The organism is Aeromonas sp. R5-3 (assembly GCF_040908225.1).
Taxonomy (GTDB): domain Bacteria; phylum Pseudomonadota; class Gammaproteobacteria; order Enterobacterales; family Aeromonadaceae; genus Aeromonas; species Aeromonas dhakensis.
In genome coordinates, this window is sequence record NZ_JBFODH010000019.1 from 1 (window position 1) to 115,343 (window position 115,343).

The following is a 115,343-nucleotide window of genomic DNA, read 5'->3' on the forward strand; positions in this document are numbered from 1 at the left end:
TATCCGATGAGCTTGCAGGCTTTGCTGACGTTATTGAGCTCTTTGGCGAGCTCTAGCAGGCTGAGTTTGCGACGTGCTACTTTCTCGTTGGTGGTGATGCGGTGACTCCAGATAACACGGTAGGGGTACCGTTTTGTTATCCGGTTTGAAGCCGTATGACCACTCCCTTTTGTGGGCAACTGTCAGGTGAATACCATCTCCATACATTCAGGGTGTATCTACTTTGATCGCCTCTTCAATTCGGTCTAAGTCTCTTTTAGAAACAGCAACTTCCTCACTAACATGCGCTTCCATTGCCAGCAGAGCCGTGATTCTGCCTCTGGCTTCATCCCGAGCTCTCCGACCAGGCGCGAGCAATTCACGGATCTGTGAATACTCCCTATTTACCATCATAAAAAAATCTGGAAGAACCTTCGTTGATAGTGGTAATACCCGAACTGGAAGATTGTCGGCAAGCGAATCTTCGAAATGCCCATTAAGGATTTCATCTAGCGTAGTAATTAAGGCCCTTGCATTTATATAGAGAGCATCTTCGGGCACAACTATCATCCAATGTTGTGCTTGATCTCTCATCGCATCAATTACGCGAATAGACCCGGCTTGTGCCGCACTAATCAATCCTTTAGCTTGAGAAATGTTTAATGCTTTCTCGAGCCCAATAGATACCCCCTTATCCTTGTCAAAAACGCTTTGCCCTTTCTGAACTAACAGAGCTTTAGTCAGCATCTCGCTGGCATGTTGAAGCATAAGCAGAACAGTCTCTGGTCTTCCATCATCATCATCATGGTTATTAAATGCTTCAAGCCCACGTTTCAACGATGCAATCGCCTTAACCTTTAACGTCTTCGCCTCTCTTTTTAGCTTCACACTCCATCCTCCATGAGGATGAACACGTTGCCAAAACCAATGGTACCAACTCAGGTCCAACAAAATAACCCTAAACTCTGAAGCAAGACCCTATTTATAAGGAATATGTAACGCAAACGCTCGAAATAAAGAAAAGACGCCCTCAGGCGTCTTTTCTTTATTGCTGGTTGTTGGGACAACCGGTTGGACGTTTTACGCCCCCTCCTTGCCCCGCAACCGGATCAGATCGGGGTGATGGAGGTGATATGAGCCGATCCATCCAGCGACTGGAAGATCTGCACCACGGCTTCCCCGTGGATCGGGTTGGGCAGCGGCACCGTAGTTTTGCATTTGAAACGGTAGTTGGTGCCGGCGACGACCTGAGTGGAAACTTCAAATGGGGTGTACTGCACCCCGACAAATCCTTCCAGTGCCTGGTTGAATACGGCCTGATCTTTGGCGCTCAGCTTGTGGTAGGCAGTCCATCCGCCCAACAACACTGCTTGTTCTGACATAACAAACCCTCCGTGATCTCTTGTCCCTACTCGTTTGGCTGTTCGGGTTCCGCCCCGTTTATTCAAGTGGTGTCCGGACTCCACCGGGTGCCATACCTGATTTGATATGCCGGGTGTCGACAGTACCCATGAAGGCGTTGCTGTCGCCACCCTCCCCTGCTGCCACGACCCTCGCCTCACAGCGCCGGTCTCAATTGGCATGGCTGAGCCTAGTGCGAGATCCATAAAACACCCCCTGTCAGATATGACAGAGGCAGGGAGGCGAGAAAGCAGCTAGCGAGGGGAAAAGTGAGGCGCAAACGATTGGAAAAAGAAAAGACGCCGCAAGGGCGTCTTTTTTACATTTTTATGCTTGAAGGGCGAAAGGGTGTTAGCCGCTTATTCCCATTCGATGGTTGCAGGCGGCTTGCCGGAGACGTCGTACACCACGCGGGAGATGCCGTTGATCTCGTTGATGATGCGGTTCGACACGTGACCGAGGAAGTCGTACGGCAGATGGGCCCAGTGGGCGGTCATGAAGTCGATGGTCTCGACGGCGCGCAGCGCAATGACCCAGTCATATTTGCGACCATCGCCCATGACGCCAACGGAGCGCACCGGCAGGAACACGGCGAACGCCTGGCTGACCTGGTTGTAGAGGTCGGCCTTGCGCAGCTCTTCAATAAAGACGGCATCGGCGCGGCGCAGGATATCGCAGTACTCTTTCTTCACTTCGCCAAGGACGCGCACGCCCAGACCCGGGCCCGGGAACGGGTGACGGTAGAGCATGTCGTAGGGCAGACCCAGCTCGAGGCCAACACGGCGCACTTCGTCTTTGAACAGCTCGCGCAGCGGCTCAACCAGCCCCATCTTCATCTCTTCCGGCAGGCCGCCGACGTTGTGGTGAGACTTGATGACGTGGGCCTTGCCGGTCTTGCTGGCAGCCGATTCGATGACGTCCGGGTAGATGGTGCCTTGCGCCAGCCACTTGGCGTTTTTCAGCTTTTTCGCTTCATCGTCAAACACTTCGACAAAGACGCGGCCGATGATCTTGCGCTTGGCTTCCGGCTCATCTTCACCGGCCAGGGCGGAGAGGAAGCGCTCTTCGGCATCGACCTTGACGATGTTCAGACCAAAGTGGTCACCAAACATCTCCATCACCTGGGTGCCTTCGTTCAGGCGCAGCAGACCGTTGTCAACGAAAACGCAGGTCAGGCGATCGCCGATGGCGCGGTGCACCAGCATGGCGACCACGGAGGAGTCCACACCGCCGGAGAGGCCCAGGATCACCTCGTCGTCACCCACCTGCTCGCGGATGCGGGCAACGGCGTCGTCGATGATGGTGGCCGGGGTCCACAGGCATTCGCAGCCGCAGATGTCTTTGACGAAGTGCTCCAGCATGCGGGCACCCTGACGGGTGTGGGTCACTTCCGGGTGGAACTGCACGCCGTAGAAGCGCTTGGCTTCGTCGGCCATGGCGGCGTGCGGGCAGGTCGCGGTCTGGGCGATGGTGGTGAAACCGGCGGGGATCTCGGTGACCTTGTCGCCGTGGCTCATCCAGACATCCAGCAGGGCATTGCCGTTGTCGGCAATGGCGTCTTCGATGTTGCGCAAGAGGGCGCTGGTCTTGCCGGACTGGCCCAGCACTTCGACCTGGGCATAGCCGAATTCACGCAGATTGGAGGACTGCACCTTGCCGCCGAGCTGCTCGGACATGGTCTGCATGCCGTAGCAGATGCCGAACACCGGCACACCGGCGTTGAACACGTACTCGGGGGCGCGCGGGCTGCCCGCCTCGGTCACGGATTCCGGGCCGCCGGAGAGGATGATGCCGCTCGGGTTGAACTCGCGGATCTGCTCTTCGGTTACGTCCCAGGCCCACAGCTCGCAGTAGACGCCGATTTCACGGACGCGACGGGCGATGAGCTGGGTGTACTGGGAACCGAAATCCAGGATAAGGATACGGTGGGCGTGAATGTCTTTAGTCATTTTATTCCTGCATCAGGCTGATGTTGTCACAAAAAGCACGGGATAAAAAAGGGTGGAAAAACGGGGCGCAGAGCCCCGTTTCATCAGCCCATCCGGTAGTTGGGGGCTTCTTTGGTAATGGTCACGTCGTGCACGTGGGACTCTTTCATCCCGGCGCCCGAGATGCGCACGAACTCGGCCTTGGTGCGCATGTCGTCGATGGTGGCGCTGCCGGTCAACCCCATGGAGGAGCGCAGGCCGCCCATCTGCTGGTGGATGATCTCCTTGAGGCGGCCCTTGTACGGCACGCGCCCTTCGATCCCTTCCGGCACCAGCTTGTCGGCGGCGTTGTCGGTCTGGAAGTAGCGGTCGCTGGAGCCCTTGGACATGGCGCCGAGGGACCCCATGCCACGGTAGGATTTGAAGGAGCGGCCCTGGTAGAGCTCGATCTCGCCCGGTGCCTCTTCGGTACCGGCAAACATGGAGCCCACCATGACGCAGCTGGCACCAGCGGCGATAGCCTTGGCCACGTCACCGGAGAAGCGGATACCGCCATCGGCAATCACCGGGATACCAGTGCCTTCCAGCGCGTCGACGGCGTCGGAGATGGCGGTGATCTGGGGCACGCCCACGCCGGTCACGATACGGGTAGTACAGATGGAGCCCGGGCCAATACCGACCTTGACGGCGTTGACGCCGGCAGCGGCCAGCGCCTTGGCACCGGCAGCGGTGGCGACGTTGCCGCCGATGATCTGCAGATCAGGATAGGCTTCGCGGGTCGCCTTGATGCGATCCAGCACACCCTGGGAGTGGCCGTGGGAGGAGTCGATCAGCAGCACGTCCACACCGGCTTCCACCAGGGCGGCGACGCGCTCTTCGTTGCCGGCACCGGCACCGACGGCGGCACCGACTCGCAGACGACCCTTGTCGTCTTTACAGGCGTTCGGCTTGCGCTCGGCTTTCTGGAAGTCCTTGACGGTGATCATGCCCTTGAGTTTGAAGTCGGCGTTGACCACCAGCACCTTCTCGATACGGTGCTTCTGCATCAGGCCGACCACCTCTTCGCGGGGGGCGCCTTCACGCACGGTGACCAGACGATCCTTCTGGGTCATGATCTGTTCGACAGTCTGGGAGAGATCGGTCACGAAGCGCACGTCACGACCGGTGATGATGCCCACCAGCTGGTTGCCTTCGGTCACCACCGGATAGCCGGCGAAACCGTTCTTGTGGCTCAGCTCCTTGATCTGGGCGATGGTCAGGTCAGGGCGTACGGTGACAGGGTCGGTGACCACGCCGCTCTCGTACTTCTTGACCTTGCGCACTTCTGCAGCCTGCTGCTCGATGGACATGTTCTTGTGGATAAAGCCGATACCGCCTTCCTGGGCCAGTGCGATAGCCAGACGGGCTTCGGTCACTGTGTCCATGGCAGCGGAGATCATGGGGATGTTCAGGCTGATGGCAGAGGTCAGCTTGGTACGCAGATCGGCAGTATTGGGAAGAACTTCGGAGTGGGCGGGAACCAACAGTACATCGTCGAAGGTTAACGCTTCTTTGGCAATCCTGAGCATGGCAATATCTCACCGTTGAGGAAGTGGGGGTGTAAAATATTGCCGACGAAGTTTACTCACGCATTGGTCACTGGTAAAGAAGTTTTTTGAATTTTTTATGGCGTTTTGACCTTTTCAGCCGCCAAGGCGCTAAAAACCCAACAATTTTCGTCATAAAACGGCAGTTTGCAGGCAAGAGAGTTGCCTCATTGCGGTTTTATGCAAAAAAGCCCCCGTTTAATTTTTTCAGGCAGCCCCACACCCCCTCCCCCGTTGCAGACCCGTTGGCACCTGTCGAGCACCCTCGCAAACCGGGTCACTCGCCCTTGGCAAGTCCCTCAAAAGCTTAACCGGGCAGCGCCGCATCCGGGCTGGTTTCCCCGAGCCGGTACGTTCAGGCGACATGACCTTTTGATGACGCGGGTTTGCTTTGAGCCGGCGCCTACGTATCATGATTAACATTCTGAATTGAAATGGAATTTCATGATGAATCACGGACACCCGCAAGGGCGCATGGCCATTACCCTGGCGGCACTGGGGGTCGTCTATGGCGATCTCGGCACCAGCCCGCTCTATGCCCTCAAGGAGAGCTTCGCCGGACACCTGGGCCTGCAACCTACGCCGGCGGGGATCCTCTCCATCGTCTCCCTCTTCTTCTGGACCATCATGATCGTGGTCTCATTCAAATATGTGCTGCTGGTGCTTCGGGCCGACGACAAGGGAGAAGGGGGGATCCTCACCCTCGCCTCGCTGGCCTCCCGCCGCCTCCCGGCCAAGCCGCGCGCCCTGCTCATGATGCTGGGTCTGGTCGGCGTGGGGCTGTTTATCGGGGATGCGGTGATCACCCCCGCCATCTCGGTGCTCTCGGCGGTCGAAGGGCTGCAGGTGATCACCCCGGAGCTGGCGCCCTTCGTGCTGCCCATCACCCTCACCGTGCTGGTGATCCTGTTCGGGGTGCAGCATTACGGCACCGCCGGCATCGGCCGCCTGTTCGGCCCGGTCATGCTGCTCTGGTTCGGGGTGCTGGCGGCGCTCGGCGCCTATGAGATCGGGCAGAATCCCGCCATTTTGCAGGCCATCAACCCGCTCTACGCCCTCGATTTCATGGCCAGCCGACCGGGGGTCGCTTTTATCACCCTGGGGGCCGTCGTGCTCTGCGTCACCGGCACGGAGGCGCTCTACGCCGACATGGGCCACTTTGGCCGTGGCGCCATCCGGCTGGCCTGGGGCTCCCTGGTGATGCCGGCTCTGCTGCTCAACTACTTCGGCCAGGGAGCCCTGCTGCTGCGCAATCCCGCCGCCATCGAAAATCCCTTCTATCTGCTTGCCCCCTCCTGGCTGGCCTTTCCCCTGTTGATCCTCGCCACCCTGGCCACCGTCATCGCCTCCCAGGCGGTGATCTCGGGCACCTACTCGGTGGTGCGCCAGGCCATTTTGCTCGGCTACCTGCCGCGCCAAGAGATCCGCCACACCTCGGAGCACGAGATAGGCCAGATCTACCTGCCGCTGGTGAACTGGCTGCTGCTGGGGGGCATCGTCATCGTCATCTTCTGGTTCCAGAGTTCAAGCAACCTGGCGGCCGCCTACGGCATCGCGGTGACCGGCACCATGGCGCTCACCACTTTGCTGCTGATGGTGGTGGCCGCCCGCCGCTGGAAGTGGTCGCGCTGGCTCATTGCGCTGGTATGCGCGCCGCTGCTGCTGGTCGATGTCACCTTCTTTGCCGCCAATACCACCAAGTTTCTGGCCGGTGGCTGGCTCCCCATCCTGTTTGCGCTGCTGGCCATCCTGGTGATGACCACCTGGAAGCGCGGACGGGAGCTGGTGCTCGACAAGCTGGAACACAAGTCACTGGCGCTGAAAGGGTTTGTCGACAACATGCAGGCAGACCCGCCACTGCTGGTACCCGGCACCGCCGTGTTTCTCTCGAAATCGGTGCAGGTGGTACCCCACGCCATGCTGCACAATCTCAAACACAACAAGATCCTGCACGAACGGGTCATCTTCCTGACCGTTCAGATCAAGGACGAGCCCTGGCTCTCCTTCAAGGAGCGCATCGAACTCACCCACCTTGGCGAGGGGTTCTGGCAGGTGGTCGCCCACTTCGGCTACAAGGAGGTGCCCTCCATGGAGGAGATCTTCCAGGCCTGCGCCCAGGAGGATCTGAAGGTCACCATGGCCAAGACCTCCTTCTTCCTCTCCCACGAGCACCTGGTCAGCACCGATCTGCCCGGCATGGCGCGCTGGCGGGAAGGCCTGTTCGTCTGGATGAACCGCAACTCCCTCAAGGCCACCGACTTTTTCCATATTCCTGCCAACCGGGTGGTGGAGCTCGGGGTACTGCTGGAGCTGTAACCCGCTGCCGCCACTCATTACCAGAAGGCGGCGTTGCAACCTGTGAGGTGGCAAAGGGAACAAGGTGTCGATGCTTATCTCCCGGTTTTTCATCCTGTTACGATTAAAACACGATTGATAATAGTTATTGTTTGATGAGCTATTCGTCGGGCAAGCTTGCGGCATCGGCGCCGGTTCTGGCGCCCTCACACCAGCCGTTTGAGTATGAATATGAAGACTCGTCAGGGAGCCCAGTGATGGACGCCTGCAGCCCGAGACCAACACTGCCCGCCAACGATCCCGACACCGCCCGTCTCGTTTGCCTTGCCATCGCGATCGCCCTGCATCTTGCCGCCTTCTGGTGGCTCTATGCGCACCAGCCTGCGCCCATCACCCCGCCCTTGCCGCTGACCCTGTCGGCCCGCTGGGTCGGCGAAGCTGCAACCAATGACGCTCCTGCCAAGGCGGCCCCCGCCCCTGCTACCACAGCGCAGCAAATACAAAAAGTGCAGCAAATACAAAAAGTGCAGCAAAAGGCCAGGCCGCTGCCGCCCCCCAAAAAACAGCCGCTCAAGCCAGTCAAAAAGAGCGTCAAGCCGCTTAAACACCGCACCCCGCCGGTGCAGCCCGCCAAGGTCATGCCGGTGAGCAGTCCGCAACCGCCGATCACTGCATCCGCCCCTGCGACGGCAGCAACGGCCGCACAGGCGAGCGGCGAAAGTGCCAGTCAGCATCCTGCCCTCAAGGCTGGCGGCGGCGCTGGCAACAGCGCCCCCATCGCCCGCGATGCACGGCTCAACAACCCCGAGCCCCAATACCCCTATGAGTCGAGACGACGGGGAGAAGAGGGGCAGGTCATCCTCAATGTGCGGGTGACGGCCGAGGGCACCGCCGCCTCGGTGGAGGTGGCCAAGAGCAGCGGCTATCGGCGGCTGGACATGACGGCCCGCAAGACCGTCAGCCACTGGAAATTCATTCCTGCCAGACAGAACAACGTGGCCATCGAGGCCTCGGCAAGAATCACCATCATTTTCAAATTAAGGGCTTGAACATGGATCCTGAAATCGCAAGCAACGGCATGGGCATCGCCCACCTGCTCAGCCAGAACAGCGGCGTGGGGCTGATCCCCTTCATCCTGCTGGTATTGATGTCCCTTGGTACCTGCTACTACGCCCTGCTCAAGGGCTACCTCGCGCAGCGGGAACAACGCCTCAACGCCAGCTTCATCGCCGATTTCTGGCAGCACGACAGCTTGCCGGAGATGGAGCGCCAGCTGGCCCACCTGCCGCCGCAGGAAGCCTATGGCCGGCTGACCGGCGCCGCGCTGGCGGCCGTGGCCCAGCTGAAGCGGGCCGAGGAGCGTGCGGTCAGCTGCAAGCTGGGCTCGCCGGATGAATATCTGCTGCGCGCCATGCGCCGGGCTATCACCCAGGAGCGGGTGCGGCTGGAACAGGGGCTGGCCTTCCTCGCCTCGGTGGGCTCGGCAGCCCCCTTCATCGGGCTGTTCGGCACCGTCTGGGGCATCTACCACGCCCTGCTGGCCATCGGCGCCGCCGGCCAGAGCAGTCTGGACAAGGTCGCCGGCCCCGTGGGCGAGGCGCTGATCATGACCGGCTTCGGCCTCGCGGTCGCCCTGCCGGCCGTGCTCATCTACAACTTCTTCGTGCGGCGCAATCGCCTCAGGCTCGCGGCGCTGGAGGAGTTTGGCCACGATCTGTTCACCCTGCTGGTGACCGGCTTCGAGCAGGTCGCCACCAACAACGTCACCCCGCTGGTCGAGCGGGAAACCAGACAGGGGCGCGGCTGATGGCATTTGGCAAACTGTCGGACGAGGGGGACGATCAACCCCTCTCCGAGATCAACATGATCCCGATGATCGACGTTATGCTGGTGCTGCTCATCGTCTTCATGATCACCGCCCCCCTGCTCACCAACGCGGTCAAGCTGGAGCTGCCAGAGGCCAGCAGCCAGCTCAACCAGCCAGACAAGCAGGAGATCAATCTTGCCATCGATGGCGCCGGCACGATCTACTGGAACGATCAGGAGGTCGACGAGGCCGCCCTGCTCGCCAGGATGGAGAGCGCCGGTCAGGCCGAGGGGGAGCTGCCAGAGATCCAGCTGCGCATCGATCGCAAGGTGGAGTACGGCATCATCGCCAGGGTGATGGCCCAGGCCTCCCAGCACGGCCTGCACAAGATTGCCTTCGTGAGCCAGCCGGAGCCGTAACACTCCCGTCACCCATACGCCGGCACCACAGGGCATGGATGCCCTGCTGCCATCCTGGCAGTTGCCAGCACAGGCACCTTGTCGGCATCATGCCGGTGCAGCGCCAATATTGGCCACCATCACCGCAAGGACGACACCATGAAACCTGCCGATTATGGGCGCCTGCTCCTGCTGGCCGCCATCTGGGGCGCCAGCTTCCTGTTCATGCGCATCGCCGCCCCGGCATTTGGCGCCGTCAACACCACCTTCCTGCGGGTCCTGTTCGCCCTCATCGGGCTTGCCGTCATGCTCCTGCTGCTGCGCGCCCCCATTGGGTTTCAGGGCAAGCTCAAGTCCGCCATGCTGCTCGGCGTCATCAACTCCGCCATCCCGTTTCTGATGTACGCCATCGCCGCCCTCTGGCTGCCGGCCGGCTACTCGGCCATCCTCAACGCCACCACGCCGCTGATGGGGGCCCTCATCGGCTTTTCCTGCTTCAACGAGCACCTTGACCGGCGCAAATGGCTGGGGGTGGTATTGGGGGTGATCGGGATCAGCCTCATCACCACCACCGGTGAGGTGAGTGCCGATGGGCATCTGCTGCCCGGGGTGCTGGCCTGCCTGTTTGCCACCGCCTGCTACGGCCTCGCCGGCTTTCTCACCCGCAGCTGGATCACCCATCGCGGCGGGCTCGATGCCAAGCTGGTGGCCTTTGGCAGCCAGCTGGGTGCCAGCCTGTTCCTGCTGCCCTTTTTCGCTTACCAGCTGGCGGCCGGCCCCGCGGTCGACTGGGCCGTGCCCACCGCCTGGGCCAGCGTGCTGGCGGTCGGCGTGGTCTGCACTGCCCTCGCCTATCTGCTCTATTTTCGACTGATCGCCGATATCGGCCCGCTACGCAGTCTCACCGTCACCTTCCTCATTCCCCCCTTCGGCATCTTGTGGGGCGCGCTGGTGCTGGGCGAGACCTTGAGCCAGGGCTTCGTGCTGGGGGGCCTGGTCGTCTGCCTCTCGGTCTGGCTGGTGACCAGCCAGGCCAGCCCCCCGGCCGTTCAGGCCCGGGCGCAGCCTCAGGATCCGGACGCACGCTGAACCCGACAGGGCCAGCGCCGCTCGGCGTTCGCCCCGAACTGCGTTAAGATGGCGCCATTGTTTTATGCCCCCGCCCCCAAGGCGGGGCACACAGCGCAGGACCAGCCTTGAACTACCGCAACGAACCGAGTCAAAGCAGACAACAGCAGGTCTTTACCGTCACCCGCCTCAACAGCGCCGTGCGCATGATCCTGGAGCAGGATCTGGGGCTGGTGTGGTTGACCGGCGAGCTCTCCAACCTGGCGATGCCAAGCTCCGGCCACTGGTACTTCTCCCTCAAGGACATGTCGGCCCAGGTGCGCTGCGCCATGTTCAAGGGCAACAACCGGCGGGTGGCCTTTCGCCCACAGGATGGCATGCAGGTGCTGGTGCAGGCGCGGGTCTCGCTCTATGAGCCGCGCGGCGACTACCAGCTGATCATCGAGTCGATGCAGCCGGCGGGCGACGGCGTGCTGGCGCTGCGCTTTGAGGAGCTCAAGCGCCGCCTTGGCGCCGAGGGGCTGTTTGACGAGGGGCGCAAGCGGCCGCTGCCGCGCGAACCGCGCGCGGTGGGCCTCATCACCTCCGCCACCGGCGCCGCCCTCCACGACATGCTGACGGTGCTCAAACGCCGCGCGCCGGATCTGCCGGTGTTTATCTACCCGACCCAGGTGCAGGGGAGCGCCGCCATCGGCCAGATCGTCTCTGCCATTGCCCTGGCCAACCGCCGCGCCGAGGTGGATGTGCTGATCGTCGGGCGCGGCGGCGGGTCGCTCGAAGATCTCTGGTGCTTCAACGAAGAGGCGGTGGCGCGCGCCATCGCCCACTCCGCCATCCCGGTGGTGAGCGCGGTGGGCCACGAGGTGGACGTCACCATCAGCGACTTTGCCGCCGACCTGCGCGCCCCGACCCCGTCGGCAGCGGCCGAGCTGGTGGCGCCGGATCAGAGCGCCCGCGCCCAGCGCCTCGCCCATCTCAAGCAGCAACTGCTGCAGGCGATGAACCGCCAGCAGACCGCCGCCCGCCACGATTTCATCCTGCTGCAAAAGCGGCTCGACCATCAGGATCCGAAGCGGCGGCTGGAGCAGCAATCCCAGCGCCTCGACGAGCTCTCCGCCCGCTTGCAGCAGCTGATGAACCACAGATTGCATCAGGGGGAGCGGCGCCTCGCCAATCTGGAGCTGCGCCTGCAGGGCAAGAGCCCGGAGCGCTTGCTGGCCGCCGGCAAGCGCCGCCACCAGCTGGCCGAGGAGCGCCTCCATGCCCTCATCGCCAAACGCCAAGACCTTGCTAGCCACCGCCTCGCCATGCTCAGCACCCGCCTCGACGGGGTGAGCCCGCTCGCCACCCTGGGGCGCGGCTACTCCATCACCCGCACCCAGAGCGGTGAGGTGATCAGCCGCGCCGCCCAGGTCGATGCCGGCCAGACGCTGGTCACCCAGCTTGCAGAGGGGCAGTTGCGGGTACGGGTGGAAGAGGTCCACCAGCCATAACGAACAAGGGGGCACATCAGGTGCCCCCTTGTTTATCATCCCCTCGTTACACGGCACTCTCGACCAGTGCACTCACACCAGCGAATGGCGCACCGCCTGCGCCGGATCGGCTGGCGCCGTACCCGACCCCGCCAACGGGTTGAGCTGCAAGTATTCAAACAGCCCGGCCTGCAGATTGACGTTCCAGAAGCGCCCCGCCAGGGTGAGTTCGAGCCGTGCCTCGCTCAGCCTTGCCAGCCCATGCTGCTGCCAGGCCTCGAACAAGGGTTGCAGATGTGCCCGCAGCGACGTCGGCAAACGGGCCAGCGCCAGCCAGCCGCTGTCGAGCGCGCCGCGCAGCAGGCCATCGAGGCGGCCATTGGGATTGCGCCCCATCACCATGCCGGGAGCCCGCTGATCCGCCGCCAGCGCCTCGTGCCAGAGCACCAGATCCCGGCCATACATGAGGCCGTGCCCATGCACGTTGCCGCCGGCCCCGGCCCCGAAGGGGAGGATCTCGGCGCCGCGCTTGGCCATCTGGTTGTAGCGGCTCTGCTCGGCCTCGCCGCGCCGCCAGTGGCTGCAGGAGAGCCGCTGCCAGCCCCCCTGCTCCAGCGTCTGGGCGCCATAGGCATACATGGTGGCCCGCAGCTGGCCGTCGGCGGCCCAGCCGAGCTTGCCCTTCGCCTCGGCACGGGCCAGATGGGTGCCGGCCATGGCGATGAGCTGATAGAGATCCACCCCGTGCACCCCGCTCGCCATCACATCCGCGATGTCCTGACGCCACACGGCATCATCCTGGCCCGGCAGGCCGAAGATGAGATCGGCCACGATCACGGCGTCGTCGTGACGGGTCAGCTCCCCCAGCCGGGTCAGCAGGGTCTCCCTATCGTCGAAGCGGGCCGCCGCCTGGCGCACCTCGGTATCAAAGCTCTGCACCCCGAACGAGAAGCGGTTGAAGCCACCCGCCAGCGCACTGTGCCACTTGGCATCATCAAAGCCATTGAGGCGCCCCTCCAGGGTCACCTCCGCATCCGAAGTCAGGGGAAAACGACGGATGGCGGCGGCCAGCATCGCCAGCTCGTCGGCGCTCATATCCGTCGGTGTGCCGCCCCCCACATAGACGGCCGAGAAGGGGCGGCTCTGGGTGAAGGGTGTCTCGGCGGCCCGGGCAAGCGCGCCGCAGAGCGCGTTGACATAGCGGGTGATGCGGGCCGGGTTGGCACCATTTTCAAAGAAATTGCAGAAGCTGCAGCGCTTGCGGCAAAACGGGATGTGGATATAGAGCGCCCGCTCGTCCGCCTCGCTCTCGCGGTGCCACCAGGCTTGCCAGTCGGCATGGTCGAGGGTGAGCGGGCGCATACCGCCGCGACTGGCGTGGGCCGAGGTTTTGGCGCCAAAGGCGAACTTGAGGGGATCCGGGGTGGCAAGACCTGTCATGGTCGGGGTCAGCTGTGGTGTCATCGCAGGCATGGCTATCGAGTGAAATAATGCAAATGATAACCACTATCAATAAGTGCCAAGTTTGTGCTGGATCAACTCAATGACGAACAACCCTCGTTTGCTACGCACCATTAACCTCCATCATGGATCCAGTTAACAGTTAATTTACTCAAGATGAGGTAGGGTGAGCCGATAGAGAACCATCTCCCCCGTTCTGATGAGCAAACGGGGGAGAGTCATCAACCATTGACGATCGCTCACCTGCGCATGGACCTGTCAACGATGCAAAATCTGTCTCTGAACTGGAAAATCTTTCTCCCCCTCGCCCTGGTCATCGGCTGCACCTTCGCCCTCAGCTTCGAGCTTTCCGCCTGGCTGCAACGGGATCTCGCCATCCGGCTGGCGGGTGAAAAGGTGGAGAGCGCCGCCAACACCTACATGGATCAGCTCAACGTGCTGATGATGACGGGGGCCATCGCCAATCGCCAGATCGTGCAGACCAAGCTCAAGAGCGAGGCCGGCATCGTCGAGGCCCGCCTGATCCGCGCCCCGGCAGTGACCAGCCTGTTCGGCCCAGGCCACCCGGATCAGCAGATTGAAGACAAGCTGGACGAGCGCGCCATCCAGCAGGGGGAGACCATTCTCGAGCAGCAGGGCAACCAGCTCACCCTGATCAAGCCCTTCAAGGCCTACAAGGAGTACCGCGGCACCCAGTGCACCACCTGCCACCAGGTGGCGGAAGGCACCGTCATGGGGGCGGTGCGCATCAGTTACGATCTCAGCCACACCTTTGGCGAGATCCATCGCAACAACCTGATCCTGAGCGGCAGCCTGGTAGCGGTGTTTGGGCTGGGCTTCGGCCTGCTGGGCTGGGTGCTGCAGCGCTACATCAAGCGGCCGGTACGCCACCTGCAACTGGCCATGACCCGCATGGCCAAGGAGCGGGATCTCTCCCTCCCCCTGGAAAACCCCAACCGGGATGAGCTGGGCGAGATGACCCGTGCCGTCAGCGCCATGGTGCAGGGTTTTCGCCACAGCCTGCAGGAGGTGGAAAGCGCCACCCACCAGCTCTATCAGGAGTCCAACCAGATCCGCCAGGTGGCGACCCAGACCGAAGGCTCGGCCCGTCAGCAGGAGAGCATGACGGTACAGGTGGCCGCCGCCGTGAGCGAGCTGGCCGCCAGCTCTCACGAGGTGCGCGAACACGCCCGCAAGAGCGCCGAACTCTCCGCCCTCACCAACCAGGATGCGGCCAACACCAGTCGCCTCGCCCAGCACTCCATCAACGACATGGGCGAGATGTCGGCTGAGATCGAGCGGGTCGACAAGGTGATCCAGCAGCTCGACAACCGCTGCCTGGCGGTCGACGGGGTGCTGGAGGTGATCAAGGGGATCGCGGATCAGACCAACCTGCTGGCTCTTAACGCCGCCATCGAGGCGGCCCGGGCCGGCGAGCAGGGCCGCGGCTTTGCGGTGGTGGCCGACGAGGTGCGCGCCCTCTCCAACCGCAGCCGCGCCGCCAGCGAGGAGATCTCCCAGATGATCGCCGCCCTGCAGAACGAGGCCCAGAGCGCGGTATCGGTGATCGGGGATGCCAAGGCCAAGGCGGACGAGAGCATCCACAAGACGGAAGCGACCCTGGCCGCCATGCAGAACATCATCGGCCGCATCAGCAGCATCAACGATCTCAATGCCCAGATGGCGCAGTCCGCCGAGGAGCAGGACAGGGTCTGCAGCGAGGTGGACGGCTCGGTGAGCGACATTCGCAACACCTCCAACGACACCCTGGGCCAGGCTCACGCCGCCAATCTCGCCAGCGTCCAGCTGGTGGAGCAGTGCCGCAAGCTCGAGCAGCTGCTCAAGACCTACCGCTGGTGATCATGCCTGCCGCCCGCAGCGGCCAATAAAAAAGCGCGACCCAGGGTCGCGCTTTTGTTTTGTGTGTCGTAGCTCAGGCGCGCCACGTGGCGCAGCCTGCCCGAAATTAGCCTGCGTTGCGGGTGGCCACCGCATCGGCCAGATTGCGCAGCAGGGTCTCGGTGTCGGCCCAGCCGATGCAAGCATCTGTGATGCTCTGACCGAAGGTGAGTTCGCACCCTTCCACCAGATCCTGACGACCCTCCACCAGGTGGCTCTCCACCATGACGCCGAACACAGCCCGGCTGCCGGCACGCAGCTGACCGGCCACGTCCTCGGCCACCAGCATCTGGTTCTTGAACTGCTTGCTGCTGTTGGCGTGGCTGAAGTCGATCATCACCTTCTGCGGCAGACCGGCCTTGTCCAGCCCCTTCACCACTTCGTCCACATGGGCGGCGCTGTAGTTCGGCTCACGGCCGCCGCGCAGGATGATGTGACAGTCCGGGTTGCCCCGGGTCGCGACGATGGCGGAGTGGCCGTACTTGGTCACCGACAGGAAGTGGTGCGGCGCACTGGCAGCGCCGATGGCATCGATGGCCACCTTGATGGTGCCGTCGGTGCCGTTCTTGAAGCCCACCGGGCAGGAGAGACCGGAGGCCAGCTCGCGGTGCACCTGGGATTCGGTGGTGCGGGCCCCGATGGCGCCCCAGCTCATCAGATCCGCCACGTATTGCGGGGTGATCATGTCGAGGAACTCGGAGGCGGTCGGCAGCCCCATGTCGTTGAGATCCAGCAGCAGCTTGCGACCGATGCGCAGGCCGTCGTTGATCTGGCAGCTGTTGTCGAGGTAAGGGTCGTTGATCAGCCCCTTCCAGCCCACCGTGGTGCGCGGCTTCTCGAAATAGACCCGCATCACTATCTCCAGCTGGCCCTTGAGTTCGTCACGCAGCACCTTGAGGCGCTTGCCGTACTCCAGCGCGGCAGCCGGGTCGTGAATGGAACAGGGGCCGATCACCACCAGCAGGCGCTGATCTTCACCGGCCAGGATCTGATGGATGGCCTGACGGGATTCAAAGACGGTATTGGATGCGACCTCGGTGGCCGGAAACTTCTCAAGCACCGCAACCGGGGGTAATAACTCTTTGATTTCACTAATACGAACGTCGTCGGTTTGATGCTGCATGATAAGGCTTCCTGCTAGATGACTGCGATAAAGAAACTTCAATCTAGCCCGCACAAGCAGCGGTGTAAATAGAAAATTACATTATCCAACAAGGAATTTTCTTATCCTACCTTGCAAGATTTAATAATGCTGCTAGACGAGGATGAAAAGAGGGGAGTAGCAGAGCGGAACAGCCCAAAGAAACAGGCCCGCAGCGAGGCGGGCCTGGGTTCATCACGCGCGCTGACTAATGCTGGCCAGCTTGTCGAAGTAGTCCGGGAAGGTCTTGGAGGTACAACCCGGATCATTGATGGTGACGGCGGTATCGGACAGCGCCACCAGCGAGAAGCACATGGCGATGCGGTGGTCGTTGTAGGTATCGATGGCCGCATGCTTGAGCTGCGCTGGCGGGGTGACGGTGATGAAGTCACGCCCCTCCTCTACCTCGACACCCAGCTTGCGCAGCTCGGTCGCCATGGCGTGCAGGCGGTCGGTCTCCTTCACCCGCCAGTTGTAGATGTTGCGAATGGAGGTGGGCCCCTCGGCAAACAGTGCGGCCACGGCGATGGTCATGGCCGCATCGGGGATGTGGTTCATGTCCATGTCGATGCCGTGCAACGGCGCCTGCTCGGCCTCGATGAAGTCATCGCCCCAGGTGATGCGCGCGCCCATCTTCTCCAGCACATCGGCGAAGTGGATGTCGCCCTGAATGCTGTGCTTGCCGATGCCGGTGACTCGCACCTTGCCCTTGATGGCGCCTGCCGCCAGGAAGTAGGAGGCGCTGGAGGCATCCCCTTCCACCAGGAAGTCACCCGGGCTGACGTAGCTCTGGTTGCCTTTGATGTAGAACAGCTTGTAGTTGTCGTGCTCGATGACCACCCCGAACTGCTTCATGATGTGCAGGGTGATGTCGATGTAGGGCTTGGAGACCAGCTCCCCCTTGATGTGGATGCGGGTGTCGCCCGCCGCCATGGGCGCCGCCATCAAAAACGCCGTCAGGAACTGGCTGGAGACGGAACCGTCGACGTGTACGTCACCGCCCCACAGCCCCTTGGCATCCACCACCAGCGGCGGATAGCCATCTTTCTTCAGGTACTGGATATGGGCGCCCGCTTCGCGCAGGGCATCCACCAGATGGCCGATGGGACGCTCTTCCATGCGCGGTTCCCCGCCCAGGGTGTATTCGCCGGAGCCCAGACACAGTGCGGCACACAGCGGTCGCATGGCGGTGCCGGCGTTGCCGAGGAACAGATTGACCGGCTCCTTCACTGCAAAGCTGCGACCCAGACCGTGCACGGTGCACTCGGTCTTGTCGGCGGAGAGCTTGTACTTGACCCCGAGCTGGGTCAGCGCCGCCAGCATGTGACGAATGTCATCGCTGTCGAGCAGGTTGGTGAGCCGGGTGGTGCCACGGGCCAGGGCTGCCAACAGCAGGGCCCGGTTGGACACGCTCTTGGAGCCGGGCAGATTGACCTCACCGGCCACACGAGAAATGGGTTCCAAACGCAACGAATTCATAGACTTCCTGTACGATCTCAAAAAAATGACCTGACCGGACGTTAGCAGCCCGCGCCCTGCTCGGCAAGACTGCACGTGGCACAAAAGCGGGCCGTGGAGACGGCCGGTCCGGCATCAGGGAAAAAACAGACGCCGGGGAGTCCCCGGCGTCGGCAATCGGGGAAAAACGCCTCAGCCGTGGCGCTTGGCAAAGCCGTCCATAAAGCTGACCAGCGCCTTCACCCCTTCCAGCGGCATGGCGTTGTAGAGGCTGGCGCGCATGCCGCCGACGATGCGGTGTCCCTTGAGTGCCAGCAGGCCGGCGGCTTCCGATTCGGCCAGGAACAGCTTGTCCAGCTCGGCATTTTTCAGCTGGAACGGGATGTTCATCCGCGAACGGCAGCTGGTATCCACCTGGTTGCCATAGAAGCTCGACTGGTCGAGATAGCCGTAGAGGAAATCGGCCTTCGCCTTGTTGCGCGCTTCCATCGCCTCGAGGCCACCCTGTTCTTTCAGCCACTCGAACACCAGCCCGGCCAGATACCAAGCGTAGGTGGGCGGGGTGTTGAACATGGAGTCGTTCTTGGCGGTGAGCTGGTAGTCAAAGATCGACGGCACATCGGCGCGGGCCTGGTTCAGCAGATCGTCGCGCACGATGGCGATGGCCAGCCCAGAGGGGCCAATGTTTTTCTGCGCGCCAGCATAGATGATGCCGAAGCGGCTCACGTCGATGGGACGGGAGAGGATGGTGGAGGAGAGATCCGCCACCAGCGGCACCTCGCCGGTGACCGGGATGTCGAACATCTCGATGCCATCGATGGTTTCGTTCGGGCAGTAGTGCACATAGGCCGCATCGGCGCGAAACGCCGGGGTCGGCAGCAGGTGGGAGATCCCCTGCTCGTTCTTGGCAACACCCTGGAAGGTCTGGATATCGCCATACTTTTTGGCCTCATCCACCGCGCTCTGGGACCAGACCCCGGTCAGCAGGAAGTCGGCCTTCTTGTTGGCGCCTCCCAGCAGGTTCATGGGTACCGCGGAGAACTGGCCGCGGCCGCCGCCGTGCATGAACAGCACCTTGTAGTTGTCCGGCACCGCCAGCAGCTCGCGCAGATCCGCTTCGGCCTTCTCGGCGACCGCCATGTAGGGCTTGCCGCGGTGGGAGAGCTCCATGACCGAGGCTCCCAGCCCCTGGAAATTACAAAATTCGCGCTGGGCGCGCTCCATGACTTCGACCGGCAGCATGGCGGGGCCGGCGCAGAAGTTGTAAATCTGTTTGCTCATGACGCTTTCCGTGAGTGGATGAGTGTGATCGGTGACTTGTCTGGTTTTACACAAGTGCAGCCCCCGGATCAAAGGCTTTTTGGGAGCTGGCTCAACCTTTTGTCGACCCGCCGCCAGCGCAGTTGGCAGAAAAAAGCCCTGAACGGGTCAGGGCTTGCAGAGAACATGCGTGGAAACGGGCGCTTGCTGGCGCTCAATGCCCCAGGCCCCCTTTTTCACCAGGTTACAGCTTGGCGGTGAGCTCCGGCAGCAAGGTGAAGAGATCTCCCACCAGCCCGTAGTCGGCCACCTGGAAGATGGGGGCCTCGCTGTCCTTGTTGATGGCGACGATCACCTTGGACTCTTTCATCCCCGCCAGATGCTGGATGGCACCCGAGATGCCGACCGCGATGTAGAGCTCGGGGGCCACCACCTTGCCGGTCTGCCCCACCTGCAGATCGTTGGCGACAAAGCCCGCATCCACCGCCGCCCGCGAGGCGCCCACCGCACCGCCCAGCTTGTCGGCCAGCGCCTCGATCAGGGCAAACTGCGCCTTGGAGCCCAGCGCCCGCCCACCGGAGACCACCACCCGCGCCGCCGCGAGCTCGGGTCTGGCGGAGCGCACGGCGCGCCGTTCGATGAGGCGGGTACGGCAGGCCACCTCGCTCACCGGCAACCGCTCTACCTCTGCCTGGCCGCCGCTCGCCGCCTTGGCGAAGGCGGTAGGCCGGATGGTGAGCACCTTGATGGGGGCGCTGCTCGCCACCCGAGCGATGGCGTTGCCCGCGTAGATGGGGCGCAGGAAGGTGTCGGCCCCTTCGATGCCGGTTACCTCGGAGAGCATCTCCACCCCGAGCCTGGCCGCCACCCGCGGCAGCAGATCCTTGCCCTGGGTGCTGGCGGCCATCAGGCAGTACTGATAATCCCGCGCGATGTGGGCCAGCAGCGGATCGACCCCGTCGCTCAGCCCCTCCGCCAGCATGGGGTGCTCGGCCAGCAGCACCCGGCTCACCCCCTGCAGGGCGGCGGCCTGTTCGCCCGCCTCGGTCAGCCCCTGCCCCAGCAACAGCAGATGCACCTCGCCGCCCAGCTGGCCCCCTGCGGTGACCAGACGGACCACGTTGTCGGCCAACTGGCCCTGATGATGTTCGGCAATGATCAATACGCTCATGACTGCCCCTTGCTATCGTCCGTTGATGTCCCTGCCTGTGTGCCCATCACGCCCCCGAGCCTGTCGCCGGCGGGCGGGGTTCTGTTGATTGCTGGCAGCATCAGAGTACCTTCGCTTCGTGCTTGAGTTTGTCCAGCAGCTCGTCCACCGAGCCCACCATGATGCCGGCGCTGCGGGCAGCGGGGGCCATCACCCCGAGCAGCCGGGTCTGGCCGGCCGGCTCGACGCCGAGGTCGGCAAAGGGCACGCTCTCGAGCGGCTTGCGCTTGGCCTTCATGATGTTGGGGAGCGAGGCAAAACGCGGCTCGTTGAGGCGCAGATCCACGGTCACCACCGCCGGCAGCGCCATGCCGAGGGTCTCGAGGCCGCCGTCAATCTCGCGGGTCACCTGCAATTCCCCCTCCACCAGCTTGATGGCGGAGGCGAAAGTGGCGAGCGGCCAGTCATTGAGGGCGGCGAGCATCTGGCCCACCTGGTTGTTGTCGGAATCGATGGACTGCTTGCCGAGCAGCACCAGATCGGGCTTTTCCAGCTCGCATACCTGTTGCAGGGCGCGCGCCACGGTGAGCGGGGTCAGGGTCTCGCCAGTCACATAATGACGGGCCCGATCCGCCCCCAGCGCCAGGGCGTGACGCAGCTGTTCGGCCGCCGCCTCGGGGCCGAAGGTCACCACCACCAGCTCGGATGCCACGCCGGCTTCGCGCAGCCTGACCCCCTCCTCCACCGCAATTTCACAAAACGGGTTGATCCCCATCTTGACGTTGGCCAGCTCCACGTCCGAGCCATCGCTCTTGACCCGGACCTTGACGTTGTAATCCAGCACCCGCTTGACCGCGACCAGCAGCTTCATGACGCGCATCCCTCGCTTCTGTTGAGTGAATCCATGAAAACCCTCACATTTTTTGCTTACATTTACTTTACGTTTACGTAAACTACCAGCACTACCCTAGGCCAAGTCGAGCACAGAGGCAAGATGGAACGCGAAGCAATGGAATTTGATGTCGTCATCGTCGGTGGCGGCCCGGCGGGACTCAGTGCCGCCATCGCCCTCAAGCAGCACAATGCCGAGCTGTCGGTCTGCCTGCTGGAGAAGGGAGCGGAGATCGGCGCCCATCTGCTCTCCGGCGCCCTGCTGGATCCCGTCGCCCTCAAGGAGCTGCTGCCAGAGAGCTGGCAACAGGCCCCGCTCGGGGTCGAGGTCAACGACGATCAGGTGCACCTGCTGCAAAGCGACAGCCGCGCCCTGCAACTGCCCAACTGGGCGGTGCCGCCGCGCATGCACAACGAGGGCAGCCGCATCATCAGCCTCGGCAACCTCTGTCGCTGGCTCGGTCAGCAGGCCGAGCAGCTGGGAGTCGAAATATACCCGGGTTTTACCGCAAGCGAACTCATCATGGAAGCGGGACGGGTCAAGGGTGTGATCACCGGCGATCTCGGGCTGGATCGGGCGGGCAATCCGAAAGCGGATCACGTGCCCGGCATGGCGCTGCTCGGTCGCTACACCCTGTTTGCCGAAGGGGCCCGTGGCCATCTCGGCAAGCAGCTGATCGCCGACTTTCATCTGGAAAGCGCCGCCCAGCCGCAGCACTACGCCATCGGCTTCAAGGAGCTGTGGCAGCTCCCCCCCGGCCAGGGCAAAGCGGGCCAAGTGCTGCACGGCAGCGGCTGGCCGCTCTCCGAGGGGAAGGAAGACAAGAGCCAGGGCGGCTTCTATCTCTACCATCTGGAGCAGGATCAGGTGGCGGTCGGGCTGATTGTCGATCTCAACTACCGCAACCCCTGGCTCAGCCCGTTTGACGAGTTTCAGCGCCTAAAGCACCACCCGCTCATCGCCGCGGCATTGCAGGGGGGCGAGCGCATCAGTTACGGCGCCCGCGCCATCGCCAAGGGGGGCTGGCACTCCCTGCCCCGCATGCACTTTCCCGGTGGCCTGCTCATCGGTTGCGATGCCGGCACCCTCGACTTCTCCCGCATCAAGGGGATCCACACCGCCATGAAGTCCGGCATGCTGGCGGCCAAGACAGTCGCCATGAGTCTGCGCGGCGGCGATGAAGGGGGTCGGGATCTGGCCGAATACGGCGATGCGCTGCAACAGAGCTGGCTGGCCCATGAATTGAAAACGGCGCGCAACTTCGGCGCCGCCCTGCACCGCTGGGGCCCCTGGCTCGGTGGCGCCTTCAACTGGCTGGAGCAACGCCTGTTTGCTCGCTCCTCGCCGTTCACCCTGCTGGACAAGGAGCCGGACTACCGCCAGCTGCGCATGGCCAGTCGCTGCCAGCCCATCGACTACCCCAAGCCGGATGGCAAGCTCAGCTTCGACAAGCTCTCGTCTGTCTATCTGGCCAACACCAGCCATGACGAGGATCAGCCCTGCCACCTCAAGCTGCAGGATGAGACGATCCCGGTGGCGGTCAACCTGCCCACCTGGGCCGAACCGGCCCAGCGCTACTGCCCTGCCGGGGTGTTCGAGATCCTGGGGTCGGAGAGCCAGCCCCGCCTGCAGATCAACGCGGCCAACTGCATCCACTGCAAGACCTGCGACATCAAGGATCCGAGCCAGAATATCGTCTGGACGCCGCCGCAGGGCGGCTGCGGCCCCAACTATCCCAATATGTAACAGGCCGGCCCATGCAGACCTGTGCAGACCTGTGCAGACAGCAAGGATGCACTGCCCAGAACATCGCCCCAACGCCGCCGCAGGGCGGCTCAAGCCCCAACTATTGCCATGTATGTGATGAAAGGCGTGCAGCCGGGGGCTGTCGCAGGGCGCTCGGGAGCCCGCCATCCCGGCCGGTGAACCCAAGTCCTCCCGCCTATCGGGGGGAATAAAGGAGGCCACGCCGGGATCGCCCGTTTCGAGGTCGGCGTGGCTGCTCCGACCTCGCTGTTTTTTTGAGCGAACAGGCTGAACCTCCGATGAATAGGCCCTGACAAGCGCGGCCCGCCCCTGTATAGTTCGCCGCATTCAGGTTTTCCATCGGCCCGTTCAGCTTGTCCACGGGATCGCTTTCTACGCGCTCTAAGGCCGCATGACCTGTGCAACCATCCCTGATTACCCATGACTTCTTAAGGGGGGACAGATGATCACCGCCTACATTCTCAATAACAAGGTACTGGACATAGTCACGCTCGGGCCTGACGACATAGTGCCTGACAACACCGTCTGGCTGGATGCCTACAAGCCGGACACGGCGGAACGAGAATGGTTGACGGGCCTGTTTCTGGAAGAGGTGCCCGACAAGGAGGAGCTCGATGACATCGAAGCATCCGCCCGTTTCTACTGGGATACCGACGGTCTGCACATTCACTCCCTGTTTCCCCAGCGGATCGGCCGTGACACCAAGGGTGTGCACGTCTCCTTTACCCTGCGCAACAACCTGCTGATCAGCATCCGTGAGGATGACATCGGCCTGGTGCGCCTGCTGCGCCACTACATGCGCCAGGACCGGCTGGAGGTGGAGGACGCCCTCGACATCCTGCTGGAGGTGCAGAACCTGAAAGTAGAATACCTCTCCGATCTCATCGAAGATGGCTACAAGACCCTGGAAAACACCGCCGATCAGATCTTCGAGCCGGATCAGATCAATCCCATGCTCAAGGAGTTGATGGCCCAGGAAGAGGCCAACGGCCAGATCCGTCTCTCCCTGCACGATACCCGTCGTGCCCTGCGCTTCTTGAAGCGCAGCCTGCGCCAACGCATGACGGGCGAGCAGAACAAGTGGATCGACGAGATGCTGCACGACGTGGAATCCCTGCTGCCCCACACCCAGTTCCTGTTCGACAAGATCAACTTCCAGCTGGAGGCCTCCATGGGGGTCACCAACCTGGAGCAGAACAAGGTGATCAAGATCTTCTCGGTAGCGGCTGTCATCTTCCTGCCGCCGACCCTTATCGCCAGCATCTACGGCATGAACTTCGGTCGCATGCCGGAGCTCGCCTGGGAGTACGGCTATCCCCTCTCCCTGGTACTGATGGTGATGTCATCGCTCGGCACCGGCCTCTTCTTCAAGCGAAAAGGCTGGCTATGACGCCGGCGGCTTGGCACGAAAAGAGATAAGCGGATTGGGGGGCCTGGCCCCCCGATTAATTCCCGCCCCCTGCCCCGCCTTGCAAAGGGCTCTGCTTCGCCCCATATCCCCCTCATCCTTTGCACAGACGAATCCGGGCAACCATGACCCTCTACCCCGAACACAGATATGACGATCACGGCCAGCTGCGTCCCCCGCTCTGGTTCTGGCCCATCGCCCTCTTGCTGACCCGCTCGGTCTGGCTGTTTCTGATGGCCGGCGTCACCCGCGAGAGCGGCAGCGCCATCCTGACCCTCTTCTACCCGGACCGGCTCACCCTCTACATCAGCCTGCTGACCGACGTGCCCGCCATACTGGCGCTGCTCGCCTGCGGCGGCACCTATCAGCAGACCCAGAGCATCCGGGCCTGGCTCAGGCGCCACAGCCCCTTGCTGCTGCTCTGCTCTGCCGTCAGCGGCCTGCTGATGCAACTGCACAGCCTCAATCTGCAGAAGTGGTCGTTCAGCTGGCCCACCGCCCTGGTGCTGGTCGCCACCCTCTGGTCACTCTGGTATCTGCTGCGCAGCCGCCAGCTGCGTGAATACGCGGTGGATCAACCCCATTGAGGGGCGAGTCGGCTCACTGGCGGGTGATCCGGATCTGCAGGGTCTGACGATCGCTCTGAGTACCGCCGCCCCCCTGCAACTGGGTGCCCAGGCTGCTGTCCTGCTGCGCCGAGCTGGTGGAGAGCTCCCCTACCGTCAACCACTGACCGGGGGCACCGCTCACCTCGGTGGCACTCTGCCCCCGGTTAATGGTGCCCTGCTCCAGCCTGCCCTGCTCGCTGCTGAGCGCTATCTGTACCCTGTCGCCGATCAGGGTGGCGGTGGCATAGAGGCCGTTCACCAGCGGCATCAGCCCCACCACCTGGCCACCGCGCCACTGATAGAAGGTGACCGGCTGATAGGTGCCCATCTGCAATAGCACGGGCCGACCCGACAGGCCACGTACCTGCCAGTTGTCGTTCTGGCTGCGCTGATACTGCTGGGCATTGCCCTCCAGCAGCCACTGCCGCTTGGCGGCATCCCGGCCCAGCCCCACCCCGGCCTGCTGGCTGCTGGAAGCGCCATCCACCCGCCACTCGATGAGCAGGCTCTGGGGCGGCTGGTTGAATTTGGCCAGCGCCGCTTCCGCCTCCTGCAGCTGGGCGGCGCTGCCGCTCAGCACCAGCTGGTTGCCCATGGCGCTCACCCCCAGCTCTGGATAGAGATCCTTGAGGGTCTGCACAGCAGCCTGGGTCTCGAATACCGGGATCACCTTCACTTCGGCCCGCAGCGGCAGGCACCAGAGCCCCCACAGCAGCCAGAGTCCAAACCCGCGCCATCTTCTCATCTTCTCCTCCCGTCCCACTCGGCAGCCAACTACATCATGGCCTGCTCATCACCTCGTCATCATGGGCCATCCCGCCCGCTTTTCAATGATTTTGCCCGTGAGCGGTGAACGCCGTGCAGGTCAGGTCCTTCATTTTTCGATGAAAAGAGCGGAGATAGATCAAATAACACAAATAAAAATGATTACCATTTGTTGTCACGAAAAAATCGCTCGGATACAATTCGGTCTCATTTTTTCGAGCTTGCCGTCGATGAAGCCAGTGACCACCACCCCCGCCGCCATCCACCTTGCCCTGCTGGTCAATATGCTCTCCATGGGCAGCATGATGATGGTGATGCCACTTGGGCCGGATCTGGTCATCAGTCTCGGCATGCAGCCGGAGCAGACCGGCTACTTCAGCGGTGGTGCCACCCTGGGGGCCGCCCTGATGGGCCTCATCGCCGCCCCCTGGCTCGATCGGGTCAATCGCAAGCCCGCCCTGCTGGTGCTGCTCACCTTACGTTTTCTGCTGCTGATGGCCTGCGCCCTGGTGCAAGACAGCCAGCAACTGCTGGTGCTGTTTGTCCTGTCGGGCTGTGTGGCCGGACCGCTCGCCGCCATCTTGATGGCAGCCGTGCTGGATCTGGTACCGCCGGCCGAGCGGGGCCGCCGCCTCGCCTACGTGGGCATGGCGTTCTCCCTGGCGGCCATTCTGGTGGTGCCCATCGCCCTGGTGCTGGCCCAGTGGTTTGGCTGGCAGAGCCCCTTCCTGCTGTTTGGTGTCTGCGGCCTGCTGCTGGCGCTGCTGAGCAGCCGCCTGCTGCCCTCCTTGCCGGTCAACCGCGCCCCTCACGGCAGCGGCCTGCGCCAGCTGCTGGCCTCGCCGCTCTGCCAGGGGGCCCTGTTGATCCTCTGCCTGCAGATGTTCGGCCACTTCCTGCTGATCCCGCACTTTGCCAACTACTTCCAGTTCAACCTCGCCTTCCCGCGCGAGCAGATCGCCGCCCTCTACCTGTGCGGCGGCCTCGCCAGCATGGCCACCATGCGGCTGTGCGGCGGCTGGGTTGATCAGGGCCGGGCCCAGGCCGCCATCCTGATCACCAGCCTGCTGCTGGCGCTGATCACTTTGCTCGGTTTCGCCATGCCGGTCGGCATGCCCGTCTACCTGCTGTTCACCCTCTTCATGGCGCTGAGCTCGGCCCGCTCCAGTTCGACCCTCGCCATCACCGCATCCATCCCGGCCCCTCATCAGCGCGCCGCCTTCATGTCTTTTCAGGGCACGGTCACCAATGTGGCGGCCGGGCTTGGCAGCCTGCTCTCCGCCAGGTTGCTGGTATCGGATCAGAGCGGCGCCCTGCACGGCTTTGCTGGGCTCGCCTGGATCAATATCGGCTGCGGTCTGCTGGCCTGCGGCGGTGTCTGGCTCCTGCTCAAGGGGCTGGCACAGACAAGGAACAACAATAACCCCGAGTCTGGTCCCGCCAGATAAGGAAGTCAGTGAGCCACCGGCCCCAGAGCCGGACCCCATAACCTCTGTTTTATTCATGGAGTTTTGACTATGCAGTTGCAGCCCGGCGTCTTTCGCCTGAACCCCATCCTGCTCTCCCTCGGCCTTATCGCCCTGCCGGGCCTGGCCCAGGCCGAAGCGCCCAAAGCCAACGAGACCCTGGTGGTCACCGCCACCCAGACCAAGCACACCGAGCTTTCAGCGCCGGCCAGCGTCTCCGTGGTGACCCGCGCCGATCTGGACAAGATGAACGCCAACAACATCGGCGAAGCGCTCAAGCACGTGCCCGGCGTCAACGTCATCGGCACCAACCCCACCGGCCGCAACGAGATCAAAATCCGCGGCATGGGCGGAGACTACACCCTGCTGCTGATCAACGGCAAGCGGGTCAACGCTCGCGAAACCCTGGGCAGCGATTTTGGCAATGACTTCGACTTGAGCTCCATCCCCATGGCTGCCATCGAGCGCATCGAGGTGATCCGCGGTCCCGTCTCCTCCCTCTATGGCGCCGACGCCCTCGGCGGCGTGGTCAACGTGATCCTGCGCCAGGCTAAAGAGCAGACCGAGGCGGCCTTCGGCTACACCCACACCATGCCCACCAAGGGTGATGGCGGCGATGCCAACCGTGGCAACGCCTTCGTCTCCGGCGCCCTGATCGACAACAAGCTGCTCGGCAGCCTGGTGGTGGAAGGCTATCAGCGCGACCGCTGGCACAGCGATCAGTCCAACAACCGGGACGCCGATGCGCTGGAGAAACGGGAAGTGGTCAACATGCTCTCCAGCCTGAAGTGGCTGGTCAGCAACAACCAGGACGTGGAGTTCGATCTGGGCTACAACCAGAACGACATGGACAGCTACTTCAATAACACGCCGCCTAGTCTGAATTCACCGACTACCCCACACAACGTGCAAAAACTCGATCGGCTGAGCCTGGGGGTCACCCACAACGGCCGTTGGGAGCACTTCGACAGCCGGGCCCGCTACTACTTCGAGCAGACCGATCTGATGAATGACTCCCAGCTCAACGGCGGAGTCATTGATGTCACCCAGACCAACCACACCGTCGACGGCCAACTGAGCGGCTACCTCGGGGATCACCTGCTGACTTCAGGCGCTGAGTTCCGCAAAACCGAGCTGGAACACAGCAGTCTTAGCTCGGATGTGGATGCAAGCCAGAGCGCCCTCTACCTGCAAGACGAGTTCGGCTTTGGCGATCTGGCGCTGACCCTCTCCGGTCGTCTGGATCACCACGAGACCTATGGCAACGAGTTCAGCCCGCGTGCCTATGCGCTCTACAAGCTGAGCGACGAGTGGGTGATCAAGGGCGGCGCCGGCAAGGCGTTCAAGGCTCCAACATTGGCCCAATACAATAAAGATTTCTTTATTACCAGCTGCCGTGGCAGATGTAAGCAAGTCGGTAACCCTAACCTGAAGCCAGAAACCGCCGTCAGCTATGAGCTCGGCACAGCCTATGAGAGCAGCCACTTTGGTGCTGGTCTCACCGGCTTCCATAACGACATCGAAGACCTTATCCAAAGTCAACGAGCAAGCCAGTCTTCTGGTCCGGGACTGCCGGTTATCTCTTATTACAACGTCAAAAAAGCACGAGTGAAAGGGTTAGAACTGACCGGCTGGGTCGATGTAATGGACGACGTCAAGCTGACCGGCAACTGGACCATGCTGGACTCAGAAGACAAGAGCACTGGCGAGGATCTACTAAAGACTCCTAGCCACACCGGCAATCTGAGCCTGGACTGGCAGGCCACCGAGATCGTCAGCACCAACCTGGCCTGGCAGTACGTGGGTAGTCAATTCATGTCTGTTCCACTTCTTCGTAGCAATGTGTTCAAGTCCGACAGCTACCAGACCCTGGACGTCAACACCAAGTGGAAGGTCACCCCGGCGCTCGACTTCAAGCTGGGCATCACCAACCTCACCAACACCAAGCGTGACCAGGTCGCCACCGACGCCGACTTCATTCTGGAAGGTCGTACCGTCTACGCCGGCGTGGATTACAAGCTGTAAGCCCCGCAGGGGAGTCCGTCAGGGCTCCCCTCTTTCTGCTGTTATTGCCTCGACATGAAGGAGTAGCCGGGTGCAGAGACACCAAACACACCTGTTCTGGCTGGGAGTGATCCTCCTGTTCCTGCTGATTTGTCTGTCACTGGCCACTGGCGCCGGTGTCTATGGTGGCCGCGAGGTCGCCGGTTTTCTGCTGGGCGATCCCGCCCTCGTGGCCGATGAAAAACTCGCCATGATAGTTCACACCCTGCGTCTGCCCCGCACCCTGTGTGCCCTGGTGGTGGGCGTCTGTCTTGCGCTGGCGGCCTCCATGCTGCAAAGCGCCACCCGCAATCCGCTGGCCGAACCCGGCCTGCTCGGGGTCAACGCCGGCGCCGTGTTCGCCCTGGTGATCGGCCTCACCTATTTTGGCGTCGAATCCGCCTACGGTTACCTGCTTTGGTCCGGCATGGGGGCCCTGCTCGGCAACCTCATCGTGCTCGGCCTCGGTCTGATGGTGGGGCGCTCCAACCCCCTCAAGCTCATTCTGGTGGGGGTCGCCCTCTCCGCCACCTTCGGCGGCCTCTCCAACTTCCTGTTGCTCTCCAACCAGGTGGTGCTGGAGCAGTTCCGCTTCTGGAATCTGGGGTCGCTGGCCGCCTCGGATCTCGATGCGGTGCTCACCGTGATGCCCTTTGCCCTGCTCGGCCTGCTGCTGACCCTGGCGCTCTGTCGCCAGCTCACCCTGATGCAGATGGGTGACAGCCAGGCGTTGGCGCTCGGCATCCGGCCGACCCGGGTGCGCATCGGCGTGCTGCTGGCCGCCACCCTGTTTACCGCCTGCGCCATCGCCATCGCCGGCCCCATCGGCTTCGTCGGTTTTCTCGCCGCCTACTGCGCCCGCCTGGTGGAGCCGGTGCGCCTCGCCATCCAGGTGCGCTTCTCCGCCCTGTTCGGGGTGCTGTTCCTGCTCGGTGCCGACATCCTGGCGCGCTGGCTGATCCAGCCGTTCGAGCTGCCCAACGGGGTGATCCTGGCGCTGATCGGTGCCCCCGTGCTCATCCTGGTGGTACGCAGCGGCGGCTTCCGCGCCCTGCTGGCCGTCAAATAAGGTTGCCTGCCTCATGAACAATCCAATCCATCCCTCCCTCACCACGGCGCTTCCCACCGGCACCGTCTGCCTGCGCGTTGGCAGCCGTACCCTGTTGCTGCACCGCCGCGCCTGGCTCATCACGCTGGGGCTCTTGGTGGCCCTGGTGCTGCTCTCCCTGCTGGCGCTGACCCTGGGCTCCGGCAAACTCACCATGTTGGGGGTGATCCAGACCCTGCTTGGCGAGGGCAACCGGCTGAGCGAGGTGACCGTCTTCAAGATCCGCTTGCCGCGCATCGTCGCCGTGCTGGTGGCGGGCGCGGCCATGGGCCTCTCCGGCTGCCTGGTGCAGACCCTCATTCGCAACCGCCTCGCCACCCCGGACATGATCGGGGTCAACGAGGGGGCCTCCCTGGCCATCATCGCCTTCTCCCTCTACCTGACCCTCGGCAGCTGGCCCTGGTGGGCCGCGCCGCTGGGTGCCCTGTTTGCCGCCGCCGTGCTCTATGCCCTGTGCAACAAGCCGGGGGAGCAGGGCTACCTGTTCGTGGTGATCGGCATCGGCGTCTCGGAGCTGATGAACGCCATCGGCCAGTTTGTGATGTCCACCCAGTCGCTGGTGCACCTCACCAGCCTCTACCTGTGGAACATGGGCAACTTCGTCGGCCAGGGCTACAGCACTGTGCTGCCGGTAGGGATCCTGATCCTGCTGGTCTGCCCCTGGGTAGTTTATCTCTCCCGGGCTCTGGGCGTATTGCGCCTCGGTCCCGTCACCGCCCAGAGTCTGGGGGTGAACGTCAACCGGGTGCAGCTCGGCGTGCTGGCCCAGGCCATCGTCGTGGCGGCGCTCGGCACCGCCATCGGCGGCCCGGTGGTGTTCATCGCCATGGCGGCCCCGGTGCTCGCCTCCTGGCTCAGCCGGGATCGCATCGTGCCGCTGTGGATTGCCGCCCTGTGCGGCGCCCTGCTGCTGCTGGCCAGCGACACCCTGGTGCGGGTGCTGGCCAGCCCCCACGAGGTGGCCACCGGCATCATGACCCGTATTCTCGGCGGCCTGCTGCTGCTGTTCATCCTGCTCAAAGACCGCCAGAAGGCCGACTGACGATGCCATTCATCCATTTTCAAGACAGACCGAGGGCCGCCTGATGACGCTCACCATCAATCACCTGCAATTTGGCTATCAGCACAAGCCCGTCTTCAACGACATCTCCTTCACCATTCCCCAGGGCAAGCTGGTAGGGATCGTCGGCCCCAACGGCGGCGGCAAGTCCACCCTGCTCAAACTCCTGGCAGGCCAGGAGCAGCAGCAAGCCGGCGAGATCCTGCTCAAGGGCAAGCCGCTGGCAAGCTACGGCAAGAAGGCGCTGGCCCGCGAGCTCGCCTACCTGCCCCAGCGCCCGCTGGTGCCCGCCGGCATCCAGGTCGAGCAGCTGGTGCAGTACGGCCGCCATCCCCATCAGGGCTGGTTCAATCAGTGGAGTGAGGAAGATGCCCGCATGGTGCGCTGGGCCTGCGAGCGGATGCAGCTGGGCGACATTTTGCAGCAGAGCGCCAGCTCTCTCTCCGGCGGCCAGGCCCAGCGGGTGTGGCTCGCTATGGTGCTGGCCCAGGATGCGGACATCATCCTGCTGGATGAACCCACCAGCGCGCTGGACATCGGTCACCAGACCGAGGTGATGGAGGCCATCCACCAGATCACCGCCGAGGGCAAGACGGTGCTCATCGTCATCCACGATCTCGCCACCGCCGCCCGCTACTGCGACGAGCTGATCGCGCTGGGAGATGGCGGTATCCAGGCCATGGGGCAGGCCCGCGAGGTGGTGACCAAGTCCCTCATCGACCGCCTCTACCAGACCGACGTGGACATACTGCACGCCCCCGGCGACGGCGCCCCCATCATAGTGCCGCGCCGCAGGCCACACGCTTTTGCCATGCGCCAACCGGCCTGAGCCCCATCAAAAAACCGCCGAGAGGCGGTTTTTTATGCTTGTGTCTCGGCGCGCCGCCACTCACAGCAGCAGGCTGGTGAGCACCCCGCCCGGCCGTGTTTGCCTGTGCCCTGTTTGCCAATGCTGTGCCTGCCAGTACATTGGCTGCCAGTAGAGCGTACAGCGCCAACCGGCGGGCAGATCTGGGGTCAGCGCGTCCACGAGCTCGAGGGTGAGGGTCTGCTCCGTCATGGTCAGCCAGCGGGCATCGAGAAAGTCAAAATAGCGCCCCACCCTGGGGTAGAGCGCCTTGAACAGGCTCTCCTTGGCCGAAAAGATCAAGGTGAGCGCCTCAGCCCTGCTCAGGCCGATGGCAGGGGCAGCGGCCACCAGCCGGGCCCACTCCTCCCCACTGGCAATACCGGGCCAGAGCTCGCTCGCCTGCCCCTCTGCCAGCCAGCCCTCCAGATCCAGCCCCATTCCCGCCCGGCCCGGACGCACCGCACACAGGGCCATGCCGCGCCCCTGCAGCAGGCTGTGGCTGATGCTGCCCTCAAACCCCGCAGGCCAGCAGGGTTCGCGGGCGTTGCCGATGGCCACGGGGTGCTCCGCGAGGTTGAAGGGGCGCAGGGCTTCGCGGGCCGCCAGCCGGCCGGCCAGAAACTCCCCCAGCCGTTTGGGGGCCGCGCGCTGCAAGCTGGCGGGCAGCACCATGCCGGCCGCGTCGTAGCAGGCCGGGGTGAAAGCGGCGGGGTCAAAGCAGATCCGTTGCAGCGCCAGATGCGCCGCGCCGGGCAGCGGCAGGCTGTCGGCCTGCACGATAAAGCGGTCCAGTGAGCAGGCTGGCGCGGTGGCAATCAACATCACGAAGAGCCCTTGGTGGATGAGCCGACATGGTAGCAAATTGCTCCCTCCATACACCACAAACACAAATGACAATTCTTATCATTTGAATTTATGGTAGCATGAGTTCGCCCGTTTGGGACCCAGTGTTCCACTGATTTCACCAAGAAGGATGTAACGATGAAGATCTCCTCTCCCCTGGCTGCCGTGCTGATGCTGGCCAGTCTGGTCGGCTTCCAGGCACAGGCCGGCAGCGAGACCCGTCAGGTGACCGATGCCGACGGCAAGACCCAGGTCGTACCGGCCCAGCCCAAGCGGGTGGTGGTACTGAGCGAAATCGATCTGGACAGCGCCCTGACCCTGGGGCTGCAGCCGGTCGGCACCGTCAATGGCCGCGGCCAGTCCACCCTGCCCCGCTACCTGCTGCAACAGGCGGGCAAGGAGATCGCCGTGGTCGGCGATCTGGACAACCCCAACCTGGAGAAGCTGATCGATCTGGAACCCGACCTCATCCTCACCGGCCAGACCAAGCCCGAACTGCTGGCCCTGCTCAAGGAGATCGCCCCCACCGTCGTCACCGGCAACTGGGGTGACTCCTGGAAAGAGATCTTCAATCGCAGCGCCCACGTGCTGAACCGGGACGCCGAAGCCAAGACCTTCCTCGCCCAGTATGACGCCCGCCTGCAGCAAGCCCGCAGCAAGCTTGCCAAGCATCAGGGCGAGCGCCTGAGCATAGTGCGCTGGAACCCCAAGGGCCCGAGCTACATGCACAGCGGCACCTTCGCCAGCAGCGTGGTGGAAGAGATGGGGCTGACCCGGCCGACCCACCAGATCGGTGACAAGACCCCCCACTCCCCGGCCCTGAGCCTGGAATCCCTCAACCTGCTGGACGGCGACTGGCTGGTGATCGGCACCCTCAGCGCCAGCGGCGATGCGGTGGATGCCATGAAGCAGGCCGAGCAGACCCCGGCCTTCCAGCAGCTCGGCGCCATCAAGAGCAAGCGCTTCGGTGCCGTGGACGGGTCGCTCTGGACCTCCACCGGTGGCCCCCAGGCGGCCCTCAAGGTGATCGACGACGTCGAGCAGCTGCTGGCCAAACCCGATGCGGCCCCCATCACCCAATAAGCCCGCGTGATGAGCGTCCACAAAGAAGCCCGCATATGCGGGCTTCTTTTTTATCCATGGCTTTTAACGTCCAACTTATTCCGGCAAGGGCAGCGCCTTTCTGTCCAGTTTGCCGCTGCCGGTCTTGGGCAGGGCATCCAGCAGGATGAGCCGCGCCGGCACCATGTAGTGCGGCAGCGTCGCCTGCAACCCCTTGCGCAGGGCGAGGCGATTGAGGGTCACCCCGCTTTTCGCCTCCACGTAGCCCACCAGCATGGCCTCGTCCCCCTCGCCCACCAGACGCACCGCCGCCTCCTGCACCCCGGCCTGGCGACGCAGTCCCGCCTCCACCTCGCCGAGCTCAATGCGAAAACCGCGCAGCTTGACCTGATCGTCGCGCCGCCCCAGATAGAGGAAACGGTCCGCCCCCAGCCGCTGCACCCGATCGCCGGTGCGATAGAGGCGATGGGTGGCAAGGCGCAGGAAGGCAGCGCGGGTCAAGGCTGGCTTGCGCCAGTACCCCTCGCACAGGGCCGGGCTCTCGATGCAGAGCTCGCCGCACTCCCCCTCTGCCACCGGCAGCCCCGCCTCGTCCAGCACCCAGTGCCGATAGCCCGGCAGGCTGTGGCTGATGGTGATCTGGCCATCAGTCGGTGGCCAGCGCACCTCGCTCACCAGCGACCAGACGGTGGCCTCGGTGGGCCCGTAGCAGTTCCACAGCCGCCGGGTGCGGGCACAGAGCTGCTCGGCCAGCCCTGGGTCCAGCGCTTCGCCGCCGCACAGGGCGGTGAGGGTATTGCGCCCCTGCCAGCCAGCTTTGAGCAGCATGCGCCAGCAGGCCGGAGTGGCCTGCAGCCAGTTGATGGAGGGGTCGGCCTCGAGCAAGGCCTGCATCCCCAGCGGATCCTTGTTGTGCTCGCTGCCCGCCACCGTCAGCCGGCCACCGCCCCAGAGCGGCCCCAGCATCTCCAGCAAGGAGATGTCGAAGGCCGGGGTGGTGATAAAGAGCCAGTGGCAGCTCGGTGAGAGCCCGAGCCGCTCGCGGATCCCGTCGAGGAAGCAGAGCAGGGCCCGCCGGCTGATGACCACCCCCTTGGGCTCGCCGGTGGAGCCCGAGGTGAACATCATGTAGGCGGCCAGGGCGTCATCCACCTGGGGCCAGGAAACGGGCCCTGCCGCTGCCGGCCCGTCGAGGGTGCGCAGCGGACAGCCGAAGGCGGGAGCCGGCCTGTCGCCGTCGCAGATCACCGCCGACAGGCGCGCCTGGCGGGCGATCCCCTGCAGCCGCTCCACCGGAAAATCCGGCTCAAGGGGCACAAAGGTGAGGCCGAGCCGCAGGCAGGCCAGCAGGCTGGCCACCAGATCGGGGCCGCGGGAGAGATAGAGACCGACCCGCTCCCCCACCGCCAGCCCCTGCAGGCGGGCGGCAATCTCGCCGACCCTGGCATTGAGCGCGCCGTAGCTGAGCCACTGCTCATCTGATCCACCCTCACTGATGCCCTCCCCACCCATACGGATGGCGGGGGCCAGCGGGGTCGCGGCCAGACAGGCCGCCAGCCGTGCCCCCAGGTTGGCCGCCCCCTTGGAGGCGCCTCTCAGGGGTGACACGGCCGGGGCCTTATGCTTGATGGTCACTGTCATAATGCGGCCTCCGTTTGGCGCACCAGCCAGTGCCCATAGAGCCGGCTGGGGGATGGGTGTGCCTTGAGCGTCTGCAGGGTAAGCGGCGCCCGCTCCTGGCCAAACGCCTCGTTGAGGGCCGCCAGCAGGGCGAGCTGCTGCACCGAATCCACCCCGAGTTCACACAGGGTCTGCTGCCAGATGCCGGGCACGCCGCACTGGCGCTCCCACAGAGCCACCAAAGAAGCGGCCTCCTTCGGGCAGGGATCCGCCATCGAGGCTGCCGGTCGCGCGACCACAGGGGACGGCTCACTCACATCCGCAGGTCTGGCCGGCTGGCTCAGATCCGCCTGTGCCAGCCAGTCGAGCTCGGCCAGCCAGTCAGCCAGCACCGCCTCGGCCCGGGCCTCGGGGATCTGCTCGCCATCGAACTCGAGGCGCAGCTGGAGCGTCTCGCCCCGACTGCTGACCACCAAGGAGAGCGGCAGCTCCACCTTCTCCACCACGGCGCCAAAGCGCGGCACCAGCTGGTGGGGTTCGGAGGCGGCAGGGGCCGCCGGCATGGGGTAGTTCTCGAACACGAACAGGCTCTGGAACAGGCGCGCCCGGCCTTTGGTCAGTGCCGCCAGTGACTGGGTGCCGTGCTCGTTGAGCGCCATCAGGTCGGTCTGCAACCGGGCGATATGCTCGGCCAGGGTCAGCTCGGTGCGCCACGCCAGCGCCAGCGGCAGGCTGTTGATGTAAAGCCCGACGCTCGCGGTGATCCCCTCGATGGGGTAATCCCTACCCGGGGTCACGTTGCCCACCAGGGTGACGGCATCGCCAGAGCGGCGTGCCAGCAGACGGTGCCAGGCATATTGGGCCAACAGGCCCGCGGTCACGCCAAGGTCGCGGGCACGATGGGCGAGCAAGGTCGCCACCTCAGCCGGCAGCGCCGTGGCGCACACCGCCGGTCGCTGCTGGGTATGGCGCCCGCTTGCGCTCGCGTCCAGCGTCACCCCGAACAGGCAGGCGAGATCGTTAGGCGTTGCCAAGAGCTCGCCACGCCCCTGCCAGTAGGCATCGGCGCTGCGGGTTTGGCTCGCGATATGGCGGCCAAATTCGAGCCAGGCCGTATCCGACTCGCCCTGCGGCAGCAGGCCGTTCATCAGCGCCTGATAGGCGCGATGCAAGGAGCCCAGCAACACGGGGCCGCTCCAGCCATCCAGCACGCCGTGATGGACGCTGAAGATCACCTTGTGGTGATCGGGGGCCAATTTGAAACAGGCAAGGCGCAGCAGGGGCGCCTGCTCCAGCGGGATCGGGCGGGCTAGATCCTGCTGGCAATAGGCCTGGACCCGTGTCTCTGCATTTTCCACTTCAGACAAGTCTTCATAGTGGAACGGCAACTCGGCGCGCTTGAGGATGCGCTGCAGCGCCACCCCGTCCGCCAGTACCAGTTCGCTGCGAAGGGCCGGCCAGCGGGCGATCTGCCCCTGCCAGGCCTGACGGTAGACCGCCACGTCCAGCGGCTGGTAATAGTCAAACTCGGTCTGCAGGTGATAGGCGTGATCCCGGGGCAGCAACGCCCTGTGATGGAACATGCTCTGCTGAAGCGAGGTCATGGGCAGCAGAGTCTCCACCTCGCGCCCGCTCAGCACCCGATCGAGCGCAGCTTGCGAGAGGCCAAGCCCCGGGAAGTCGCTCGGGGTATGGCGTGGGGCCTTCAGGTTGCAGCAGTGCTCCACCAGCGCCGTCAGGTTGTCCGCCAGCCGCGCCATCAGGGCGTCGCTCGCCTGCTGGTTGAGGGCGCCCACCTGGCGCAGGGTGAGGCGACCGTCGTAGACCCCCCCGTGCAGACTCACCAGCTCGCGCGGCAGGTTGTCAGGGGACGTGGGGGCCCCCGGTGCCAGCGGCAGGGGTTGCCAGGGCTGAGCAGCCTCGCCCTGATGGCTGACCCCCAGGTAGTTGAAGACCACCAGGGCTTCGGGCAGTGCCCAGCCACCTGGGTGGTGCAGCCGCAGGGCGTTGAAGCCCACCCCCTTGTCCGGCACGGCGCGCAGCTGCTCCTTGGTGGCGCACACCAGCGCATCCCACGCCTTGGCATCCGCCAGCGCCAGCGGATAGGTGCTGGTGAACCAGCCGAGGGTACGGCTCACGTCGAGTTCAGCATCGATGGCCTCACGACCGTGTCCTTCCAGCATCACGCAGTGACGGCTACCGTAACCCTGCTCGCTCAGGGTTCGGGTCAGGGCCGCCAGCAACAGGTCGGGCACCCGGGTGAAGTAGGCCTGATTGGCGGTGTCGATGAGACGAGCCGTGGTCTCCTGACTCAGTTGCAGCAGGCTGGCGGCGGCGCGGCCATCGGCGGCGCGCGCCGCTTCCAGCAGCTGACCCTGGCAGCCCTCCCCCTGAGCCAGCCAGAAGCCAAGCTGCTCCTCTTCCCGTTTGGCATAGGCCGCGAGCCCCTCGCCCCACTGGCGATAGCTGCTGCCCTTGGCGGGCAGTGGCTCGCCCCTGCTCACCCGTGCCAGATCCTCGGCCAGGATGCGCCAGGAGACCGCATCGATGACCAGGTGATGGAAGGCAAGGAAGAACCCCTCCACCGTCTCACGCTCGCCTTCTCGTTCACCTTCCAGAGAGAGATTGCGCAGGCGAGCCCAGGCCAGGGTGTGGCCGCTGGCAGGGTCGAAATCTCCCTGCAGCTCGGTCAGGCGGGCCTGCAGCTCGACCTCATCGAGATTGGCGGCATCCAGGGTCGGCAACGGCGGCAATGGCAGTTCGGCCAGGTAGCGCTGGCCGGTCGGGGTCACCGCCAGGCGCAGGGCATCGTGGTGCTGGCGCAGGGTATCCAGCCAGCCGCGCAGGGCCTCATCATCCACCCCGGCCGGCAGGCGCAGGATCACCCCCTGGTTCCAGTGACCGGACTTGGCAAAGCCCTGTTCGAAGAACCAGTGCTGAATGGGGTGGAGCGGGAACTCGCCGGTCAGGCTGCCCTGCTCGCTCCTGTGGCTGACCGCCTGCTGCTGGCCGAGCTGGCGGCAGAGGCGGCGCACCGTCTTGGCTTCGAACACGTCCTTCACGCTGCAGTGCAGCCCCGCATCCCGCAACCGGGTAGTGAGCTGGATGCTGAGGATGGAATCACCGCCCAAGCGGAAGAAGTCATCCTCCACCCCGAGCGGTTGCTTGAGCACCCCCTGCCAGATGGCAAGCACGGTCTGCTCCAGTGCGTTTTGCGGCTCGCCCTTGCTCTGCTGCCAGACGATGGCAGGCAGGCGGCGCAAGTCCAGCTTGCCGTTGGGGGTGAGCGGCATCTCGGGCAGCCAGCACAGGCGGGCCGGCACCATGTATTCGGGCAGGCACTCGCCGGCCCGCTGCAACAGGGCGTCGCCGTCGGGCTCGCTCGCCCCGGCCTGCAAACAGGCGTACGCCAGCAGGCGCCCCTCCTGCACCACCACCTTGATCTGGCGAATGGCCGGGCACAATTCGGCGAGCCGGGTCTCTATCTCACCCGGCTCGATGCGATAGCCGCGCAGCTTGATCTGCTCGTCTATCCGGCCCAGATACTGGATGTTACCATCGCGGCGCAGCAGGGCCCGATCGCCGGTGCGATAGAGGCGATGGGTACGTTCCGCCAGCGCCAGCTCGATAAAGGCCTCCTGGGTACGTTCCGGCAGATTGAGGTAACCGCGGGCCAGCCCCAGTCCCGCCAGGCAGAGCTCGCCGGGCACCCCCACCGGACAGAGGTTGCCCGCCTCGTCCAGGATCAGCGCCTTCAGGTGGTTGACCGGTCGGCCAATGGTGATGGGCGCCCCCGGGGTGAGCCGCGCGCAGAGCGCGGTGACGGTGCACTCGGTCGGGCCGTACATGTTGAACAGCGCCACCCGCTCTCCCCAACGCTCCACCAGGGCGCTCGGGCACGCTTCGCCGCCAAAGCCGATGGCCTTGAGGGAGCCGAGATCCGTCGGTGGCAGCAGGTTCGCCAGTAAGGCGGTCGGCAAAATCATATGGCTGGCACCGCAAGCGATCGCGGCAGCGATCACCCCTTCCCCCGGCTCGCCGAAGTGCAGGGGCGCGCCACAGTACAGGGGCAGCAAGCTGGTCATGTTGCCCGCATCAAACGAGAGGGACATGCAGTTGAACATGGCGCCATTCTGATCAAGGGCGATGCGCTCGCCGTGATCCGCCATCAGGTTGACCAGGCTGCCCTGCTCCACCATGACCCCCTTGGGCAGGCCGGTGCTGCCGGAGGTGTAGATGATCTGGGCCAGCATGGCGGCATCGCGGGGCACGGCAGGGGGGCTGCAGGGCATCTTGTCCAGCGCAAGCCCGTGCAGATCGTGATATTCGGCAGTCGTGCCCTTGATGGCCTCTGCAAGCCGGGCATCCGGCTCTCCCCCGAGCACCAGCGCAATACTGGCGTCGCTCAGGATATGGGCCAGCCGCTCGGCAGGATAGGCAGGGTCGAGGGGCACATAGGCCGCCCCCGCCTTCCAGCAGGCGAGCAGGGCAACCACGAAGGCGACATCGCGTCTGGCCTGGATGCCGATGGCGGCGCCCGGGGTGACGCCGCAGGATTGCAACCAGTGAGCCAGCCGGTTGGCACGCACCTCCAGCTCGCCATAGCTCAACGATTGCGCGCCGTCACTGACCGCCAGCGCGTCCGGCAACTGCGTGGCCCGCCGCTCGATATGACAGAGCAGAGTATCGCGGCTCGGGTAATCCCGCGGCAGGTCGGCAAGCTGTGCGGCCAGCGCCGCCTGGTCGGTGCCCGCCTCCAGCGGCAGTTGCCAGATGTCGGTCTCGGGGGCCGCCACCACGGCGCGCATCAGGTGCAGCAGGCGATCGGCAAAAGCCTGGATGGTCTCTCGCTCGAACAGGGCGGTGGCAAACAGCCAATCCACCCTGACCGAGTCCATCAGCTCGGTCACCTTGACCGAGATGTCGGTCTTGGCCGGCAGCACAGGCGAGGTCTCCTCCACCAGCTGGCAGCCGGGGATGAGATCGTTGAAGTCCACCTTGGCCTGATAGACCAGCATGATCTGGAAGATGGGGTTGATGGCGGTGGTGCGATCGGCGCCGATGGCCTCGGCCAGCGCCTCGAAGCGGTAGAGCTGGTGATCGAAGGCCGCCAGATCTTCCTCCCGGCACTGCTGCAGATAGTCGACAAAGCTGGGCTTGCCGCTGAGTTGAGTGCGCAGCACCAGCGTATTGACGAAAAAGCCCACCAGCGACTCGATCTCGTGGCGCTCGCGATAGGCGAGCGGGGTGCCGATCACCACCTCCTTCTCGCCGCTCTGGCGCACCATCAGCAGAGCAAACAGGGCGTGCAGACCGATGAAGTTGGAGGTGCTGTGGCGCTGACAGAGGCGCTTGAAGCTCTCCCACAGCGCGTTGTCGATGGTAGAGAAGACCAGCTCACCGCCGCTGTCCTGATGGGCCGGGCGCGGCTTGTCGAGCGGCAGACCGTGCACCTCGGGGCTGCCACCGAGCCGGTCGACCCAGAATGGTTTGAACTCGGCGTGATAATCGAGGAAACGGTCCGAGTTGAACCAGCGGGCATAGTCGATATAGGTGAGCGGCAGCTCGCTCACCTGCAGGGGCTCGCGGTTCTGATGGGCAAGAAAGGCGCGCTTGAGATCCGCGAACATGTTCTTGACCGACCAGCCGTCGGAGATGATGTGATGCTGGGTGATCAGCAGCACGTGCTCGCGGCTGCCGAGCCGGATCAGGTGCACCCGGCTCAGATCTCCCCGGGTCAGGGAGAAGGGGCGCCCTATCTCCTCGCGCACCCGGCGGGCCACATAGGCCTCCCGCTCGGCAGCGGGCTCTGCGCTCACGTCCTCAATCTGCAGCGTGAAGGGGGTGTGGGGCAGGATCTCCTGCGCCCCCCTGCCCGCCTCGTCCTTGATGAAGCGAGTTCGCATGCTGGGGTGGCGGGCAAACAGGTGGTCGAAGGCAAACTCCAGCGCCGCCGTGTCCAGCTCTCCCTTGACGCGAAAATAGACCGGCATGTTGTAGAGGTGGGAGGCCTCCTCGTACTGCTCGATAAACCAGAGTCCGCTCTGGGAGGACGAGAGCGGCCCGCTCTTCGCGCCCTCGGCGGCGATGGGCGCCTCGAAGGCGGCGCGGGCCACCAGGCAGCGCACCAGCTCATCCTTGTGGGCCTTGATGGTGGCGCCGATGGCCGGCGTCACCGCCTCCTTGCTCGACTGGGAGATAAGCTGGCCCTTGTCGTTCAGCGCCAGCTTGACCCCCTGCCGCTCCAGCTGTTTCAACAGCAAAATCATATTGTTCATCTGTTTCTCAAGCCTCAGGCACTCAGGGTGGCGCCGCCGTCGACGACCAGATCCTGCAGCGTGATGTGGCTGGCCAGATCCGAGGCCAGAAAGAGGACGGTATGGGCGATCTCCGCCGGGGTGGCTACCTTGCGCAAGGGGATGCCGAGCTTGAACTGCTCCGGCAACCCGGCGATGGTGCGGGCCATGGCCTCCTCGCTTGGCAGCATGCCGCGCAGCATGGGGGTATCCGTCGAGCCCGGCGACACCAGGTTGGCGCGCACGCCGAAGGGGGCCAGCTCCAGCCCCACCGTCTGGGTCAGGCTGGTGACCGCCGCCTTGGAGGCGCAATAGGCTGCCATCTGCATGCGCGGCACATGGGCGGCGTTGGAGCCGATGGTAATGATGGCGCCGCGCTGCTGCTCCTTGAAGTGGGGCACCAGGGCCCGCAGCAGATAGAAGACGCCGCTGGCGTTGACCGTCATGCAGTCGTGCCAGTCGTCATCGCTTAAGGTGTCGGTGGAGCCGAGGCGCAGTACCCCGGCCCCGTTCACCAGCACATCGAGCCCGCCGTCCGCCAGCAGCGCTGCGCAGCAGGCGTTGACCGCCTTCGAGTCGCCAATATCGAGCAGCCGGGTGGCATAGGGGTAATCGGCTTCGGGAAACGCCAGATCCAGCCCCACCACGATTGCTCCAGCCGCCACGAACTGCGTCGCCACCTCGCGGCCGATGCCGCGCCCGGCTCCGGTCACCCAGACCCGCTTGCCAGTGAAATCAAACGCCATTTTTTGCTGATCCTTCGTCATCTTGCTCATCACCACACCATCTCCACGCTCTCTTCGTCCTCGGCAAGCAGGCCGTCGAGGAAACGGCAGAAGTCATCCAGGCGCGGGTGATCGAACACGTCGGAAACCTTCACCTGCACCCCGAACTCGGCGCCGAGCCGGTTGACGATCTGGATGGTCTGCAGGGACTGGCCCCCCAGTTCGAAGAAGTTGTCGGCGGGCGCCATGGTGGCCAGCCCCAGGATCTGCTGCCAGATGGCGCCGACCCGGTTCTCGGTCTCGCTGCCCAGGGTCAGGGCTTCGCCGCCCGCCTGGTAGGCAGCCAGCAGGGTCTTGCGATCCAGCTTGTTGGAGCCGGTGCGGGGCAGCTGGTCATAGTGGCGATAGTCGGTGGGGATCATGGCGGCGGGCAGCACCCTGGCCAGCTGCGCCTTGATGACCCGGCTGTCGCGCTCCGATCCCGCCACGAAGGCCACCAGCCGGCGCACGCTGCCGATGCTCACCCCCTGCACGCACGCCTCGTCTACCCCGGGCAGGGCCAGCAGCTGGGCCTCCACTTCGCCGGGCTGGATGCGATAGCCGCTTATCTTGAATTCGTTGTCGCGCCGACCGAGGTAGACCAGCCGGCCGTCTACCAGCCGCACCCGATCGCCGGTGCGATAGACGGGCATCTGCTCCGCGCCAACCCGCAAGGTATCGAAGCTCCCTTGCACGCCCCCCACATAGCCGTTGGCCAGCTGCGGGCCGAGCAGCACCAGCTCACCTTCGCTGGCGGGTTGCTCCCCTGCCCCGAGGATGAGCGCCTGCATGCCGGGCAGCGGCAGGCCGATGGGCAACTGGGCCTGGCTCGGGTCTTCCTGCTGCAACTCCTGGGTGGTCACCACCACGGTCGTCTCGGTGGGGCCGTAGGTGTTGAACAGGCGCACATCGGAGCGGCCCTGGCGCTGCCACTGGGCCAGCTGCTCGGGGTAGACCGCCTCGCCGCCGATGATGACGGTGGCCAGATTGGCAGGAATGTGGGCCTGACCCGCCGTCAGCGCCACCACCCACTCGTTCCAGAACGCGGTGGGCAGGTCGAGGTGGGTGATCCCCTGCGCTTCTACCCCAGCCGCAAAGGCGGGCATGGATTCGAGCAGGGCGTCGGTGCGCAGCACCAGGGTGGCACCGGCGCTCAAGGTGGCGAACACCTCCTCGATGCTGGCGTCGAAGTTGAAGGGGGCGAATTGCAGCATCCGCGCCTCTTCATCCAGGTGATAACGGCAGCGGGCGGCGGCAGCGAAGTGATCCAGCGCGCCGTGGCTCACCGCCACCCCCTTGGGCAGGCCGGTCGAGCCCGAGGTGAACATCAGGTAGGCGACGGCGCGGCCGGCGGCCGGCTGGTTGAGCCGATCGCCGCTCACCAGATCCCCCACCAGGAGCGTACGTCCCTCAAACAGGCTGGCCAGCTTGTGACGGTACTCGGCCTGGGTGATCAGGGTCTTGACCTCCCCCAACCGCAGAATATGGCCCTGACGCTCCAGCGGCTGCTCGGGATCGAGGGGCACGTAGACGGCGCCCGCCAGCAGCACCGCCAGCTGGGCGAAGATGGCCTGGGGGGTGCGGGCCAGCATGACCCCCACCTTGTCGCCGGGGGCGACGCCTGCAGCCTGCAGGGCGGCCGCCATCTGTTCGCAGCGGGCCAGCAGCGCCTCGTAGCTGAAGCGGGCCTCTCCCTGCGCCGTGCTCTGAATCAAGGCAATCTTGTCCGGGGTCTGGGCGGCGAAGTGGCAGAGCGCGTCCAGCACGGGCCGTGCCTTGATCACTTCATGGGCGGGGCCGGCGATCAGGGCGCTGGCTCGCTGCTCCGCCAGCCAGTCGGCCTTGAGCGCCCCCAGGGTCTGGGCAGGCTCGGCCAGCCAGCGGCCCAGCAGGGCAAACAGGGTATCGGCGATGGCCGCCAGATCTTCCTGCTGGTAGCAGCCGGGGTTGGCGTCCAGATCCAGTCTGGGCTGGCCATCGACGCCGACCTGCACCTCGATGGTGAGATCCTCCACCGGGCCGGCGCTGATGTTGAGAATATGGGCAGATAGCGGCCCGAAGCGGCGAGCGTGATCGAACGGCATGATATTGACCAGGGGGCCGAACAGGCGTTTGTCGCCCCCTACCAGGCCAAGGTCGCGGCGCAGCAGCTCGTAGCGGTAGTGCTGGTGTTTGCGCACCCCGCGCTTGGCCTTGGCCACGGCGCCGGCGGCTCCCGCCAGATCCAGCCCCTCTTCGAGTTCCAGAGCAAGGGGGGTAATGTTCATCTGCATGCAGGGCACGGTCAGCGATGCCGAGCCGATGCGGTTCATCATCATCAGGCCGAGCAGGGTCTGGCGTTGGCCGCTCGACAGCGACAGCTGGGCCGACAAGCCGGCCAGCAGCAGATCGGGCCAGCCCAGCTTGTGCTCGTCGGCAAAGCCGGTCAGGGATTGCCACAGCGCCGCCGGCAGCGGGCGGCTCTCGCGGATAAATTCGGCCGCTATGGGGGCTCGGGATTCGCTGAAGGATCGCACCTCGGGCCATTCCTTCAACTGCTCCTGCCAGAAGGCGCGAGCGGCGGCGTTCTTGCCGCTTAGCTCGCGGCTCGCCTCTTCCGCCAGCACCTCAGCCAGAGAGCCGAAGGGGGATGGGGAGTGCATCTCACCAGCCAGCCCCTCTGCATAGAGCTCGGCGATGCGCTGGAACAGCAAGGTGGTGCCAAAGCCGTCGAGGGCGATGTGGTGCACGCAGCTGTAGAGGTAATCGCGGCCGGGGCCGCGCAGCAGGGCGAAGCGGCAGGGCGCTTCCTGGGTCAGCTCGAACGGGCGGCGCAGATCGGCCCAGGCCCAGGCGCGGGCCAGCGTCTCGTCATCGCGCTCGAGGGAGACCTCTTCATAGGCCAGGGGCAGCTCGGCCGGGACGAAGCAGACCGCCTCCTTATCGTCTTCGAAGTGGCCCTTGAGTGCCTCGCACTCCCCCACCGCTTTGGTAAGGGCTGCGACCAGTACGGCCGCCTCGACCTTGCCGTCGAAGGCGATGCACTCGGCGGTGTTGAACATCGCCTTGTCGTCGTTGAGCAGATGTCCGGACCAGAGCCCCTGTTGGGGGATGGTCAAGGGGAAGCGGTTCATGGGGTCACCTCCAGCGCCTGGGCTGCCAGCTTGGCCTCGATGAGGCGCCACCAGCCGTTGAGGGTCGGCAGCTTGGCGAGATCCACGAAGCCGAGCTCCACCCCGGCGGCGCGCCACTCGGTGAGCAGGGCCATGATCCGTACCGAATCCAGACCGTAGTCGATGAGGTTCTCGTCAGGATCAAACTCCCCTTCGTCCTCGTCGATATGACTCAGCAGCCGCGCCTTGAGCCCCTCATAGGTCAGCAACGGATTGGTCAGCAATGGATTGCTCTGGGCAGCAGAAGCGGACGCCGGGGCGAGCGCCAGCACCTCCTCGCAGCGGATCACCTTGCCGCAGCGGGTCGCCACGTAGTCGAGCGCCATCTGGTGGTCGGCCAGGGAGAAGTCCGCCACCCCGTCCGCCAGGAAGAAGGGCTGGATGTCGCGCATGAAGGCGTCGCAGGCGGTCATCATGCAGCCGATATGGCCGTAGATGCCGCCGATGATCAGCTGATCCCGTCCCAGCGCTTTGAGCATCTGCTCGAGCTCGGAGCGCTGGAAGGCGCTGTAGCGCCACTTGACCAGCACGGTGTCGTCCCGCTCCGGGCGCAGCGCTGCCACCACCTGCTGCTGCTCGGGCCGCTTGTTGAGACCTGGGCCCCACATGTCGTTGAGCAGGGCGCGATCTTCAGGGGATTGATCCTTGGGCTGGGCGGTGTAGAAGACCGGGATGCCGAGGGCCTTGCACTGCTTGCGCACGGCGGCCAGGCGCTCGGTGAGGGCCGCGATCAGCGGGCTGTTTTCGCCATAGAAGGCGGTGAAGTACTCCTGCATGTCGTGGATCAGCAGGGCGGCGCGTTTGGGTTCCAGAGACCAGTTGACCTTGTTGGCCTTCCACTGGCTGGGCATGGCGTAATTGTTCAGGGTTGGGATAGCCATAACGTCATGATTCCTTTTTAGTTTTATGCTGTTGTCAGGGACTGGTTGGCGGCGATGGCGTGCGCAATGCGCGCCCGCAGCCCCTGCTTGTCAATCTTGCCCACCGCCGTCATGGGCAGGGCGTCCAGGGTTTCGAAACGGTCGGGCAGCTTGAAGTCCGCCACCCCGCGCTCACGCAGAAACTTGCGCAAGGCCAGCGGCTTGAGCCCCGGCTCGGTGGTGACGATAAAGGCGCAGCTCTTCTCCCCCATGGCGCTGTCGGGCATGGAGACCAGGGCCACATGGGTGATGGCCGGGTGGTGCAGCAGCTGGTTTTCCACCTCTTCCGCCGCGATCTTCTCGCCGCCCCGGTTGATCTGATCCTTTTGCCGCCCCACTACTGTGAGGTAGCCATCGGCATCCTGTACCACCAGATCGCCGGAGCAGTAGAAACCCTCGGCATCGAACACCCGGGCGTTGTGGGCCGGGCTCTGGTAGTAACCGCGGAAGGTATAGGGGCCACGGGTGTGCAGGGCGCCAGGCTCGCCGGGGGCAACCGGATTGCCCGCCTCATCGAGGATGCGCACCTCGTCGTCCGGGCTCATGGGGCGGCCCTGGGTATGGATCACCTTCTCGTCGGGGTCGTCCAGCCGGGTGTAGTTGACCAGCCCCTCCGCCATGCCGAACACCTGCTGCAGCCGGCAACCGAGCAGCGGCCCAATCTTGCTGGCCACCGCCTCCCCCAACTTGGCGCCGCCCACTTGCAGCAAGTCGAGGCTCGCCAGTTGGGTGCGCGCTGTGGGATCCGCTTCCGCGGCCTGCAGCCAGAGCGAGACCGCCGGCGGCACCAGCGAGGTGAGATTGACCCGATGGCGGGCAATCAGCGGGAAACAGCTGATGGGGCTGGGATCGGGTGCGAGCACCACGGTGCCGCCCGCCTCGAATACACCGAGCGCCCCGGGGGAGCTCAGGGGGAAGTTGTGGGGCGCCGGCAGGGCGCACAGATAGCGGGTATGGGGGCCGAGGCCGCAAACTTCGTTGCTGCGGCGCACGCTGTACAGGTAATCGTCGTGGGTGCGGGGGATGAGCTTGGGGGTGCCGGTGCTGCCACCGGAGAGCTGGAAGAAGGCCACCTCGTCCGCCGGGGTCGGGCCATATTTCACTGGCTCACTCTCATCCCCCTTCGTCAACCAGTGGGTCAGCCCCAGCTCCCCTGCGTCGCCATCCAGCAGCACCAACTCGGCGCCGATGCTTGTCAGCAGCTCGCTCTCGCGACCCTTGCTCGCAAACAGCGGATGGGCCAGCGAGCCGACAAAGAGGCGCGGTGTGATCTGCTCGGCGTAAGAGGCCAGCTCCAGCCGGTTGTGGCTAAAGAGCGCATTGACCGGCGCAATGCCTGCCTTGAGCAGGGCGAAGAACACCAGATAGAACTCGGCCACGTTGGGGAGCTGCACCAGCGCGGTGTCCCCCGCCCCCAGGCCATGACGGGCCAGATTCGCGGCCAGCCGGCTCGAGGCGGCGTCCAGCTCGCCATAGCTGAAGCGGCGCTCACCGCAGAGGATGGCCTCGGCCTCGGGGGCCAGCTCGCACTGACGCGCCAGCATGGCGGTCAGCGGCTCGCCGCGCCAATACCCCTTGGCACGGTACTGCCGGGCCAATGCGTCGGGCCAGCGGGTGTAGGGCAGGAAGCGGTTGGACTGGGTCATTGCGCTACCTCCGGACTCAGGTCCAGGGCTTTCAGATTTGGCTGCTCACTCGGCCAGCCCAGATATTGAAGCTGCGTCATTGCGCCACCTCCAAATCCAGGCCCAGGGCCTTGAGCATGGTCCCCAGCTTGGTGCCGGTCTCGGCCCACTCCATGGCGGGATCCGAGCCCGCGACGATGCCGGCGCCGGCAAACAGCTCCACCTGATGGCCATCGAGCACGCCACAGCGGATCACTACGGCCCACTCGCCGTTGCCCTGGCTGTCGCACCAGCCGACGATGCCGCTGAACAGGGCGCGCCGGAAGGGCTCCTGCTCGCGGATAAACTGGCGGGCGAGTTCGGTGGGATAGCCGCACAGGGCCGGGGTGGGATGCAGCTGGCAGGCCAAGGAGAGCACCGATGCCTCGCCGCCGTGCAGTCGGCCGGCGATGGGGGTACCCAGATGCCAGAGGGTATCCGTGCTCATCAGGGAGGGGCTGGACGGGATCGCCAGCTCGCGGCAGTGAGGGGTCAGCACCCGGCGGATCTCGTCGATCACCAACTTGTGCTCATGCTGATCCTTGCGAGAGGCCAGCAGATCCCGAGCCACCATTTCGTCTTGCGCCGGCTCGCTCGCCCGTCTGGCGGAACCCGCCAGCGGGTGGGTGAACACCTCTCCCCCGCTGACCCGCAGCAGCAGCTCCGGGCTGGCACCGAGCAGGCGGCGGCCCTGGCCAAGCGGCAGGGAGAAGTGGAAGGCGTGTGGGTTCTGGGCCATCAGACGGGTCATCACCCGCTTCGGATCGGCGGGCTGGTGCAGGGTGAGTGTCAGCTTGCGCGACAACACCACCTTGGATAGCCGGCCTTGTGCAAACGCATCCAGCGCCGCACTGACCGAGGCCTGGAATTCGCTGGCCGGCGGGGTGCTCTGCACCGAGATGACCCGGTTGGCCTCGACGGCCTGCTCGGCCGCTGTCACCGATGACGGCTCTGTCGGGACCAGTTTATCGCCCCGCTTATAGCTGCCGGGCACATAGAGGCAGGAGGCCTCCGCCGGATCGAACGCAAAGGCACCGATCAGCAGAGGGTTGCTCTGGCCGGCGGCGCTGGCCGCGGCCAGCGCGTCGGCAATCTGTTGTTCCAGCAAGGGCCATTCACAGGCGGGGGTGGTGATAGGCAGGCCCAGGTCAGTGGCACTGATCGTGCCCTGCCCCGAGGTAAACAAGAAATCGGGCGGTGACGCAGCCTGGGCAGGCGCGCTATTTTCCATCACAAGAGTATCCACGTTACACCCTCAAATATGATTCAAAATGATAATGATTATCAATTTGTATTTGTGCGGCGGTAAAATACTCGCTTTGAAATCCCCCGGTCAATGGGATTTTTGTGCCGATAAAACTGGAACTTATCTGTGGATATTGCCCGTCGTGGCCCGCCGTGCAGGGCCGACCCCTCTTGCCCGTATGAGCACCGCTGCCAACACCCCATATGAGGCTGCGACAAAAACCGCGGACTCACCGCCCGCGCTGGCAGCGAGCGCCATTTACCCCTAAGATGGCGCCATCTTCATGACCATTGTTTCAACCCACGGGATCCTCGATGTTAAAGCACCTGCTTCTGCTCCCCCTCAGCCTGCTGCTGGCGGCCTGTTCACTCACCCAGTACAACGTCAGCGAAGGGGAGATCAACCAGTACCTCAAAGAGAGGGTCGCCTTCGAAAAACAGCTGGGGATCCCCGGCATCATGTCTAGCAAGATCCGCCTCGATGAGATGCAGAGCCGCATCGGTCGCCGCCAGGCTGACCGGATCGAGCTGGATGCCGCCGGCGACCTGCAGGTGATGAGCCCGCTCGGCAGCCAGCAGATGAAGATCCGCTTCTCCCTGAGCGCCCGCCCCGACTACGTGGCCGAGCAGGGGGCCATCTATCTGCGCGATCTCGAGCTGCTCTCGGTCAAGACAGAGCCGGCCGACGTGGGCACCGCCCTCACCCCGCTGCTGCCCACCTTCAACCAGTCCCTCTCCCTCTTCCTCTCCCAGACCCCTGTCTACCGGCTCGATGGCAGCCGCCAGAACGAGGCGCGGATCAAGGAGAAAGTCGAAGCACTCAAGGTGGAGCCCGGCCGGCTGGTGATCCCCTTCAAGCTGCTCTGACCCCCAACCGCGCCCCTCTTCTCTTCAACCCCAGGGGCGCGGTTTTTTCTTCTCAAGCTCCTCCCTTTGCCTCATAATGCACACCATTCTCATTTAGATTCATGAGAAGCGTCATAATAAAATCAAACATATGGTGAGAAGGGACATGAGAAAAACCGTACTGGTCCAGGCGATCGCCTGCGCCCTCCTGAGCGGCGCCGCACACGCCGCCGTCAAGGTAGAAGACAAGACATTCAACACCGCTGCCAACATGCTGGCCTACACCGAATTCGAGCTCTCCGGCGAGCCGCTGGCCGAAGCCCTCGGTCTGGATCTGGATGTGCTGGACGCCAACCGCGCCGACGAGCCTACTCCGTTCGACTTCGCCGCCGGCATTGAATCCTACGAATACTCCGAAGAGGCGATGTACGCCCTCAACTATCAATCCGGCATGGGCCCACACCTGGTGAACGGGCCGCAAAACCTGGCCCGTGGCGGCACCATGGCCACCCTCGGCCAGCGGGTACTGGCCATGGCCGACGCGGTCGGCTTCCCGGCCGATGAAGTGCCGCAGGGCATGTATCCCCTCTCCCTGCCCTACGCCTCTGCCAATCCGGAGTTCGCCCAGGCCGTCAACGCCACCCCGGTCAACGGTGACCAGATCACCATCAAGACCGCCAAGGGCAACGAGAAGAGCGTCAAGACCCAGGTGCCGGCCTACTTCCGCGACTACGCCACCCTGCGCTGGAGCGGCAGTGACAACCTGCTGGTACCGGCGGCCGTGGGCGGCATCCTGCTCAAAGAGGTGATGTGGTCCCAGGACTTCCTCGGCGGCATGCACGTGGCCGAGACAGATGAAGAGGTGGAAGCCGCGTCCGCCACCATGGATCAGGACGGCAAGCACAAGCTGGGGGTCTCTGCCGCCGACGGCTTCAACGGCATGATGCTGACCGAGCAGTCCATCGACAAGCTGGCCATCCTGCAGGGTCAGCTCGGCTTTGACGGCAAGCAGCTGGGCGCCAGGATCACTCCGCAATACGATCCGGCCAAGGGCATCGTCTACTTCCCCCATCAGGTGAAAGTGACCGAGACGGCCAAGAACGACGTCGGCGCCATCGGCAAGCTCGAGGTGGTTGATGGCTCCGCTCAGCTGCGCGACGCCTGGATGATGCTGTGGCCGCTCTCCGAGTTCTACGCCTTCAGCGATCAGCGCAGCGCCAACACCAACCAGAACCCGGCCTTCCACGCCGTGTTTGACGGTGCCCCGTTCGCCGCCGCACCGGCCGCCAACAAGGGCAGCGATGCCGCCAAGCTGGTAGCGGGTGACGATGCCTTCTCCCTGGCGCTGAACCTCTCCGGCATGGTGTTCAAGAACCTCAATGCCCTCCACTTCGAGCCCAAGGCCGGCACCCTGGTAGACAGCTGGCAGGCCGGCAAACAGGCCAAGCACGTCACCACCTTTGACACCGCCTACAGCCTGGTCGCCCTGCAGATCTTCCAGCGCGCCCAGGATGCACTGCCGGTCGGCTACGCCGCCGGTGACAATGGCGAGCTGAATCTGAAAACCGCCCAGGGCCAGCAGGCACTGGTGCTCATTCGCCAGCAGGCCGACTTCATCCTGGCCAATCTCAAGGGCAAAAATGGGCTGGTGCACGATGGGATCACCCTGGGTGGCAAGCTCGATGCCGGTCAGTCCATCGACGCACAGTTTGCCGCCATCCGCGGCCTGACCGCCGCCTTCCTGGCCACCTCGGATGCCAAGTACCGCACTGCGGCGCGCGAACTGTTCATCGCCGCCGACAAGGCCTACTTCAACCAGAAGGCCGGTACCTGGCTCGCTGGCAAACAGGGTAAATACACCCCTTGGACCCAGGCCGCCATCTCCGGCGCCCTGCGCTCTGCCATGCTGAACCTGCGCAACGAAGGCAGCGAGAAGGCCCCGGCGCTGGAGCTGGCCCAGCTGACCCAGCGCTACGTGAGCTGGTTCCGCGGCACCGTCAACGGTGGCATGCAGATGGCCGAGTGGATCGGCGACTCCGGCGAGAACGTCATCGAAGGGGCCGGTGGTGACACCGACGAAGATGGCGTCCCGCAAGTGACTGCCGCCGGTGGCAAGCACGGCACCGCCATGGTGATGGCCGCCAAGGCGCTGATCACCGAGAAATAATCAGCCACCGGCTGAACAGCAAAAGGGAGCCATACCGGCTCCCTTTTTAGTTGTGGCGTCTGGCGTTGGCGGTGACATCACCCCAGCTTGGCCAGCATCTCCTTGGTCACCAGCACTATGCCCTGCTCGGAGCGGTAGAAGCGGCGGCTGTCCTCGTCCGCGTTCTCCCCCACCACCAGGCCATCGGGCAGCTTGCAGCCCTTGTCCACCACCACCCGCCGCAAGCGGCAGCCGGAGCCTATCTCGACCCCGGGGAAGATCACCGCCTGATCCAGGGTGCAGAAGGAGTGCACCCGCACATGGGTGAACAGCACCGAGTTGAGCACGAAGGAGCCGCTGACAATCGACCCCCCCGCAAACATGGAGTTGATGGTCATGCCGTGCTGGCCGTTGCGGTCCTGCACGAACTTGGCCGGCGGCGTCATGGTCTGGCTGGTCCAGATGGGCCAGTTTTCGTCATAGATGTCCAGCTCGGGCACCACGGAGGCGAGATCCATGTTGGCCTCCCAGAACGAATCCAGGGTACCCACGTCGCGCCAGTAGGGTTTCAGCCCCTCCTTGGCCCCCACGCAGGACATGGTGAACGGGTGGGCAAAAGCCTTGCCCTCCCCCACGATGCGCGGGATCACGTCCATGCCGAAGTCATGCTTGGACTCCTGGTTGTGGATGTCCTCCTCCAGCAGCTGATAGAGGTACTCCGCCTCGAAGATGTAGATGCCCATGGAGGCCAGGGAGACGTGCTCGTTACCCGGCATGGCGGGCGGATTGGCCGGCTTCTCCACGAAGGCGCGGATCTTGCGCTGCTCGTCGATGTCCATCACCCCGAAGGCGGAAGCCTCCGCCCGCGGCACCTCGATACAGGCCACCGTCACCTTGGCGCCGAGGCGCACGTGATCGAGCAGCATGGCGGCATAGTCCATCTTGTAGATGTGATCCCCCGCCAGCACCACTATGTATTTGGGGCCGTAGTCACGGATGATGTCGACGTTCTGGTAGATGGCGTCGGCGGTGCCGCGATACCAGTGCACCTCGTCCACCCGCTGCTGGGCGGGCAGCAGGTCGATGAACTCGTTCATCTGGTAGCGCAGGAAAGACCAGCCCGATTGCAGGTGACGCAGCAGGCTGTGGGACTTGTACTGGGTCACCACCCCCACCCGGCGAATGCCTGAGTTGATGCAGTTGGAGAGCACGAAATCGATGATGCGGAACTTGCCGCCAAAATGGACGGCAGGCTTGGCGCGGTTGTCGGTCAACTGCTTCAGGCGACTGCCCCGTCCACCCGCGAGCACCAAGGCCATACTCTGGTTCAATAGTTGCCGTGCTTTGGCAGTATTTACGGGTTCTAACAACATAATTACCTCTGCCTTGTTTTGATCCATTCTCGATTCATCTTCGCCTGTTTCCGGCGTCATGAAAGTGGTTTCACTCACATTTAACTGATTTCAATTGGCCCTTTTCCAGGAGTTGAGCGGGATCGCATGCTTTGCGATGCGAGCTTGGTTAGAATTTCAGCATCAACGACATCATCAAGGATGACACCATGTTGAACAAGCTCGGGAGCAACCAGCTGATGGTGATGGCTCTCATCTGTGCTCCCCTGCTGATGCTGCAGGGGCTCTGGCTCGCCTTCGCGAGCACGCCGCTCACCCTGCTGCTCATCCTCGCCACCAGCCTGCTCGGCTTTGGCCTGCTGATCCGGCTGGTGATGAGGCTGCAACAGGCGGATCGGGAGAGACAGGAGCAGGTGTGGTGCCGGGCGCTGCAACTGCGCGACCCCACCTGCCTGGAGAGCCCGACAGCCCAGGCGGCCCTGCAGCAGCTGCTCGCCCACTTCAACGAAGCCGAGCTCGATGCCCACCGCCAGATAAATGAACTGCACAATCAGGCGACCCAGGACGAGCTGACCCAGCTGCAAAACCGCCACGCCTTTCGGCGCGACATGACCGAGCTGTTGCAGCGGGATCAGGATACCCAGACCGCCACCCTGGTGCTGGTCCGCGCCACCGAGCTTGGCAAGCTCAACGCACAGCGCGGCTTTCAGTCGGGGGATGCCTACATCAAAGATATTGCCAATCTCATCAACAAGGTGGTGAGCCGCTTTCCCGGCCATCAGGTCTACCGCATCTCGGGGGCCGACTTCGCGGTGCTGGTACGGCCGGAGGCCAACATACCGCCCCCCCTGCTCGGGCGGGATCTGAAGATCGCCTTCGACCACTATCAACAGCAGCACGAGCTGGAGAGCGCCGCCTACTCCGGGCTGACCCGGCTCAGCAGCGGCCAGAAGATAGAGGCCATTCTGGCCCGGGCGGATCTGGCGCTGGCCCGTGCCCAGACCGAGACGGTCAATGGCTGGGCCATCCAGCAGGATGACAACGTGGTGGAGCTGCAGGGGCAGCATCACTGGAAGCTGGTGCTGACCGAGCTGCTGGAGCAGGAGCGGATCGACTTTACCTATCAGCCGATCCAGCCCATGCACCGCAGCATGCTGGCCTACAACGAGATCTACACCCGTTTCAGCGGTGCCGACGGTACCGTGCTGCCCACCGACACCCTGTTTGCCATGGCCCAGCGGCTGGACATGGTGATGCGGCTGGAACAGATGCTGGTGATCCACGTCATGCGCCAGTACCGGGCCTTTGGCTCGAATCAGAGTCGCTGGGGCATCAACCTCTCCAGCAATCTGCTGCAAAACAGCGCCTTTCTGATCTGGCTGGACCGACAGCTGCTCAACGATCCCAACACCAGCGCCAACCTGGTGTTTGAGCTGGATGAGGAGCACCTGGAGCGCAACCTGACCGGGGCCAAGCGGGTGTTCGAGCTGCTCAGACGCAACGGCAGCCGCTCCGCCATCTGCAACTTCGGCAAGGGGATCGGCTCGTTCAATCTGTTTCGCGAGCTCAAGCCCGACTACATCAAGCTGGATCCCGCCCTCATCACCGGGCTGGAGCAGGATCTCACCAATCAGCAGTTCGTGCGGATGATCGTCGACGTGTCACACCGGATGGGGTGCCAGGTGATTGCGGAAGGGGTCGAGCAACTGGGCCAGAAGCAGCTGCTGCAGGGCATGTATGTGGACGGCTTGCAGGGCTATCTCATCGCCAGGCCCCAGCCGCTTCGGCCGGACATCAGCCAGCTCGGGCTCTTTACTGAGGATGCTTCAACTTCAACAGAGTCAGAATGATGTCGTTGAGCTGGCGATAGCGCTCCAGCTCCTTCTGATCGTAGCGGGTCGCCAGGGCGGTGGGATTGTGGCGATTCTTGAGGTAACGGTTGATCTGAAGCCGGTTGAAGCCCGCCACCTGATAGACCTGCCCCAGCAGGGCATTGAGCTCCTCGTGTTCAAGACCGGCCTTGGCGAGGTAATCCTCCTGGGCCGGGCTCTCCAGCTGGCAGCTCTGCTTGGCGATGCGGCCGGTCTCCTGCAGATAGCTGAGCCACTGCTCCAGATAGAGCGGCTTGCAGCCCGCCAGCAGATTGAAGAAGCCCACCGCATCGCAGCGGCAGTCGGTCAGCAGCAGTACCGCCAGTCGATCGTCATCACAGTGAAAGGTGACGGGGCCGCTCTGTCCCCAGTCCAGCGCCTGGACCCGGATCTCGGCCCGCTCCCCCGCAGCGCCGGTGACGTCGAATACAAACATGGCTCCTCCCGCTCGGCAAAAGGTTGATGATGGACCATCCCTTTGGCGGGTGCAAAGGCAAATCGCCTTTTCATTCAGTATTCTGCAAGCCGGCCATAAAAAAACCGACATCCTCGCAGATATCGGTTCTCGTCACGCGGGCCAAGGCCCGGTTCAATGCAGTCTGGTTCAGGCGTCCAGTTCCACCAGCGCCTTGGCCAGCTCGATGGGTTCGAGCTCCTGCCCTTCCAGATCGGCGTTCCAGTTCGGGCCGACCAGCACGTCGTCTTCGTCCAGATCGTTGATCCAGATGTCGAGGAACTCTTCCAGCTCGATCACTTCCGGCTCGTAGTCGGCCCACTCGTCCACGCAGTGCAGACGGGCGTCCTCTTCGGCGGACCAGAGCGGCATCACGTCCGCATCTTCGAACTCGGCAGAGCGGCAGACCACCCAGTCTTCACCGTAGCGCAGACCCCACACCTGACCCGACTCGCGGACTTCTTCGATGAACAGTTGGAAATTGGCGTCAAGATTGTCAGTTAACTTACTCATGGGGCTCTCTCTTTAATCGGGTGCTGCGGCCACGGCAGTGCCGAGTGGCAATGCGGTGGCCAAATGGTGTCGCAAAAGCGACATGGACTCAAGCATCTTGGGGGTTATCACACAAAAAACTGCCCGATGGCGGGTTTTACCTGACAAAACGCCTCCCGAAGGAGGCGTTTTCAGCGCAGAGGACGGGATCAACGCTCCCAGTACACCTCTTCCAGGCTGTCTTCCTTCTCCGGCAGACCGCGCGACAGGCGCGGGCTGCTCTGGGCCAGCACCTCGTAGCTCACCCGGTTGGCGTACTTGCACACCTGGGAGAGGGAGGAGTAGGTGAGGAACTCGGCCACATGCTTGGCGGAGTTGGGCACGGCACTGCGGTGATAGGCGTTGGCCACCATGTCGTGCAGCACGGCGGAGAGCGCCCCGTCCCCTGCCCCGTTGGTGTTCTTGATCTTCTCCGGCCCGCCCATGTAGGGGGAGATGTGGGAGTAGATGCGCTTGGGCACGCGGCAGCCGCTGCGGGTCATCGGGCGGCTGAACTCGTACATGTTGAACTCGGGGATGACGCCGGGCAGCAGCGGCAGGGTGGTTTCGCGCTTGAAGTCATCTTCGGTGTAGGCGGCCATGTAGAGCCCCACCGGACCTGCGGTGCAGAGCACCATGTCGGCCCAGTCCAGCGCCTTGTCGGCGGCGGCCAGGGGATCGGAGAAACCGGTCAGGGCCTCGCCCTCTTCCTCGTTCATGGCGAGCACGGTGACGTTCTCGCTGATGAAATCGCGCCACCACTGGGGGTCGGACTCGATGACGAAGCGAGTACCCAGGGTCAGCACCACAGGCACGCCGGCCTCGCGGGCATAGCGCACCGCGGCCATGGCCGCGTCCTTCATCGGAGTGCCATCTTCACCGCGCACCAGATAGGCGGTGATGACCAGGGCGGAGGACTCCTTGATGATCTCCTCGGGAATGTGGGCCACATCCAGATGGTCCATCTTGCCGGCGTTGATGCCAAAGCTGCGTTCGCCCCCTTCGGTGATGAAGGTGAAGCAGCGGCCGACCGGGCCGTCTACCGGTTGCAGGTAGTCGAGGTTGACCCGCGACGAGGTGTTGCACAGATAGCGGTAGGCGTAGCTGCCGATGCGGATGTCCTGGCTCATGACGCCGAGCAGGATGGAGTGGGAGTCCGCCAGTACCGAATAGTTGTGCATGGTATTGCCGATGGTGCCACCGGCAAATTCACTCACCACCATGTTGTTGCTCTTGAGCTCGTCGTAGATCTGCTCCGCTACCTCGTCGGAGATGAGCATGGAGTGGCCGCGGCTCAGGCCGTAACGCTCGAGAAACGCCAGGTCAACGTGCGCTTCGATGTCGACCAGCGTCTGGTCAATCCCGACCACATAGGCCTTGCCCCGCTCCGAGAGCTCCGCACTCTGGGAGATGAGGGGATCACGACGATCCACTGGAAAGTAGTGTTTGGACTTGCGCTGACCGGGAAATTTCATGGCAATGTTCTTGTGCTCTGGGGGAAAGAGGGGCGGGATTTTAACACAATCCGCCGCGCCGAAAAGTCGCCTGATTAAAATATGAAGTCAGTATAGACAAGGGTTGCAGAGGAAAACGTTTACCAAAACCCATCAAAAAACCACCTCGCGAGGAGGTGGTTTTGGGGGCGGAGAAGACTCAGCCGGCGGCGAGCCCGCTGGCCAGCGCCAGCACCGAGAAGAGCCCGAGCGAGAGCCAGAAGAAGAGGGTGCCGAAGAGGCGCGGCATGTTCGGCGCCTTGGGGATCTGGATGCCGATGGCGTGCAGGATGCGCCCCACCAGCAACAGCACGCCGCCAAGGTGCAGCCAGAAGGCACCGACTCCCGCCAGCTCGCACAGCGCCATCAGCAGCAGGGTGAGCGGCACGTACTCGGCGAAGTTGCCATGGGCCCGGATGGCGGCGCGCATCTCCGGCGCCTCCCCTTCCCCTATCATCACCTTGAACTGGGCGCGGCGCTTGACCACCCAGAAGGAGAGCAGCAGAAACAGCAGCCCCAAGAGGCCGGCGTAAATCAGGGTGATATGCATCATGATGACGCTCCTTCTCCTTGGATAACGAACAAAACACGGCCCGCTCCGGGGTACGGCACGGGCGGCGTGTCGATCAGGCCAGCTCGCGGCAGATCAGCGACACCATCATGCGAATGTGGGCCTGATCGCTGTTGAGGGCCGGAATGTATTCAAACTGCTCGCCCCCGGCGGCCATGAAGATCTCCCGGTTCTGCACCTGGATCTCCTCCAGGGTCTCGAGGCAGTCGGCGGCAAAGGCGGGGCAGATCACATCAAGCCGCTTGATCCCGGTGGCCGGCAGGCCGCCGATGGTCACGTCGGTGTAGGGCTTGAGCCACTCCTCCTTGCCAAAACGGGACTGGAAGCTGGCGGTCCACTGGCTGGCCTCCAGCCCGAGCGCCTCGGCCAGCAGGGCGGCGGTGCGTCGGCACTGCTGACCATAGGGATCCCCTTCCCGCTCGTAGCGCTCGGGAATGCCGTGAAACGACATCAGCAGGTGCTCGCCCTGGCCGTGCTGCTCCCAATGGCGGCGCACGCTCATGGCCAGCGCCTGGATATATTCGGGGTGAGCATGGTAATCACGAATAAGCCGCACCACCGGCAGGTTGCGCTCTTTTTTCATCGCCCGGCTCCAGCCATCGAACACCGAGGCGGTGGTGCTGACCGAATACTGGGGATAGAGCGGCAACAGGATCACCCGGTTGACCCCCTTGGCCTTGAGCGCCTGCCAGCCCTCCTCCAGCGAAGGGGAGCCGTAGGTCATGGCCAGCTCCACCGGCACCTCGACCCCTTCGCGTCTGAGCTCCTGCTCCAGCGCCGCGCGCTGCTGCTGGCTTATCACCATCAGCGGCGAGCCCTGCTCGGTCCACACCTGCTGATAGAGCTTGGCCACCTTGGGGGAGCGGGTCGGCAGGATGATGAAGTGGAGCAGCGGGCACCAGAGGTAGCGCGGCAGGTCGACAACCCGCTGATCGTGCAGAAACTGGCTGAGAAACGCCTTGACGGCGGCCGTGGTGGGCGCGGCTGGGGTACCCAGATTGACCAGCAAGATCCCGGTTTTCGTGGTCACGTTTGCTTCCTGTCTTTCTGTTGTTATGTCTTATATGCAAGAAAGGGCCCTGTCGGGCCCTTGTCTCAATGGCACATTGCCGCTGGCCCCTGGGGGACGATGGCAATGGCGGGCTTAGCCCAGGATGGTCGCCAGCTGCTTGCTGACCAGTTCCACCGGCTGGGTGCCATCAATCTTGACGTAACGGGTGTTGCCCGCTTCCGCTTCCTTGCCGTAGAAGCCGATGAGCGGTGCGGTCTGCTGATGGTACACATCCAGACGCTTGCGCACTGTGGTCTCTTCGTCGTCGGCACGGATCACCAGATCTTCGCCGGTCACGTCGTCCTTGCCTTCCACTTTCGGCGGGTTGAACACCACGTGGTAGGTACGGCCGGAACCGGAGTGAACGCGACGACCGCTCATGCGCTTGACGATCTCTTCGTCCGGCACGTCGAATTCCAGTACGAAATCCACGGCAACACCGGCGTCCTTCATGGCTTGCGCCTGGGGAATGGTGCGCGGGAAACCGTCCAGCAGGAAGCCGTTGGCGCAATCCGGTTGGGCAATACGCTCTTTGACCAGGCCGATGATGATGTCGTCAGAGACGAGCTGACCTGCGTCCATCACGGCTTTGGCCTTGAGGCCCAGCTCGGTGCCCGCCTTGATCGCGGCACGCAGCATGTCGCCGGTGGAGATCTGCGGAATACCGTGTTTTTCCATGATGAACTGAGCCTGAGTACCCTTGCCGGCACCCGGAGCCCCCAACAGAACAATGCGCATACACGCTCCTATTGATTGGTTATTCAATTCTTGAGAAGGCAAAAAACTACACGGTTTCGCTCATTTCCACAAGCTTGGCCCGTGTGAGTGACTTATTTTTCACCATTTTCCCGTCACGGCAATACGACCATTGGCGCAGATCCGTGTACGAAAAATGAGTGAAAATGCAGCAGCGCTGCACGCAACTGGCGCCCGCCCCAAACGGGGCAGGCGCCAGAAAAGAAAGAGCCCACTGCACGCAGTGGGCCCAAACATCATGCCTGGAGTAACAGACGGTTGATACGGGAGACGAAGCTCGCCGGATCATTGAGCCCGCCCTGCTCGGCCAGCTGAGCCTGTTCGTGCAAGAGGGTGACCCACTCGCCGAACAGTGCCTCGTCCTGGATGGTGTCGAGTTTCTTCACCAGGGCGTGGTCGGGGTTCAGTTCCAGAATGTACTTCTGCTCCGGCACCGGCTGACCGGCGGCGCGCATCAGCTTGATCATCTGGGTGCTCATGCCGTGGGCATCGGTGACGATGCAGGACGGCGAGTCGGTCAGACGGTGGGTGACGCGCACCTCTTTCACCGCCTCGCCCAGGCTCTGCTTGACCCGCTCCACCAGACCGGCGTTGGCCTTCTCGGCCTCTTCCTGTGCCTGTTTGGAGGCTTCGTCTTCCAGATCGCCGAGATCCAGCTCGCCACGGGTGACGGAGACCAGCTGCTTGCCGTCGAACTCGGTCAGGTGGCTCATCAGCCACTCGTCGACCCGCTCCCACATCAGCAGCACTTCGACACCCTTCTTGCGGAAGATCTCGAGGTGCGGGCTGTTCTTGGCGGCAGCGTAGGAGTCGGCGGTGATGTAGTAAATCTTCTGCTGGCCTTCCTTCATGCGGCCAACGTAATCCTCCAGCGACACGGTCTGGGCTTCGCCCTCGCCGGCGGTGCTGGCAAAGCGCAACAGCTTGGCGATCTCTTCGCGGTTGGCGTAATCCTCGGCCGGGCCTTCTTTGAGCACATTGCCGAACTCGCTCCAGAACTTGGCGTACTTCTCGGCATCGTCCTTGGCCAGCTTGGCCAGCATGGTCAGCACGCGCTTGGAGCAGGCCTTGCGCAGGGAGACGGTCACTTTGTTGTCTTGCAGGATCTCGCGGCTGACGTTGAGCGGCAGATCGTTGGAGTCCAGCACCCCTTTGACGAAGCGCAGGTAGGTCGGCATGAACTGCTCGGCGTCATCCATGATGAAGACGCGCTGCACGTAGAGCTTGAGGCCGTGCTTCTGCTCCCGGTTGTAGAGGTCAAACGGTGCGCGGGCCGGCACGTAGAGCAGGCTGGTGTACTCCTGCGCCCCTTCCACCCGGTTGTGACCCCACAAGAGCGGATCTTCGAAGTCGTGGGCGACGTGCTTGTAGAACTCCTGATACTCCTCGTCCTTGATGTCCTTCGGGTTGCGGGTCCACAGCGCAGTGGCGCGGTTGACCTGCTCCCACTCGCCCGGGGTGCCGACGATGGTTTCACCGTCTTCTTCGCCCTCTCCAACACTATCCGGGGTGCCCTCTTTGAACATCTCCACCGGCACGCTGATGTGATCGGAATATTTGCTCACCACGGAGCGCAGACGCCAGTCGTCGAGGAACTCGTCCTCTTCGGCACGCAGGTGCAGGATGACGTCAGTACCGCGACCCTCTTTGGTCACGTCGGCCACGGTGAAGGAGCCTTCCCCTTCCGATTCCCACTGCACGCCCTGGCCCGGTTCTGTACCGGCGGCGCGGGAGACCACGGTCACCTTGTCGGCGACGATGAAGGCGGAGTAGAAGCCCACCCCGAACTGACCGATCAGCTGGGAGTCGCGACCCTGATCACCGGAGAGGTTCTTGAAGAACTCGGCGGTGCCGGATTTCGCGATGGTGCCCAGGTGCTCGATCACCTGATCCCGGGTCATACCGATCCCGTTATCGGAGATGGTCAGGGTCCGTTTTTCTTTATCAACCACCAGGCGAACGCGCAACTGGCCGTCGTTTTCGAACAAAGAGGCATCGGAAAGCGCCTTGAAGCGCAGCTTGTCCGCCGCATCGGAGGCGTTGGAAATAAGCTCGCGCAGGAATACTTCTTTGTTGGAATAGAGGCTGTGGGCCATCAGGCTCAGCAGTTGTTTGACTTCAGTCTGAAACCCGTGGGTTTCGGCATGAACGCTTTGGGTCATCGACACTATCCTCAGGCGATTCGGGTTGAACATATTCCCGATCCAAGATGGGGCCGGCGATCGCCATTTCAAGGGGACAAATACAACGAACGGTGCGAATGGCGATTTTTGCGCCAATCGAGGCTGTGGCCCCATCCTGCGCAAACAAAAAACCCGCCGGGGCGGGTTCTGGTATTGCGGACTGAGTCGCCACGCAGGGCCTGTTAAAGAACAGATGCTGACTCAGTTGAGGGGCTGGCGCTGACTCAGTTGAGGGACTGGCGCTGACTCAGTTGAGGGGCTGGCGCCCCATCAGGGAGTGGGAGAGCGTGGTGCCGTCCACCAGCTCCAGCTCACCCCCCACCGGCACCCCGTGGGCAATCCGGCTCACCTTGACGCCGGCGGCGCGGGCCATGTCGGCGATGTACCAGGCGGTGGCATCCCCCTCGATGGTGGGGTTGGTGGCCAGGATCAGCTCGCTGATGGATTCCTCCTTCAAGCGTCGCTCCAGGATCTCCAGCCCCAGCTCCTCGGGGCCAATGCCGTCCAGCGGCGAGAGGTGGCCCATCAGCACGAAGTAGCGGCCGGAGAACTGGCCGGTCTGCTCGATGGCGGCCACGTCCGCCGGGCTCTCCACCACACACAGCAGGCCGTTCTCTTCGCGCTTGGGATTGGCGCAGATCTCGCAGCGCTCGTTCTCGGTGAAGGTGCGGCAGTGGCTGCAGTGGCCAATCTCGGTGAGGGCGCGAGAGAGCAGCTGGGCCAGCCGCAGGCCGCCGCTGCGCTCACGCTCGAGCAGGGTAAATGCCATGCGCTGGGCCGACTTGGGGCCGACACCCGGCAGCACCTGCAGGGCTTTCATCATCTCATCCAGCAGCGGGCTGAATTTCATGGGCTTGGTATCCTTTGACGCTGTGTCGGCTGCGGCGCCCTGACGGGCAAGGAGCGCGACCGAACCTATCTTGTTGGCGCAGGACTATACCCGAGCCAACCCCGAGCGCCAATGGCCTTGTGCCCTCAGCCCTCTGCCGAAACGGGGGATGACGCCGCGCTTGCCAGCAGGATGCGCTGGCGGCCGCTGTAGATCTCGGCCCGCCCCGGGCGGCAAAAGCCCACTAGGGTGAGCCCGGTCTGCTCGGCCCGCTCCACCGCGAGCTCGGTGGCAGCCGAGATGGCGAGCAAGATCTCCACCCCGGCGCTGGCGCACTTTTGTACCATCTCGAAGCTGGCGCGGCTGGTCACCAGGATGGCGCCGTCGCGCCGTTGGCTTCGCTGCAGGTGCCCCACCAGCTTGTCCAGCGCGATATGGCGCCCCACGTCCTCGCGAATGGCGAGGATGTTGCCCTCGCCGTCCACGTGCACGGCGGCATGGGTCGCCCCCGTGCTCTGCCCCAGCAGCTGAAGCGGGCGCAGCGCCGCCAGCACCTTGTCGATATGACCCACCGCAAAACGCTGGCTGTCGGGCAGCCTTGGCTGGGCGCGCACCACCTGCTCCAGGCTCTCGCTGCCGCAGATGCCGCACCCGGTGCGCCCTGCCAGGGTGCGCCGTTTCTCTTTCAGGCGATGGACGCAGCGATTGGCCAGGGTGATGTGCAGCTCGATGCCGCGGCAGGCGCTCTGCTGCTCGATGTCGTGGATATCGAGCAGGCTGTCGATGATCCCCTCGGAGAGCGAGAAGCCGATGGCGAAATCCTCGAGATCGGCGGCCGAGCACATCATCACGCTGTGGGCGATGCCGTTGTAGACCAGCGCCACCGGAGTTTCGCAGGGCAGCTGCATGGCACTGTCGGTGGTGACGCCGCGCTGATGGTAATGGACCACCTCGCGATGGGCGCTGAGCGCCTGCGGGGTATCGGGGTCGAGTTCAAGCAACATCTGGGGGCCCCTTAGTTGAGGGTGCGGGGATCTTTGGCCGAGATCCCGAGCCGTTTCATTTTCGACAGCAAGGTGGTGCGCTTCATGCCCAGGCGCTGAGCCGCGCCCCGCTCGCCAGCGACGATGCCGTTGCACGCCTTCAGCGCCCGGATGATGCTGACCCGCTCATCCTCACCCTGTGCCTCGTCACCCTGCGGCAAGGCGGGCTGCGGCTCGCGAAACAGCTCCCGGGCCGGCTCGTCATAGACCAGGGTCTCTATCTTGTGAAAGCCCTTGAGGGGCAGCAGCTCGTCCGGCGAGAGGTTGAGCACATGGCCGCGGGTCATCACCACCGCCCGCTCGATGATGTTTTCGAGCTCACGGATGTTGCCGTACCAGGGGAGCGACACCAGCATCTTCATGGCGTCGGCCGGGATGGAGGTGATGGTGCGGCGCATCCGCTTGGCGATCTTCTTGATGAAGAAGTTGACCAAGAGCGGAATATCCTCGCGCCGCTCGCGCAGGGGCGGCAGCTCGATGGGAAAGACGTTGAGGCGGTAATAGAGATCGCTTCTAAAGCGCTTGTTCTTGACCATGGAGAGCAGATCGCAGTTGGTGGCCGCCACCAGCCGCACGTCGATGGCGATGGGATTGCTGTTGCCCACCCGCTCCAGCTCGTGTTCCTGCAAGACCCGCAACAGTTTCGGCTGCAGATCGAGCGGCATGTCCCCCACCTCGTCGAGGAACAGGGTGCCCTTGTGGGCCCGCTCGAAGCGGCCGATGCGTTGAGTCAGCGCCCCGGTGAAGGCTCCCTTCTCGTGGCCGAACAGATCGCTCTCGATAAGGCCGGTGGGGATGGCGGCGCAGTTCACCTTGACCATCTCGTGATCGTAGCGGGCACTCAGGGCGTGAATGGCCTGGGCGATCAGCTCCTTGCCGGTGCCGGTCTCCCCCAGAATGAGCACGGTGCAGTCGCTCTGGGCCACCAGCTTCACCTTCTCCAGCACCTTCTCCATCACGGCGCTCTGGTAGATGATGTGGGCAAAGTCCCCCTGCGGCGCGGGCCCGTCGACCCGAAGGGTCTTCTCCCTGGCGCCGGTGGTGTTGGAGATCTCCTGCTGCGCCTGCACGTTATTCATGGCAATCGCCGTGCGCGCCGCCACTTGTTCGAGCAGCGAGATATCGAGGTCGGCGAAAAAATCCGCCTCGGGGTGAGAGAGGATCAGCACCCCCAGCAGGTTGCCCCGATAGCGCAGCGGCAGGATGCAGGAGCTGTCGGCGTCGGGGGGCAGGATCTGGGAGGTGAAGCGGCAGCTCGACTGGCAGCCGTGACCCTGCTCGCGATAGAGGAAGAAGGGCTCGCTGTGGCCGAGCGCCCCCTGCAGGCAGTTCTTCTCAAAACACGAGTGGTTGATGATGCCGGGCTGTTCGCGCTGCTGCTGATTGACCAGATAGCTCTTGAAGCTGTCGGAGGTGGCGTTGTACTCGGCCAGGCACAGGCTGCTGATGCCAACGTGGTGGTGCAGTATGGTGAACAGGCTCTGGGGCAACTCGGCGATGCGCACTAACTTAATCACCGCGTTGGTCACATCCACCAGGATCTTGCAGCTGTCGCGCTCAAGGCGCAGGGAGTTGGCCTGCTCCAGGGTGCGCTCCTTGTCCAGCACGTTCTCCAGCGCAATGGCGACGATGGCCGCCAGCTGGGTCAGCTTGGCCAGGGTCTCCATCGGGAAGGCGTTGGCCTCACGGCTGATGAACTCCACCCCGCCCAAATGGCTGCGGGCGGTGGTGATGGGCAGCTGGCAGTAGGAGTGCAAACCGTCATAGACCGGGGTGCTCGCCAGCTGTTCGCAGCGGTGGCGAAAGCGGCTTGCCGGCAGCACGATGGCCTGCTCGCGGGAAAAATGGAGATCGGCCTTGCGGCAGATGAGGTGCGCCGGCCCCTGCTCCCCCAGGTAGTAGAAGACCGCCTCCTCCCCCGTCCCCAGGTTGAGGATGAGGTTGACCCGATCCACCTGGCGAAAGCAGGGCTGGATCCGGTTCAGCTTGTGGATGAAATCGTCCAGGGTGACGGCGGAGAGCAGGTTCTTGGAGAGGGAGAGAAAGCCGTCATCCCAGATGGGTGAGATGTCGGTCAACGGAATGGCACTCACATTCAGCATTCAGGCCTCGCATTACATCTAGATGGGTACCCTTGCCGGCCAATTGCAGCACGGCAACAACGGTAAACAATGCATCAGCCATCGCAGTCAGATGTTATAATTAATTTTTAAAAACTTAACGCTTAATTATAAAAACTAACATGCACTGAAATAGCATCGCGCAGATTATCGCAGGATGGCTGGCATAATAAGTTAGCCCCATCCCCATTACAACCAAGCCGGCCCTGGCACATATTACAGCTCCGTCAGCGGATATTTCCCGCAGCGCCCAAATATGGCGTCACTATCGCCGTCATTCGCCGCATATCGCCGCCAACTGGCTCCTCCTCTGCCCCTGTTGCCGCTGTCGCAGGCTCATGAGGAGAGCAGCCGGTAGTTGTGCAGCTTCAACCCGCCGAAGATGAAGGCGGCCGAAAAGAGCTGGAGCCCCAACAATAACCCACTGATATTGTCAGCTATTTCCACCGACACCACCCGATGGGTGAGATAGACCCCGAGCCCCAGCAAACCCGCCAGCAGGCAGTTGACCAGGGTGGTGGAGAGAAAGGCGATGAGCCAGGCCGCCTGCACGCTCAATGCCGCCAGCACGGCGCTCATGGCGATGCGTGCGGCGATAAAACAGCCGAAGAAGGCAAACCCCAGCAGAAATATCAATTCGTCGTGCCATAGAAAACACCCAATCCCTAACAACATCACCAGCAAATAAGCGGAGACATAAAAGATCCCGAACGAAAGATTTAATTCATTTTTCATGATGGACACCTGCCAGCTGAAAAAAGGATGAGCGGATCCGGGCCCTGTATACAGAGCCTGGATCCACTTTATTAACGACGATTACCCTTTGGCGGCGCGGCGCAATTTCGCCTTGAGCGCGCTGTATTCAGTCTGGACGTACACTTCCGCCCCCGGCTGATCCTCGATACGCTCAATTTTCACTGCGCAGTACTTGTACTCCGGCGTGTAGGAGACGGGGTCCACGTGCTCGATGGTGAGCTCGTTGCAGGCCCCGATCCACCACTGGTAGGTCATGTAGACCACCCCGGCGTTGACCCGCTCGTTGTAGTTGGCCCGGGTGATCACCTTACCACGACGCGACGAGATCCAGACCAGCGCCTGATCCTTCACCCCCAGCTTTTGCGCATCACTCGGGTGGATCTGCACATAACCCGGCTCATCGGCCAGGGTCTGCAGCGCCGAGCAGTTGCCGGTCATGGAGCGGCAGGAGTAGTGACCGACTTCGCGCACGGTGGAGAGCACCAGCGGGTACTCGGCACAGGGCTGCTCCAGCGGCGGCCGCCACTCGGAGGCAATCAGCTGGCCCTTGCCGCTCGGGGTGGTGAACACGTTCCCCTCGAACAGGGTGCTGGTGCCCGGGTGATCCTCGGTCGGACAGGGCCACTGCACGCTCTTGAGATCGGCCATCTTGTCATAGCTGACCCCGGCGTAGAGCGGGCAGAGTCCGCGCAGCTCGTCCCAGATCTGCTCGGTGTCGCGATACTCCATGGGATACCCCATGGCGGTCGCCATCAGCGAGAAGATCGCCCAGTCCGGCTTCACGTTCTCGGGGGGAGTGACCGCCTTGTAGAAACGCTGGAAGCCGCGATCCGCCGAGCTGTAGACCCCCTCGTGCTCGCCCCAGCTGGTGGCGGGCAGAATGACGTCGGCCATCTCGGCAGTCTGGGTCATGAAGATATCCTGCACGATCACCAGCTCCATCCCCGCCAAGGTACGGCGGAACTGACCGAGATCTGCCTCGGTCTGGGCCGGATCTTCCCCAAAGATGTAGAAGGCCTTGCACTTGCCCTCCTCCACCTTGTGACCAAGCTCGGTCAGGCGATAACCGGGCTTCTGGGAGAGTGACTCCACACCCCACGCCTTGGCAAACTTGGCGCTGATGGCAGGGTCGCTCACCGACTGATAACCCGGGAACTGGTGGGGCAGCATCCCCATGTCACAGGTGCCCTGCACGTTGTTCTGACCGCGTACCGGCCCGCAGCCGGTGCCACGGCGACCGAAGTTGCCGGTCAGCAGCGCAATCCCCGCCAGCCCCTTGACCACGTCCACCGCCTGGCCGTATTGGGTCACCCCCATGCCCCACAGGATCATGGAAGCAGGCGAAGCGGCATAGGTGCGAATGGCGGCGCGGATATCGGCGGCTTTGAGGCCGGTGATCCCCTCCACATATTCCGGGGTGTACTTGGCCACCGTGGCCTTGAAGGTGTCGAACCCTTCGGTGTAGTTGGCGACGAACGCCTTGTTGTAGAGCCCTTCATTGATCAAGACGTTGGCGAAGGCGTTGACCAGCGCCATATTGGAACCGTTTTTGAGCGGCAGCCACTGATCGGCGATGCGGGCGGTCTCCACCATGCGGGGATCACACACAATCACCTTGGCCCCGTTTGCCTTCGCCTTGAGGATATGGCGGGCGACGATGGGGTGAGAGTCAGCAGCGTTGTAACCAAACACCAGCAGGCACTTGGTCTCTTGAATTTCGGGAATGGCGTTGCTCATGGCGCCGTTGCCTACAGTTGTCTCCAGACCGGAGACTGAGGGTGCGTGTCACACCCTCGCGCAGTGATCGACGTTGTTCGTCCCAAGCACAGCGCGGGCAAATTTCTGCATCACATAGTTGGCTTCATTGCCGGGGCCACGGGCAGAGCCGGTGGTCATGATGGCGTCCGGGCCATATTTCGCCTTGATGGCAACCAGACGGCTACTGGCGAACTCGATGGCTTCATCCCAGGAGACGGCTTCGAGCTTGCCACCGCGCTCGCGGCGGATCATCGGGCTCTTGAGACGGGGGGTCAGCAGGTTGGTGTCGTTCAAGAAATCCCAACCGTAATAGCCCTTGAGGCAGAGCTGCCCCTCGTTGGTCCGGCCGTTGGCGCCTTCGGCCCCCACCACCTTGTCGTTTTCAACCAGCAGGTTGATCTTGCAACCGGTGCCGCAATAGGGGCACACGGTAATGACTTTTTTCATGACTCACACTCTTGTTTGTTAACGAAAAACGGCTCGGCGAGCCCGCTCACACCCGCGCCGGCATCGCCAGCAGGGCCTCGGCACTGGCCAGCTGCTTCTGCCGGTTCAGGGTGTCAAGATGCGCCGGCGTAACCAGCCGCAGCGCCTGGGTCGGGCACACCTCGACACAGGCCGGGCCCGCCTCGCGGTGCTGGCAGAGATCGCACTTGAGCGCCTGCGCCTTGGTCTGCGGCCGCTTGAAGAGCGAATCGGCCGTGGGGGCCACCTCTTTCACTACCACTGCCATGGCACCGTAAGGACAGGCCACCACGCAAGACTTGCAGCCGATGCAGCGCGCCTGCAGCACCTTGACGCAGCCATCCTCGGTGACGATGGCGTTGTTGGGGCAGGCCATGGCACAGGGCTTGTCTTCACACTGGCGGCAGAGCACCGGTGTAGTCACCTTGCTGCCCACGATCACCTTCAGGCGCGGCTGAAAATGGCTGTCCTTGGAGACCAGATGTCCATCCTCGATGGCAAGATGCAGACCGCCCTCCCGCTCAAGGGTCCCGCTGCAGGACCCTGACTGGTGTGAAACGGCGCAGGCCACCTCACAGGTACGACACCCAATACAGAGACTGGGATCTGCAATCACGAAGCTGTTCATAGAGAGGGATCCTAAATGGTTCGTTACACCCGACCGCCCTCACCCACCTGGCAGGCGACAACACGGTCTGTCCCCACAAAGCATTTATCAGACCAACACCGCTAGATGGCCAGTCATAAAATCACAACCATATGAAAATAAAAAGATAATCTGGACAATAAAGGCGGCATTAGCCGTCACTGACGAGGGTGACGAAGGGGCCGGCCCCCTGCTTGACATGACAAAAGTGACGAGGTCGACACTGGCTGGCAGCCCCTGCCCCAACCACTTTACGGAGCAGATCAGAGGGATTTAAAGCAAGGATCGGACACCATAAACCACGCAAGCAAAGGGACGAAATCCGGGGAGGCAAGCCAAGAGCCAAAAATGGGATGGGCAGCATACAAAAGCAGCTAGGGAGAGCGGCAAGTTGTTTGGTTTTGTTATCGGGCTGGTAAGTCATCATCAAGCCAAACCGAAAAAAATAGGTCACTTATTGACTTATTTTTTGAGCTAGAGCCGGTTTTGGCCCCCTGCTCCTTTAGCTTTTCACTTGGCCGGTTACTATGGCAGACTTGGTAACCCGTTCCATCAAGTAATAAGAGTTAAGAAATAGAAAATTGTAGGCTAGGTTTGAACTATCTAATTATTCTATTTTATCACGCCTAGTTTTATCTTCATCACATTTGGGAGAAATCTCAGTTGGGAAAAAAGAAACATAAAAAAGTCAAATACAACGTGGTTAAAACTCTAAGTCATCAGTCGTTTCCTTTAAAGTATGAAGATTTAACTAGGCGCCTCTATAATAAGGCGTGTCAGGGTTCGCGTCATCTATGGGAAAAGATACCCAACATGGATGTACTAAGGAAAGATGAAGAACTTAGAGAACAATTCTACATTTCTGCCAACCAAGGAATGATGTCAGCTCAAGATGATATTGTCGACATTGTTCTAAGCGGAGAAAAACTCGATTTATCTAAAGAGCTAATAATTCGAGGGATCGCGGATGCAATAGCATGGCAGATATTGGGAAATCAGCTCGCTTATGCAAGGAGATTTTTCAAAGCCATACCTCAGCCAGATCTATACAACAGTAATTTTAAGTCGGTGGTATTAGCCGCCAAGGAATCATTAAAAAACAAACCAAATACCGTATCATTAATATCTGATTTGACCTCATTTATACAAATTGGAGATTTACTCGAATACGATCCTAAAAAAGGGCTAACAATAGTCGAAGTTAAAGAGGGGGAGATGAACGCTAAAATTGGTGATTTTATGGACTTCTATATACATTCTCAATGTGATCAGGCGCTACACTACTTTGCTCAACAAGAGGGTGAGCAAGCGATTAAACAACTTCAGCGCATGTCTCGTCAAATGAATAGAATGTTATATGTTACATCAGTCCTCAGCACTGGAAATGGTGTCGACCCAGATACAAATGAACAAGTGAAAATTCCGGAGCCGTTCTTCCCTATTGAAACTTGGGATAGCCAACTTACTCATACCTTAAATAAAGCACATGACAAAGGATGGGCTATCGATATCATTGATAACTGCTTATTTTTAGGTGTATACGCATCAGAAGAGATGCGTATTGGGGGACACATCATATTTAATCACTGGTTTGATAGCTCGGGTGGAACACCTGAATGTCCAAGAAGACGATTAATTGACTGTATGTATAGCCCTTTAGCACTTCCAATATTTAGCCGAGATATCCCCGATGAGTACAAATTTGATGTACTGTTTGGACGAAAACAAGTTTGCATGGGAATATGTGTTGGAGCATTGCTCGATGAATGTAAAAAACTTGGTTTCTCCATACGGTTTGCAACAAATAAAGAGCAAGGCCTATTAGACAAGACTGGGAGAAGACAATATAAACAAAACGGAAAGTCAATCTTTATTGGCGATGGCAAAAAGGAAATGGTTTTAATGGACGGCATTTTTTTACGTATCATGTTTCATGGACAAACACCTATGTCTGTAATTAAAACTATGATAGATAACATTGAAGGACCGAAATAGTCAGGGAGGGAGTAATAAGCGCAGCGCATTGCACCTCTTGCCTCTTTTAATACTTGGTGCAATTCACTTCGTTCATTGCACCCTACTTGCTGTCTCTTGATAAATAAAGACTCCATTGCAGCCTTACCCCCTCTCTTTTACTGCCAGAGCCCCTCTTTATTGGTCAGCATTTTATCGTTTATTTTTCAGCCAGCTTGATGCAAAACGCTGGCAAAAATGGATAGCCAGCTAAAACAATCACTTGCCAGGGTCTCGGCGGGGTATTTCAATCAACGGCCAATTAATAATTTCGTTAGTCACCCCTTTTTGATTATTTATACCTGAGCATAAACCTACGACGGGTGTGTCATTATACCCTTAACGGCAGATGAACAGACTGTGTCCCATGATGAGCCTCTTTATATCCAGTTAGCTCCCTTTCCCATCGCAATCCATTAATGCGTTCCTGCGGCACCTGCCGCACGCCCGATAGACGGGGGCGGCCCGTGCTGGCCAATCGTCACCCTCAAACTGACAGACAACTTCATGAACGGTAATCACAAACAAGCCCTGTCCGGCGTTACGCTGGCGGCGATCGGCGTGGTCTATGGCGACATCGGCACCAGCCCGCTCTATACCCTGCGCGAGTGCCTCTCCGGCCAGTTCGGTTTCGGGGTGGAGCCCGCCTCCATCCTGGGCTTTCTTTCACTGATCTTCTGGCTGCTGATCCTGGTGGTCTCGGTCAAGTACCTCTCCTTCGTGATGCGGGCCGACAACGCCGGCGAAGGGGGCATCCTCACTCTGATGTCGCTGGCCACCCGCAACACCCCGGCCAGGTGGACCCCCTTGCTGATCATCCTGGGGCTGATTGGCGGCAGCTTCTTCTATGGCGAGGTGGTGATCACCCCGGCCATGTCGGTGATGTCGGCCATCGAGGGCTTGAACATCGCCGCCCCCTCCCTCGACCCTTATATAGTGCCGCTCTCGGTGCTGGTGCTGACCCTGCTTTTCGCCATCCAGAAACACGGCACCGCCACCGTGGGCAAGCTGTTCGCCCCCATCATGCTCACCTGGTTCATCACCCTGGCGGTGCTGGGCCTGAACAGCATCTTCCAGCACCCCGAGGTGCTGGGGGCACTCAACCCCGTCTGGGCGCTGCGCTTTTTTGCCAAGTACCAGACCGCCTCCTTCTTTGCCCTCGGCGCCGTGGTGCTGGCCATCACCGGGGTGGAGGCGCTCTACGCCGACATGGGCCACTTTGGCAAGAGCCCGATCCGGCGCGCCTGGTTTATGGTGGTGCTGCCCTCCCTGGTGCTCAACTACTTCGGCCAGGGGGCGCTGCTGCTGGCCCATCCCGAGGCCATCACCAACCCCTTCTTCCTGCTCGCACCGAAATGGGCACTGCTGCCGCTGCTGCTCTTGGCGACCCTGGCGACGGTGATCGCCTCCCAGGCCGTGATCTCCGGGGTCTTTTCGCTCACCCGGCAGGCGGTGCGGCTCGGTTATCTCTCACCCATCCGCATCGTGCACACCTCCGAGCAGGAGTCCGGCCAGATCTATATTCCGGTCATCAACTGGATGCTCTATATCTCGGTGGTGATCGTCATCATGAGCTTCGAGCACTCCAGTAATCTGGCGGCGGCCTACGGCATCGCCGTCACCGGCACCATGGTGCTGACCTCCATCCTCTCCTGCTCGGTGGCCCGCCACAGCTGGCACTGGAACAAGTACCTGGTGGCCGCCCTGTTTATCGCGCTGCTGGCCATCGATGTGCCGCTGTTTGCCGCCAACCTCGCCAAGATCTTCTCCGGCGGCTGGCTGCCGCTCACTCTGGGGGCGGTGATGTTCACCGTGATGACCAGCTGGAAGAGCGAGCGTTTCCAGCTTATTCGTCGCCTCAACGAGCACGGCAACTCGCTGGAGCCGATGATCGCCTCGCTGGAAAAATCCCCGCCGACCCGGGTGGCCGGCACTGCGGTCTATATGTCGCGGGTGGTCAATGTGATCCCCCACGCGCTATTGCACAACCTCAAGCACAACAAGGTGCTGCACGAGCGGATCATCCTGCTCACCCTGCGGGTGGAAGAGGTGCCCTACGTTCACAACGTGCGCCGGGTCTGCATCGAGCAGCTCTCCCCCACCTTCTGGCGGGTGGTGGCAAGCTACGGCTGGCGCGAGACCCCCAACGTGGAGGAGATCTTCCACCGCTGCAACGCCGAGGGGCTGAGCTGCCGGATGATGGAGACCTCCTTCTTCATGGCCCACGAGTCGCTGATCATGAAGGAGCGCCCCTGGTACCTCTATCTGCGCGGCAAGCTCTTTATGCTGCTGCAGCGCAACGCCCTGCGCGCCCCGGATCAGTTCGAGATCCCGCCCAACCGGGTCGTTGAGCTGGGCTCCCAGGTGGATATCTGATGGCGTGAGTTGCGCTAAAGAGGGAGGGAGGCATTGGCCTCCCTCTCTCTTTTTACCGTTAATCCCAATGACCGCCCCTCATCCCCAGCCCTTCTCCCGCAAGGGGAGAAGGGAGCAGATCACGGCGCCCCCCACAGACATCCCACCGTAGGGTGCAACAAGCGCAGCGCCGTGCACCACGAACATATTTTGATAGCGGTGCAATTCACTTCGTTCTTTGCACCCTACTCCCGGCATGCTGCCGATATGTTTCCGTTCTCGTGCGTCCGATTACGCTTCGCTAATCGAACCTACGGTTTCAAGACAGACGCTCTCTATCCGAACAGACTCGCCGCCGTAGGGTGCAACAAGCGCAGCGCCGTGCACCGCGACCATATGGCTGACTTTCCCTCATCCCCGGCCCTCCTGGTGCAAACCATGGCAAGCTGAGGGTGGCGTCAGCTCAAATCATGCAATGCCTTGCCAAGCGGCGGGGAGAGGCGAATATCGGAGAAGGTGACCGCCAGCCCCTCCCGCTCCGGCGTGCAGCACATGATGCCGATGAAGTGGCGGGGGCCGGCCACAAAGGGACACAGGCGCAACAGGGGCCAGTGCTGCTTGTCGCAGGAATATTGCAGACGCAAGGCGCCGTTGACCAGGGTCAGGCGCAGCCAGAAGCGGCGGGCATCGCCCGGGAAGAGCCCGGTTGCCCAGTCGGAATGGGGATGGGTCAGCACGCTGCCTATCATGGGCTGGGCATCGTTGAACTCGATACCCGCCTTCAGCCAGTGCTGCTCGCTGTGGATCAGCATCAGACCGGCCTGGTCATACAGGGTGGTGTAATCCCCCTCCACACACACCTGAAACGTGAAGTCCCCCTCCACCTCGCAGCCGTAGACGTGGCCTGAATGGCGTTCAAAACCGTACCAGGTGCGTTGCCAAAAATCGCTCCGATGGTCGGTCACCACCCGCACGCGGTCGCCATCCAGCTGCCAGCTGGCCGGCTCGTTGAGCCAGGACCATGATTTGAGTTCCTTGTTCATAGGCGTTATCTCCTCAGCAATCTATTCGGGGCATCCACCCAGCCGGAGCCGGCGGGCACAGAGAAACAGCGCGCAAGAGAGCGCCGTGATGCAGGCAAACGCCCCCATCAATGAGAACAGGTGGGCAAGCCCCCCTATCATGGCCGGCCCCATCAGAATGCCGGAATAACCCATGGTCGATACGGCGGCCACCGCCAATGCATCCGGCATGGCCTGCTGGCGCCCCGTGGCGGTGAACAGCATGGGCGCTATGTTGGCAAGACCGAAACCTGTCAACAAGAAGGCGCAAGCCAGCCCCCATAGTGACGCACCGAGCACCAGCATGGCAAAGCCGCAGGTGGCCAAGAGGGCGCTGGCGACAAACACCCGCCGCTGCCCGAACCTGCCAATCAGGCGATCGCCGGTAAAGCGGCCAATGGTCATGGTGATGGCAAACAGGGTATACCCTATCCCCGCCTGGCTGGCATGGATATCCGGCAGACCCAGCAGCAGGATCCCGCTCCAGTCGAGCATGGCGCCCTCCATGATGTAGGCGATAAAGCACAGGGCCCCCAGCATGATGACGCTGCCATGGGGCAGCGCAAAAAACGGGGTATCCCGCGGCTGTGACTCATTCAACAGCCCCGGCCAGGCCGACAGCATGAGTAGCAGCAACAGCGCCTGCACCATGAAGATCACATGGAGGGGCGACACCCCGGATGCCAGCAGCGCACTGGCTACGCCGGCCCCCATAATGCCGCCCAGACTGAACAGGGCATGAAAGCCGGACATGATGGGCTTTTTGGCCCGTTTTTCCGTGATGACCGCATGAATATTGACCACGACATCCATGGCACCGACCCCTGCCCCAAACACGAACAACGCCAGCGCCATCGGCAACATCTGCTCCAACAGCACCAGTGCGGGCATGGTGAGCAGCACCACCAGCAGAGCGGAGGTAAAGACGCGCCGGCAGCCGTAGCGCGCCGCCAGCAGACCCGACAACGGCATCATCAGCAAAGAGCCGAGGCCAAAGGCCAGCAAGATGGCCCCCATGGCACCGTGATCGACATGGAGCCGCTCTTTGGCGAGCGGGATCAAGGGGGCCCATGTGGCCAGGCTGAAACCGGCTATGAAAAAGGCTTTTCGGGTGGCCTGGATGGGCTGCTGGATCAACACCGGCATGGTTAGTTCTGACATGATTGACTTCCTAACATGCTCCCTGCTGACAGGGAGCAAAGATTCAGAGGGCGGGACACAGTGCGGCAAAGGGAGCAATATCGCCCAGCCGCTCGATGGTGGCGGTGGCATCCCGGTAGTGCTGCTGCTCTGACAACCCGTGGGGCCAGCCATACACGGCGGCGATCCCCGCCCGTGTTGCCGCCAGTACCCCGAGGTCGGTGTCTTCCACCACGATCACGCGATCCCCCCTTGCCTCCAGGATGTCGAGCATGGCCAGATAGGGATCGGGACTGGGCTTGGTCCGCAACACGTCATCACCGGAGATCAGCCTGGGGGGATCCTGCAAACCAAGCAGCGCGATATTGGCCAGACAGATATCCCGGGGGGCCGTCGAGACGAACCCGAACGGGATCCCGGCCACTTGCAAGGCGTCGATCAAGGCTCGGACACCGGGGCGAAGGTACGCCTCGCTCAGCTGCGCCTTGTAGGTTGCCACCGTCTTCGCCGTGATGTCGGCCTGCTGCTCCCGTGGCACCCTCATATGCTCAAGCGTCTCCTCCAGACTCAAGCCGATCAGCTGTTGCGGCTGGTAATAACAGGCATGCTCTGGCGCAAGATGGCGCAGCACATCGAAGTGAAGCTGCTCGCTGTCGACGATCACCCCGTCGATATCAAAAATAACAGTCATGGACTGCATGGTGTCTCTCATGGTCAGTGGATATCCGCAAGACGCACCAGCACTTTGCAGTTCGGTGTAACGAGCGGCACCATGGCCTGCTTGGCAATGTCACAGCCGACCGTCTTGAATGCCTGTTGATAGTCAGAGAAATCAAACACATGGCTGATCAATCCGGCGACCGGCACAGCACCATCCCGGATCATGGCGTAGGCCCGTTCAAAGCTGTTGTTCAACGAGTCGATGGAGCCGATCACCGACAGGCTCTTGTCTGCAATGCGCAGCACGTCCAGCCTGGCCAGCTTCTCTTTCAGGGCCACGTTGAGCAATTTTCCGCCCGGTGCCAGCCGGGAGAAGACGAGCTCGGTCAGTTGTCCGGTCGTATCCACGCACAGGTCGATATTGCTCTGTTTGCGGCCATATTCCTGCTCGAGGGCCTGCTCGAAATCCTCATAGATGCTCGTCGATGGCGGCAGGTGTGCCCTCACGAACTCACTGCGCCCCGGGTTGTTTTCCACCAGGAACGGCTTGAGCCCTTTATGATGCAGGACCCACAGATAGAGCATGCCCATGGGGCCGGCCCCCACCACGGCGGCCCGGATATTGGTGTGGGTGATCGCCAGCTTGTCGACCCCCGTGATGGTGCAGCTCAGGGGTTCGGTCAGTGACGCCGCCTCCATGCTCACGTGGTCATCCAGCTTGCGCAGGAAGCCCTCCCTGGCCCGATATTGGTGGGCAAAGGCACCATCGTAGGAGACACCGGCTTCGGTCCCCATCTTTTGCTCGCAGTGGTTGGGATTGCCCGTCTGGCACATTCTGCACTCGCCGCAGGCATAGGTCGGATTCACCACGACCCGATCACCGACCTGGAACCGGGTCACGCCACGGCCAATCCGCCGCACCACCCCGCTGGTTTCATGCCCCAGCGTCGTCCCCGGTACCGCGACCGGATAGGCACCGCTGATGATGCCGACATCCGTCCCGCAAATACCGCAGACGGCGATATCGACCACCACATCATCCGCTTCGAGACACACAAGGTCGGCGCACTCAATCACCTCGACCTGCCATGTTTTCACATATTTCAATGCCTGCATCACGCCACCTCCTTGTCCAGGGAATAAACCCTGCGCATCTGGGTAAATGTTTCATCCAGCTTGGTGAGAATTTCCTGCAAATGTTGCTGGGTACAGATCAAGGGAGGGCGAATTTTCAATGCATTGCTCTTGCCATAACGGGCACCACGAATGATCAGACCATGGCTGGCCGCAACCTTGATTGCCTGAGCCGCATATTCCGGCGAGGGAGTATCAAACCCGAACATATAACCCAGCCCACGCACGCCAGAAATATCGGGGTGGGTCTCCTGCAATGCCAACAGACCATCGCGCAAAAATGCCTCATTCTGCTGCACATTGGCGAGCAGCTGTTCATCCTCAATGATATCAATGACCTCGTTCAGGGCGACTAGTGATAACGGGTTGGCCCCTGAGGTACTGGAATGTTCAAATGATTCCAGCACGTCGAGTTTTTGTTTCATCAATACACCGGCCGTGGGAATGCCGATGCCACCGGCCCCTTTGGCAAATACGATGATATCCGGGTCCAGCTCTTTGGCATAACCGTTGCTGGCGAAGAAAGTACCGGTGCGCCCAAATCCCGTCTGGACCTCATCGGCAATAATGACGATGCCATTCTTGTGGCAAAATTCTCGCAGGGCCCGGTAGAACGCCTGTGGAATAACGATATTGCCGCCATTGCCCATCACCGGCTCTATGATAAGGCACGCGATATTATCGTTGGATCCCAATTGCAGGATCTGCTCCAGGTCAGGATACCCTGCCAGCGAGGTCTCATCAACTTCCGTCGCCAGTACGCTCGGTGGTGTGGGGATCTTGAACGAGCCAGCAATATTGACATTGAAGTGCTTGATGCGAAACGCATTGCCCGAGATCTGGGCCGTCGCCAGGGATTGCCCGTGGTGCGACAGGTAGAGCGAGATGACGCCCGAGCGTCTGGTGTACTTCTGAGCCATCCGGATGGCGCACTCGACGGCCCCGGAGCCGGACACATCGCGCAGCCAGATCCTGTCTATTGCTGGCGGTGTATATCTGGTCAGCTTGTCGAGAATATGTTGCGAGATCTCCCATGTAAAAGCAGAACTCAGGTGCGCACATCGATCAATCTGTTGTTTCAATTTCTCGGCCAGCCGCTTGTGTGTATACCCAAGCGGTAGGTTGAAGGTGCCGGAAGCGGCATCGATGAGCTGCCGATCATCGACATACAAATAGGGGCCATCTCCCCGATATCGGGACAGGCTTTTTTCAAACAAATCTTCCATTGATACACTCCTTGATTTGCATACATAAAACTTGGCACATTGACGGCCACGTTATATTTATCTGCAGATATATCAGACAACGAGCAGGCACAGACCATCGTAGCCGAACAGGGTCAGCAGCATGCCTTCGTGAACAATGTCATTGCGGTTCCGCTCTTGATAATTGACAAAACACTTTCATAACCAGCATCAGCCATGCACACAGCTGACCATTCGCTTATATATTGCGGGTGTTCACGCCATTACATACATCGGCAGATGATATTCGCTGGCTTATATAGCCAGGCTAATCATTTAAACAAACAAAACACCATTCATAAAAACAATATCGACATTCACGTGAAAATGGGGAGGATACCCCCAATAAACAGCAGCATGAATGCGCTCTGGATACTTATATATCTGCGACAGGTACGTCTTGCCGTCATAAATAATCACCACCAAAAACAGTAATAATAGAAATATCCCATATGGATTCGCATGTCACCCTATGATTTCCAAGCGAACCCACGAAAGCGATTTCATCCGGCGGTGTCTGGCAATTAAAAACTTTAACTCCAGATTAAAATTCCAAAATAAAAACCAAATGCGCATATTTTTCTCAGTAAATTGGCATAAAGACAGTGCTTTGTTTCTTTTTTAAGAGGGGATGAAGAAAGTTGACCAATCCCGGCCAGACCGGCACCGGCATCCAGGGCGCCACACCATTGGCCAGCGGCTGGTGGTAACCGGGTCTGTGGCTCAGGCTGCAAACCCTCGACAACCCGGCGCCAGCTGATGGTGACGAACCCTCTTCGCCCCTTCGTCACAAGTGACGAACGTCACGGTTCGACAGTGAGGCAAGCCCTCGACACCCGTCGGCTCGATTTTCAACATCATTTAAAAACAAACACTTACACTCATACAGCCAAGCAAAACCAAGCTGGCCCGTATCTTGCCAACCTGCCCCTACTCTCTCCGTTCGCGACACGACAAGGTAGGCTATGAACCGCTTCGTTATCGCTGACCCCAAGCTTTGTATCGGCTGTGGCACCTGTATGGCGGCCTGCAGCGAGGTACACAAGGCGCAAGGTCTGCAACAAGCCCCCCGTTTAACCGTTATGCGACACGAGCAGGCGACCATGCCGGTTCAGTGCCGTCACTGTGACGATGCCCCCTGCGGCAAGGTGTGCCCGGTCGAGGCAATTCGCCAGACCGGCGATTGCGTGCAACTTAACGAGTCGCTCTGCATCGGCTGCAACCTCTGCGCCGTGGCCTGCCCGTTTGGCGCCATCCAGAGCGGCGGCAGCCGTCCGGTGGCCGTGGCCACCAGTTACGACACCTATATCCCCTGCTCCATCCGCTCCAGCAACCCCTCCACCTCCGCCGGCCTACGCTGCTTTGGCGAGGATCTGCTGAGCTGGGAGCCGGGGGTGCGCAGCATAGCTATCAAGTGCGACCTGTGCGAATTTCGCACGGGCGGCCCGGCCTGTGTCGATGCCTGCCCCTCCCAGGCGCTGAAGCTGGTCAATGACGGTGACACCGAACGCGCCGCCCGTATCCGTCGCCAGCAAGCGGCCGACACCAACCCGCAGGGGGCCTCTGCCTTCTCGGCGCCCGCCACGGCGCTCCCTGCATCCGATTTATCTACCACAGAGGGAGCGTGCTGATGTTGTCCCCCCTTGTTATGGCCACGCTCCTGCTCTTTTTGCTGGGCGCTGCCGCCGGTTTGCTGCTGCAAAAGCTGCCTGCACTGGCCAACCGCCTCAATAGCGGTTTTGCCCTGTTGGGCTCGCTCGCGGGCCTGGTCGCCGCCATCCAGATCTTTGCTCAAGGCGCCCCCGTCGACGGCCAGCTCTGGCTGCTGGGCTCGGTGCATCTCGGCTCTTTTTATCTAGACACGCTCTCCGCGCTGATGCTGCTGGTGATCAGCACCGTCGGCGTCGCCGTCGCCCTCTACTCCTTTGCCTACATCCGCGAATATCAGGGCAAGGGGGATGTGGCCATCGGCGCGCTGATGAACCTCTTCCTCTTTGCCATGGTGGGCATGGTGCTGGCCGACAACGCGCTCGGTTTCTTGCTCTGCTACGAGCTGGTGACCCTCACCACCTACTGGCTGGTCAAGACCAACCCGGAGGCCGCCAAACAGAGCCGCCTCTACTTGGTGATGAACCATATCGGCATGGCACTGGTACTGATCGCCTTCTGGCTGCTCTGCCGTGAAAGCGGCTCGCTGGAGTTCGCCGCGCTGCGCGAGCACCATCTGGCGGGCGGTTTGGCATCCCTGGTGTTTCTGCTCAGCTTCTGCGGCTTTGGCCTGCGCGCCGGTTTCGTGCCGCTGCACGGCTGGCTGCCGGTGGCCGAGCCCGTCGCCCCCTCCCATATCTCGGCGCTGATGTCCGGCGTCATGGTGAAGCTGGGTCTCTTTGGCATCTTGCGGGTCAGCATCGATTTTCTCGGCGCCAGCCAGCTCTGGTGGGGCTATGTGGTGCTGATCTTCGGTGCCTGCTCGGCGGTGCTCGGGGTGCTGTTTGCGCTGGCCGAGCATGACCTCAAGCGGCTGCTCGCCTACCACACGGTGGAGAACATCGGCATCATCCTGATGGGGATGGGGATCGGCATGATCGGCATCGCCAACCAGCAACCGGCACTGGTGGTGCTGGGGCTGCTCGGCGCCCTCTATCACCTGCTCAACCACGCCATCTTCAAGAGCCTGCTCTTTATGGGTACCGGCTCGGTGATGTTCCGCCTGCACACCCGGGATATGGACAAGATGGGGGGCCTGGCCAAGCTGATGCCCTGGACTGCGCTGGCGTTCCTGATCGGTGCCATGGCCATCTCGGCGCTGCCGCCCCTGAACGGCTTTGTCAGCGAGTGGTTTATCTATCAGTCCTTACTTTCTATGGCCAAAGTCAGCTCCATGACCAAGCTCGGCACCTCCGTCGTCGCGCCGCTCGCGGTAGTGATGCTGGCGGTGACCGGCGCCATGGCGGTGATGTGTTTCGTCAAGGTCTACGGCATCTGCTTCTGCGGTGCCCCGCGCAGCGAAAAGGCGAGCCACGCCCGCGAAGTGCCGGGCGCCATGGTGGCAGGCACCCTGCTGCTGGCCGCCGTCTGTCTGGTGCTGGGTCTGGGCGCCCCCTGGATTGCCCCCCATATCGCCAGCTATGGCCAAGCCTTGGTAAGCGGCCAAATGAACGTGGCCACCGGCGCCACCCTGCTGCCGCTCGACAGCTCACAAGCGATCCTCTCCCCGCCCGTTATCGCCATCACCTTGCTGGGTCTGTTCCTCATCCCGCTGCTGGTATTGGCCATCTTCAAGGGGCCCAAGCTGGGTCGTCGTCACGCAGGCACGCCGTGGGCCTGTGGTTACGCCTATGAGGAGCGCATGAGCCTCACCTCTGGCGGTGTCACCCACACTTTGCGCCAACTCTGCGCGCCGCTCTATCGCAAGCAGCCGCAGCTCGATCTGGCCAGCGCCCTGCACGGGGTGAGCGATGCCCCCGGCAACACCGGCTGGCCGCTGCTCTCTTTAATAAATGGCATTGTGCTGGCGCTCTTTATCCTGATGGCTGTAGGAGTCTGATATGCCTGTTCTTGAAATGCCGAGCTGGGGCATGGTTGCCCTCGCCCTGACCCAGGCCATCGCCATGCTGGCGCTGGCGCCGCTCGCCACCGGTTTCAACCGGGTGCTGCGAGCCAGGATGCACTCCCGTCAGGGGCCGGGCCTGCTGCAGGATTACCGGGATATCGCCAAGCTCCTGCGCCGTCAGGAGGTGACCCCCGAGCCTGCCGGCATCCTCTTCAACCTGATGCCTGCGCTGCTGATCGCCGCCCTCTTGCTGGTAGGGATGGCGCTGCCAACCCTGACTCACGAGTCCCCCTTCCCCATCGCCGGGGATCTCATCACCGACATCTATCTGTTCGCCATCTTCCGCTTCTTCTTCTCGCTGGCGGGGCTCGACAGCGGCAGCATGTTTGCAGGGATCGGTGCCCGCCGCGAACTGACCCTCGGCATTCTGGTGGAGCCCATTCTGGTGCTCGCCTGCTTCATCATGGCGATGATGGTGGGCAGCTCGGATCTCGGCAACATCAGCAGCTATGTGGCGACCCAGCCACTGCCCGCGCCGGTTGCCACCCTGCTGGCCGGCGCCGCCTGCGCCTTCGCGGTGTTTGTCGAGATGGGCAAGCTGCCCTTTGACTGCGCCGAAGCCGAGCAGGAGCTGCAGGAAGGGCCGCTCACCGAGTATTCCGGTGCGGGCCTGGCCCTGCTCAAGCTCTCCATCGGCCTCAAGCAGCTGGTGGTGGTGCAGCTCTTTCTGGTGATTTTCCTCCCCTTCGGCAAGGCGGCCAACTGGAGTCTGCCTGCGCTCATCGGCGCGGCGCTGATCCTCGCCTGCAAGCTGCTGGTGGCCTTTGGGCTTGCCGGCATCATCGAAAACGCCATGGCCCGTACCCAGTTCGTGCGCACCCACAAGCTCACCCGTTACGGGCTGGGGCTGGCCCTGCTGGCGCTGCTCGCCTATCTGGTCGGGATCTGAATCATGCCCGCCAGCACAGCAACTTTTTCCGATTTCATCATTTGTGAATGCTCATTCCCGAACATTAAAGTGAGAACTGCATGACCATCGCCATTTCGGATCGCATCGGCTGCGACTACATCCAGCAGGTGCGAGCACAACTGCCCCACGCCATCGTCGACGAGGAGTGGCAAACCGCCGATCAGGCCACCATCACCGTCAAACCCACCAGTCTGGTCGAGACCGCCAGCCTGATCTTCCATCAGCTGGGGGGCTGGCTTCCGCTCTCCTTTGCCAATGACGAGCGCAGCCTCAACGGCCACTTCGCGGTCTACCACGTCTTCTCCATGGAGGGCGACACCAAGTGCTGGATCACAGTCCGGGTGCTGGTGGATGCCGATACCCAGGAGTACCCCTCCATCACCCCGACCATTCCGGCGGCGGTGTGGGGCGAGCGGGAGATCCGCGACATGTACGGCCTGCGTGCCATCGGTCTGCCGGATGAACGCCGTCTGGTGCTGCCGGACGACTGGCCGGAGGACATCCATCCCCTGCGCAAGGATGCCATGGATTACCGCCAGCGCCCGATGCCCACCACCGACACAGAGACCTACCCCTTCGTCAACGAGCTGGGCAGTGATGCCAACCGCATCGTGCCGGTCGGCCCGCTGCACATCACCTCGGACGAACCGGGCCACTTTCGTCTGTTCGTCGATGGGGAAGACATCATCGATGCCGACTACCGCCTCTTCTATGTCCATCGCGGCATGGAAAAACTGGCGGAAACCCGCATGGGCTACAACGAAGTGGCGTTTCTGACCGACCGGGTCTGCGGCATCTGCGGTTTTACCCACAGCGTCGCCTACACCACCTCGGTGGAGAACGCCATGGGCATTCCGGTGCCGGAGCGGGCCAAGATGATCCGCGCCGTGCTGCTGGAGGTGGAGCGCCTGCACAGCCATATCCTCAACATCGGCCTGTCGAGCCACTTCACCGGTTTCGACACCGGCTTCATGCAGTTCTTCCGGGTGCGGGAGAAATCCATGACCCTGGCCGAGCTGCTGACCGGCGCCCGCAAGACCTACGGCCTCAACCTGATTGGCGGGGTGCGCCGCGACATCTTCAAGGAAGATCGCATCAAGGGTGCCCAGCTGGTGCGCGAGCTCCGTGATGAGCTCAAACCCCTGGTGGCCATGCTGCTGGATACCGCCAACATCTCCTCCCGCCTCATCGGTATCGGCAAGCTCGAGCCGCAAATTGCCCGCGATTTCAGCTGCGTCGGCCCCATGGTGCGGGCGAGCGGCTTCAAGCGCGACGTGCGCCGGGTCCACGACTTTGCCGGCTACCGTGAGCTGCCGATGGAGATCCAGACCAAGGCGGGTTGCGACGTGCAATCCCGGGTACTGGTGCGGATCCACGAGCTCTACGACTCCCTCGACATGATTGAGTTCGGCCTGGAGCACCTGCCACAAGGGCCACTGCTCACCGAAGGCTTCACCTACCAGCCGGGCAAGTTTGCGCTGGGCTTTACCGAAGCGCCCCGCGGCGAAAACGTCCACTGGAGCATGACGGGAGATAACCAGAAGCTGTTCCGCTGGCGCTGCCGCGCCGCCACCTACGCCAACTGGCCCGCCCTGCGCTACATGCTGCGCGGCAATACCGTGGCGGATGCACCGCTCATCATCGGCAGTCTGGATCCCTGCTACTCCTGTACCGACCGGGTCACCCTGGTTGACCCCAAGAAGGGCAAATCTACCGTGGTCTCCTACAAGGAGATCGAGCGCTACGGCATCGATCGCAAAAACTCTCCGCTGAAATAAGGGGTCATCATGATCAAGCTGTTCAAGACCATCCTCAAGGCTGGCACCCCGACCGCCAAGTACCCCTTCGCTCCTATTGATGTGAACCGGGATTTTCGCGGCAAACCGAAATATCAGGCGGATCAGTGCATCGCCTGCGCCGCCTGCACCAAGGCCTGCCCGGCCAACGCGCTGGTGATGGAAGTGGACATGGAGACCGGCGAGCGCCGCTGGGAGATCTCCATGGCGCGCTGCATCTTCTGCGGCCGCTGCGAGGAGGTCTGCCCGACCCGCGCCATCGCCCTCTCACCCGAGTTCGAGCTGGCGGTGACCAACAAGGCGGATCTCTATGAGGAGGCCCGCTTCGCGCTGGCCCCCTGCACCCTGTGCGGCACCTACTTTGCCCCGAGCAAGCTGGTGGCGCTGGTGGAGGACACCCTCAAACAAGCAGGCACGCCGCTGGCTCGCGATGCCAAGCCGCTGGCGCCGCCAGAGCGGCTGCACCACTGCCCCGACTGCAAACGAAAACAGAGCATGCTGAGCCAGCCTGACTCGGCCCTTATCACACCGATAGCCACACAACAGGAGTGGATGTGATGAGCAAGATCAAAGGCATAGAACCGGTTGTCGGCCATGCCCATACCCGCGCCGTGCCGCTGGCACAGGATCCCGAGATCACCAAACTCAAGAAGACCCTGCTCAAGGACATTCGCCGCTCGGCCTATGTCTACCGGGTCGATTGCGGCGGCTGCAACGCCTGCGAGATCGAGATCTTCGCCACCATAACCCCGCTGTTCGATGCCGAGCGTTTCGGCATCAAGGTGGTCGCCTCTCCCCGCCACGCCGACATCCTGCTCTTTACCGGCGCGGTGACCCGGGCGATGCGGGTACCGGCCCTGCGCGCCTACGAGGCGGCGCCCGATCCCAAGATCTGCATCGCCTACGGCGCCTGCGGCTGTGACGGCGGCATCTTCCACGACCTCTACTGCGTCTGGGGTGGCACCGACAAGATAGTGCCGGTGGATGTCTATATTCCCGGCTGCCCGCCCACACCGGCAGCCACCATCTACGGCTTTGCGGTGGCGCTCGGTCTGCTGGAACAGAAACTCAAAGCCACCAGCCACCAGGTGCAACCGGGTGAGCGGGTCGAGCTGCGCCACACCGGCATCCCCAATGAAATCCGGGTGATGATCGAGCGCGAAGCGCGCCGCATGGCCGGTTATCGGCAGGGGCGGATCATCGCCGACGAGTTTATGGCCCTGCTCGAAGGGGCGACCCAGCAGGATGTGGATCTGCGTATCCAGAGCTACCTCGATCAGCACGACGATCCGCGCCTGGCGGAGATCGTCAACAACCTCGCAAACGCCTGCCTCAACCGGGCGGCTGGCAAGGGAGAGGCGGTGCATGGCTGACGAGGTTTTCTTCTATCGCCTGTCTCGCAAGTTCGTGGACGAGCAGTTCGATGTGCCCCCCGCCCCGGCAAAGGAGATGGAGCAGGCCAAGGAGGTAATCTACTACAGCCTCGCCATCGGCCATCACCTCGGCATCGTCGATTGCCTGCGAGCAGACCTGGTCTGCTCGCTGACCGGTTATCGCGACTGGGTAGCCAAGCTGCCAGAGGGGAGCGAGGCACGCCGCAAGATGGAGGGGTTTCTCACCTTTGGCGAGATCACCATCTATCGCGAGCACTGCCATATGCTGGCCTGTGCCTTCGACCGGCTGCGCAAAGCCGACAATGTACTCAATGAGCAGGAGCTGGGCTGGACCAATACCTTTATGGATCAGCTCACCGCCCTCTTTAACGACCCCCATATGTACCTGATGGTAAGGAGCCGCTGATGGGCTGCAATCTCGTGTTGACCGTGGGCAATGCCATGATGGGGGACGACGGTGCCGGCCCCTATCTCGCCGACAAGCTGCAGGCCGCCCCCCTGCCCGGCTGGATCCATATCGACGGCGGCATCGCGCCGGAAAATGTGGTCCATAAGGTGCGGGAGCTGCAACCGGCGCGGGTGGTGCTGGTGGATGCCGCCGAGATCGGCGAGAAGGCGGGTACCCTGCAGGTGATCCCCCCCGAGACCATCGCCGAGATGTTTATCTTCTCGACCCACAACATGCCGCTCAATTTTTTGATCGACGAGCTCAAGACCTTTGTCCCCGAGGTGATCTTTGTCGGGGTGCAACCGGCCATCGTGGCGTTCTCCTTCCCGATGACCGAGATGGTGAGTGAAGCGATGGATTATCTTTATCAGCACCTTGATACTGCCAAGGATACCAGCTTGTTAATAGAGAGACTGGACCAGTGGAATATCACCAACGCGGAGTCAGATTATTTTCCAGCTTGTTAACAGCAGCGTTGAATTATCCAGATAAAGGCATATTAAAACGCCCGATGTTAAATTAAAAACATCGGGCTAATTGCCATGAAATTGATATAAATCAACGCGTGGACATTTTTCATAAAATCGGACAACTTGCTATTTTTAAACATAAAAAAGCGTTGCCAGTCACGAAAAATTGCCACAAAATGGTGGCCATTGCGGAAGCTGATGGGGTCTGGTGGCCTCCTCGGTCTTCAAAACCGATGAGAGCCGAGAAGGCTTTGGCAGGTTCGATTCCTGCCTCTTCCGCCAAATTTCATATATTGGAGAGAAGCCGTCAATTATGTTTCAGGCTGGTTGGCGACTGTTTCACATATTGTTCTAACAAGGCGCCTGTCGCATTGCCAATATAATCTGAATGCGCTCCAACACGCTTATTACTCTGCTCAACAATTAATTTATCCATTCGCCTTTTTTATTAATTCATGAATGGTGGACAGCAGCAAACAAGCAGCGTCGAAGCGGCCTTCCCCGGCAAGGCGGCGTGCATGTCACTCCCACGCACAGCCCGGGTCATCCCATGCCAACTCCGTCTGACGTATCCTCCCTCGCCCCCAGCGCCTCTTATGCCGCGACTCCAGCAAACCAGCGCCGCTTGCCACAAGTGGAACAGCTGCTGCAGCAACCTTTTCTCGCAGGTTTTATCGAGGCGCTGAGCCGCCCGCTGGTGACCCAGGCGGTGCGCGACACCCTGAGCGAGCTGCGCCAGAGCGAATATTTTCGCCAGCACGGCGTCGCCCCCGAGCAGATCGAGGCGCTGATAGCCAAACGCTGCCGACAGCAGTTGCGCCAGCGTCAGACCCGGGTGATCAACGCCACCGGCACCCTGGTGCACACCAATCTGGGACGCTCACCGTTAAGCAGCGATCTGTGGGACGAGGTGCGTGACCTCAACACCGGCTACAACAATCTGGAGCTGGATCTCGCCACCGGCAAGCGCGGCGGGCGCAAGGGGCTGATCGCCACTTTGCTCACCTGCCTCACCCAGGCCGAGGATTCGCTGGTGGTCAACAACAACGCCGCCTCCCTCTTTTTGCTGCTGCAGGAGGTGGCAAAGGGGCGCGAGGTGATCGTCTCGCGCGGCGAGCAGATCCAGATTGGCGGCGGTTTTCGCATTCCCGACATTCTGGCCCTCTCCGGCGCCAAACTGGTGGAAGTGGGCACCACCAATATCACCACTGCCAAAGATTATCTCGATGCCATCACGGAGCAGACCGCGCTGGTACTGATGGTGCACAGATCCAATTTCGCCATTCGCGGCTTTACCGAATCCCCCGATATCGGCGAGCTGGCCAGCGCCCTGCCCGAGCAGGTGGTGCTGGCAGTGGATCAGGGCTCGGGCTTGACCACCGAGGAGTTTGCACCGGGCGAAACTTCGGTGCGCCAGTACATCAAGGCGGGGGCAGATCTGGTCTGCTACTCCGGCGACAAGCTGATGGGCGGGCCCCAGTGCGGCATCATCAGCGGCCGTGCGGACCTTATCAAGCGGTTGGAAAAACACCCCATGATGCGCACCTTCCGCTCGAGCCGCATCATCCACTCCCTGCTGGAACGCCTGCTCATCCACAAGCTCAACAAATCCCCCGTCGGCGAGGGCATTGCCCAGCGCACCTTGAGCAACCCGGCCGCCATGCAGGCGAAAGCCTCCCAGCTGATGGAAGCCCTACCCGGCTGCTTTGTGCCGGTCCCCGCCCAGCTGGTAGTGGGCGGCGGCACTTTGCCGGACGAGTTCTACCCGGCGCCTGCGCTGGAGTGCACCGACCCGCGTCCGGCCCAGCAGCTGCTCGATGCCCTGCGCGAACTGCCGGTGCCAGTCATCGCCACCGTGCGCCAGCAGAGGGTGCTGCTCAATATGGCCACCCTGCTCGACGAGGACATGGGGCTGCTGATCACCCAGCTCAAAGCGCTGCTGTTGCCCGCCCCGTTCAATGCAACAAATGCGACCGAGGAGCCCTGATCCCATGACATCCTATCGCGCCGTTATCGGCCTTGCCGGCCACGTGGATCACGGCAAAACCTTGCTGATCAAGGCCCTCACCGGCATCACCACCGCCCGCGCCCATGAGCAGGCCATCGGCATGACCCAGGATCTCGGCTTTGCCCACTTTGACGACGGTCAGGGCAACACCATAGGTGTCATCGACGTGCCCGGCCACGAGCGCTATATCCGCAACATGGTGGCGGGGCTCTGGAGTCTGGATCTGGTGCTGCTGGTGATCGCCGCCGACGAGGGGTGGATGCCGATGACCGGCGATCACCTGCGCCTGCTCAAGGCGATGGGGGTACCGCGCCTCTTGGTCTGCATCAACAAGTGCGATCTGGTCTCCCCCGACGAGCTTTTGCTGTTGGAAGAGAGCCTGCTGGAGCGGGTAATGGACGAGAGCGGCATGGTGCCCGACATCGTCAGCGTCAGCGCCAAAACCGGCGAGAATATGGCAGCCCTGCACGCCGCCATCGTGCGCCAGTTGGGGGATATGGCCGAGCATCATGTCCCCCGCGAGCAGGCCGCCCCGCGACTGTATGTAGACAGGGTCTTTACCGCCAATGGCACCGGCACCGTGCTCACCGGCACACTGCAGCAGGGCAGCCTCAAGGTGGGGGACAAGCTGCGCCTCTACCCCGCCGATCGTGAGGTGCAGGTGCGCTCCCTGCAGGCCTATCACCAAAGCGTCGACGAGATCGGCGCCGTCTGCCGGGTGGCGGTGGGCCTGAAAAAAGTGCCCCACAAGGAGGTGGCCCGCGGCCACTGCCTCACCAGCGCCGCCGGCCAGTGCGAGGCGGCAACCCACCTTATCGTGCGGCTCTGCGAGGTCGGCGGCAGCATTCGGGAGCTGCGCAACCGCGAGGTGGAGGTGGCCCTCGGCAGCTGGCATGGCCGGGCGCGCTTTGTGCCAATAAAAGAGACCCGGCTGGCGCGGCTGATCTTTACCAGCCCTATCCCCTGCTTCTTTGGCCAGCCGCTCGCCATCATTCGCCACGGCAGCAGCGAACTGCTGCACGGCGCCCGCATCGTCTGGTGCGGCGACATCCATCCCGCCAGACGCAAGGCGCTGCACGCCCTGCTGGGTGAGCTGCCTGATGACTTGGAGCGCTACAACCCGGCCACCCTGCAACTGGGCCTTAATGGCTATGTGCTGGCCAGCCGCTTTGACCAGCGCCCAGAGCAGGTCACCCCCCTCGGTGAGTGGCTGCTGGATAACTGCTGGCTGGCCCAAAGTCGCGACCAGCTGCTCGCCACGCTGGCCAGCGAACCGCTCAGCGCCGCCGAGCTGGCAACCCGCTTTGGCATCGCCCTGCCGGTCACTCAGGCCCTGCTCCAGCAGCTCAAAAGCGAACAGCTTGTTCGCCTGCACCATGACAAGTGGCAACCGGGCAGCGGCGAGTCGGAAGATGACCTGGAGGAGGAGGCGCAGCTGGTGCTCAAGGTGGTGCGAGATCAAGGCAAGGTGGGTTATGAGCCCGGTAAACTGGGCCCCGGCGGCGTGGCGCTGGACCCCTTTATCACCCGCCAGCTGCCCGCGGCACTGCAGCAGGGCTTGCAACAAAAAGGCGCCCTGCAAAAGCAGCTGCGCAATCTGGCGCGACTCAAGTATCTGGTGCAGCTCGATGGCCCCATCTACTACGACGCCGCCCTTTACAACCAGATGGTTGCCGCCGTGCTGGCGGGCCAGCAGGTGGGAGATCTGATCGACATGGCATCCCTCAAGGAGATCACCGGTATGTCGCGTAAATACGCCATTCCGTTCTGCCTGCGCATGGAGATGGACGGCTGGGTGCGGCGCGAGGAGAACGAGCGCCGGGTGCTGCGTCTGCCGCAGACTCAAGATGAGATGGAGCCGGCATGAGTGCCACCATCGCCCCCGCTAGCTCCCCCAATCCGGTCGCCAACCGGCTGCGCCGCGAGTTTCATATCGATGGCATAGTTCAGGGGGTCGGCTTTCGCCCCTTCGTCTATGGGCTGGCGCTGCGCCACGGCCTTGCCGGTTATGTCTTGAACGATGCGAGCGGCGTCACCATTGGCGCCGAAGGATCGCCCGAGCAACTGGCCAGCTTTGCCCGCGAACTGCGGGAGCTGGCGCCGCCACTTAGCCGCATCGATCATTTCAGCGAGCGGGAACTGCCCCAAGAAGATAATCCCGACTACGACGGAGCCTTTCATATCAAGGCCAGCCAGCAGCAGAGCGCCGCCACAGTCGCCATCTCGCCGGATCAGGGGATGTGCGAGGCGTGCGCCCGGGATGTGGCCAACCCCAACGATCGCCACCATCGCTACCCCTTCACCAACTGCACCCACTGCGGCCCGCGCTACACTATCATCCGCCGCCTCCCCTACGACCGCCCCCACACCGCCATGGCGGGCTTTGCCATGTGCCCGCGCTGCGCGGCTGCCTATGAAAATCCGCTGGACAGACGCTACCACGCCCAGCCGGTGAGCTGCCCCGAGTGCGGGCCCCATCTCAGCTGGCGAAATGGCCGTGGCGATGCCCTGGCCGAGCGCGAGGATGCCCTGCAAGCAGCTGCAAGCGCCCTGCAAGCGGGGGCGCTGATTGCGGTCAAGGGGATAGGGGGGTATCACCTGATATGCGATGCCCGCAATGAACAGAGTGTGGCCAGATTGCGAATGCTCAAGCGGCGCGAACGCAAGCCGCTGGCGGTGATGATGGGCTCCCTTGCCGAGGCCAAACTGCATGTCACCGGCTGCGCAAAAGAGTGGCAGCTGCTCGCCTCTCAGGCCAGACCCATCACCTTGCTGCGCAAGCGCAAAAACGATGATCGGCCGTCAGAATCGCAACAATCTGCGGCGCCGCTGGCCAAGGAGATAGCCCCCGGCATTCCTTACCTTGGGGTCATGCTCCCCTATACCCCGCTCCATCAGCTGCTGCTGGATGCCTGCGCCATGCCGCTGGTGGCCACCAGCGCCAATGGGCGCGGCAGCCCAATCCTTATCGAGTGCGAGGCGGTGGTCAGGGAACTCGGCAGCGAGATTGACGGCATCCTGGATCACAACCGCCCCATACTGCACCCGTGCGACGACAGTCTGGTGCAGTGGGCGGGTGGGCGGCGCCAGACGTTGCGGCTGGCCCGGGGCTATGCCCCCTGCCCCCCCAGCCTGAAAGAGGCGGTCAGGGTGCCGCTGCTGGCAGTCGGGGCGCAGCAGAAGAACCAGCTGGCGCTCGCCTTCGGCCGCCAGCGCATCTACAGCCCCTATATCGGCGATCTGCACAGCCTGCCGATGCAGGGCCACTTCGAGCAGACCCTGGCGACCTTTTGCGATCTCTACGATCTCAAGCCAGAACTGCTGGTCTCGGATCGCCACCCCGGCTACCTCAGCCACCAGTGGGCCAAGGACTATTGCCAGGATCAGGGTGCAACCCATCTCGAGGTGCAGCACCATCACGCCCACCTGCTGGCAGTGATGGCCGAGCACCACATCACGGGCCCGGTGCTGGGTGTTGCCTTCGATGGCACCGGCCTTGGCGATGACGGCACCCTCTGGGGCGGCGAGCTGCTGCTGGCAGACGTTCAGGGATTTGAGCGGGTTGCCCACCTTGCCCCCTTCAAGCTGATCGGCGGCGAGGCGGCGATTCGCGAGCCAGTACGCCAGCTGCTGGGGCTGCTGTTTGAATCGCACAGTCCTGAGCAGATCAGCGCCCTCGATATTCCGGCGATCAAGCAACGGCCCCTTGAGCGGATCAGCAACCTGCACCAGCTCTGGCATCTCGGTCGCAACGCCCCTTACACCAGCTCCATCGGTCGGCTGTTCGATGCCGTGGCGGCACTCTTGGGGGTGATCGACACCCCGGATTACGAGGGCGAGGCCGGACTCCTGCTGGAGGCGGCCGCCTTGCAGCTGACCCCCGATGAACAGCCCTTCCCCCTCGCCTTTGACTTCAGCCAATCAGCGGAGGGGCCACTGCAGATCGAGTGGGCAGAGCTCATCAGTACTCTTGTCAGCGAGCGGCGCAAAGGCAGCTCCACCGCCAGCCTGGCCGCCGGTTTTATCCGCGCCATCAGCAAGCTGGTGGTCGCCCTGGCCGGGCGCTTCCCCGGCTATCCGGTGGCGCTGGGGGGCGGCGTCTTTCAAAACCGGGTGCTGATGGACCAGCTGGTGCCCGCTCTCGAAGCCGCCGGTCGGCAGGTATTGACCAGCGAGACCCTGCCACTCAATGACGGTGGCATCGCCGCCGGTCAGCTCTGGTTTGCCATCCACCATCTTGCCACGCACCAGCCTGTCACCACCGGTTGTGCCACCTTGTCGGAGTCCTGAAATTCATGTGTCTATCCATCCCTTCTCAGGTGGTGCAGCTGCACCCCGAAGATAACTGCGTCACCGTCGACACCCTTGGGGTGCAGCGGCGCGTCAGCTGCATGCTGCTCGAAGAGCCTCTCAACATTGGCGACTATGTGCTGCTCCATATCGGCTTTGTGATGAGCAAGATTGACGAAGAGGAGGCGCAGGCCAGCCTCGAGAGCTTCCGCCAGATGGTGGCCCTGATGCCCAAACAGGATATCTTGCCATGCTGACCTTGAATGATCTCTTTCAGGGCTTTCGCCAGCCCGAGGTGATCCGAGCCCTCGCCGCCCAGATCACTGAACTCGCCAACGATCTGCCCGAGCCGCTGCGGGTGATGGAGGTGTGCGGCGGTCATACCCACACCATCATGAAGTACGGCCTGCACCAGTTGCTGCCGGCCAGCATCGAGTTTGTCCACGGCCCCGGCTGCCCGGTCTGCATCATGCCCAAAGAGCGCATCGATCAGGCCATCGAGCTGGCCCGCCAGCCCAACGTCATTCTGGTCACCTTGGGGGACATGATCCGGGTGCCGGGCTCCAAGGGCACGCTGGCACAGCAGCGCGCCAAGGGGAGCGATATCCGCCCGGTTTACGACCCCCTCGACGCCCTGCGCATCGCCAAAGAAAACCCGGAAAAAACCGTGGTCTTCTTCGCCATCGGTTTCGAGACCTCTACCCCCATGACAGCCGCGCTCTTGGCTGCCGCTGAAGAGCAAGGGGTCGAGAATCTCTTGTTTCATATCAACCATGTGCTGGTGCCGCCCGCCATTCACGCCGTGATGGCCGACGGGGTGGCCAAGGTGAACGCCTTTATCGGCCCCTCCCACGTCAGCGTCATCACCGGCGCCGATATCTACCTGCCCATCGTCGATCGCTATCAGGTGCCGGTGGTGGTGAGCGGCTTCGAACCGGTGGATGTGATGGAGGCGCTCTTGATGATGGTGCGCCAGAAGGTAGAGGGTCGCTACGCCCTGGAGGTGCAATACAGCCGCGCCGTCACCGCCAGTGGCAATAAAGCCGCCCAGCGGCTGGTCGAGCGCTTTTTCGAGACCCGCGAGCACTTTCGCTGGCGAGGTCTGGGGGATATCAACGCCTCCGCCCTGCGCCTGCGGGATGCCTTCGCCAAGCGCGATGCGGAGCGTCACTTTGCGCTCAATCAGACTCCCATCGATGACCACAAGGCGTGCCAGTGCGCCGATATCCTGCGCGGCCTGGCCAAGCCAAACCAGTGCAAAGTCTTTGGCCGGGGCTGCACCCCGGCCCAGCCCATGGGCAGCTGCATGGTCAGCTCCGAAGGGGCCTGCAATGCCTACTACCGATATATGGGGATCCAGGAACGATGAGAGAAATCCAACTTAGCCACGGTGGTCGGGTGATGGGTGGAGATGAACCAGCCTGTTTCGGCAATCTTGTGGAGAACCAGACCCGATGAGAGAAATTCAGTTAAGCCATGGCGGCGGCGGCGTGGAGATGAACCAGCTGATCAACCAGCTCTTCTTTCGCCACTTTGGCAACGAGATCCTGCTGCGCGGTGAAGATGCCGCCCTGTTGCCGGTAGAGGGCCCCGTCGCCTTTACCACCGACAGCTTTACCGTCTCGCCGCTGTTCTTCGAGGGGGGCGATATCGGCAAGCTGGCCATCGCCGGCACGGTCAACGATCTCGCCATGATGGGGGCCAAGCCCGAGTATCTGAGCTGCAGCTTTATCATCGAGGAGGGCTTCCCCTACGCCGATCTCGCCCGCATCGTCGAGTCGATGGCGGCTGAACTTGCCAACAGCGGCGCCCGCATCGTCTGCGGCGACACCAAGGTGGTGCCCAAGGGAGCGGCCGACAAGATCTTCATCAACACCAGTGGGGTCGGCACCTTCCCGCTGCCCGAACAGAGCCGGGGCATATCGGTGAGAAACCTCAAGGCCGGTGACGCCATTCTGGTGTCGCGGGATATCGGCAGCCACGGCGCCTGTATCCTGATGGCCCGTGACGCCCTGCAACTGGGCTCCGATCTCAAGAGCGACTGCACCACCCTCTGGCCGCTAGTAGAAGCGCTGCTAAAAGCGGGTATTACCCCTCACGCCCTGCGCGACGCCACCCGCGGTGGCCTTGCCGCCGTGCTCAACGAGTGGAGCAGCGCCTCCGGCGTTGCCATCGAGCTGGAGGAGTCCGCCATTCCGGTGTGCGGCCCGGTGCGCGGCCTGTGCGAGCTCTACGGTTTCGAGCCCTATGATCTTGCCAACGAGGGGACCATGGTACTGGCCCTGCCTGCTGAACAGGCGCAGGACGCGCTGGGCATCTTGCGGCAATTCAACCCCGCAGCCAGCCAGATCGGCGTGGTGCAGGCGAGCGATCGCCACAAGGTGATCCTGAGCAACCCTTGGGGCAGCCGTCGTTATCTGGAGCTGCCGCAAGGGGAACTGCTGCCGCGGATCTGCTGATAGGCCATGCCGTTCCGTCAATTTCAGGGAGGAGTCACTGCTTCTCCCCATATCGGTTAAGGAGCCACCATGCACGAAATGTCTCTGGCCATGGCCGCCATCGATCTGGCGGCCGAACAGGCCACCCAGCGGGGCTTTAACAAGGTGACCGCCCTCTGGCTCGAAGTCGGCAGCTTCTCCTGCGTCGACCCGGACACCATTGCCTTCTGTTTCGAGGCTGCCGCCAAGGGCACCGCCGTCGAAGGGGCCCAGCTTCACTTTCAGCACCAGGCGGCAGAGGCCTGGTGTTACGACTGCAACCAGACGGTCACCCTCACCGAGCGCGGGCAGGCCTGTCCCGAGTGTGGCGGATACAAATTACGAGTCGCGCAAGGGAACAGCCTGCGCATCACCGACATCGAGGTAAATTGATATGTGTAGCATATGCGGATGCGGTCAGGCGCGGATCGCCGGCCATGAGCACGATCATGAGCATCATCACGAACATGAACATCACCATGAACATGGTCATGAGCACGACCATCATGACCACGAGCAGAGTGCACCGCGCACCCTGATCATTCACCACCACTACCACCACCAGGGGAATGTTCATCACCACTACCACGGGGTGCGGGCTCCCATGGGCCATGAGGGTCATGAGGGTCATGATCAGACGCATGAGCACCATCATGATCACCCCAACGACCATCATCATGAACATGGCCACTCTCATGACCACGGGCATTCCCACGCGCATCCCCATGATCACAGCCACGACCATGACCATGACCATGACCATGACCATGACCATGACCATCAGCAGGGTGATCTGCACTACGGCAAAGGGGAAGCGGGGTTGTCGGTGCCCGGCATAGGGCAGCGCCAGCTGATCGCCATCGAGATGGACGTGCTGGCCAAAAACAACGCCTTGGCCGCCCACAACCGCGAACACTTCGACGAGGCGGCCCAGCTGGTGCTCAATCTGGTATCGAGCCCGGGTTCAGGCAAGACCACCTTGCTGTGCGAGACCCTGCGTCAGCTGGCTGACAAGCGCTCCTGCGCGGTGATCGAAGGGGATCAGCAGACCAGCGCCGATGCGGATCGCATTCGTGCCACTGGCGTCCCTGCCGTGCAGATCAACACCGGCAAGGGCTGCCATCTGGACGCCAAAATGGTTCACGACGCCTGCCACCAGTTGCCCGCCAATCAAGGGGGCATCCTCTTTATCGAGAACGTGGGCAATCTGGTCTGCCCCGCCAGCTTCGATCTCGGCGAGAAGTACAAGGTGGCGATCCTCTCCGTCACCGAGGGGGAAGAGAAGCCGCTGAAATACCCGGACATGTTCGCCGCCGCCCAGCTGATGGTGATCAACAAGATTGATCTGCTGCCTTACGTCAGTTTTGACGTGGCCCGCTGCATCGAGAACGCCAAACGGGTCAACCCCTATATCCAGGTGATCCAGGTCAGCGCCACCACAGGTGAAGGGATGGATGCCTGGCTTAACTGGCTGGCCAGTGCCTGAACCGGTTAAACGCCACTGATAACGGTAGAAAACAAGAGAGGGAGGCTGATGCCTCCCTCTCTTTTATCTGCGCACCTCCTCGGCCGCCCTAACTGTTCGGAGTAGCCAGCGTCCCACACTCGCGTCCCCTCACCCTGGCCCTCTCCCCAGGGAGAGGGAACCGGTTCGTGGGTGCCGCGACTATACGACGCCCTCAAACCCCTCAGGGGGCTTCGAGCATAACAACCAGCCATATTTTCAAACCCCGAGATTTTCCAAACCCTAAACCCTGAGCGGGTGAGATGGCACCGTCTGCCCCCTTCTCCCCTTGCGGGAGAAGGGCTGGGGATGAGGGGGAACACCAATCCTCAGGCCACATTGCAAACCATCAATTCATGCTCAGCCGTCTCCTCACCAAAGCGCAACACCCGATGACAGATCTGGTGCAATAACGCCTGCTGGTGACTGAAGACAAGCATGGCGAGCCCCCGCTGCTCGCACTCCATCATCAACTCCTGCCAGAGCTGGCGCTGAATTTGCGGATCCAGCTGGGCGGTCACCTCATCGGCAATCAGCAACCGGGTGCGGGGATCGAGGGCGCGCAACAACGCGATGCGGGCCAGCTCACCGCCGGAGAGCTGACCGGGTTTACGACCAAGCCATTCAGGCTTGACCATAAAGCGGGCCAGCATGGCCTCATCGGGGCGCCATACATCCCACAGCGCCTGCCCTGTGGTGCGATAGGGATTGAAGGTGAGCTCCGGGTGCTGGGGCACCAGCTGGATGGGGTGATAGCCTTTTACCCGTTCAGGCACAGACTGCCCATCCAGCAGGATCTGCCCGCCGGCCCCAACCGGTTGCCAACCTGCCAATACCCGCCCCAGCGTGGTCTTGCCATGACCGCTCGGCGCAGAGATGCCGACCCGCTCGCCCGCTTTCACCGTCAGTGACAACCCCTGCCAGAGAGGGCGTTCCCCCTGGGCGATGGTGAGATTTCGTAGTTCCAACATTATGAAACCTCCGGCACAGAGAAGAGCGAATTGAACTCCGGCAGCGCCTGCCAGTGGGCTCTGAGCATCTCGCTCCCCTGTCCCTGGCGCAAGTGGTGGCAACTCAAGGTGTCGCTCACCTGGCCCTGATGCAGCGCCACGATGCGATCGGCAAAGCGGGTCGCCAGCGCCAGATCGTGGGTCACCCAGAGGATGCCGCTGCCCTGATTGGCCAATTCACGCAACTGGGTGAGCAGCTGGCAGGCCAGCCCCTCGTCGAGCCAGGCGGTGATCTCGTCCGCCAGAATGTAGCGGGCGCCGCCAAGGGCCGCGGTGCAGGCCAGAATGCGCTTGGCCATGCCGCCGGAGAGCTGGCGCGGATAGCTGTCCAGGGTGGCGGCGGGCAGCTGGTAACGCAGCAATTGCTGGCCGAGCCGCTCGCGAGAACCGCTCTGGCCGCAGAGGCGCGCCGCCCGGCCCAGCTGACGCTCCACCGTCAGCAATGGATTGAGGGCGCTTACCCCCTGTGGCACATAGCAGAGGGTGTGACCGCGCAGACGGGCGCGGCTGGCATCGCACAGGGGCGTGCCATCGAGGGAGATGGTGCCGCGCATGCGCAGGTTTTCCGGCAGCAGGGTCAGGGCGCTTTGCAGCAACAGGCTCTTGCCCTCGCCGCTCCCCCCCACCAGTGCAACTATTTCCCCCGGCGCCAGTTGCAGGCTGATATCGGTCAGCAAAGGCTGCCAGCTGCGCCGCCCCAGCCAGGAGTAGTGGGCCGCCTCTATGGTCACCTGGTCAAAACTCAGCATGTATCTCCCCCAAACCCAAACCAGAGTTGTTGCAGGGCGCGAGTGGCCTGATCAAACAGTAAAACCAATGTCAGTAGCATCAGACCGGGGAAGAGGGCCAGCCACCAACCGCCACCGGCCAGATAACGCAAGGCATCGGCCAGCAGCAAGCCCAGCGAGGCCTCGTGGGCCGCCAGACCAAAGCCGAGGAAGCTCAGCGCCGCGCTGTGCAGCACCGCGTGGGGGAACATCAGCAAGGTGCCGATAAACCACTGGGGCAACAGCCCCGGCAACAGGTGGGTGCGCCAGCGACGCAGCGCCCCCATCCCCTGACAGCGGGCCAGCACCACATAGTCACTGCAGGCGATCCGCCGCGCCTCGGCACAGAGAATGAGCGCCAGCTTGGGCCAGTGGGTGAGCGCCACCGCCAAGATCACCCCGCGCATGCCGCCCCCCACGGTAAAGCAGATAAGGATCAAGAGCAGCATATGGGGCAGCGCCAGCATGGCGTCGATCACCAGCCGCACCGCCGCATCGCACCTGGGGTGGATGAGCGAGACGCTGGCCGCCACCATGGCCAACAGGCCACTGCACAGGGCCGTGCTGATGCCGAGTTCCAAACTGGTGAGGGTGCCCTGAAAGGCCCGCAGCCAGAGATCCCGTCCCATCTGATCGGTGCCGAACCAGTGGGTCAGCGAGGGAGGTTGCTGGCGGGCCAGCAGATCCATCGGCACATCCTGATGAGAGAGGCTCCAGCCATAGCTGGCCAGCAGCAGCAGGCAGATCAGCGCAAAGCCCAGACGCAGCAAGGAGGGGAGCGGATTAAACAGCATGCACACCCTCCCAGCCCCGATTGATGCGGGCCAGCAGCACCCGCGCCACCGCGTTGCCAATAAAGACCAGCAGGGTGCAGAAGAGCACGATTCCCATCAGCAGGGGGATATCCCCCCTCAGCCCCGCATCCACGGTGGCCTGGCCGAGCCCCGGATAGGAGAAGACCTTCTCTGCCAAGAGCGATCCGCCAATCAGCTCACCGAGGGAGGCAAACTGCAGGCAGAGCGCCGGGGTCAGGGCGTGGCGCAGCACGTGAAAACGCAGCATGGGCCAGCCACCATCGCCCTGGGCGCGGGCGTAGCGAATAAAATCGCTCGCCAGCACCTCGGCCACCCGCTCCCGGGTATGCAGCGCGATATTGCCAAGCCCCAGCAGGGTCAAGGTCACCACCGGTAGCAGCAGATGACGCAAGCGCATCACCCAGTCCGCCTCATCGGCAGCGAGGCCAGGCGTCCAGGCGCAGCAGACCGGCAACAAGGGCCAATGCACCGCAAACAGGGCGAGCAGCAACAGGCCGACCCAGAAGGTGGGCAAGGAGGCGAGCAGGTAGGCAAAGCGGCAGATAAGGCGATCGGGCCAGCGGTTGAGATAGCGACCGGCGCAGAGGCCCAGCAACATCCCGAAAAAGCCGGAAAGCAGCCAGGCGCCCGCCAGCAGCAGGAAGGAGGCAGCAAAGCGCTGGCCAATCACCTCGCTCACCGGCGCGTTGTAGAGCATGGAGTAGCCGAGATCCCCCTGCAGCACCTGGCTAAACCAGTGCCAGTAACGCAGCCAGAGCGGCTGATCCAGCCCCCAGCGGGCGGCAATGCGGGCGTACTGTTCCGGCGGCACATGGAGCAGGTCGTTGCCGATATAGGCCTTGATGGGGTCGATGGGGGAGTAACTCAGCAGCACAAAGGTGGCGACCGAGACCAGACATAACAGCCCTGCCAGACGCAGCAGGGCTTTTAGCAACAGATAACCGGAGTGACTCAAGGGCGAACTTAACGGCACGTCCACCGCCAATCCTGCAGGTTGTTGAGGAGGGACCAGCTACCGTGAATTTCCGGCGCCCCCTTGCCAAGGTCGATGCAGCGATTGGCGAGATAGGTGTGCTGCACGTTGAGCAGCCAGGCCCAGGCGGCATCCCCCTGCACCCCGGCGCCGGCCTTGCCATCCCACTCCACCTGCTGCCAGAACGGCACGGCCGCCTGCCAGTTCGGGGCATCCAGCGCCTGCTTGAGGTGGCCATCCACCACCGGATTGCTGTAATAACCCGGGTTGTAGAACTCCACGCCGGCGGATCCGCTCTGGTAGTGGTGATAAAGCTCCATGGGATCCAGACTCCCCCACCCCATCAGCACCGGATTGGCGTGCATCTCCCGCTCCACCTGCTCCCAGCTGCCGGACTTGAGGCTCACCTCGAGGCCGATGGGTTTGAGCATGGCCCGCACCGCCTCCGCCAGATCCCGGCGAGTGCTGTCACCGCTGGTGTACCAGAGGGTAAAGGCGGCGCGCAGGTCGCCCTTGTGGCGAACGCCGTCGCTGCCCATCTTCCAGCCTGCCTCGTCGAGCAGGGCGTTGGCGTGAGCCGCATCGCCATCCTTGAAGGCAGTGGCTTTATTCAGCCAGGGCAGGCCTTCTACCGCGCTGTAGGCGGGGATGGCATGCCCCTCCAGCAGCTGGTCTGCCAGCAGCTGGCGGTCGATGGCGTAGTTGATGGCGCGGCGCACCGCCACGTCAGACGTCACGTCGTTGCCGATGAGATAACCCTTGGCATCCTTGCCACCCGCCGGCGGAATGGGGAAGACGATGCCGCGGTTCTCCACGCTTGGCCGCACCCACAGCTTGAGGGAGGCAGGCACGGTGGGCGCCAGCGACGGAGCGATGCGCACCAGGTCAAGCTGGCTGCTCTGAGCGGCGGCGTAGGCGCTCTCTTCATCGATAAAGACAAACACCAGCCGCTTGAAGTCATTGCTGCCGCCGGCGTAATGGGGGTTGACCTCCACCACCAACTGCTGGCCGGGCAGGAAGCTCACCAGCCGGTAGGGGCCGGCGCCGACCGGATGGCGAGCATAAGCCTTGGGATCGTAATCCTTCTTCGAGACGATACCCAAAGAGCCCAGTACGTTGACGAAGGTGCTCTGGGGGGCGCTTAAGACTATGGCAACCTCGGTTGGCGAGAGCACCTTGGCCGAGACAAAGTTGCCCATGTCGATCTTGCCGCCGCCCTGGGCTGCGCTGTTGTAGGTAAAGGCGACGTCTTCGGCGGTGAGCGGCGCGCCGTTGGAGAACTTCAGATCCGGCTTGAGGCGGATAAGCCACCCCTTGCCATCCTGGTTCGGGGTCACTGATTGGGTGAGCACGTTTTGCCAGCTGAGGTCGGCGTTCTGCTTGAGCAGCGGGCTGTGCAGCAGCAGGTAGCTGCCGTGGCTCCAGCCGAGCAGAGGGTCAAACCCTTCGGTGGGCTCACTGCCGATGGCGAGCTTGAGTTCGGCGGGAACGGGCTGGGCAGCCAGCGCCATGGAAGATAAACCGCCCGAGAGCAGGGCCAGCAAGGCGGCCGCCGTGACAGAGAGGCCTTTGTGGCGGCCGGCGTTGCTGCCTGAGTGGCAGCCAAAGCATTGAATGGTCATAAGATCCCTTGTTCGTTTTACCACTCACTACCCAAAAAACAGGGGCACGACAGAAGCGAGTGAGGGGCCAAAACGGCCCCTATTCTAAACCTGATTGCAGATGAGACCTAGCGTTGGGTGCCACCCACTGGGTCGCCGCGCCGGCCGCTGAACAGGCGGCGCCGGCTCAAGTTCACGCCGCCCTCCCCCTGCTGCACCGGAAGCGAAAGCAGCATCTTGAGGGTGCTGCTCACCAGCGCCCGTCCCTCGTCGGCCCCCAGATGCGGGTCGATGGGGGACATGAGCGAGCAGGCCATCAACTGCCCCGTTTCGGGCAATACCCCCACCATAAAGGTCAGGTTGCCGCAGGGGAGCTGCAGGGCGAGCCGATCGCTGCTGCTGCGCAACGGCCAGAGCTGATCCGGCCCCGGCAACACCACCACGCTCAGCATCCAGGGGGTGAGCACGCAGCCGAGCCACTGCCCTTCAAACAGGGTACACTCGGCCACGATGGGCATGGCAGCGTGATAGAACGGCAGGGCCTGCATCTCTTGCTGCGCGATCCGCTCGTACTGGGCAACCAGCAGCGGCGCGGGATTGGTGGCAAAACCGGCAAACTCCTGCGCCGGCTCTTTCGCGGCTTCGTTCACTGTCTTGTTCACTACCTCATTCACAATAGATTGCGCCATAGACCCTCCCGCGCTCGCTCGGCCTTCTCCTGCTCGGAGAGCGGGATGGCCGGAGCCCCCAGACTGGCCAGCAGAGTCAATATCCGATCCGTCGCCTCCCCCATGGCAGCCGTCACCACAGGGGTGAGGCCGATGCGGGGCTCGAGGGATTCGGGCTCGACCCCGATCAGGGTGAGCCGCCTGGGGGATTCCCCCGTCATGTGCAGCGCCGAGAGCACGTCCGCCAGCCCCAGCTGATGGGGGGAGATCTTGCGACCGAACAGGGTCGGGATCTCCTCATCCTTCAAGGTCACCACGGTACCCGGCGGATTGCCGCTGCGCACCGCGTCCGCCAGTATGATGTGGTCACGACTGGCCATCGCTTCGAGCAGCTCCATGCCGGCGGTGCCGCCGTCAAGCAGCTCGATGCCGGGGGCGAAGCGGTAGTCGCGCTCCAGCCCCTCGACGATCCGCACGCCGACGGCCTCGTCACTCAACAGCAGGTTGCCCACGCCCAGGATCAGGGTGTTCATCACAGCACCTTCACCTGAGTCGTTTCACCGCTCTGGGTGTCCACCACGTGCACCGCGCAGGACATGCAGGGGTCGAACGAGTGGATGGTGCGCACCACCTCTAGCGGCTTGGCGGGGTCGGCTACCGGGGTGCCCACCAGGGATTGCTCGTAGGGGCCGGGCTCGTCGTTGAAGTTGCGTGGGCCCGAGTTCCAGGTCGACGGCACCACCGCCTGATAGTTCTCGATCTTGCCGCCCTTGATGACGATCCAGTGGGAGAGCATGCCACGCGGCGCCTCTTCAAAGCCCACCCCGCGAAACTCTTTGTCCGCCGGGATCTCGGTCTTGATGTAGGCAGTGGTATCCCCCTTACCGATGTTGTCCACCAGCGCCTTCCACTGATGGGACAAGGTGTCTTTGAGCACACAGCAGCGCACCGCCCGGCCGATGATGCGGCCCAGGGTGGAGTGCAGCTGCCCAGTCTTGATCGCTGAACCGGTGAGCGTCTGGTAGAGGCCGTTCAGCTGATCGAAGTGTGCCACCGTCTCCGGGTGCTTGGCCGCGAGCTTGACCAGCAAGTCTGCGAGCGGCCCCACCTCCACCACCTTGCCGTAGAAGGTGGGGGATTTGACCCAGGAGTACTTGCCGTCATCCTGCCAGCCGGTGTAGTTGGGCTCGGTCTTGCCCTCCCAGGGCTTGAGGGGTTCGTCATCCTTGTACCAGGCGTGCTTGTTGCTCTCGGCGATGCCATCCATCAGCCAGGCATCCTGATGGCTCTCGATGGGACGATAGCCGGCCAGATCGCCGTTCTCGATGTAGCCACCCGGCATCAGGAAGCTGCCGCCGTCACCGTCGGTGGGCAGCTCCGGCACACTCAGGTAGTGCCTGGCCCCCTGCCCCAAGTTCAGCCACTCGGGGTAGTGGGCGGCGATGATGGCGGCATCCACCTTGTAGACCTGCTCGATAAACTCGCCGAGCCGATCGATAAAGCTCTTCACATACATGAGGCGCTCGAGGTTGAGCACGCTCGGCGCATCCAGGTTGATGGGGTTGGCCACACCGCCCACCGCCAGGTTCTGGATGTGGGGAGTCTTGCCGCCGAGGATGGCGACGATGCGGTTGGCATCGCGCTGGCACTCCAGTGCCTGCAGGTAATGCGCCACGGCGATGAGGTTCACCTCCGGGCTCAGCTTCATCGCCTTGTGGCCCCAGTAGCCGTTGGCGAAGATGCCGAGCTGGCCGCTCGCCACCAGGGCGCGGATCTTGTCCTGCACCTTGGAGAGCTCGTCGGCACTGTTGAGGGACCAGGTCGATACCCCCTTGAGCAAGTCGGCCGCTTTTTGCGGATTGGCCTCAAGGGCCGCGGTGATGTCCACCCAGTCCAGCGCGGAGAGCTGGTAGAAGTGGACGATGTGATCGTGGATGTTGTGGGCCGCAATGATCAGGTTGCGGATGTGCTGGGCGTTGACCGGCACCTTGGCGCCGATGGCGTTCTCCACCGCCCGCACCGAGGCGATGGCGTGAATGGAGGTGCACACCCCGCAGATGCGCTGCACTATCATCCAGGCATCGCGCGGGTCGTTGCCCTTGACGATCTCCTCCATCCCGCGCCACATGGTGCCGGACGACCAGGCCTTGGTGACGACACCGCCTTCGATTTCACAGTCGATACGCAGGTGACCCTCGATGCGGGTGATGGGGTCTATGGTGATACGTTGGCTCATACGTTGGCTTTCCCTCGGGCCTGATAATCTTGGTGAACACGTTCAAGTGATGGCAGTACCGGCAGCAGCCGGATCAGCAGCAAATAGGCACACACCTCGATGGCGACGAAGCCCAGGGAGATCAGCACTTCCGCCGCGGAGGGGAAGTAGTGGTAGCCATTGCCGGGGTTGAAGGCGAGCAGGGAGTAGTCCAGTCGCCAGAGGGCGGCGCCCAGCAGCATGCTGAGGGCCCCCAGGAACAACATGCGCGAATCGCGGCGGCTCTTGTCCCAGTGGAATACCAGCAGCGGGAAGATCATCAGCGCGATCTCGCACCAGAACATCAAGGCGTAGCGATTCCACTGGGAGAGGTACTCCGACTTGTCGTTGATGACGATCTCGGCAAAGCGCAGCGCCACAAACAGGATCAGGAAGATGTCGATCACCTGGGTCAGCTTGTAGAACAGCGACTTCTCGTTGGGGCCCCGCCCCGCCAGCCCCGCCTGCACCAGGGAGCCCTCAAACACGACGATGGAGAAGCCCATGATGAAGGCGGTCAGAAGCGAGAAGACCGGCAGCAGTTCATAGCTTTGCCAGAGCGGATGGATCTTTTGCCCCGCCACTATCATCAGGGACCCCATGGAGGATTGGTGCATGGTGGGCAGCAGGGCCCCCAGCGCCAGGATGAAGAACATGATCTTGTTGAGCCGCGCCATGGAGGCCTTCCAGCCGAACTTCTCCAAGAGCACGGGGGCAAACTCCAGCGCCATCACCCCGATGTAGATGGTCATGCAGACCGCCGTCTCGAACAGCACCGAGGAGGTGTTGAAGAAACCCGGAATGTAGAAGTAGGGCAGGTTCCAGTAACGGCCGACGTCGATGGTGATGGAGAGGCCGCCCAGCGAATAGCCGAACAGGCTCGCCAGCAGGGCCGGCCTTACCAGGGGGTGATACTCGCCCCGGTTGAAGACGTAGACCGCCCAGGCCAGCGCCCAGCCGCCGCAGGCGAAACCTGTGCCGATCAAAAGGTCAAAGGAGATCCAGAGCCCCCAGGGATAACCCCCGTTCAGATCGGTGACCGAACCCAGCCCGAAGATGAGGCGTTTGAGGATCAGCATGCCGCACAGGATGACGAACGGCGCCAGCACCATGACCGGCCAGCTGACCAATCTGCCCCCCAGCGGATGTGCCTTGTGATTACTCATGATCCTTGCCTCCCGATTGCTTGTCATGGCCCGCGTGCGAGTCATGATCGTCGCCATCCTGATGGTCCTTGGTGTTGCGGCGAATGAGCACCGAGAGCCCGGTCAGCACCACCAGCGGCAGCACCATCCCCTTGTAGAGGGTGTGCTGGATGTGCTCGGAGCGCGCCCCGGAGGAGAGCTCCGGCAAGTCAGGCATGTCGAGCTTGGTATAGGGCACCCCGGCCAGCACCAGCACCTGGGTGCCGCCCCCCTCCTTCTCGCCATAAACGTAAGGCTGGTAGTTGGGCACCTCGTGCAGATAGGGGTCGTTGGCCTGGAAAGTCTGGCGCGGGTAGGCATATTCGCTGCCCGGGGTGGCCAGCAGCCGGCGCTTGGCCTCGGCCATCAGCGCCTCGCGGGTGCCGAAGATGACGGCGCCGGTGGGGCACACCTCGACGCAGCCGGGCAGCTTGCCCTGATCGATGCGCTCAAGCCCCTTCTGGTTACAGAGCTCGCACTTGTGAATGGCCCCGAACGGGTTGTCGTAGTCATATTTGGGCACGTCGAACGGGCAGCCCACCATGCAGTAGCGGCAGCCGGTGCAGACGTCCGGGTTGTAGTGGACGATGCCGGTCCTGGGATCCTTGGTCAGCGCCTGCACCGGGCAGACAGAGACGCAGTTGGGATCGACACAGTGCATGCACTGCTTCTTGATGTAGGCATAGCCATCCACCAGCTGATCCTTGTGCTCACCCGTGCCGCTCTTCCACACCTGAATGATGTTGTTGGTGTAGGGGCTCAGCTTGTCGTTGTTGGACCAGGTCGCTTCCCCGACAGGATTGACCGGGTTGCCGTTGAGGCGCTGACACTCCGCCACGCAGGCCTGACAGCCGATGCAGAGGGTGGAGTCGTAGAGCATGCCGAGCGCGCCGGGAATGGGCGGCTTGTTCTGTGCCGCCAGGGCAGTGCCGGAGACGGTGGTGCCCGCCGCCAGCGCACCGACGGAGGCAAATTTGAGGAAATTGCGTCTGTTCACGGTCACTCCTCCCGTGAGGTGTGCTGCCCGGCTTCATGGCGCTTCTGCTGGCGACCGAGCTCGCGCACCGTCATCAGACTCACCCCGACCAGCACCCCGAGCGCCCCACCGATAAGGCCGGTGGCAGTGGGCGACATGTGCCCTCCCTCCTGGATGGCCACGTCGGGCTTGTTCACCCGCGGGGTGGGATTCTCCACCTTGGCGAGCTGGAAGATCCCCTTGCTGAACCCCACCCCCTGCTCGTTGCAGCCGTAGCAGGGATGGCCTATGCCCACCGGCCAGATGCCGCCGCCCACGTCGCAGAACTCCAGGGTCGAGCAGTTGCCGTAGGTCTCCGGCCCCTTGCAGCCCAGGTGATAGAGACACCAGCCCTGACGGTGGCCCTCGTCACCAAACTCCTTGGCAAATCGGCCGGCATCGAAGTGCGGGCGGCGCTCGCAGTTTTCGTGAATGAGCCGCTCATAGGCAAACAGCGGCCGCTTCTTGGCATCGAGCGCCGGCAGTTTGCCGTAGGTGATGTAGTAGGCGACCGTGGTGAGGAAGTTGTGGGGGTTGGGCGGGCAGCCCGGGATATTGATAATCGGCGTGCCGAGGTTGCCGAGGGCCTCCTCCAGGCTGACGGCGCCGGTGGGGTTGCCGCCGCTGGCGGGCACCCCGCCCCAGGCGGCGCAGGAGCCGATGGCGATGACGGCAGCCGCATCGGCAGCCGCGCGGCGAATATGGTCGACGATGGGCTCACCGGCCACCATGCAGTAAATGCCGCCATCTTTAAGCGGGATGGAGCCATCCACCACCAGCACATACTTGCCCTTGTAGCGTTCCATGGCGTTGTGCTTGTTCTCTTCGGCCTGATGACCGAAGGCTGCCGAGAGCACCTCGTGGTACTCCAGCGAAATGGTATTGAGGATCAGGTTCTCTATGGTGGGGTGGGTGGCGCGCAGCAGCGACTCGGTGCAACCGGTACACTCCTGCGCCCCTATCCAGATCACCGGAGGCCGCTCGGGGCTGGTGAGCGCGGTGGCCATCTTGGCCACGGCGTGTTGGCTTAATCCAAGGGTTGCGGCCATCCCGGCGCACAATTTCATGAAGTCACGGCGATTAATTCCATGAGCCGATAAAAAAGTATCCTCGACCATTCTTTTTATTCCCGTAGTGAGCACTTGTTTGATAAATGCTTAATAGCGGAAATGCTAAGTACTCCCCCCCGGCATTGTGTTGATCTCCATCAAGTGACGGGACATTACTCAAATAGAAACTCATCACAATTAATTTAAAAACTTCATATACAGCATAGACTTACAAAACCCTTGCGAAGAGATTAAAATACCCACTAGGGGGTATTTTTATGCTTAACTGAATTAACTCCATTTAAATTACTCGTTAATTCGTGATGTTAAATAATCAGAATGAAAGCGTTGTCACACTATTTGACAGGGTCTTTATGTTACCAGCCATGGATTATTTTTCTGCGCCAAAAGAGGCCAGCAATATATACCTTTTAGATTTGTATCATTATATGTAACCAACCAGAATGAACGCGCGAACGATATTTATTATCAGCTTTTAAAAAGAATTCCCCCTGCTGTTCAAGGCCTATCCTCGCCGCTTGATTAATTAACAGCCCCCCATCATGCCTCCCCGGCCGCGTGCGCCACCAAGCCGGCCACATGCCTTCTTGGTGGCGTACACCACTCGCCGGCTCGACGAGATGCCCTCTTCATCCGGCAGTGCCACCTTCCCCTCATGGATCTGGCGGCCTGCTTTTTGCCTCTGCCACGCGCTTGCCTCTCCCACCTTGGCCAGAGTCGGCAACCCCGCCTGCGCGTAGCCGGTGCAAAAAACCACCTGCAATGAGCGAAAAAGGCGCGATCCCCCTCCCGTTTGGAGGGGCAAAACCAGTGATAAATATTGCCCGATAGGGAGCCAGAGAAAGCGTCGGCAGGCGAATTTATACAGAGGAATATCCCGTATTTTGCCCATTTTCACATTCCCATTCGCCACATAATTTACCAACCAAAAAACAACTGATAACATCTTTTTACAATTTTAAGCATATAAAACAACATGATTCGGTGCTCCCCCGTTTGCTCGTCGCAGCCACCGGGATCACAGGATCAGGATTGAGACCAGCAGCCAACTTCTCATCGAGCAGACACCCGACCCCATGATGAACACAGTTACGGCCAGCATCGATCTGGATGCACTCCAGCACAATTTCGCCGTGGCACGCCGCCACGCCCCCCACAGCAAGATCATCGCGGTACTCAAGGCCAATGCCTATGGTCACGGGCTGCTGCCGGTGGCCCATGCCCTCGCCCAGGCCGATGCCTATGCCGTGGCCAGGGTCGAGGAGGCACTGGTGCTGCGTGCCAACGCCATCACCAAGCCCATTCTGGTGCTGGGGGGCTTCTTCAGTGCCGAGGCGCTGCCGCTGCTGGCCAAACACGATCTGCAGACCACCCTGCATACCTGGGAGCAGTTGGCGCTGCTCGAGCAGACCGCTCTGCCCGCCCCCATCAAGGTGTGGCTCAAGCTCGATACCGGGATGAACCGGCTCGGCCTGCGCGCCGAGGAGCTGCCCGCCTTTATCGAGCGGCTGAGTCATTGCCACAACGTGGTGCAACCGTTCCAGCTGATGACCCACTTCAGCCAGTCCGATGAGCAGGATACCCAGGCCACTCTGCTGCAGATCGAGGAGTTCAACCGCCTCTCTGCCCATCTGCCGGGCGAGCGGGCCATGGCCAACTCCGCCGGCATCCTCGCCTGGCCGGCCTCGCGCGGTGACTGGATCCGCCCTGGCCTCATGCTCTACGGCGCCTCCCCCTTTACCGGCCAGCTCGCCGCCGACCACGACCTGCGTCCGGTCATGACCCTCAAGAGCCAGCTCATCGCCACCCGGGCCTGCCAGCAGGGCGAGGCGGTCGGTTATGGGGGTCACTGGGTGGCGAGTCGGGACACCACCCTCGGCGTGGTGGCCGCGGGATATGGCGATGGCTACCCGCGCATGGCCCCGGAAGGGACCCCCATGCTGATCAATGGCCGTCGGGTGCCCATCGTGGGTCGGGTCTCCATGGACATGATCACCGTCGATCTGGGCCCGGCGGCCAGCGACAAGGTGGGGGATGCGGTCACCCTGTGGGGAGAAGGGCTGCCGGTGGAGCAGGTGGCCGAGAAGATAGGCACCATCCCCTACGAGCTGCTCACCCGCCTGACCAGCCGGGTGCATCTCGCGCATTGCGACAGCCGCGAACAGATGCCGATGTTGAAGCTGGCCTGAACAATCAGGCTGAGGGCGGCCGCAGCGAGGTGACAAACAAAAGGCCCCGTCGCAAGACGGGGCCTTTTGCCAATGGATTGCGAGCACGGATATTGCCGCCGCGCCCAAAACAAAAAAACCGACCATCAGGTCGGTTGTTCAATCTATACGCTGGGTCGGGATTGACTCGCGCCATCCCTGGCGCTCGCCCTGCGGGCGGCCTCTGGCCGTCCAGGCGGGCTGTCCTGCCCGCCTATCGAACTAGGGCCCGAACCGAGCCGCCCGTCATCGGATAAAACAAAAGGGCCTGTCTTGCGACAGGCCCTTTTGTTTTATTTGGCGGTGAGGGAGGGATGATTCGCCACTGCGTGGCTCACCCCTTCGGGGCGGCCTGCGGCCGTTCATCGCAGCAAGCTGCTCTGCTCAAACCCGGCGAGGGTTCTCACCCTCCCTCTTCGAGATGAGCTGATAATTCTTCCCCCAAAGCAAAAAACCGACCATCAGGTCGGTTTTAACATCTGAGGATGGGTCGGGATTGACTCGCACCGTCCCTGGCGCTCGCCCTGCGGGCGGCCTCTGGCCGTCCATGCGGGCTGTCCTGCCCGCCTGTCGAACCAGGGCCCGAACCAAGCCGCCCGTCACCGGATAAAACAAAAGGGCCTGTCTTTCGACAGGCCCTTTTGTTTTATTTGGCGGTGAGGGAGGGATTCGAACCCTCGATACGTTGCCGTATACACACTTTCCAGGCGTGCTCCTTCAGCCACTCGGACACCTCACCAAATTTTTACTTCTTGAAGTGGCTTTCGGAGCACGCTACGCGTGCATCTTGCCGACTTCGTCGGTGGGCAGCCTCTCGGTCACCTCACCAAATTTTGGTCTGTTGTTTAACGTGCTCAGCCAGCACGATGTTCGCTGCGCCGTTGCGCTGGAACGGGGCGTAATGTACGGGATACGACGGCATGCGGTCAATGCAATTTTTCACTTTTTGCGTTCGTTTGCTCATTATCCGAACCAAGTGACTAAAAACATGCCGTTTCGTATCCCTTTCAATCAATTTCTAGCCGCTTCGTGCAAATGCTCGCCTTTGAGCGCCTCTTCCAGCGAGCCGTAAAACTCCAGCTGACCGGGCACCGGACGCACCTTGGCGCGCGCCAGGGTCTTGAGCGGCTGGAACTGCAACTCGGCGACCCGCAGTTGCACTCCCGCCTTGGCCATCTGCTTTTCAAACTGCAGGAAGGCGGAGAGGCCGCCGGCGTCCAGGATGGAGACCGCCTCCATCTGCAGCACCAGCAGCTTGTGTCCCTTGACCTGGGCCACCAGCTCGCCGAACACCCGCTCGGCGGCCGCGAAGAACAGCGGGCCGTTGACCTTGTAGAGCAGCGCCTGCTCAGGCACTTCCTGGGCGTAGCGCTTGTGATCCGCCAGGTTGTGCAGCTTGGTCATCTTGGCAATCTCGCGCATGAACAGCAGGGAGGCGAGGATCACCCCGAAAGTGATGGCGATGACCATGTCGAAGATCACGGTCAGCGACAGGCAGACCAGCAGCACCAGCACGTCGGATCTGGGGGCGCGGCGAATGAGCTCCACCACCTTGTGCGCCTCGCTCATGTTCCAGGCGACGATGAGCAGCAGGGCCGCCATGGCCGAGAGCGGCAGCCAGGAGAGCCAGGGCGCCAGCACCAAGATAGCCGCCAACACCACCAGCGCATGCACGATGCCGGAGATGGGAGAGGTAGCCCCGGCCCGCACGTTGGCGGCGGAACGGGCAATGGCAGCGGTGGCGGTGATGCCGCCAAAGAAGGGGGCGACTATGTTGCCAAGCCCCTGCCCCACCAGCTCGGCGTTGGAGCTGTGCTTGCGACCTGTCATGCCATCCAGCACCACGGCGCAGAGCAGGGATTCGATGGCCCCCAGCATCGCCATGGAAAAGGCGGCGGGCAACAGGCGCTCGATGGCGGCCAGGTTCCACTCCACCGGCGAACCATCCGGCCCCGGCAGGGCCCAGGGCATCACCAAGGTCGGCGCAATGGGCGGGATCCCCATGCCCTGGCTGCCGTCGGCCAGGGTATAGCTGAACTTGCTGCCGATGGTGGCCACGTCCACCCCGAACTGATGCAGGCCAAAGCCAAGGCCCACCCCAACCAGCACGGCGGGCAGGTGACCTGGCACCGGCAGACGCAGGCGCGGCCAGAGCAGCAGCACCGCCAGGGTCGCAACCCCCACCAGCGTATCCCCCCACTGCCAGCTGGGCAGGGCATGAGCCAGTGCCTCCACCTTGCCAATATAGGTTTCCGGCATCTCGGGCACCTGCAGACCGAAGAAGTCCTTGATCTGCAAGGTGGCGATCACGATGGCGATACCGCCGGTAAAGCCCAGGGTCACCGAAGGCGGAATGTACTCGATGAGGCGCCCGAGCCGGGCCACCCCCATGGCCACCAGGAAAAAGCCCGAGATCAGGGTCGCCATCAACAGGCCACCCACACCGAACTGCTGGGCCACCGGATAGAGGATCACCACGAAGGCGGCGGTCGGCCCCGAGATGGAGAAGCGGGAGCCACCGGTCACGGCGATGACGATACCGGCGATGATGGCGG

Annotated in this window: 88 protein-coding genes, 2 tRNA genes and 1 other RNA gene (1 of these 91 running past the window's edge); 39 read left to right on the plus strand and 52 right to left on the minus strand. The window is 62.5% G+C overall.

Annotated elements, in window-relative coordinates:
- Positions 1-207 precede the first annotated feature (207 nt).
- The 4 genes from AB5Y95_RS09760 to guaB all read right to left on the minus strand — a co-directional run bounded on the left by AB5Y95_RS09760 (position 208) and on the right by guaB (position 4,876).
- Complete coding sequence (locus tag AB5Y95_RS09760) at positions 208-867, minus strand: hypothetical protein (RefSeq protein ID WP_244366829.1); 660 nt, start codon at positions 865-867, stop codon at positions 208-210.
- Positions 868-1,088: 221 nt separating this feature from the next.
- Positions 1,089-1,361: a hypothetical protein gene (locus AB5Y95_RS09765; RefSeq protein WP_010633780.1), complete on the minus strand. Its 273-nt coding sequence runs from the start codon at positions 1,359-1,361 to the stop codon at positions 1,089-1,091.
- Between the two features lie 378 nt (positions 1,362-1,739).
- Entirely contained in the window at positions 1,740-3,329 is a 1,590-nt protein-coding gene (gene guaA, locus AB5Y95_RS09770; protein WP_368160787.1) for a glutamine-hydrolyzing GMP synthase, read from the minus strand.
- A gap of 83 nt (positions 3,330-3,412) precedes the next feature.
- Positions 3,413-4,876: an IMP dehydrogenase gene (gene guaB / locus AB5Y95_RS09775; protein WP_005301581.1), complete on the minus strand. Its 1,464-nt coding sequence runs from the start codon at positions 4,874-4,876 to the stop codon at positions 3,413-3,415.
- A gap of 447 nt (positions 4,877-5,323) precedes the next feature.
- Here guaB and AB5Y95_RS09780 point away from each other — a divergent pair, with 447 nt between their 5' ends.
- The 6 genes from AB5Y95_RS09780 to xseA all read left to right on the plus strand — a co-directional run bounded on the left by AB5Y95_RS09780 (position 5,324) and on the right by xseA (position 11,955).
- Positions 5,324-7,210 carry a potassium transporter Kup gene (locus tag AB5Y95_RS09780; protein WP_368160789.1) on the plus strand — a complete coding sequence of 629 codons (1,887 nt, stop codon included), beginning with the start codon at positions 5,324-5,326 and terminating at the stop codon, positions 7,208-7,210.
- 236 nt (positions 7,211-7,446) lie between these two features.
- Complete coding sequence (locus tag AB5Y95_RS09785) at positions 7,447-8,238, plus strand: energy transducer TonB (RefSeq protein ID WP_368161050.1); 792 nt, start codon at positions 7,447-7,449, stop codon at positions 8,236-8,238.
- Positions 8,239-8,240: 2 nt separating this feature from the next.
- The gene (locus tag AB5Y95_RS09790) at positions 8,241-8,996 is read left to right on the plus strand and encodes a MotA/TolQ/ExbB proton channel family protein (protein WP_368160791.1); all 756 of its coding nucleotides are present in this window, start codon (positions 8,241-8,243) and stop codon (positions 8,994-8,996) included.
- Positions 8,996-9,415 carry an ExbD/TolR family protein gene (locus AB5Y95_RS09795; RefSeq protein WP_368160793.1) on the plus strand — a complete coding sequence of 140 codons (420 nt, stop codon included), beginning with the start codon at positions 8,996-8,998 and terminating at the stop codon, positions 9,413-9,415. The genes AB5Y95_RS09790 and AB5Y95_RS09795 overlap by 1 nt, the downstream gene beginning before the upstream one ends.
- Positions 9,416-9,553: 138 nt before the next feature.
- Positions 9,554-10,483 carry a DMT family transporter gene (locus AB5Y95_RS09800; protein ID WP_368160795.1) on the plus strand — a complete coding sequence of 310 codons (930 nt, stop codon included), beginning with the start codon at positions 9,554-9,556 and terminating at the stop codon, positions 10,481-10,483.
- Positions 10,484-10,590: 107 nt separating this feature from the next.
- Positions 10,591-11,955 (plus strand): exodeoxyribonuclease VII large subunit, encoded by a 1,365-nt coding sequence (gene xseA, locus AB5Y95_RS09805; RefSeq protein WP_043172054.1) that lies wholly within the window; start codon positions 10,591-10,593, stop codon positions 11,953-11,955.
- Between the two features lie 72 nt (positions 11,956-12,027).
- Here xseA and hutW read toward each other — a convergent pair whose 3' ends face one another.
- Positions 12,028-13,398 (minus strand): heme anaerobic degradation radical SAM methyltransferase ChuW/HutW, encoded by a 1,371-nt coding sequence (gene hutW, locus AB5Y95_RS09810; protein ID WP_368160797.1) that lies wholly within the window; start codon positions 13,396-13,398, stop codon positions 12,028-12,030.
- Between the two features lie 261 nt (positions 13,399-13,659).
- Between hutW and AB5Y95_RS09815 the strand changes: the two genes are divergently transcribed.
- Complete coding sequence (locus tag AB5Y95_RS09815) at positions 13,660-15,255, plus strand: methyl-accepting chemotaxis protein (RefSeq protein ID WP_010633772.1); 1,596 nt, start codon at positions 13,660-13,662, stop codon at positions 15,253-15,255.
- Between the two features lie 106 nt (positions 15,256-15,361).
- Here the strand turns inward: AB5Y95_RS09815 and aroG are convergent, their stop codons facing one another.
- The 5 genes from aroG to AB5Y95_RS09840 form a co-directional block, all read right to left on the minus strand.
- The gene (gene aroG / locus AB5Y95_RS09820) at positions 15,362-16,417 is read right to left on the minus strand and encodes a 3-deoxy-7-phosphoheptulonate synthase AroG (RefSeq protein WP_279484257.1); all 1,056 of its coding nucleotides are present in this window, start codon (positions 16,415-16,417) and stop codon (positions 15,362-15,364) included.
- 213 nt (positions 16,418-16,630) lie between these two features.
- Positions 16,631-17,914, minus strand: coding sequence for a 3-phosphoshikimate 1-carboxyvinyltransferase (gene aroA, locus AB5Y95_RS09825; RefSeq protein WP_010633771.1), 1,284 nt, complete (start codon positions 17,912-17,914; stop codon positions 16,631-16,633).
- A gap of 171 nt (positions 17,915-18,085) precedes the next feature.
- Positions 18,086-19,174 (minus strand): 3-phosphoserine/phosphohydroxythreonine transaminase, encoded by a 1,089-nt coding sequence (gene serC, locus AB5Y95_RS09830; RefSeq protein WP_126881708.1) that lies wholly within the window; start codon positions 19,172-19,174, stop codon positions 18,086-18,088.
- 223 nt (positions 19,175-19,397) lie between these two features.
- A complete protein-coding gene (locus tag AB5Y95_RS09835) occupies positions 19,398-20,324 on the minus strand; it encodes an electron transfer flavoprotein subunit alpha/FixB family protein (RefSeq protein WP_139432583.1) in 927 nt (308 codons plus the stop codon).
- A 100-nt stretch (positions 20,325-20,424) separates the two neighbouring features.
- Positions 20,425-21,174: an electron transfer flavoprotein subunit beta/FixA family protein gene (locus tag AB5Y95_RS09840; RefSeq protein WP_162519045.1), complete on the minus strand. Its 750-nt coding sequence runs from the start codon at positions 21,172-21,174 to the stop codon at positions 20,425-20,427.
- Between the two features lie 123 nt (positions 21,175-21,297).
- On the opposite strand from AB5Y95_RS09840, the gene AB5Y95_RS09845 reads away from it, so the two are divergent.
- The 3 genes from AB5Y95_RS09845 (at position 21,298) to AB5Y95_RS09855 (ending at position 24,957) form a co-directional block, all read left to right on the plus strand.
- Complete coding sequence (locus AB5Y95_RS09845) at positions 21,298-22,941, plus strand: electron transfer flavoprotein-ubiquinone oxidoreductase (RefSeq protein ID WP_126881705.1); 1,644 nt, start codon at positions 21,298-21,300, stop codon at positions 22,939-22,941.
- Positions 22,942-23,404: 463 nt separating this feature from the next.
- Positions 23,405-24,352 carry a magnesium/cobalt transporter CorA gene (corA, locus tag AB5Y95_RS09850; protein ID WP_005301617.1) on the plus strand — a complete coding sequence of 316 codons (948 nt, stop codon included), beginning with the start codon at positions 23,405-23,407 and terminating at the stop codon, positions 24,350-24,352.
- Between the two features lie 143 nt (positions 24,353-24,495).
- Positions 24,496-24,957 carry a DUF2919 domain-containing protein gene (locus AB5Y95_RS09855; protein ID WP_026141342.1) on the plus strand — a complete coding sequence of 154 codons (462 nt, stop codon included), beginning with the start codon at positions 24,496-24,498 and terminating at the stop codon, positions 24,955-24,957.
- Between the two features lie 13 nt (positions 24,958-24,970).
- Here AB5Y95_RS09855 and AB5Y95_RS09860 read toward each other — a convergent pair whose 3' ends face one another.
- Positions 24,971-25,723 carry a hypothetical protein gene (locus AB5Y95_RS09860; protein WP_368160801.1) on the minus strand — a complete coding sequence of 251 codons (753 nt, stop codon included), beginning with the start codon at positions 25,721-25,723 and terminating at the stop codon, positions 24,971-24,973.
- A gap of 250 nt (positions 25,724-25,973) precedes the next feature.
- Between AB5Y95_RS09860 and AB5Y95_RS09865 the strand changes: the two genes are divergently transcribed.
- The 5 genes from AB5Y95_RS09865 to AB5Y95_RS09885 all read left to right on the plus strand — a co-directional run bounded on the left by AB5Y95_RS09865 (position 25,974) and on the right by AB5Y95_RS09885 (position 32,249).
- Positions 25,974-27,191 carry a siderophore amonabactin export MFS transporter gene (locus tag AB5Y95_RS09865; RefSeq protein ID WP_368160803.1) on the plus strand — a complete coding sequence of 406 codons (1,218 nt, stop codon included), beginning with the start codon at positions 25,974-25,976 and terminating at the stop codon, positions 27,189-27,191.
- A 69-nt stretch (positions 27,192-27,260) separates the two neighbouring features.
- Positions 27,261-29,234, plus strand: a complete 1,974-nt coding sequence (locus AB5Y95_RS09870; RefSeq protein WP_368160805.1) for a siderophore amonabactin TonB-dependent receptor — start codon at positions 27,261-27,263, stop codon at positions 29,232-29,234.
- A 70-nt stretch (positions 29,235-29,304) separates the two neighbouring features.
- Entirely contained in the window at positions 29,305-30,321 is a 1,017-nt protein-coding gene (locus AB5Y95_RS09875; protein ID WP_211029834.1) for an amonabactin ABC transporter permease subunit 2, read from the plus strand.
- Positions 30,322-30,334: 13 nt separating this feature from the next.
- Positions 30,335-31,402 (plus strand): amonabactin ABC transporter permease subunit 1, encoded by a 1,068-nt coding sequence (locus tag AB5Y95_RS09880; protein ID WP_279461490.1) that lies wholly within the window; start codon positions 30,335-30,337, stop codon positions 31,400-31,402.
- Positions 31,403-31,445: 43 nt separating this feature from the next.
- On the plus strand, positions 31,446-32,249 hold the full coding sequence (locus AB5Y95_RS09885) for an amonabactin ABC transporter ATP-binding protein (RefSeq protein WP_368160807.1): 804 nt from the start codon (positions 31,446-31,448) through the stop codon (positions 32,247-32,249).
- A 60-nt stretch (positions 32,250-32,309) separates the two neighbouring features.
- Here the strand turns inward: AB5Y95_RS09885 and amoD are convergent, their stop codons facing one another.
- Positions 32,310-33,095 carry an amonabactin biosynthesis phosphopantetheinyl transferase AmoD gene (amoD, locus tag AB5Y95_RS09890; protein WP_368161052.1) on the minus strand — a complete coding sequence of 262 codons (786 nt, stop codon included), beginning with the start codon at positions 33,093-33,095 and terminating at the stop codon, positions 32,310-32,312.
- Between the two features lie 156 nt (positions 33,096-33,251).
- On the opposite strand from amoD, the gene AB5Y95_RS09895 reads away from it, so the two are divergent.
- Positions 33,252-34,196 carry an amonabactin ABC transporter substrate-binding protein gene (locus AB5Y95_RS09895; protein ID WP_017786862.1) on the plus strand — a complete coding sequence of 315 codons (945 nt, stop codon included), beginning with the start codon at positions 33,252-33,254 and terminating at the stop codon, positions 34,194-34,196.
- A 75-nt stretch (positions 34,197-34,271) separates the two neighbouring features.
- On the opposite strand, the gene amoH is transcribed toward AB5Y95_RS09895, so the two are convergent.
- From amoH to AB5Y95_RS09930, 7 genes are all read right to left on the minus strand, one after another.
- Complete coding sequence (gene amoH, locus AB5Y95_RS09900; protein WP_368160809.1) at positions 34,272-35,816, minus strand: amonabactin biosynthesis glycine adenylation protein AmoH; 1,545 nt, start codon at positions 35,814-35,816, stop codon at positions 34,272-34,274.
- The gene (gene amoG / locus AB5Y95_RS09905) at positions 35,813-42,073 is read right to left on the minus strand and encodes an amonabactin biosynthesis non-ribosomal peptide synthetase AmoG (protein ID WP_368160811.1); all 6,261 of its coding nucleotides are present in this window, start codon (positions 42,071-42,073) and stop codon (positions 35,813-35,815) included. Before amoG ends, amoH begins: the two co-directional genes overlap by 4 nt.
- Before the next feature lie 14 nt (positions 42,074-42,087).
- The gene (gene amoA, locus AB5Y95_RS09910; RefSeq protein ID WP_368161054.1) at positions 42,088-42,837 is read right to left on the minus strand and encodes an amonabactin biosynthesis protein AmoA; all 750 of its coding nucleotides are present in this window, start codon (positions 42,835-42,837) and stop codon (positions 42,088-42,090) included.
- Positions 42,838-42,866: 29 nt separating this feature from the next.
- On the minus strand, positions 42,867-45,968 hold the full coding sequence (gene amoF, locus AB5Y95_RS09915; RefSeq protein ID WP_368160813.1) for an amonabactin biosynthesis non-ribosomal peptide synthetase AmoF: 3,102 nt from the start codon (positions 45,966-45,968) through the stop codon (positions 42,867-42,869).
- Positions 45,965-46,888 (minus strand): amonabactin biosynthesis bifunctional protein AmoB, encoded by a 924-nt coding sequence (gene amoB / locus AB5Y95_RS09920; RefSeq protein ID WP_268000903.1) that lies wholly within the window; start codon positions 46,886-46,888, stop codon positions 45,965-45,967. The genes amoF and amoB overlap by 4 nt, the downstream gene beginning before the upstream one ends.
- A gap of 23 nt (positions 46,889-46,911) precedes the next feature.
- Positions 46,912-48,573, minus strand: a complete 1,662-nt coding sequence (gene amoE / locus AB5Y95_RS09925; protein ID WP_368160816.1) for an amonabactin biosynthesis (2,3-dihydroxybenzoyl)adenylate synthase AmoE — start codon at positions 48,571-48,573, stop codon at positions 46,912-46,914.
- Positions 48,574-48,649: 76 nt separating this feature from the next.
- Complete coding sequence (locus AB5Y95_RS09930) at positions 48,650-49,837, minus strand: isochorismate synthase MenF (protein ID WP_368160818.1); 1,188 nt, start codon at positions 49,835-49,837, stop codon at positions 48,650-48,652.
- A 314-nt stretch (positions 49,838-50,151) separates the two neighbouring features.
- Here AB5Y95_RS09930 and AB5Y95_RS09935 point away from each other — a divergent pair, with 314 nt between their 5' ends.
- Both AB5Y95_RS09935 and AB5Y95_RS09940 read left to right on the plus strand, forming a co-directional pair.
- Complete coding sequence (locus AB5Y95_RS09935) at positions 50,152-50,703, plus strand: lipoprotein (protein WP_368160819.1); 552 nt, start codon at positions 50,152-50,154, stop codon at positions 50,701-50,703.
- 145 nt (positions 50,704-50,848) lie between these two features.
- Positions 50,849-52,849 (plus strand): hypothetical protein, encoded by a 2,001-nt coding sequence (locus AB5Y95_RS09940; protein WP_368160821.1) that lies wholly within the window; start codon positions 50,849-50,851, stop codon positions 52,847-52,849.
- Positions 52,850-52,926: 77 nt separating this feature from the next.
- On the opposite strand, the gene glgC is transcribed toward AB5Y95_RS09940, so the two are convergent.
- Positions 52,927-54,201 (minus strand): glucose-1-phosphate adenylyltransferase, encoded by a 1,275-nt coding sequence (gene glgC / locus AB5Y95_RS09945; protein WP_005301813.1) that lies wholly within the window; start codon positions 54,199-54,201, stop codon positions 52,927-52,929.
- A gap of 188 nt (positions 54,202-54,389) precedes the next feature.
- Between glgC and AB5Y95_RS09950 the strand changes: the two genes are divergently transcribed.
- Positions 54,390-56,030, plus strand: a complete 1,641-nt coding sequence (locus AB5Y95_RS09950) for an EAL domain-containing protein (protein WP_368160823.1) — start codon at positions 54,390-54,392, stop codon at positions 56,028-56,030.
- Here the strand turns inward: AB5Y95_RS09950 and AB5Y95_RS09955 are convergent.
- The 13 genes from AB5Y95_RS09955 to AB5Y95_RS10015 all read right to left on the minus strand — a co-directional run bounded on the left by AB5Y95_RS09955 (position 55,993) and on the right by AB5Y95_RS10015 (position 70,689).
- Entirely contained in the window at positions 55,993-56,487 is a 495-nt protein-coding gene (locus tag AB5Y95_RS09955) for a hypothetical protein (protein WP_010633746.1), read from the minus strand. The genes AB5Y95_RS09950 and AB5Y95_RS09955 overlap by 38 nt on opposite strands.
- 168 nt (positions 56,488-56,655) lie before the next feature.
- Positions 56,656-57,018, minus strand: coding sequence for a DUF2750 domain-containing protein (locus AB5Y95_RS09960; RefSeq protein ID WP_005301823.1), 363 nt, complete (start codon positions 57,016-57,018; stop codon positions 56,656-56,658).
- Between the two features lie 188 nt (positions 57,019-57,206).
- The gene (locus AB5Y95_RS09965; RefSeq protein ID WP_005301825.1) at positions 57,207-58,511 is read right to left on the minus strand and encodes an inosine/guanosine kinase; all 1,305 of its coding nucleotides are present in this window, start codon (positions 58,509-58,511) and stop codon (positions 57,207-57,209) included.
- Positions 58,512-58,689: 178 nt separating this feature from the next.
- Positions 58,690-59,082: an MAPEG family protein gene (locus AB5Y95_RS09970; RefSeq protein ID WP_005301828.1), complete on the minus strand. Its 393-nt coding sequence runs from the start codon at positions 59,080-59,082 to the stop codon at positions 58,690-58,692.
- Between the two features lie 73 nt (positions 59,083-59,155).
- Positions 59,156-60,130 carry a ferrochelatase gene (hemH, locus tag AB5Y95_RS09975; protein WP_005301832.1) on the minus strand — a complete coding sequence of 325 codons (975 nt, stop codon included), beginning with the start codon at positions 60,128-60,130 and terminating at the stop codon, positions 59,156-59,158.
- A 114-nt stretch (positions 60,131-60,244) separates the two neighbouring features.
- On the minus strand, positions 60,245-60,889 hold the full coding sequence (gene adk, locus AB5Y95_RS09980; protein WP_005301834.1) for an adenylate kinase: 645 nt from the start codon (positions 60,887-60,889) through the stop codon (positions 60,245-60,247).
- 254 nt (positions 60,890-61,143) lie between these two features.
- Positions 61,144-63,069: a molecular chaperone HtpG gene (htpG, locus tag AB5Y95_RS09985; protein WP_368160826.1), complete on the minus strand. Its 1,926-nt coding sequence runs from the start codon at positions 63,067-63,069 to the stop codon at positions 61,144-61,146.
- A 268-nt stretch (positions 63,070-63,337) separates the two neighbouring features.
- Positions 63,338-63,940, minus strand: a complete 603-nt coding sequence (recR, locus tag AB5Y95_RS09990) for a recombination mediator RecR (protein ID WP_017778912.1) — start codon at positions 63,938-63,940, stop codon at positions 63,338-63,340.
- 125 nt (positions 63,941-64,065) lie between these two features.
- Positions 64,066-64,923, minus strand: coding sequence for a formate dehydrogenase accessory sulfurtransferase FdhD (fdhD, locus tag AB5Y95_RS09995; protein ID WP_017784686.1), 858 nt, complete (start codon positions 64,921-64,923; stop codon positions 64,066-64,068).
- A gap of 11 nt (positions 64,924-64,934) precedes the next feature.
- Positions 64,935-67,064 (minus strand): sigma 54-interacting transcriptional regulator, encoded by a 2,130-nt coding sequence (locus AB5Y95_RS10000; RefSeq protein ID WP_368160828.1) that lies wholly within the window; start codon positions 67,062-67,064, stop codon positions 64,935-64,937.
- A 354-nt stretch (positions 67,065-67,418) separates the two neighbouring features.
- Positions 67,419-67,817 (minus strand): hypothetical protein, encoded by a 399-nt coding sequence (locus AB5Y95_RS10005; RefSeq protein ID WP_139389600.1) that lies wholly within the window; start codon positions 67,815-67,817, stop codon positions 67,419-67,421.
- A gap of 81 nt (positions 67,818-67,898) precedes the next feature.
- Complete coding sequence (fdhF, locus tag AB5Y95_RS10010) at positions 67,899-70,043, minus strand: formate dehydrogenase subunit alpha (protein WP_368160830.1); 2,145 nt, start codon at positions 70,041-70,043, stop codon at positions 67,899-67,901.
- Between the two features lie 46 nt (positions 70,044-70,089).
- Entirely contained in the window at positions 70,090-70,689 is a 600-nt protein-coding gene (locus tag AB5Y95_RS10015; protein ID WP_005301859.1) for a 4Fe-4S binding protein, read from the minus strand.
- An 831-nt stretch (positions 70,690-71,520) separates the two neighbouring features.
- Here AB5Y95_RS10015 and AB5Y95_RS10020 point away from each other — a divergent pair.
- Together AB5Y95_RS10020 and kup are read left to right on the plus strand one after the other, a co-directional pair.
- On the plus strand, positions 71,521-72,702 hold the full coding sequence (locus AB5Y95_RS10020; RefSeq protein WP_368160832.1) for a hypothetical protein: 1,182 nt from the start codon (positions 71,521-71,523) through the stop codon (positions 72,700-72,702).
- A 525-nt stretch (positions 72,703-73,227) separates the two neighbouring features.
- Complete coding sequence (gene kup, locus AB5Y95_RS10025; RefSeq protein ID WP_368160834.1) at positions 73,228-75,096, plus strand: low affinity potassium transporter Kup; 1,869 nt, start codon at positions 73,228-73,230, stop codon at positions 75,094-75,096.
- 437 nt (positions 75,097-75,533) lie between these two features.
- On the opposite strand, the gene AB5Y95_RS10030 is transcribed toward kup, so the two are convergent.
- From AB5Y95_RS10030 to AB5Y95_RS10050, 5 genes are read right to left on the minus strand one after another with little or no spacing between them, the layout of a single operon-like run.
- A complete protein-coding gene (locus AB5Y95_RS10030) occupies positions 75,534-76,118 on the minus strand; it encodes a DUF1349 domain-containing protein (RefSeq protein ID WP_017784124.1) in 585 nt (194 codons plus the stop codon).
- 21 nt (positions 76,119-76,139) lie between these two features.
- Positions 76,140-77,297 (minus strand): MFS transporter, encoded by a 1,158-nt coding sequence (locus tag AB5Y95_RS10035; RefSeq protein ID WP_368160836.1) that lies wholly within the window; start codon positions 77,295-77,297, stop codon positions 76,140-76,142.
- Positions 77,298-77,340: 43 nt separating this feature from the next.
- Positions 77,341-77,976 (minus strand): HAD family phosphatase, encoded by a 636-nt coding sequence (locus tag AB5Y95_RS10040; protein WP_017786842.1) that lies wholly within the window; start codon positions 77,974-77,976, stop codon positions 77,341-77,343.
- Positions 77,977-77,990: 14 nt separating this feature from the next.
- Entirely contained in the window at positions 77,991-79,052 is a 1,062-nt protein-coding gene (locus tag AB5Y95_RS10045; RefSeq protein ID WP_368160838.1) for a zinc-binding dehydrogenase, read from the minus strand.
- Positions 79,052-80,296 carry an aspartate aminotransferase family protein gene (locus tag AB5Y95_RS10050; RefSeq protein WP_368160840.1) on the minus strand — a complete coding sequence of 415 codons (1,245 nt, stop codon included), beginning with the start codon at positions 80,294-80,296 and terminating at the stop codon, positions 79,052-79,054. Before AB5Y95_RS10050 ends, AB5Y95_RS10045 begins: the two co-directional genes overlap by 1 nt.
- Positions 80,297-81,279: 983 nt before the next feature.
- On the opposite strand from AB5Y95_RS10050, the gene AB5Y95_RS10055 reads away from it, so the two are divergent.
- The 17 genes from AB5Y95_RS10055 to hypB all read left to right on the plus strand — a co-directional run bounded on the left by AB5Y95_RS10055 (position 81,280) and on the right by hypB (position 99,206).
- On the plus strand, positions 81,280-81,945 hold the full coding sequence (locus AB5Y95_RS10055) for a 4Fe-4S dicluster domain-containing protein (RefSeq protein WP_368160842.1): 666 nt from the start codon (positions 81,280-81,282) through the stop codon (positions 81,943-81,945).
- Positions 81,945-83,861, plus strand: a complete 1,917-nt coding sequence (hyfB, locus tag AB5Y95_RS10060; protein ID WP_368160844.1) for a hydrogenase 4 subunit B — start codon at positions 81,945-81,947, stop codon at positions 83,859-83,861. The genes AB5Y95_RS10055 and hyfB overlap by 1 nt, the downstream gene beginning before the upstream one ends.
- Position 83,862: 1 nt before the next feature.
- Positions 83,863-84,816: a respiratory chain complex I subunit 1 family protein gene (locus tag AB5Y95_RS10065; protein WP_368160846.1), complete on the plus strand. Its 954-nt coding sequence runs from the start codon at positions 83,863-83,865 to the stop codon at positions 84,814-84,816.
- Positions 84,817-84,896: 80 nt separating this feature from the next.
- A complete protein-coding gene (locus AB5Y95_RS10070; protein WP_368160848.1) occupies positions 84,897-86,615 on the plus strand; it encodes an NADH-quinone oxidoreductase subunit C in 1,719 nt (572 codons plus the stop codon).
- Between the two features lie 9 nt (positions 86,616-86,624).
- Positions 86,625-87,191, plus strand: a complete 567-nt coding sequence (locus tag AB5Y95_RS10075) for a formate hydrogenlyase complex iron-sulfur subunit (protein ID WP_201882738.1) — start codon at positions 86,625-86,627, stop codon at positions 87,189-87,191.
- Positions 87,191-88,006, plus strand: a complete 816-nt coding sequence (locus tag AB5Y95_RS10080) for an NADH-quinone oxidoreductase subunit B family protein (protein ID WP_043168358.1) — start codon at positions 87,191-87,193, stop codon at positions 88,004-88,006. Before AB5Y95_RS10075 ends, AB5Y95_RS10080 begins: the two co-directional genes overlap by 1 nt.
- Positions 87,999-88,433, plus strand: a complete 435-nt coding sequence (locus AB5Y95_RS10085) for a formate hydrogenlyase maturation HycH family protein (RefSeq protein WP_368160851.1) — start codon at positions 87,999-88,001, stop codon at positions 88,431-88,433. The genes AB5Y95_RS10080 and AB5Y95_RS10085 overlap by 8 nt, the downstream gene beginning before the upstream one ends.
- Entirely contained in the window at positions 88,433-88,942 is a 510-nt protein-coding gene (hycI, locus tag AB5Y95_RS10090; protein ID WP_368160853.1) for a hydrogenase maturation peptidase HycI, read from the plus strand. Before AB5Y95_RS10085 ends, hycI begins: the two co-directional genes overlap by 1 nt.
- A 193-nt stretch (positions 88,943-89,135) precedes the next feature.
- A tRNA-Sec gene (locus AB5Y95_RS10095) sits at positions 89,136-89,227 on the plus strand.
- Between the two features lie 268 nt (positions 89,228-89,495).
- Positions 89,496-90,932: an L-seryl-tRNA(Sec) selenium transferase gene (gene selA / locus AB5Y95_RS10100; RefSeq protein ID WP_368160855.1), complete on the plus strand. Its 1,437-nt coding sequence runs from the start codon at positions 89,496-89,498 to the stop codon at positions 90,930-90,932.
- A gap of 4 nt (positions 90,933-90,936) precedes the next feature.
- A complete protein-coding gene (gene selB, locus AB5Y95_RS10105) occupies positions 90,937-92,820 on the plus strand; it encodes a selenocysteine-specific translation elongation factor (RefSeq protein ID WP_368160857.1) in 1,884 nt (627 codons plus the stop codon).
- Positions 92,817-95,243 (plus strand): carbamoyltransferase HypF, encoded by a 2,427-nt coding sequence (gene hypF, locus AB5Y95_RS10110; RefSeq protein ID WP_368160859.1) that lies wholly within the window; start codon positions 92,817-92,819, stop codon positions 95,241-95,243. Before selB ends, hypF begins: the two co-directional genes overlap by 4 nt.
- 5 nt (positions 95,244-95,248) lie before the next feature.
- A complete protein-coding gene (locus AB5Y95_RS10115; protein ID WP_043819819.1) occupies positions 95,249-95,500 on the plus strand; it encodes a HypC/HybG/HupF family hydrogenase formation chaperone in 252 nt (83 codons plus the stop codon).
- Positions 95,494-96,612 (plus strand): hydrogenase formation protein HypD, encoded by a 1,119-nt coding sequence (gene hypD / locus AB5Y95_RS10120; protein ID WP_368160861.1) that lies wholly within the window; start codon positions 95,494-95,496, stop codon positions 96,610-96,612. The genes AB5Y95_RS10115 and hypD overlap by 7 nt, the downstream gene beginning before the upstream one ends.
- 85 nt (positions 96,613-96,697) lie before the next feature.
- Complete coding sequence (hypE, locus tag AB5Y95_RS10125; RefSeq protein WP_368160863.1) at positions 96,698-97,702, plus strand: hydrogenase expression/formation protein HypE; 1,005 nt, start codon at positions 96,698-96,700, stop codon at positions 97,700-97,702.
- A 69-nt stretch (positions 97,703-97,771) separates the two neighbouring features.
- Positions 97,772-98,113, plus strand: coding sequence for a hydrogenase maturation nickel metallochaperone HypA (hypA, locus tag AB5Y95_RS10130; RefSeq protein ID WP_338714092.1), 342 nt, complete (start codon positions 97,772-97,774; stop codon positions 98,111-98,113).
- 211 nt (positions 98,114-98,324) lie between these two features.
- Complete coding sequence (gene hypB, locus AB5Y95_RS10135) at positions 98,325-99,206, plus strand: hydrogenase nickel incorporation protein HypB (RefSeq protein ID WP_368161056.1); 882 nt, start codon at positions 98,325-98,327, stop codon at positions 99,204-99,206.
- Between the two features lie 347 nt (positions 99,207-99,553).
- Here hypB and AB5Y95_RS10140 read toward each other — a convergent pair whose 3' ends face one another.
- The 11 genes from AB5Y95_RS10140 to hybO all read right to left on the minus strand — a co-directional run bounded on the left by AB5Y95_RS10140 (position 99,554) and on the right by hybO (position 110,629).
- Positions 99,554-100,195 (minus strand): ATP-binding cassette domain-containing protein, encoded by a 642-nt coding sequence (locus AB5Y95_RS10140; protein WP_368160865.1) that lies wholly within the window; start codon positions 100,193-100,195, stop codon positions 99,554-99,556.
- On the minus strand, positions 100,195-100,983 hold the full coding sequence (locus tag AB5Y95_RS10145; protein ID WP_368160866.1) for an ATP-binding cassette domain-containing protein: 789 nt from the start codon (positions 100,981-100,983) through the stop codon (positions 100,195-100,197). The genes AB5Y95_RS10140 and AB5Y95_RS10145 overlap by 1 nt, the downstream gene beginning before the upstream one ends.
- Complete coding sequence (locus AB5Y95_RS10150) at positions 100,977-101,795, minus strand: ABC transporter permease (RefSeq protein ID WP_368160868.1); 819 nt, start codon at positions 101,793-101,795, stop codon at positions 100,977-100,979. Before AB5Y95_RS10150 ends, AB5Y95_RS10145 begins: the two co-directional genes overlap by 7 nt.
- The gene (locus AB5Y95_RS10155) at positions 101,785-102,795 is read right to left on the minus strand and encodes an ABC transporter permease (protein ID WP_279461543.1); all 1,011 of its coding nucleotides are present in this window, start codon (positions 102,793-102,795) and stop codon (positions 101,785-101,787) included. Before AB5Y95_RS10155 ends, AB5Y95_RS10150 begins: the two co-directional genes overlap by 11 nt.
- On the minus strand, positions 102,780-104,411 hold the full coding sequence (locus AB5Y95_RS10160) for an ABC transporter substrate-binding protein (RefSeq protein WP_368160870.1): 1,632 nt from the start codon (positions 104,409-104,411) through the stop codon (positions 102,780-102,782). The genes AB5Y95_RS10155 and AB5Y95_RS10160 overlap by 16 nt, the downstream gene beginning before the upstream one ends.
- A 107-nt stretch (positions 104,412-104,518) precedes the next feature.
- A complete protein-coding gene (hybE, locus tag AB5Y95_RS10165) occupies positions 104,519-105,079 on the minus strand; it encodes a hydrogenase-2 assembly chaperone (protein ID WP_368160871.1) in 561 nt (186 codons plus the stop codon).
- The gene (locus tag AB5Y95_RS10170) at positions 105,061-105,591 is read right to left on the minus strand and encodes a HyaD/HybD family hydrogenase maturation endopeptidase (RefSeq protein ID WP_368160873.1); all 531 of its coding nucleotides are present in this window, start codon (positions 105,589-105,591) and stop codon (positions 105,061-105,063) included. Before AB5Y95_RS10170 ends, hybE begins: the two co-directional genes overlap by 19 nt.
- Positions 105,591-107,294: a hydrogenase 2 large subunit gene (gene hybC, locus AB5Y95_RS10175; protein WP_368160875.1), complete on the minus strand. Its 1,704-nt coding sequence runs from the start codon at positions 107,292-107,294 to the stop codon at positions 105,591-105,593. The genes AB5Y95_RS10170 and hybC overlap by 1 nt, the downstream gene beginning before the upstream one ends.
- Positions 107,291-108,478, minus strand: a complete 1,188-nt coding sequence (gene hybB / locus AB5Y95_RS10180) for a Ni/Fe-hydrogenase cytochrome b subunit (protein ID WP_139724683.1) — start codon at positions 108,476-108,478, stop codon at positions 107,291-107,293. The genes hybC and hybB overlap by 4 nt, the downstream gene beginning before the upstream one ends.
- Positions 108,471-109,493 (minus strand): hydrogenase 2 operon protein HybA, encoded by a 1,023-nt coding sequence (gene hybA, locus AB5Y95_RS10185; RefSeq protein WP_368160878.1) that lies wholly within the window; start codon positions 109,491-109,493, stop codon positions 108,471-108,473. Before hybA ends, hybB begins: the two co-directional genes overlap by 8 nt.
- 2 nt (positions 109,494-109,495) lie before the next feature.
- A complete protein-coding gene (gene hybO, locus AB5Y95_RS10190) occupies positions 109,496-110,629 on the minus strand; it encodes a hydrogenase 2 small subunit (RefSeq protein WP_048207472.1) in 1,134 nt (377 codons plus the stop codon).
- 1,028 nt (positions 110,630-111,657) lie between these two features.
- Between hybO and alr the strand changes: the two genes are divergently transcribed.
- The gene (gene alr, locus AB5Y95_RS10195) at positions 111,658-112,770 is read left to right on the plus strand and encodes an alanine racemase (protein WP_368160880.1); all 1,113 of its coding nucleotides are present in this window, start codon (positions 111,658-111,660) and stop codon (positions 112,768-112,770) included.
- A gap of 316 nt (positions 112,771-113,086) precedes the next feature.
- On the opposite strand, the gene AB5Y95_RS10200 is transcribed toward alr, so the two are convergent.
- From AB5Y95_RS10200 to dauA, 3 genes are all read right to left on the minus strand, one after another.
- A non-coding RNA gene (locus AB5Y95_RS10200) (RtT sRNA) lies at positions 113,087-113,215 on the minus strand.
- Between the two features lie 224 nt (positions 113,216-113,439).
- Positions 113,440-113,527 (minus strand) — tRNA-Ser (locus AB5Y95_RS10205).
- A gap of 272 nt (positions 113,528-113,799) precedes the next feature.
- Positions 113,800-115,343, minus strand: partial view of a C4-dicarboxylic acid transporter DauA gene (gene dauA / locus AB5Y95_RS10210; RefSeq protein WP_368160881.1) — the 3' portion only. The gene runs 253 nt beyond the window's last position; only the last 1,544 of its 1,797 coding nucleotides appear in the window; its start codon lies off the right edge, out of view; it ends in the stop codon at positions 113,800-113,802.

Bases quoted from the DNA above. Each gene is read 5' to 3' on its own strand.
- AB5Y95_RS09965 (WP_005301825.1), bottom strand. From the start codon at position 58,511: ATGAAATTTCCCGGTCAGCGCAAGTCCAAACACTACTTTCCAGTGGAT.
- hypF (WP_368160859.1), top strand. From the start codon at position 92,817: ATGAGTGCCACCATCGCCCCCGCTAGCTCCCCCAATCCGGTCGCCAAC.
- adk (WP_005301834.1), bottom strand. From the start codon at position 60,889: ATGCGCATTGTTCTGTTGGGGGCTCCGGGTGCCGGCAAGGGTACTCAG.
- AB5Y95_RS10000 (WP_368160828.1), bottom strand. From the start codon at position 67,064: ATGCTGAATGTGAGTGCCATTCCGTTGACCGACATCTCACCCATCTGG.
- AB5Y95_RS09895 (WP_017786862.1), top strand. From the start codon at position 33,252: ATGAAGATCTCCTCTCCCCTGGCTGCCGTGCTGATGCTGGCCAGTCTG.
- AB5Y95_RS10160 (WP_368160870.1), bottom strand. From the start codon at position 104,411: ATGACCATTCAATGCTTTGGCTGCCACTCAGGCAGCAACGCCGGCCGC.
- AB5Y95_RS09845 (WP_126881705.1), top strand. From the start codon at position 21,298: ATGGAACGCGAAGCAATGGAATTTGATGTCGTCATCGTCGGTGGCGGC.
- hypD (WP_368160861.1), top strand. From the start codon at position 95,494: ATGCTGACCTTGAATGATCTCTTTCAGGGCTTTCGCCAGCCCGAGGTG.
- hutW (WP_368160797.1), bottom strand. From the start codon at position 13,398: ATGACACCACAGCTGACCCCGACCATGACAGGTCTTGCCACCCCGGAT.
- AB5Y95_RS10070 (WP_368160848.1), top strand. From the start codon at position 84,897: ATGACCATCGCCATTTCGGATCGCATCGGCTGCGACTACATCCAGCAG.
- AB5Y95_RS09800 (WP_368160795.1), top strand. From the start codon at position 9,554: ATGAAACCTGCCGATTATGGGCGCCTGCTCCTGCTGGCCGCCATCTGG.
- AB5Y95_RS10045 (WP_368160838.1), bottom strand. From the start codon at position 79,052: ATGCAGGCATTGAAATATGTGAAAACATGGCAGGTCGAGGTGATTGAG.
- AB5Y95_RS10150 (WP_368160868.1), bottom strand. From the start codon at position 101,795: ATGCTGTTTAATCCGCTCCCCTCCTTGCTGCGTCTGGGCTTTGCGCTG.
- AB5Y95_RS09880 (WP_279461490.1), top strand. From the start codon at position 30,335: ATGAACAATCCAATCCATCCCTCCCTCACCACGGCGCTTCCCACCGGC.
- selA (WP_368160855.1), top strand. From the start codon at position 89,496: ATGCCAACTCCGTCTGACGTATCCTCCCTCGCCCCCAGCGCCTCTTAT.
- hybB (WP_139724683.1), bottom strand. From the start codon at position 108,478: ATGAGTAATCACAAGGCACATCCGCTGGGGGGCAGATTGGTCAGCTGG.
- AB5Y95_RS10170 (WP_368160873.1), bottom strand. From the start codon at position 105,591: ATGAACACCCTGATCCTGGGCGTGGGCAACCTGCTGTTGAGTGACGAG.
- AB5Y95_RS10015 (WP_005301859.1), bottom strand. From the start codon at position 70,689: ATGAACAGCTTCGTGATTGCAGATCCCAGTCTCTGTATTGGGTGTCGT.
- AB5Y95_RS09860 (WP_368160801.1), bottom strand. From the start codon at position 25,723: ATGAGAAGATGGCGCGGGTTTGGACTCTGGCTGCTGTGGGGGCTCTGG.
- AB5Y95_RS10050 (WP_368160840.1), bottom strand. From the start codon at position 80,296: ATGGAAGATTTGTTTGAAAAAAGCCTGTCCCGATATCGGGGAGATGGC.
- aroA (WP_010633771.1), bottom strand. From the start codon at position 17,914: ATGAATTCGTTGCGTTTGGAACCCATTTCTCGTGTGGCCGGTGAGGTC.
- AB5Y95_RS10145 (WP_368160866.1), bottom strand. From the start codon at position 100,983: ATGCTGAGTTTTGACCAGGTGACCATAGAGGCGGCCCACTACTCCTGG.
- AB5Y95_RS10035 (WP_368160836.1), bottom strand. From the start codon at position 77,297: ATGTCAGAACTAACCATGCCGGTGTTGATCCAGCAGCCCATCCAGGCC.
- guaA (WP_368160787.1), bottom strand. From the start codon at position 3,329: ATGACTAAAGACATTCACGCCCACCGTATCCTTATCCTGGATTTCGGT.
- AB5Y95_RS09970 (WP_005301828.1), bottom strand. From the start codon at position 59,082: ATGATGCATATCACCCTGATTTACGCCGGCCTCTTGGGGCTGCTGTTT.
- hybC (WP_368160875.1), bottom strand. From the start codon at position 107,294: ATGAGCCAACGTATCACCATAGACCCCATCACCCGCATCGAGGGTCAC.
- AB5Y95_RS10040 (WP_017786842.1), bottom strand. From the start codon at position 77,976: ATGCAGTCCATGACTGTTATTTTTGATATCGACGGGGTGATCGTCGAC.
- hypB (WP_368161056.1), top strand. From the start codon at position 98,325: ATGGGCCATGAGGGTCATGAGGGTCATGATCAGACGCATGAGCACCAT.
- hybE (WP_368160871.1), bottom strand. From the start codon at position 105,079: ATGGCGCAATCTATTGTGAATGAGGTAGTGAACAAGACAGTGAACGAA.
- AB5Y95_RS10020 (WP_368160832.1), top strand. From the start codon at position 71,521: ATGGATGTACTAAGGAAAGATGAAGAACTTAGAGAACAATTCTACATT.
- fdhD (WP_017784686.1), bottom strand. From the start codon at position 64,923: ATGTTGCTTGAACTCGACCCCGATACCCCGCAGGCGCTCAGCGCCCAT.
- hybO (WP_048207472.1), bottom strand. From the start codon at position 110,629: ATGGTCGAGGATACTTTTTTATCGGCTCATGGAATTAATCGCCGTGAC.
- hypE (WP_368160863.1), top strand. From the start codon at position 96,698: ATGAGAGAAATTCAGTTAAGCCATGGCGGCGGCGGCGTGGAGATGAAC.
- AB5Y95_RS09790 (WP_368160791.1), top strand. From the start codon at position 8,241: ATGGATCCTGAAATCGCAAGCAACGGCATGGGCATCGCCCACCTGCTC.
- hypA (WP_338714092.1), top strand. From the start codon at position 97,772: ATGCACGAAATGTCTCTGGCCATGGCCGCCATCGATCTGGCGGCCGAA.
- AB5Y95_RS10005 (WP_139389600.1), bottom strand. From the start codon at position 67,817: ATGAAAAATGAATTAAATCTTTCGTTCGGGATCTTTTATGTCTCCGCT.
- AB5Y95_RS10080 (WP_043168358.1), top strand. From the start codon at position 87,191: ATGAGCAAGATCAAAGGCATAGAACCGGTTGTCGGCCATGCCCATACC.
- glgC (WP_005301813.1), bottom strand. From the start codon at position 54,201: ATGTTGTTAGAACCCGTAAATACTGCCAAAGCACGGCAACTATTGAAC.
- AB5Y95_RS09855 (WP_026141342.1), top strand. From the start codon at position 24,496: ATGACCCTCTACCCCGAACACAGATATGACGATCACGGCCAGCTGCGT.
- hycI (WP_368160853.1), top strand. From the start codon at position 88,433: ATGGGCTGCAATCTCGTGTTGACCGTGGGCAATGCCATGATGGGGGAC.
- AB5Y95_RS09940 (WP_368160821.1), top strand. From the start codon at position 50,849: ATGAGAAAAACCGTACTGGTCCAGGCGATCGCCTGCGCCCTCCTGAGC.
- amoH (WP_368160809.1), bottom strand. From the start codon at position 35,816: ATGACAGTGACCATCAAGCATAAGGCCCCGGCCGTGTCACCCCTGAGA.
- AB5Y95_RS09960 (WP_005301823.1), bottom strand. From the start codon at position 57,018: ATGAGTAAGTTAACTGACAATCTTGACGCCAATTTCCAACTGTTCATC.
- amoA (WP_368161054.1), bottom strand. From the start codon at position 42,837: ATGGCGTTTGATTTCACTGGCAAGCGGGTCTGGGTGACCGGAGCCGGG.
- AB5Y95_RS09955 (WP_010633746.1), bottom strand. From the start codon at position 56,487: ATGTTTGTATTCGACGTCACCGGCGCTGCGGGGGAGCGGGCCGAGATC.
- hyfB (WP_368160844.1), top strand. From the start codon at position 81,945: ATGTTGTCCCCCCTTGTTATGGCCACGCTCCTGCTCTTTTTGCTGGGC.
- AB5Y95_RS09935 (WP_368160819.1), top strand. From the start codon at position 50,152: ATGTTAAAGCACCTGCTTCTGCTCCCCCTCAGCCTGCTGCTGGCGGCC.
- AB5Y95_RS09815 (WP_010633772.1), top strand. From the start codon at position 13,660: ATGCAAAATCTGTCTCTGAACTGGAAAATCTTTCTCCCCCTCGCCCTG.
- AB5Y95_RS09865 (WP_368160803.1), top strand. From the start codon at position 25,974: ATGAAGCCAGTGACCACCACCCCCGCCGCCATCCACCTTGCCCTGCTG.
- AB5Y95_RS09950 (WP_368160823.1), top strand. From the start codon at position 54,390: ATGTTGAACAAGCTCGGGAGCAACCAGCTGATGGTGATGGCTCTCATC.
- AB5Y95_RS10030 (WP_017784124.1), bottom strand. From the start codon at position 76,118: ATGAACAAGGAACTCAAATCATGGTCCTGGCTCAACGAGCCGGCCAGC.
- guaB (WP_005301581.1), bottom strand. From the start codon at position 4,876: ATGCTCAGGATTGCCAAAGAAGCGTTAACCTTCGACGATGTACTGTTG.
- aroG (WP_279484257.1), bottom strand. From the start codon at position 16,417: ATGCAGCATCAAACCGACGACGTTCGTATTAGTGAAATCAAAGAGTTA.
- amoG (WP_368160811.1), bottom strand. From the start codon at position 42,073: ATGAACAATATGATTTTGCTGTTGAAACAGCTGGAGCGGCAGGGGGTC.
- AB5Y95_RS10075 (WP_201882738.1), top strand. From the start codon at position 86,625: ATGATCAAGCTGTTCAAGACCATCCTCAAGGCTGGCACCCCGACCGCC.
- AB5Y95_RS09885 (WP_368160807.1), top strand. From the start codon at position 31,446: ATGACGCTCACCATCAATCACCTGCAATTTGGCTATCAGCACAAGCCC.
- recR (WP_017778912.1), bottom strand. From the start codon at position 63,940: ATGAAATTCAGCCCGCTGCTGGATGAGATGATGAAAGCCCTGCAGGTG.
- AB5Y95_RS09870 (WP_368160805.1), top strand. From the start codon at position 27,261: ATGCAGTTGCAGCCCGGCGTCTTTCGCCTGAACCCCATCCTGCTCTCC.
- AB5Y95_RS10085 (WP_368160851.1), top strand. From the start codon at position 87,999: ATGGCTGACGAGGTTTTCTTCTATCGCCTGTCTCGCAAGTTCGTGGAC.
- AB5Y95_RS10140 (WP_368160865.1), bottom strand. From the start codon at position 100,195: ATGTTGGAACTACGAAATCTCACCATCGCCCAGGGGGAACGCCCTCTC.
- AB5Y95_RS09835 (WP_139432583.1), bottom strand. From the start codon at position 20,324: ATGAGCGTATTGATCATTGCCGAACATCATCAGGGCCAGTTGGCCGAC.
- corA (WP_005301617.1), top strand. From the start codon at position 23,405: ATGATCACCGCCTACATTCTCAATAACAAGGTACTGGACATAGTCACG.
- amoE (WP_368160816.1), bottom strand. From the start codon at position 48,573: ATGACCCAGTCCAACCGCTTCCTGCCCTACACCCGCTGGCCCGACGCA.
- alr (WP_368160880.1), top strand. From the start codon at position 111,658: ATGATGAACACAGTTACGGCCAGCATCGATCTGGATGCACTCCAGCAC.
- kup (WP_368160834.1), top strand. From the start codon at position 73,228: ATGAACGGTAATCACAAACAAGCCCTGTCCGGCGTTACGCTGGCGGCG.
- amoB (WP_268000903.1), bottom strand. From the start codon at position 46,888: ATGGCTATCCCAACCCTGAACAATTACGCCATGCCCAGCCAGTGGAAG.
- AB5Y95_RS10065 (WP_368160846.1), top strand. From the start codon at position 83,863: ATGCCTGTTCTTGAAATGCCGAGCTGGGGCATGGTTGCCCTCGCCCTG.
- amoF (WP_368160813.1), bottom strand. From the start codon at position 45,968: ATGAACCGCTTCCCCTTGACCATCCCCCAACAGGGGCTCTGGTCCGGA.
- AB5Y95_RS09765 (WP_010633780.1), bottom strand. From the start codon at position 1,361: ATGTCAGAACAAGCAGTGTTGTTGGGCGGATGGACTGCCTACCACAAG.
- AB5Y95_RS10055 (WP_368160842.1), top strand. From the start codon at position 81,280: ATGAACCGCTTCGTTATCGCTGACCCCAAGCTTTGTATCGGCTGTGGC.
- AB5Y95_RS09785 (WP_368161050.1), top strand. From the start codon at position 7,447: ATGGACGCCTGCAGCCCGAGACCAACACTGCCCGCCAACGATCCCGAC.
- serC (WP_126881708.1), bottom strand. From the start codon at position 19,174: ATGAGCAAACAGATTTACAACTTCTGCGCCGGCCCCGCCATGCTGCCG.
- htpG (WP_368160826.1), bottom strand. From the start codon at position 63,069: ATGACCCAAAGCGTTCATGCCGAAACCCACGGGTTTCAGACTGAAGTC.
- AB5Y95_RS09795 (WP_368160793.1), top strand. From the start codon at position 8,996: ATGGCATTTGGCAAACTGTCGGACGAGGGGGACGATCAACCCCTCTCC.
- AB5Y95_RS09840 (WP_162519045.1), bottom strand. From the start codon at position 21,174: ATGAAGCTGCTGGTCGCGGTCAAGCGGGTGCTGGATTACAACGTCAAG.
- selB (WP_368160857.1), top strand. From the start codon at position 90,937: ATGACATCCTATCGCGCCGTTATCGGCCTTGCCGGCCACGTGGATCAC.
- AB5Y95_RS10115 (WP_043819819.1), top strand. From the start codon at position 95,249: ATGTGTCTATCCATCCCTTCTCAGGTGGTGCAGCTGCACCCCGAAGAT.